This is a genomic window from Williamsia sp. Y712, assembly GCF_059445525.1.
The window spans coordinates 797,835-911,063 of the sequence record NZ_JCAIUN010000001.1 but is presented as its reverse complement, the minus strand read 5'-3'; the positions used below and the strand labels follow the sequence as shown (position 1 = coordinate 911,063).

Below are 113,229 nucleotides of genomic sequence, written 5' to 3'. Positions count from 1 at the left end.
TGGATCAGTTGCGATCCGACGGCCGCCGACACCATCGGAGGCACGACCGGCAGCAACCAGCTGGGCATCGCCCCCGACTCTGCGCTCTGGGTTCCGGTGATCATCCGGAACGGGATCCAGACGGCTGTGAAGATCCCCGCGGCTGTACCCGCCAGCCACAGCAGTGCACCGACCCAGACGGCCGCAGCTTCGCCGATGAACTGAGGTCCGAGTTCGATGGTGCCGGCACCCACGGTCAACAGCGCCATCGCCGGCGCCCCGTAGAAGTGGGCCATCGCCGGGTCGGCGGCGTGCCGCGCCGGACCACCCCGCAGGAACAGGATCGAGGCGACCACCAGTCCGACCGCCGCCAGCAACCAGAATGCCGTGGTCAGCGCATTGAATCCGGGGACGCTCGAGTGCAGCGCAACGCCGGAGGTCGCGACGATGCCCGTGCCCATGATTGCGGCAAACCAGTTCGGTGTCATGAATCAAGCCTGCGGCGAGCGACGCCTGCGCGGTAGACGGCTTGCCCTTGTCCCGATACAAGCCGTGCTTGTACCCTCGACCGATGGTGTTGCCTGCGCGAGTCCCCGATCTGTCCGCGTTGGATGTGGTTGTCTCGGTGGCCCGCAGGGGCAGCATGAGCGCGGCGGCGCGAGAACAGAATCTGAGCCAGCAGGCGATCAGCGCCCGGGTGCACTCGGTGGAGCGCGAATTGGGCATCGTCCTGTTCCGCCGCTCCCCCAGCGGAACCGAGCTCACCGCCGAGGGTGTCGCCGTCCTGGAGTGGGCCTCCGAACTGCTCGATGCGGCAGAACGATTCTCGGCAGGCGTCGATTCACTGCTCGGGAGCAAACGTGCGTCGCTGACTGTCGCCGCGTCCATGACCGTTGCCGAGTACCTCATCCCCCGCTGGGCCCTTACGTTGCGCCGAACCCACCCGAACACCCGGATTCGGGTGCAGCCCATGAATTCTGCCGATGTCACGCGCGAGGTCTTGTCCGGCTCGGTGGATGTCGGATTCATCGAGGGGCCGGATACCGACAGCCGACTCGAGGCGCTGACCGTCACCCGCGACGAACTGGTGGTCATCACACATCCCGATCACCCGTGGGCGCGGCGCGGGCGACCCATCTCGACAGCCGAGCTACGCAAAACCCCACTGGTGCAACGTGAACCGGGATCGGGCACCCGCGTGACCTTCGAGTCGGCACTGGGCAAGGTCGCCGATCCGTTGCTGGAGCTCAACTCCGTCGCCGCAGTCAAGGCAGCGGTACTCGGCTCGGACTCCCCGGCGGTGTTGTCGAGTTTGTCTGTCGCACAGGAACTCATCGACGGACGGCTGACCCGGATCGAGGTCGAGGACGTGTCGATGCCGCGGGACCTCCGCGCGATCTGGCCCCGGGGATCCGGCCTCCGGGGACCCGCCCGCGACCTGGTGTCCCTGGCGTCCCAAGACCAGCAGTCCACGGCATCCGAAACATCGAGGCGTCCATGACATCTGAATCACGCACCAGCCACCACGCCGCAGTCCGCGGAGCCGACCTCGCCTGGACCGAGTCCGGCGACGGCCCCACCGTCATCTGGGCGCACGGTATCGCCTCGAGCGGCTACGGATCCGAACAGGCCGGGGTGTTCGACTGGTCGCCACTGACCGCCGAACACCGGCTGATCCGATACGACGCCCGCGGTCATGGCCGTTCGACCGGCCACCCCGAGCCCGAGCACTACACCTGGCCACAGCTGGGCCTGGATCTGCTGGCGTTGCTGGACCAGATTTCGGGCGGCGAACAGGTCGACGGGCTCGGAGCATCGATGGGCACCGCCACGCTGCTCTATGCCGCCACCACGGATCCGCAGCGGTTTCGGCGCCTGGTGCTTACCACCCCACCCACGATGGGCCCGGTGCGCGCAGCGTATGTGCGCGGGTACCTCGACAGCGCAGCGTTGATCGAACGTTCCGGCATTGCCGCCTACGAGCAGGCCGGCGCAGCCGCCACGCAGCCACACATCTATTCCGACCTCGATCCCACTCCTCCCGCGGCGGAGGTCGCGGAGTCTCTGCTGCCATCGATCCTGCGCGGCGCCGCGCTCTCCGACCTACCCGACAGCGACGCCCTGGCCACATTGGATCTACCGACGCTGATCCTGGCCTGGTCGGGCGATGCCGGTCATCCACTGTCGACCGCACGGCACCTGGTCGAGGTGATTCCCGGCGCCGAGTTGGTCATCGCCGATACGCCCATGCAGTTGCGGCGATGGCCCGACCTCGCGGCCGCGTTTCTTCGTTGAACCCCAGGTCTCTGTATCGAACCCGGTCTAGGTCGACCCATCCACCAGCCGGTTGGTCAGACCGAGAAAGACCTGTCGTTCCGATTCGGTGAGTGGCGCAAGAAATTCTGCCTGGACACCGTCGAGCACCGCATCGAGTCGCCGCAGCTCCGTTCGTCCGGGTTTCGTCGCGGACACGACGTTGCGACGCCGGTCCGACGGATCGGGTTCACGAAGGACCAGCCCGGCCTCCGACAAGAACTCGATCGCCCCGGATACGTCACTGCGATCAAGCCCCGTCATCCGACAGAGATCAGCCTGGCTGGAGGAACCGGCTTCATCGAGTGCAGCGAGTATTCGATAGTGGTACGGCCTGGCTCCGGCCTGTTCAAACGCATCTCGCAGCAGCGTCTGTCCTCGCAGTTGCGCCCGACTCACCAGCCATGTCGCTCGCTCATCAAGTCGTTTCACCATGGCGACCACCGTACCAACTTGTTGGTTGGACCAACGGATTGCTATCGTTGGTCGCACCAACGATTAAGGAGGAGTCATGATCGCATTCGGACCCCAGCTCATCGGTCAGACCGAAAAGGCCCTTGGCGCCCTGCTCAGGCGGGCCCTGACCCCGTACAACCTGACCGAGCCCGAGTGGGTCACCCTTCGACTAGCCGAACAATTCGGTACTTCCGGAACCCCGGACACCGGGACCCTGGCGGAGTTCATTCAGAACGGGTCCCATTTCACGAACCCCGGAGCATTGCTGTCGGGCCTGACAGAGCGCGGACTCGTCGCAGGCAACCGACTCACAGAAGCAGGCAACGCAAAGATTTCGGCAATCAAACAGGAGATCACCGAACTGACCGCACCACTGTGGACATCACTTGATCCCGGCGACATCGCCGCGGCCGAACGCACGCTGAACATCGTCCACCGACGGGCTCAGGCGATCCTGGCAATCCCCACCCGATCGACTGGTTAGCCTGCCCTATTCGTTTGCTTGAACTTGAAAGTTCGGGCACCCGAACTCTACGATGTGAGAATGCGAATTCACGCAGGGTTCGCCCGCGCAACCGGCGTGGTGCTGGCAGCGGCAGCGGTGGTCACGCTGAGCGCCTGCGTGGGCAAAGTCGACCGTCACGACGACCGATTGACCGTGCTGACCACCTTCACCGTGCTCCAGGACATCGTGGCCAACGTCGCAGGCGACAACATCCGCGTCGAGTCGGTCACCAAAGCCGGCACCGAGATCCACGGCTACGAACCGACCCCCGGCGACATGCGCCGCGCCACCCGGGCAGACCTCATCATCGACAACGGACTGCACCTCGAGGCCTGGTTCGAGCGGTTTGTCGATCGGCTCGACGCACCCCATGTCGTCGCCAGCGAAGGTGTCACCGACATTCCCATCTCCGCCGACGCCGGCGCGGGCAAACCGAACCCGCACGCGTGGATGTCGCCGCTGAACGTGCAGATCTACGTCGACAACATCGCCGATGCACTCGTCGATCTCGACCCCGACAACGCCGCCGAGTACCGGGCCAACGCCGACCGTTACAAGGCGCAGCTTCAGCAGATCCACGACGAGATGGTCGATCGTCTCGATGACGTCCCTGCGACGAGCCGCGCCCTGGTCACCTGCGAGGGCGCCTTCTCTTACCTGGCCCGGGACACCGGTCTGCGCGAGAAGTTCATCTGGCCGGTCAACGCCGAGCAGCAGGGCACCTCCAAACAGCTGCAGTCGACGATCGAGTTCGTCCGCGACAACAACATCGAGGCCGTCTTCTGTGAATCGACCGTCAGCGACGCGGTGATGCGGCAGGTCGAACGGGCCACCGACGCCCGATACGGCGGGACTCTCTACGTCGACTCGCTCTCCGAATCCGATGGACCCGTGCCCACGTATCTCGACTTGATCCGGCATGACGCCGGCGTCATCCTCGGCGCCCTCACCCAAGGTGGAAACCAATGACGGCAGCAGCCGAAGAATCGTTGCCACGGGCAGCGGACGCAGACCTGCCCCCAGCGGCCGTCACCGGTCCACCGGCCCTGGCCATCTCCGGGGTCAGCGTCTATTACGGCGAGGTCCACGCCCTCGAGGATGTGAACATCACCATCGCTCCGGGGCGCATCTGCGGTCTGATCGGCATGAACGGGTCGGGCAAGTCGACCCTGTTCAAATCGATCATGGGCCTGGTCAAACCGGATTCGGGCACCGTGTTGATCTCCGGCGGTACACCGGCGCAGGCCCGCCGCAAAGGCCTGGTCTCCTACGTCCCGCAATCCGAGGACGTCGACTGGTCCTTCCCCGTCTCCGTCCATGACGTCGCCATGACCGGCCGGTATGGCCATCAGAATTTCATCCGGCGCGCGAGCAGGGCCGACAAGGAAGCGGTGGCACACGCGCTCGAGCAGGTGGAGTTGACCGAGCTGGCCGATCGACAGATCGGGCGTCTCTCCGGCGGACAGCGCAAGCGTGCATTTGTGGCCCGCGGCATCGCCCAGGAGGCCGACATCCTGCTCCTCGACGAGCCGTTCGCAGGCGTCGACAAGAAGTCCGAGGCCACGATCATCACCTTGCTCGTCAAACTGGCGGCCGAGGGGAAGACGATCCTTGTCTCGACCCACGACCTCGGTTCACTCGGGACGTTCTGCGACGAAGCCGTCCTGCTCAACAAAACCGTCCTCGTGCAGGATTCACCCGATGTGGTCTTGCGGCCGCGCGTTCTCGCCCGGGCATTCGGGATGGACATCGTCGACGGAAAGGTCGCACCATGATGATCGTCGACTGGTGGCTCGATCCCCTCGCCGAGGACTTCATGGTCAACATGCTGTTGGCCACCACGGTCGCCGCCGCCGTCTGCGCGATGATCAGCTGCTGGATCGTGCTGATCGGCTGGTCCCTGATGGGTGATGCGGTGTCGCACGCCGTGTTGCCCGGCGTGGTGCTCGCGTACATCGTCGGCGCCCCGTTTGCGGTGGGCGCGTTGATCTTCGGACTGGGAGCGGTGCTGCTGATCGGAGTGGTGCGCGACACCAGCCGGGTCAAGGAGGACGCGGCGATCGGCATCGTCTTCACGACACTCTTCGCGTTCGGCCTGGTGCTGATCTCCGTCACCCCGAGTCAGACCGATCTCAACCACATCCTGTTCGGCAACGTGCTCGGGGTGTCACAGTCCGATCTGTGGCAGATCATCGGCCTGGCCATCGTTACCGTCATCATCCTGACCCTCAAGCGTCGCGACCTGACACTGTTCGCCTTCGATCCCACCCACGCCCACGCCATCGGCCTCTCGCCTCGGCGCCTGGGGGCCCTGCTGCTAGGACTGCTGGCACTGACTTGTGTTGTTGCACTGCAGATTGTCGGTGTGGTGCTCGTCGTCGCGATGCTCATCATCCCCGGGGCGTCGGCATACCTGCTCACCGACCGCTTCAACCGGATGCTCGTCATCGCCCCGATCCTCGCCTGCGTCTGCGCCGTGCTCGGGATCTACTATGCGTACTACCTGGACGTGGCGCCCGGTGCGATGGTGGTATTGGCTCAGGGCCTGGCGTTTGCGGTCATCTATCTGTTCGCGCCGCGCCAGGGCGTGTTGGTCAAGGTGATCAACCGGGCACAGCGACGACGCTCCTCGGCTCTCGCTGCGCCCTGACGCGTGAGAGGACAGTGGCGATGGTTTCGTATGCGGAGACGTTTGCTCGCAGTGCCGATGATCCCGAAGGGTTCTGGCTCAACGCAGCCGAAGCAGTCGACTGGTACCAAGCCCCCACCGCCGCCCTCGAAACGCTGCCGGACGGCGCCTACCGCTGGTTTCCCGGCGCCACCCTCAACACCAGCTTCAATGCCCTCGACCGGCACGTACTGGCAGGCAGTGGTGATCGGACCGCCCTGATCTGGGATTCCGCCATGGTCGGCGAGTCCCGCACGTACACCTACTCCGAACTGCGCGACGAGGTCGCGACCTTCGCCGGGGTTCTCATCGAACGTGGCGTGAAGGCCGGTGACCGGGTCATCGTGTACATGCCCATGATCCCGGAGGCAGCCATCGCGATGCTCGCCTGCGCCCGCATCGGCGCCGTGCATTCGGTGGTTTTCGGCGGCTTCGCCGGTCCCGAACTCGCGACCCGGATCGACGACGCGCGGCCCGTTGCGCTGATCACCAGCTCAGGCGGTCTGGAACCCGGCCGCACCATCGAGTACCTGCCGATGGTCGCCAAGGCCCTGGAGCTGTCCGAGGAGCCGCCTGCGACGATCATCGTCAAGAATCGTGAGCAGATCGAAGGCAGCGCCGCCGACCACGAAGGCTGGCACGACTGGGACGAGCTGACCGCGAAAGCATCTCCGGCAGAGCCTGTTTCCGTTGCGGCCACCGATCCGCTCTACATCCTCTACACCTCCGGCACCACCGGAAAGCCCAAGGGCGTGGTCCGCGACAACGGCGGACACGCGGTTGCGCTGACGTGGTCGATGGCCAACATCTACGACATCAAGCCCGGCGACGTGTGGTGGACCGCCTCCGATGTCGGATGGGTGGTCGGACATTCCTACATCGTCTACGCACCGTTGCTGATCGGCGCGACCACCGTCATGTACGAGGGCAAGCCCGTCGGCACCCCGGATGCCGGAGCTTTCTGGCGGGTGATCGACGATTACAAGGTCAAGGCCCTGTTCACCGCACCCACCGCCATCCGGGCCATCCGCAAGCAGGACCCGGATGCCAAACTCCTTGCCGATCACGACATCTCGACACTGCAGACACTCTTCGCCGCCGGCGAACGTCTCGATCCGGACACCTATGAGTGGGCCACCAAGGTCCTCGGTGTGCCTGTTGTCGACCACTGGTGGCAGACCGAGACCGGATGGGCCATCGCCGCCAATCTCCGTGGCCTCGAACCGATGCCGATCAAGGCCGGCTCACCGACGGTGCCGGTTCCCGGTTTCCGGGTCGAGATCGTCGACGCCGAGGGCAAGAAGGTGGAGGCAGGCGGCGAAGGCAACATCGTCATCGCACTGCCACTGCCGCCCGGAACGCTCGCAGGTCTGTGGAACGACGAAGCGCGCTACCACAATTCGTATCTGAAGACCTTCCCCGGTTACTACCTGACCGGCGACTCCGGCTACATCGACGCGGACGGATACGTCTTTGTGCTCGGACGCTCCGACGACGTGATCAACGTTGCCGGACACCGCCTTTCCACCGGCAGCATCGAGGCCGTGGTGGCCGCTCATCCCGCGGTGGCCGAATGTGCGGTGATCGGGATCCACGACGACCTCAAGGGTCAGCGTCCCAGCGGATACGTGGTCCTCAAAGAAGGTGCCGACATCGACGACGCCACCCTGCGATCCGAGCTCGTGAAGATGGTGCGCGACGAGATCGGTGCGGTGGCCACCTTCCGTGATGTCACCGTCGTCAACGGTCTGCCGAAGACCCGGTCAGGCAAGATCCTGCGCAAGACGATGCGCCAGATCGCCGACCACGAGGACTACACCGTCCCCTCCACCATCGAAGACGCCGCCGTCCTCGACGCCCTGAAGAAGCAGATCGGCTGACCCCCGCACCCCGATAGTGTGCCCTTTTGGCGAACAAAAGCCCAGGTGAGCACAACCAAAACAGCACATCATCGGAATTGCACTTCTGCAATTTTGCAGTCGTGCAATTTTTGGCTAAGTTATTTAGATGGTTACAGCACACAAGGAATCGCTGCGTGATCGGAAGCGTGCCGCCACCTGGGCCTCGATCCACCAGGCCGCAGCAGCTGCAGCCATGGCGCAGACCGACCTGTCGAAGGTGACCATCGAAGAAATCGCCGACGAAGCCAACATCTCGCCGCGCACGTTCTTCAACTACTTCCCCACAAAAGAAGACGCGATCCTCGGACTCCGTGCCCCGTTCATCGACGACGGCACCGCCGCGGCATTTGTGATCGGCGACGACGACAACCTGCTCGAGAAGGTCGCACTGCTCCTCTTCGACGTCTTCGAGAAGACGGCCGGAGGTGCAGGCGGCCGCCAGGTGCGCGTCGAACTGATGCACCGCCACCCCGACCTCGCCCGGATGCGGCTCGCGCACACCGACCAGATCCGCCACCTCGCCCGAACACTTGTCGAGACCCGGCTCGCAGAATCAGGCCGGTGGCAGCGCCGCAATCATTCGGTCGATATCCAGGCGACCGCCCAGATCCTGGTGACCGCGGGTCAATCCGTGGTCCGCATCGCAATCGACTGGCTGCTCAATGAGCCCGAGGCCGACATCGCGCCCGACGAACTCGTGCACAGGGCCGCCCAGTCGTTCACCACCATTCTCGAGGAGGCCTAGATGGCAGTCGATGTCCCGTCGGTTCGCACGCCGGACACCGAGGGGCAGGCCTCGCACCGCTCTGTGCTGCTGATGTTCGCCGGGCTGTTGGTCGCAATGCTGCTCGCTTCGTTGAACACAACCGTGATGAGCGCGGCGCTGCCGACCATCGTCGGTGAATTGCACGGCACCAACCAGATGTCCTGGGTCATCACCTCGTACATCCTGGCGTCGACGGTTGCCATGCCCATCTACGGCAAGCTCGGCGATCAGTTCGGTCGAAAGCCGTTGCTGATCATCGCGATCAGTATCTTCACCGGGGCATCGATCGTCGGCGCACTCGCCCCGAACATGTTGACGCTCATCGTCGCCCGCACCATGCAGGGCCTGGGTGCAGGCGGTCTGATGGTCCTCGCCCAGGCGACGATCGCCGACGTGGTCCCGGCCCGCGACCGTGGTCGCTACGCGGGGATCATGGGTGGCGTCTTCGCGGTCTCCTCCGTCGCCGGACCTCTTCTCGGCGGATGGCTCACCGAGGGCCCCGGCTGGCGCTGGACGCTATGGATCAATCTGCCGCTGGGCGCGCTTGCGATCATCACGGCGATCGCGTTCCTGCACCCCCCGAAGATCACTCGCGTCAAACGTAAGATCGACATCCTCGGCATGGCCGTCCTCACCCTTGCGACGACCGGAGTCGTGCTCATCGCCAGCTGGGGCGGCTCGCAGTACGAATGGACGTCGCCGACCATCATCGGTCTGGTGATCGGCACCATCGTCGCGTGGATCACCGTGATCCTGGTCGAAAGCCGTGTCGCAGAACCGATATTGCCGATGGCACTGTTTCGGCAGCGCAACTTCAACCTCACCACGGTCGGCGGCTTGTTCGGCGGAATCGGTATGTTCGGCGTGATCTCATACCTGCCGACCTACCTGCAGATGGCACTCGGCGTCAGCTCCACCCACGCGGGACTTCTGATGGTCCCGATGATGTCGACGATGACGGTCTGTTCCATTGCCTGCGGGCGGTTCGTCTCACGCACCGGCCGGTACAAGGCGATGCCGATTGCCGGTTCACTGCTGATCGCACTGAGCCTGTTCCTGATGTCGCAGGTGGCGCTGTCGACCCCGACCTGGATGATCTGTGTCTGCCTCGGAATCCTCGGAGGCGGACTGGGTATCAGCTTCCAGATCATCATCCTGATCGTGCAGAACACGTTCCCGTACAGCCTGGTCGGGACCGCGACGGCCGCCAACAACTACTTCCGCCAGATCGGAGCCTCACTCGGAGCGGCATTGGTCGGCAGTGTCTTCGCGTCCCGCCTCGCCGAGCTGTTGGTCGGCAGAATTCCCGCCGATGTCACCGCGACGGGCGACGGCGCGAAATCACTGACCCCGGCCATCGTCCACGGCCTTCCGGACTCGGTACGGGACCCGATTGTCAACGCGTACAACGATGCACTGATGCCGGTCTTCCTCTTCATCAGCCCACTGTGCGTGGTCGGAGCGATCCTGCTGTGCTTCGTGATCGAGAAGCCTTTGGCCACAACGGTTGCCCACGACGAACCGGTCACGTCGACTGCCGACCAGCCGCCGGTCACGCAAGCAACCGCCGACCGGTAGCCAGCGCCGCGCCGACGCGACGGCGGTATCAACAGGCAAAGGCATTGTCCGACACCATCGGTAAAGTGGCCGAATGCCGTTCGCCGACGAACTACTCGGGCCCGACGCCGTGGCCGGGCTGGCGCGATGTCTCACCCTTGGTGGACATCGCGCCACCGAGACAAAGGCAACCTCGGCAGCATTCGACGGGATGGCGCTCAAGGCCCGGTCGGATCTGGTGCGTGATGCACTGATCGTCGACCTCCCGGACGACTTCGATGCTTTCGTGGCCGCGATCAACACATTGATCGCGCAACCCGACTGCACCGGCTGGATGGTCTGGCCGATCACCGAAGCGGTTGCGGTCCGGTCCACCGAGGCAGGCACGGCCAAGGCCTTCGACACCGGCCTGGTCCTGCTGAGAAAGCTGACCTCGCGTCTGACCGCCGAGTTCGCACTGCGAACGATGCTGATCGCCGACACGGACCGCACGCTGGCCGCCGCAGTCCGGTGGACAACGTCGAAAGACGAACACGTCCGCCGGCTCGCCAGCGAAGGCACGCGTCAATACCTGCCGTGGGCCAGGCGGGTGCCGGCTCTGATGCAGCGCCCCGAGGCGACCGCGCCCGTCATCGATGCGCTCTACCGCGATCCGAGCGGCTACGTACGCCGCTCGGTCGCCAACCACCTCAACGATCTGAGCAGGCAGCACGCCGACGTGGTCGTGCACACTGCCGGTCGATGGCTGGCCGACCCCGACGACAACACCGAACGACTCGTCCGGCACGCACTGCGCACGCTGATCAAACGCGGCGACCCCGACGCCCTTGCCCTGCTCGGTTTCGCGGCTCCGGCCACGATCACCGTGACCGAGTTCGACATCGATCCGCTGGTTCGGGTCGGTGGCAAACAAACACTTCGTGCCATCGTCCACAACACCGGCGATGAGCCCGTCGACGTGGTGATCGATTACAGCATCGGCTTCCGCAAGGCCAACGGCACAATCGCCCACAAGGTGTTCAAATTGGCAGGCAAATCGATCGCGCCAAACGAACAAATCACGATTGCGAAGTCACATTCGTTTGCGCCCATCACCACGCGCCGCTTCTACCCCGGTGGTCATGAGCTGGCCTTACAAGTTAATGGGCGCCGAATGGCATCCGCATCATTTGAACTTGATTTTTGATCTTCGACATTTAATTTCCCGCCATTGATCGGGATGTTGTTGGTTAGAATCAGCGAGGCCCGAGTCCGTTTTGAGTGATGTGCATACCACGCTTTCTCCTGTTATCTTGCTGTTATCTTGCCTGGCCGCTCGGCGGTCGCGGTCAATCCTGTGCTGTTCGGATTGCCTCAACAACGACGTACAAAAGGAAACTGATGCGAGCAAAGACTGCCTGGCGGAAAATCATTGCCGGCTCACTTGCCCTTGTTGCCGGAGTAGCAGTCTCCGTGGCTGCCAATCCAGGCACTGCTGCGGCTGCTTCACAGACCGTTCGGGTCTACTCCGCCTCGATGGACAAGACCATCCCCGTGAAGGTCATCTCGGCGGACGGTGGTGGCAGCCACGCGACGCTGTACCTCCTCGACGGCCTGCGCGCGCCGAGCAACAACAACGGCTGGCTCATCGAGACCGATATCGAGCGTTTCTTCACCGGCAAGAACGTCAATGTCGCGATCCCATTCGGCGGCGGCGGAAGTTTTTACACCGACTGGCAGCAGGACGACCCGACCCTGGGCCGCCAGAAGTGGGAGACCTTCCTGACACGGGAACTGCCCGCGTACATGGCGTCGAACTTCGGCAGCGACAATCGTCGGAACGCAATCGCCGGCCTGTCGATGAGCGGTACCTCGGCGCTCAACCTGGCCAGCAAGCACCCGGACTTCTATCGGGGAGTCGCCTCGTACAGCGGCTACCCGACCGTCAGCCTGCCCGGATTTGCCCAGGGCATCGCAGCCTCGGTGATCGAGATGGGCGGCAATCCCGTCAACATGTGGGGCGTCTGGCCCGGTGGCGCGTGGACCCAGAACGATCCGTCGCTGAACCCTGCCAGCCTGCGCGGTAAGCGCGTTTACGTCTCCTCGGGATCCGGCGCGTTGAGTACCGATCCGATCTTCAATCCGACCAGCGCGGCGTTCGATCCGGTGAAGTTCTCGCAGATGGTGCCACTGGAGACCGCCGCTTCGATCAGCAGCTCGCTCTACGTCACTAGCCTGCGGGCAGCGGGCGTCAATCCGCAGACCCACATCACCCCTGAGGGTGTGCACTGGTGGACCTACTGGGCGGACCGCCTCAAGGAATCCTGGTACGGCACGCTGGCTCCGTCACTCGGGGTCTGACACTCCGCCAGATCAATACCTGAACAATCGGCCGCGATTCGGAACTTTCCGAATCGCGGCCGATTTTGTTTGGTCGCTACCTTTGGCCCTGAGTTCGTCCATCAGGAGACCGTGATGACAACCTTGTCCGGGTAGAACGCGAGATGCCCGGCGATCTCAGAGACGGCGTCGTACGGCTCCTCGTAAGACCAGGCGGCATCCTCGATCACGCCGTCCGGGGTGACGAGGTCGTAGTAGGACGCGTCGCCTTTGTACGGGCAGTGCGTCTTCGTCGAACTACGTCGGAGCAGTGACTGGTCAACGGCATCCAGCGGAACATATGCGACCGGCGGATAGTCCGCTTCCTGAAGAATCAGCGCCCTGGAGGTGTCGGCGACGACGGTGTCGCCTGCCCGGATCCGGACCTGTCCGGCGCTGGGCTCCACGGTGATCGGATGGGTGTCGTCGGGTATCAATCGAGTTTTGGTCATGTGATCCACCTCTCATCTTTGTCCCACAACGACACCGTACGCGGATGCATTCCACCCGAACCCCCAGCTGATCGAGATTCACAGGCTCCGAAGATATTGCGCCGTCTTGTCGTCGGCCGGGTAGAAGCTCTCGACACTCAGTTCGTCGACGGTGACGTCGAGCGGGGTACCGAAGGTGGTCACCGTGCTGAAGAACAAGAGCTCTTTGTCGTCGACGCGCAACCGTAGATAGACCGCGACGTCGCCGGACAGTGCCGGATCCTCGTCCATGTCGTCGGTGAACCGATAGCCCTGCAACTCGGCGAGCAGTTCGATCAGGACGGGGTCGCCGGTCACCTTGATCTGGCGGTCCAACCGGTCGAACAGGTGGCGGCGCCACTGGCCGATGTTGACGATCCGGTCGCCGAGTCCACGGGGATCGAGGCTGAATTTGAGGACGTTGAATGGCGGCTCGAGCAGGTCGTCGGGAGCGTCCTGGGTGAACAGAGCCACTGCCGCGTTGGCGTCCACCAGGTTCCAGTGCCGGTCGACGGCCAGGGCCGGATAGGGCTCAGTTGCGGTCAGGACTTGACGCAATGCGCTGCGTACCATCATCATTCGGTCACCGTCGAGCGATGACTCCCCATAGGTCGGTGCGTACCCGGCCGCCAGCAGCAACTGATTCTGCTCCCGCAGCGGCACATCGAGGTGTTCGGCGAGCCGCAGCACCATCGTCCGGCTCGGCGCCGAACGGCCGGTTTCCAAGAAACTCAGATGCCGCGCCGACACCTCGGCCACCGATGCCAGTTCCAGCTGCGGAACCTTCCTGTTGATTCGCCACTGCCGCAACAGGTCCCCGAACAAGTAGCGCTGCTCGCCGGTCATCGTTCACATCCCTCGCATGGTCGTCTGTGAAGCATTATCGACCCTCGGTCACCATTGGCACCTATGATCAGGCCGGACCATCGACCCGCTAGGAGTGAAACCATGAGCGTGCTCGACCGTTTCCGGATCGACGACAAGGTCGTGATCGTCACCGGCGCATCATCTGGGTTGGGTGTCGCGTTCGCGAAGGCGTTCGCCGAAGCCGGCGCCCGAGTCGTTCTCGCGGCGCGTCGTGCCGACAAACTCGAAAAGACCGCTGCACTCGTCGAATCAGTAGGCGGCACTGCTTTGACCGTGGTCACCGACATCGCCGATCCGGACCAGGCCGGCGCTCTTGTCGACGCCGCGATGGCCGAGTTCGGGCAGGTCGACGTGCTGGTCAACAACGCCGGGGTCGGCACCGCGTTCCCCGCCACCAGAGAGACACCGCAGCAGTTCCGGTCGGTCATCGACATCAATCTGAACGGTTCGTACTGGGCTGCCCAGGCATGCGGACGGGTGATGACGCCGGGAAGCTCGATCATCAACATCTCGAGCATCCTCGGCATCACCACCGCCGGTCTCCCACAAGCTGCGTACTCGGCCAGCAAGGCCGCCATCTCGGGCCTGACCCGCGATCTGGCCCAGCAGTGGGGTAGCCGAAAAGGCATCCGGGTCAACGCGATCGCACCGGGATTCTTCGAATCGGAAATGACCGACTCGTACGCGGACGGCTACCTCGAATCCATGGCTTCCCGAATGGTCCTGGGCCGCACCGGCGATCCTGAAGAGCTGGCCGCCACGGCAATCTGGCTGGCCTCACCGGCCGGTGGCTACGTCACCGGCCAGACCATCGTCGTCGATGGCGGCGTCAGCATCACATAGGGGCACTAGCTAGCCCCGGGCATCTTGTCGATGAATCCGTAGATGCTGGTGATCTTGTTGTCGGTGTCGACGGCCGCCACGTCGAATCCGACCACCAGGGGCTCCGCGCCCACCTCCGGCACCAGCTCCCACGTGAAACGGGCGATGTTGTGGTGGGTGTCGAGGACATCGCCTCGGACGAACTGCAGTCCCGCGAACTGTTCCTGGGCACCGGCGATCACCGCATCGATCGCGTCCACACCGCTCACCGAGGCGAGTGGATCTGTGTAGACGCCATCCTCGGCCCAGAGTGCGCTGATCAGATCTCGCCGAGCGGACGCATCGGTCTCGTTCCACGCGGCAAGGTACTGATCGATCAGCGCGGACGCTGCTGCTTCGTGTGTGTTGTGAATGGTTTCGGTCATCGGTTTCTCCTTCATCTGAGGGTGTTCTTCGTGGGTGAAAACCATGTTGCCCGTGGCGGGTAGCCCCCGGCGATGACGTCTGAGGTAAGTATTTTCGACACGTTTGTGACATCGGCGATTCGGGCATGCTCGGGGCATGACCTTTCCCCATGAGAACGAAGAGCCCCTCGGCGAGACCGAGAGGACAGCCAAAGAGAAAGACGCATACAACGCCGCGCAACAAGGCGCCGATGACGAGCGCGATCACGCGGTCGGCGGCACCGAAGGCACCACCGACGGCCAGTGATCCACCTTCATTACATCCGCTAACCATGCGAGGTCGGCATCGCGGTGCTTGGGATTGTCGACAGAATCTCTATCATCGCGATGGAGCCGATCCTGCTCAAGCTCCAGCTCCCGATGGCCATCAACCTACGCAGCGAAGCGCGCGTGCATGACCCTGCCGACGGAATCCGGCGGCATCAGCACGTGCTCAAGGCGCTCGAAACCAACGATCCGCGGATAGCTGTGCCGCCGCGAAGAACCACGGTCAGCTCGATATCTGGACCTGGAGAGCAACACCTAACACAATCGATACGCAGCCGTTCCGCGGGCGGCACCGGATCGCCCACCGAAACCGCCGCGAGAGTGGCGGACGCGATCGCGGCCCGTGGCAACGACGGCACCTGGTTGTCGACGGTGCCGCGCGCCCAACTTCTCGCCGCCACCGAAGAAATCGAACTACGCCCCGGCGCCCGCACGCTTCCGCCCTACGGTGTGCCCTTCGGCGTCAAGGACAGCATCGACGTCGCCGGGGTCCCCACTACCCTTCCTGCCCCGACTACGCGTACGTCGCCGACGTCACCGCACCGGTGATGCAGCGGCTACTCGATGCCGGCGCCTTGCCACGACGAGTCCGATGTGATGGCCGAGTAGCGGTCATTCGATCGGATCAGGATTTTCGATGTCAGGTTCCGGTTCCGGTGGGACCTCAGATTCGCATCCGCTCAGTTCCGTCCGAGTTTTGGCCAACGCCGCCCGCCGGTCGGCGAGGATTTTTTGCCAGGCCGCTGCGAAGGTTTCGTTGACATGCTGGGCACGGTTGACCCGCGGCCTGCGTTCGGGATCCACCGACGCCGGGGGTATCCACCCGACCCGGCCTTTGTCAGGCCCTTCGGTGATCATGATGGTCTGCCACTGGCCCGGACCATCGCCCACCAACTTGTGGTGCGGCGGGCACGCTGAGCCCATCAGATCGATATCGGTCAAACCACCGTTGATCCAGGCAATGAGGTGGTGGATCTCTACCCAGGTCGCCGGATTGGTGCAGCCGGGGTGCGAGCAGCCTCGGTCTCTGGCAAATATCGCCAACCGTTGACCCTTCTGCGCGGTGCGTTTGGCCCGGGCGAAATACAGCACCTCGGCGCTGTGGTTGGCGAACACCGCCAAATACTTGTCCGAACGAGCCGCCAGGTGAAGGGCATCTTTGACCGGAATGTCCACTCCTGAGGCCGTCTTCGCGATCCCCGCACAATCGTCGAGTTGTTCTTTGGTCATCGTGATGATCAACTGCGCCGGCAACCCCCGATGCGACTTGCCGAGCAGGTTGCACTCCAAAATCGTTTTCAGGATCGCCTTGAGCGCGTCGTGACACTGTTGGCCCTTCGAGCGGGTATCACGCTCGGCCGCAGCCTTCATCAACTCTGCATCCTGTTTCGGATCATCGGAGGCCCCGTTCGGCGAGTTCGGATCGGCCGGATTATTCATCCCCGGCGCCGCCCACACATCCATCACCGTCCGCAACAAGGCCAGGGTTTCCGGATCGAGGGTGCCGGAGATTTTCGCCATCAGATCCACACCCTGATCACCCAAACTCACCGAACGTTTACGCGCCCGATCCGAATCATCGGTCAGCCGGCCATCGGGATCGACCCGGGCCAGCACTTGCCTGCCAGCCGCAGCCAACTGGGTCGGATCCTGGCCGACGGCTTCTTCGGTCATCCAGTGATCGACCACGTCATACACCGCCGGATCGGCAGCTGAGGGAATGTGTTTGCGCACATCCAGCATCACATCCATATGTGAGGCGCCAATCAGGCCTTGGGACCAGGCATGCTCAGCGGCAGGGCATTTCGGCGCCAACTCCTCACCCTGCATCGTGTGAAACCGGCCCACAGCCTCCAGCCCACGAATCCGCGACATGGTTTGGCCTTTGGTCAGCCGCAACTCGCTACGCGTGAAACCGAACAGCGACGAGTACCCGGCTTCGGTAAACGATGACCGATCCGAAACCCGCAACAGGTGACGTAACCCGGTGAACTCAAGCTTGCGGGCGACCCGTTCATGCACCCGCACAAGCTCATTGACTTCTGAGTCAGACACATCCGCCGACGAGCAATCGTTGATATCGGCAAGCAGCAACTCCAACTCGAGATACTTGCGCACCAACACCGGAACCGAAGAAGGATCAATCGGAACCTCATCAGACGGATCGTCAGTCATCATGCCCCCCAGCACATCTGATCGAACGCTTTCAACCAGAGTACCTCGGAAATAGCACTGTGTCGAATGTTTGTTCGAGTAATGGACTTGGCGCCCAGGCAAGACAAACCCTCTGCAAGACAACGCGTTGCGCACGCCGTGCGGGTTAAACACCCAGACCGCGATTCGCCCTACCGCTGCGCGGCCGGCCGCACCACGATTTCGTTGACGTCAACATCTTCAGGCTGGTCGATGACAAACCCGATCGCCCGGGCAATCGCCGAAGGGTGAATCGTGTTGGCCCGGTATACCGCCATCGCCTCCTGTGCGCCCTTGTCGGTAATTGTCGAGGCCAGCTCGGATTCGACAACGCCCGGGGTGATCGTGGATACCCGGAGCCACGGTTCGCTCTCCTGCCGAAGACCTTCTGTGATGGCCCAGGCGGCATACTTGGTTCCGCAATAGACCGCCGCGGTGGGCGACACCTGGTGAGCCCCAACGGAAGCGATCGTGACCACATGCCCGCTGCGCTGCTCGGTGAACACCGGTAGGACCGCGTTGATGCCATACAGCAGCCCGCGCACGTTCACATCGATCATGCGTTCCCACTCATCGACCTTGCCGGAGCTCAAGGGAGACAACGGCATCACTCCGGCGTTGTTGACCAGCACGTCCACCCGACCGTATTCGGCGTGGGCTGCCTCAACGAAAGCCTGAACGTCACCGCGGTCGGTCACATCCAGGGTGTGCGCAGTGGCTCGGCCGCCGGATGCCTCGATCCGTTCGACGAGTGCGTGCAGGCGGTCGATCCGTCGGGCACCCAGCACGACGGTGCAGCCCTGTTCGGCCAGGTGCAGTGCGGTTGCTTCGCCGATTCCGCTGGAAGCGCCGGTGATGAGAACGATCTTGTCCATCGGTTAAGTCCTTGTCTCATACGGATTTTTGATTCCGATTACCATGATGGTCACGGAATCATCTGCGTACCAGGACTTATCGACCCGAGGAGTAGCACACCCAGCCTCAGACAGCGGTCGGACTCGGTCAGCTGCGACGGGATCTGGGTTCGGCTGCCTGCGAACGGGTCGCGGCCAGGGCACCCAGAAGACGAAGGGCGTCGCGGGCCGGGGTACCGGGGTCCGCGGTATAGACGATCAGTTGCTGCCCAGGTGCTTCCCGGATGTCGAACACCTGGACATCCAGGCTGAATTCACCGGCATCCGGGTGCACGAAGTGTTTGGACTCCGACGTCTTACCCCGGACCTCATGTCGCTTCCAGTACCTACGGAACTCGGTGTTGGCGAGCAGCTGTTCCAGCAGATCCCGAAGCTCTGCGTCGGATCCGTCTCTGCCGATCACCGTTCGCAAGTTGGCCGCACAGGTCTCGGCCGAAAGATGCCACCGGGCAAAGAACGTCGGAGCGGCCGGGTCGAGGAACACCATCAACGCCACGTTGTCGAAACTCTCGAACGGCGAATACAGCTCGTCGGCAAGTGCATTGGAGGCCAGGACGTCGAGTCTGTCGTTGATGATCATCGCCGGCGTGTCGGTCCAGGCATCGAGCATGATCTGCAGTTTTGGTGACGGCCGTGCGCGTCTGGACACCGGGCTTGGATGAAAGGCGACATCGGCAAGCCGGAAAAGGTGTTCTCTCCCACCGTTGTCGAGCCGGAGCGCTCTGGCCAACGCATTCAGCACGGCCGCCGACGGATGTCTCTCGCGCCCCTGTTCCAGACGCGCGTAGTAGTCAGCACTCACCCCGGCGAGCGTGGCGATCTCTTCGCGACGAAGCCCGGCCACCCGCCGGTGTCCGGTCGACCCCGGCATCCCGACGTCTGCGGGCGTCACCGCGGCGCGTCGGGCCTGCAGGTAGGCCCCGAGTTCTCCCTGTTTGTTCACTGCGTTCACTCTAGGTGCCGCATCTGCGGAGCCAGGGTGTCGCACTCCCTGGATATGCTGCTCGACCGCCGTTCATTGATACCTCGCGCACCCCGGCATAGAGTTCGAACCGAACCGGGCACCCGAACGACAGTGGTGCGGCAGTGACGCGAGAGACGAGGACGTGGGATGAACGCCGAGGCAAGCAGCGCACCGGTAGTTGTCGGGATCGATGGTTCAGAGGGCTCCCTGGGCGCCGCACGGTGGGCAGCGGATTTTGCCGCCCGCAGCGGATCTCCACTGCAGTTGCTTCACGCCATCCCCCGGCTCGAGTGGTATTTCGCGAACGCGATGGTGTTCAGCCCGGAGTCACTGGCCGAAGAACTCGCCGCCGACGGCAACAAGAAGCTCGACGATGCCGAGAGCGTCGTCCGTGAACGCCACCCCGAATTGACGATCGACCGCCGGATCGTCAATGAATCCGTGCCAACCGTCTTTGCCGAGAGCTCGGAGACCGCGCGCTTGATCGTTGTCGGCGCGCACTGGCACAACGCCGCGAGCGATCTGGTGCTCGGTGGCCACGTCATCCGGATCGTCAATCAGGCGAAGTGCCCCGTACTGGTCTGGCGCGAATCCGAGGCCACCCGCACCGGCAAACCGTTGCCGGTGGTGGTCGGCGTCGACGAATCCGAGAATTCCATCCGGGCCATGCGTGCGGCGTTCTACGTCGCCGACACCCTGGGCGCACCGGTGACGGTGGCTCACATGTGGGAAACCGGTGCCGCGATCGGACTCGGATACGGCGAAGGCCCGGTCGACTGGAATCTGATGAACCTGTTGAAGTCCAATCAGGAAGAGAAGATGGACGAACTCCTCGCACCCCTGCGCAAGGAGTTCCCCGGCGCGCACATCCACAAGGTCTACACCGACAGCGGCCCGGCCAAGGGCCTCAAGATGTTGTCGCAGGAGGCGCAGTTGGTGGTGGTCGGAAGCCGGGGTCACGGCAAAATGGCAGGCGCTGTGCTCGGTTCAGTCAGCCAGAGCCTCATCCACCACGCCGAATGCTCTGTCTTGGTCGTTCGCTGACTACCCGTGACCCCCGGCGTCTCGATCAGCGCAGTGACGAGCCTTGGACCAGCGGCAGGTCCGGGTTGGCGGCCCACGCGGTCATCGATCCGTCATAGATGGCGACGTCGAGGCGGCCGGCCTGCGCCAGCGCATGGGCGACCCCGGTGGCCGCGATCCCGCCACCGCAGTAGGTGATCACCTTCTTGTCGGTGTCGAGCACACCCGCCTCGTCGAGGATTGCCTTCAACTCTTCGACCGGCTTGAAGCCACCGTTCTCCACGTCCAGGACGTTGAAAACAGGCAGGTTGATGCTGCCCGGGATGTGCCCGTTGCGGGCGTAGTTCGTGGTCTCACCGCGGTAGGTGGCCTCGTCGAGGACGTTGACGATGATGGTCGACTCGTCTTCGATCGCCGCGAACACGTCATCGGTGGAACGAAGCAGTTCGGGGCACCGATTCGGGACAAAGGTGCGCGGTGTCGGGACCGACAGGGCGTCGGTGGTGTCGTATCCCGCTGCCTTCCATGCCGCCAGCCCACCGTCCAGCACGGTGACGTTGTCAAAGCCTTCGAGGCGCAGGTGCCACCACAACCGGGTTGCCCAGAATCCCTGCGACTGGTCGTAGACGACCACCGTCGCGCCGGTCCCGATGCCCAACGCCCCGGCGGCCTTGGCGAATTGTTCCGAACTCGGCACGGTCCACGCCTGGTCACTGGCGGTGTCGGCAAACGTGGTGAGCAGATCAGCGAACAGCGCTCCTGGGATGTGCTCCGCGTGGTAGGTCTGCTGACCCGACTCCGGTACGTAGGGGCCATCTTTCGGGATCGGCAGATGCGTTGTGGAATCGACAACGACAAGATCTGGATCTCCGAGATTGGCGCGCAGCCAGGCAACGTCGACGGTGGCTTGGACTGACTCGATACTCATGAGGCCTCTCATCGATTGATACGGATTCGAACCCCTCCCCTGACCGCCAGGCTAATACTCATCGTCGCGGGAGCGCCCGGTCGGCGACCTCACTGAACGCAACCGGTGACATCAAATGCGACATCTGCGATACTGCGCAGGCGATCGATTGCACCACCCGCCACAACCGCCTCACGGCCACCGATTGTCGGCGTTGATTTGCGTGCAACACAAGAACTTTCACAGGCCGACCACCCGCCACCGGGGGTGATCGCGCGCGGCGGGTAGTGTCGTCGCTGCCGACCGCGGGGCTGCCACACACTCCGCTTATTTCACCGCAGAAAGAACAACGATGATCAACCACACACCGTCCTGGTATGACGACGAGGTTCAGGCTGTCTCCGATCTCGCTCGCGGATTCTTCGAGCGTGAGGTCATGGCCCACGCGGAGCGTTGGGACAACCAGCGCCGCGTCGATCGCGATGTGTGGCGCAAGGCCGGCGAACTCGGCCTGCTGCTGTGCTCGATCCCGGAGGAGTACGGCGGCGGTGGCGGCACGTTCGCCCACGACTTCGCGGTCCTCGAGGCCCAGGGCTACGCCGGCGACTTCGCGATGGGGTTGAGCATCCACAGCGGGATCGTCGCCCACTACATCAACGAGTACGGCAGCGAAGAGCAGAAGCGTGCCTGGCTGCCCGAGATGGCACGCGGCGAGCTGCTCGGCGCACTCGGCATGACCGAGCCTGGCACCGGCTCCGACCTCAAGGCGATCACCACCACCGCCATCCGTGACGGCGACAGCTATGTGATCAACGGATCGAAGACCTTCATCACCAACGGTTCCACGGCCGACGTGATCGTCCTGGCGGTCAAGACAGACCCCAAGGCCGGCGCCAAGGGTGTGTCACTGGTCCTCGTCGACACCCGCGACTGCGACGGCTTCGTCGTCGGACGCGTCCTGGACAAGGTCGGCCAGCACGGTGCCGACACTTCCGAACTGTCGTTCACCGATGTGCGGGTACCGGTGGCAAACCTGCTGGGCGACAAGGAGGGTCAGGGCTTTGCACAGCTCATGACCCAGCTCGGACAGGAGCGACTCATCATCGCCGCCCAGTCGGCCGGAGCGATGAAACGCGCGCTCGAAGAGACGGTGCGCTACACCAAGGAACGACAGGCCTTCGGTCACAGCATCTTCGAGTTCCAGAACACCGCCTTCGAACTCGCCGAATGCCAGACGATCGCGCTCACCAGCCAGGTCTTCTTCGACCATTGCGTCGAGCAGCACCTGCGTGGAGAACTCGATCCGACCACCGCCGCCATGGCCAAGTACTGGCTCACCGATCGGCACTGCGAAGTTGTCGACCGCTGCGTGCAGCTCCATGGTGGCTACGGCTACATGCGCGAATACCTGATCGGCCGGATGTACGAAGACGCCCGTGTGCAGCGGATCTACGGAGGCACCAACGAGATCATGAAAACGATCATCGCGCGAGCACTCTGACCCGCAATGACCACCCGCGCGGCGTGACTCGACGTTAGTGGGTCTCGGGGTTCTGCCTTGCCTCGACGATCACCCGGATCGCTTCGATTTCGTCGTCACCCGGACGGAACGACTGTGTGTCGAGCACCGCACCGAGCCGTCGGAAGTACTCGTGCTCGGTGATACCGAACTCCACGAGGATGTCCTCGGCTGACCCACCGCCAAAGGGGTACCACCTGCGCGCGAAGCCCAGGATGTCCGCGGGCTGGTCATCGAGGTTGTCGTGTGCTTTGGCCATGTGTCCAATTATCGCTTGGCCGCAGCCCATTTCGCATATCGGGGACGTCATTCGAGCCGATTACAGATATTGGCGTTAACACCAGGTGAACGGCGCCGCGCGCCGCGATGAGCGGAGGGTGCGCGTCGAAGACAGCGGTCGCCATAGGATCACAGGTTGGTCTGCGAAGATGGCACGAGAAGGCGTCCACTGAAGTATCGCTGCCACATGCCGAGCACGGGAGTCGACGAGTTGTCCGAGTCATCATCGAGACTTCTCGGCCATCTGGATCGGCATCAGGTCGTCATCTACCTCGGCGCCATCGCCGCCGGTGCGGCAGTGGCCTGGGCGGCACCGGGATCCGGTTCTGCACTGTCCACCGTCATCAACCCGGCCCTGGGCGCCCTGCTGTATGTGACCTTCCTTCAGGTTCCGGCCACCGACCTCGGACGTGCACTACGCGACCACCGCTTCGTCGCCGCCCTACTGGTGGTGAACTTTGCGGTGGTACCCGTCGTGGTCGGCGCCCTGTTCACCTTCTTGCCCTCCGAACAGGCTGTGCGCGTGGGTGTTCTACTGGTCCTGCTGTGCCCGTGCGTCGACTACGTCATCGTGTTCGCGGGTCTGGCCGGCGGTAGCCGCCTGCGGTTGATAGCGGCCACACCGCTCCTGCTGTTGCTCCAGATGGCGCTACTGCCGCTCTACCTATGGCTTTTCATGGGATCGGATCTCACCGACGCGGTCGAGTTCCGGCCGTTTGCCCAGGCCTTCCTGTTTTTGATCGTCATCCCGCTGGCACTGGCCTGGATCACCCAATGGTCGGCGGGGCGCACACGGATCATTCGGCAACTCGAGGTCGCGGCCACCGCCACCATGGTCCCGCTGATGGCGGTGGTGCTGTTCTCGGTGGTCGGCTCCCAGCTGCCCAAACTCGACGGCAACTACAGGAATGTTGTTGCGGTAGTGCCGTTTTACGTGGCCTTCCTGATCGTCATGGCCGGTGCCGGGGCACTGGTGGCCGCGCTGTTCTCACTCGACACCGCCGGTCGACGCTCGGTGGTGTTCAGCGGGGCCACCCGCAACTCACTGGTGGTGATGCCACTGGCGCTGGCATTGCCCGCCGGATTCGAGGTGGCCGCCGTTGTTGTCGTCACCCAGACCCTCGTCGAAGTGGTCGGGATGGTCATCTTCGTCCGTTTGATCCCCAAACTCGTACCGGCTCATACCTCCTGAAGAACCGGCACACACACCCCGCAACCGTCGGTGCGTCGCTCGCAACTGAGCTGGTTGCTCGGTGGCCGAATCCCATGCGTACCCGAATCTTTCGACCACAGCCGGAAGTTCTATAGCCCGACGATATAGACAGTTTCGGTCGTTGACGTGTGACGCCAGTAATCGAATGCGGCGGTGGTTATCGAGTCGGTTGCGGGGGTGAGGGCGGGGGTGGGTATTCCTCTCCCGGTGTTGGGATTGGGAACGTCAGGGAGGGGGTTTCGCTAGGAGAGGGGGTCGATAGGGGCGCGCCTTGGAGGTTGTCCTGGATTGCCGCGGCCACGGCCACCAGTGGCGGTGAGGCGGGGTCGAGTGCTTGTTGTTCGGTAATTTTGGCGTCGCCGAAGACAGGGACGACGGTGAACCAGCCTTCTGACTGCAACTTGTTGGTGGCGAATAGGTACCACTGGCCATTGTTGAGCGGTCGGTCGCCGCCTAGGGACATGTAGATGCCGTCTCGGGTTCCGCCTTGTTGGTTGACTGTCACGGTGGCAGATACCTCGCCCTTGAGCTGGATACCGGTGCTGACGGTGTACTGGGTTTCCGGGAAGCTGTTCAGAGTTTTTGAACCTGCGCTGGATTCGACGCGTCCGGTGAAGACATGGGTCGACTCCGCCATGAGGTTGCGTATGTCACTGAAATCTGTGATGGCGTCGAAGGGCGCAGTCACGGTTGTTGTCGCGCTCCCAGTAGGTCTGATCCCCTCGTTGACGGTCGTTTTCCCGCACCCCGAGAGGGTCACGGCTACGCACAGCGCCGCAAAGACCGCGGCTCGTGGCAGAGTCCTTGAGGACCGGGACCCGGGAGCGGCACTCGCACCTGTTTTGGTCGGTTTCATCCTCTCGTCGCCAGTACGTGGGCTGGGCGTCTCGGCCTCGTCCGGCCGTCGTGAGTCGTGTTCCGATGCGGCATGGCGCCACGGTCTCACACCAGCATCACCGCCGGGAGCGACTTGGGCCCCAGGCCAGTTCAGCCCGGTCGCACCGTCCTCGTCGAGATAGCGTGGTCCTATCATCGGAGTTGCTCTGTACGCGTTCTGAATCCACGATTCTTCGTTGCCCCACCGGTATTGCTCGAAACTCCCCATCGCCTATCTGTACACCCAGGTTGGGTGGTGGACGCGGAAGCCGGTCGGCAGGGGACCAGCCACCGTGGCCGATACGACCATGAGAACGTTCCGCATACCCGCCATATGACAGCATCAGGGAATGAATTCAGCGGTGCGTCAACACCTTGCACGTCGCGCGGGGCTGATCGGTGATGTCAGTTGGTGGTTGTTTGTCGTCGCCTCGCTGATCACCGGAGGGGTCGATTGGTGGAACCAGGAGCGGGTTCGCGGCGCATCCTTCAGCAGCGAAATCTACCTCTATTGCTCAGGAGGAGGTGACGGCCAGCGTTCGACATGCGTGACGGGTACCTCTGGCTCTGCTACGGAGCATTGGTTCGCTGACACCTCGTTCTACTCCCTTGCGGCGTTCATCATCGTGGTCACCGCCGCGCTCGTGCAAGCCGTTGCGGTCGGCCGACTTCTACCGGGCATGGTCAACGTGGCAATACCATTCGTGGGGTTCGTGTTCTTTCTCTCAGCAACCTTCGGCGCGTTCTTCGGGGACTGGATGCGGCCGATGGCCGCTCTGGCCCTCGTCTTCGTCGCAGTAATCATTCGGGAGACATGGGCACGTTGGTTTCGCAGGACCTTCGTAGCCACGACGCCACTGCCCACTTGACCACCAGAATCCCTGCATGGCAGGAGGATTACGGAGCTGCCGCAACTTGTTGCGAAACGTCGTCGTCGCCGATCAATTCACCAGCCGCAGCGACGCCCTCGCTCGCCGCACGGTGACCCGCTGGCCCCAGGAGACCGTCAGAGCATCGGATTCGATGCCGTCTCCGAACACCACCAGATCGGATTCGGCAACGATCCCGAGTTCCTCACCGTCGTCGAGTGACCCCTCGGTGAGGTCGGTACCGGTGGCCGGTGACGGCCAGGCCTCGCGGACGAACCAGCACAGGGCCGGCGCCGGCCGCGTCGGTAGAACCAGCCTGCTGCGACGTTCGAGCCACACCGATTGGCACCACCCCGTGGCCCCGGTCCCGGTGCCCACCAGTACCCCGGAGGATGACTGCCGTTCACGCGCCGTACCGAGTTCGATGCGGTAGCGGGCCGATTGGTGGGTTGGGTGTCCGATGTAGATCTCGTTCAGTGCCCGCAACACCTGACCATCGTCGAGTTCGGCCTCGACCATGGTGCATCGCGTTACGCGCTCGAGCGCCTCCGGTCGACGCAGCAGCTCCGCGACATCCTGGCTCCGATGATTCACCAGCACACCGGGATTCATAGTCGGTTCGGCATTCACCCCGATCACCGGCTGACCGTCGAGGTACTTCGCAACGTTGGCCACCAACCCATCCTGACCGACCACCACAACAACATCTTCTTCACCGAAGACGAAGCGGCTCAAGTCGGTTCGCTCAACCATCCCGCGGCGCCAGTCCACCGGTATCGCCGCGTCCACCCGGGTGCGGGCGAGTTGTACCGCATCGTGGCGGGCCTGCACTCCGGCGATATTGCGTCCGCGGGACTTGAGGAAGAACGCGGCCTGGCCACGGGTGCCGTGCTTGGCGAGCAGTTCGTCGAGTTCGGTGCGGCGGTATACGACCACCGCCCGTGGTGCCAGTGCCATCGTTCTTTCCTTTCGCGGGTAGGTGCGTTGTCAATTGCGTTCGGCGGCAAACCGACCGAGGACCTGTGTCAGCACATCGGGCGTCAGGTTCAGCGTCCCGATCTCCGGCAGGTTGGCGGCCAATTCCTTCAGAGCCAGGCCCAGGACGATGGCTTGATCCAGATCGCGATACGGCGTCAGTGCTGCCGCATCCACCTCGGCCTGCGCCATTCCGACCACCCGGGTCGCTTCTGCTTGGGTCTGTGCCAGCAACTCCTGACGTTGCGCGTCGGCCTCCGCGCGGATCTTCTCTGCGGCGACCTCCTCTGTTGACCGCTTGCGGGCATTGCGTCCCTGTTGGTCCACCAATTGTTCCTCGCGGCGAGCGAGTTCGATCTGGCTCTGCAGCTCGTTCTCCGTGATCGTCCGCTCCCGTTCCACCGCCACCGCACGTCGTTCATAGGTGGCCCGGTCGGCTTCCTGCTGCACCTGTTCCCGCAGTGGGGTCTGCAGCGCCCGCTCCATCTCCGCCTCCGACCGCAGGGCGACCACCCGGACATCGACGACCTCCAGACCGGTCTCGGCCAGTCTCCGGTCGGCGAGTAACCCGGCCGCGACGCGTTCGCGCACCGGCGTCACACCGTCGGCCAGGGCCTGTCGCAACGGCGTGCCTGCCAGCAGGTCCAGCGCGTGCTGCTGAGCCGATTCGGTGAGCAGGCCGGCCAGCTGATCCAGCGGCCTGGCCCGCCACACCCCCTCGTCGGGATCGATACCGAAGTCGATACGACCGGCAGCGGTGTGCGGATCGACGATCCGGTAGGTGACGGTGGCCTGGACGGTCAGGTCCTGGAAGTCCACGGTGCGAGCGTGGAACAACAGCGGGAGTTGCTGGTCATCGACCGGGACCTCACTGACCGACGCGTTCAGCGGCCGGAACCAGAACGCCTGAGCCAGCCCCGAATGCACCAGCTTCGCCTTTGCCGTGTGCTCGATGTACATGTTAGGCGCGCACCGCATGTGACGCAGGAACATTGCTCGTTTGATGTCAGCCATGACCCGGCCTTCCTCTGTTGCTCGTTCTCGACGATCTGTTGTTGTCGTCAGATTGACGATAACCCCATTGGTCGCTAATCGTCAAGATGACGATTAGTATGGGCGCATGGCTTCCGACTTCTGGTTCAACGCCGCGGCCAGCGTCGACCTCGTGGTCCTGACCATTCACGATGGCCGGCTGTGCGCATTGCTGGTCCGCCGCGGCATCGATCCGCACATCGGCGAGTGGGCGTTGCCCGGCGGATTCATCCACGACGACGAAGACCTACCCGACGCCGCCTACCGGGAACTGGCCGAGGAAACCGGAGTGGGACGCGACGGCGTCCACCTCGAACAACTCGCCACGTACGGTCGCCCGGACCGCGACCCCCGCGGCCGGGTCATCAGCACCGCATACCTGGCACTGACGCCGCACACGCCGGCACCGGTGGCCGGATCCGACGCGGCCAACGCAGCCCTGCATCCGGTCGAAACAATTCTCGGTGACACAACGTCAGGTGGCAGAACGTCATTGGCGTTCGACCACAACGAGATCCTCGCCGACGGTGTCGAACGCGCCCGATCGAAGCTGGAATACACACCACTGGCCACGACATTCTGTGAGCCCGAGTTCACCGTCGCCGAACTGCGCCGGGTGTACGAGACCGTCTGGGGCCGAACACTCGATCCCCGCAATTTCCATCGCAAGGTGACCGGCGCCCCGGATTTCGTCCGGGCGACCGGAGCCATGACCGGCCGCGACGGTGGGCGCCCCGCCGCGCTCTACACCGTCGGCGGCGCCGCCTTGCTTCACCCGCCACTGCTGCGCCCCACCTGACGCGGGACGGCCGAATATTCATACACGCCAACAACTCGAGAATCAGAAAGCCGGTGTCAGCCAATGGCAATCATGCTCGTTCAGTCAACCGATCGCGTCCAGGTGCCCTGGAAGAACGGGGCTGGAATCACAGAGGAGATCGCGCTTCTGGCCGACGCCTCGGGTACACCCATCTGGCGTATCAGCGTCGCCGATCTGCCCGGCGCGGCGACCACGTTCTCGGTGTTCGAAGGATTCGACCGCATCTTCACCATCATCGGCGAACACGGTGTGATGCTGGACTTTTCGGGATCAACCGTCCAGGTCGATCCACTGACCCCTTATCGGTTCGCCGACGACAGTGCGCCGCAGTGCCATCCGCGGGGACACACGCGGGCACTCAACGTGATGGCGCAGCATGACTCCACCGACATCGCCGTGTCGCCACTGCCCGGTCACGGCCGCAGGCCTTTCACCACCGATCCCGCCGTGATCACCGGAATGTTCGTGATCACCGGAAGCATCTCGGCGGGCGATCTCGTCGCACACCCGGACGACTGTCTCCTCATCCATCACAGCGAACGGACACTATCTGTGGACGGTACCGCAATACTGATCGAGATCACTCCGCACTGAGTGGGTGGCGAAAGCCGGTGCGGGGTCGGAGGACGACAACGGCGGAGGTGATCGATTGTTCACCGCACAAAGGGAGTTCGCGGCCTACGGCCCGTCGTACTGGGCAGTGATCGCACTGTTCGTCGCGGTCGCCGCATTGCTCGTCTGGCTCGGGCGCCGACAGAGCGATGCGCAGGCGCGGCGGCTACGCCGCGCCCTGGCCGTTACGACCGCCGCGATCTACGGTGCGGCGCTGATCTATTCGTTGTTCCCGCCTAGCATCGACGGGTCTGTGCCGCTGCGTCTGACCGACCTCGCGACGGTGGCGGCGGCGTACGCGCTGTGGTCGCAGGCACTTTGGGCTTTCGCCCTCACCTACTACTGGGGGCTGGTGCTGAGCGCGCAGGCGTTGATCTCACCGGTCCTGACCGGCCCGGACTTCCCCCACTACGAGTTCCTCACCTTCTGGGGGATCCACCTTCTCGTCGTCTGGGCCGCGATCTATCTCACCTGGGGTCTGCGGATGCTGCCGCAGTGGCGCAGCTACCGGATCGCGGTCCTGGTCACAGCGGCTTGGGCGGTGACAACGTTCACCTTCAACCGCATCGCCGGTACCAATTACGGGTTCCTCAACCGGAAACCCGACACGGCAACCCTGTTGGACGTACTCGGGCCCTGGCCGCTGTATGTGCTGACCGCGACCGTCTTGATCCTCATCGTGTGGGCCCTGATGACCTACCCGTGGGAGCGGACCCACCGCGTCCGGGACGAAAGTCCGGTCCGGACCTGATCTCTCATCGTGCAGCTTTGTTTCGAATGACCAGGTGGCAGGATGTGGCCCCATGGGGAGACTGTGTTTTGCACTGACGGTCGTGGGTGGTCTGGTCGCGTTACTGGGGGCGGCGCTGTACCAGGGGTTGTCGAGTCCGGGCGGTGGTAGCGGGTACGTGGTGGATTACATCGGGGCCACGTCCTTTTCCGATGATCACATCACCTCGGAATCCCAGCGCTACGTCACGGCGGGTGCGGTGGGTGCGGTGATCGGGTTGGTTACCGGTGCGGTGCTGCACCTGGTCGGCGTCCGCGTGGATGCGGGTACTCGCGTCGGCCTCACCGTGCTGGCGGGGCTTCTCGGATGCACCGTCGGCCTACTGCCCGCGCTCATCCCTTTGACGACCGGAGCTGAGCCACCCGGTGGTCTCTCACCCCTCGAGCTCTACGCGGTCACCGGAATGTTCGCGTATGCCCTCGCGCTCGCTGCCGTGCACTTCTCGCTAGGGGCTATCGGTGCTCCGGGTACGAAGCCGACGACGCACGCGACGGCAGTTGTGCTCCCTGTCGGTGCGATTCTCGCGACAGCGGCCGGGGTGTTCAGCGCGTGGTGGTTGGGTTTCTCCACCGTCACCTCGACGTGGATCGTCGTAGTGGTCGAGGTGGTCCTGATCCTGTGCGCGTCGTTTGCGGTGGCTCGCGGGTTGGGAATGCGACGGCATACTGCTCAAGAGAGTTGACCTGCGCGGTACCGGCACACCGACGGGCGATCCGGTACCTCCATGCGATCAAACGGTTCCGCGACTAGCGTGGAGGCAGCACTCCAATCGAAGCGAGGCCTTGATGACGTTCCCCTTCGAAGACGCAGAACCGATCGGTGAGACCGAGGAACTGCGCAAACAGGCCGCGGTCTACGAAGCCGGCGAGCACGGCCACGAGATCAACCGTGGCCACGCCCTCGGCGGAACCGCGGGCTCCATCGACGGGCAATAGTCAACGACCAGCAAAATCTGCAACGATGTCGGCGGCCGAACCCGGGCGGATGTCCCGAAAACCGGTACCCGCCCAGTGATTTGTCGCGTGCGGATCACCGGCCCGGACCGCGGCCTTACGCAGAGGCCCGGTCAGATAGTGGACCTGGGGATACGCCAGGGGCGCGGTCTGTTCGTGATTCTGCATGAACCGGTTGCGGAGGCCGCGCGCATATCGCCCGGAGAATGCGCGGGTCACAGCGGTTGCGGTGAACTGCGGATCGCGCAGCGCGGCCCGTGAGACCGGGTTGGTTCCGGCTTCATCGCTGAGCAGCAGCGCCGTGCCGACCTGCGAAGCGACCGCACCGAGACCGAGCATCACCGCGGCAGCCTCCGGTGTGCTGATACCGCCGGCCGCGATCACCACATCGCTGATCGCCCGGGCCGCGACCACCAGTGTTTCCAGCGAATCGGTGGACGGCCGCGCCAACGGATCAAAGGTGCCGCGATGGCCGCCTGCCCCCGGACCTTGCGCCACCAGACCGTCGACACCTCGGGCGACGGCCTCTTGCGCCTCGGCCTGCGTTGTCACCGTCCCGAGCGTGGCCACCCCGGCGTCTGCAAATCGTTTGATGTCGCCGTGGTCGGCACAGCCGAACGTGAACGACACCACCTCGGGCCGCAGGTCGAGGAGCACCTCGACCTTCTGCGCGTAGTCGTCATCGGTGTATTTGGGCTCGCCGAGGTCGACGCCGAAGTGCCGGGCCAACGCCCCGAGTTCCTCCGCGTAGGCAGCGATCTCCGCGGGCTTCCCGACGTCCGGCTGTGGCACGAACAGGTTCACCGCGAGAGGTCCGGATGTCAGCGAGCGCGCCACTGCGATGTCGTCGGCGAGCTTGTCCGCCGTCAGCAACGCTCCGGCGAGGAAGCCGAGCCCACCGGCCTCGGTCACCGCCGCCGCCAGCTGCGGAGTACTCGGGCCACCCGCCATCGGAGCCCCCACGATGGGTACCTCGAGAGCACGAACGTCGAACACCGCCACGGCCAACCTCCTGCGTTGAGTAGTGCTACGCCGACGGTAGCCTTTCTGCCATGTCAGAGACGATCACACCATGACAACTCCCGTCGAGATCTCGACCGACGGCGCCTGCCTGGGCAATCCGGGACCGGGCGGATGGGGTGCGGTCCTGCGCTACAAGGAACACGAGAAGCAGATCTCCGGCTCCGAGCCCGACACCACCAACAACAAGATGGAGTTGACCGCAGCCATCAAGGGGCTCGAGGCTGTGAAGAAACCGTCGACGGTGATTCTGTATACCGACAGCACTTACGTCCGCAACGGAATCATGAAGTGGGCGTCGGGGTGGCAGTCCAACGGCTGGCTGACCAAAGACAAGAAGCCGGTGAAGAACAGTGAATTGTGGCGTGAACTGATCGCACAATGTGACAGGCACGAGGTCGAGTGGAGATGGGTCAAAGGCCATTCCGGCGACCACTACAACGAGATCGCCGATGAACTCGCCACGAGCGCTGCCCGCAAGCTGAAAGAAGGATGATGAGTACCGAACCCGTTCCGGTCGCCCTGATCCCCGACCACGATCAGCATCTGGCACAGGCGATCACCTCGGCAGGCGGCGAGATCGTCGACCTCGCCGATGCCCGCGCTCTGGTCTGGACCGGCAATGTCGACGGCTTCCCCTCGCCCCTGCCCGACCACATCGAGTGGGTGCAACTGCGACTGGCCGGGATCGAATCATTCCTGAACGCAGGCCTTCTCGACGACAAACGCATCTGGACCAATGCCTCGGGTTTTTATGCCGAGAACGTCGCCGAACACGCCCTGGCGTTGCTGTTGGCCGGACTCCGTCAGATCAACGTTGCGGTGCAGCGACATTGGGACAAAGACGCAATCGACACCGCGGTTCGTTCGCTGCACGGTTCCACCGTGGCCATCATCGGTGCCGGTGGAATCGCCCGCTCGCTGATCCCACGCCTGCGGGCCTGCGGCGCAGATGTGCTGGCCGTCAACCACTCCGGGCGACCGGTCGACGGGGCGATCGACACGCTGCCGTCCAGCCGCCTCGACGAGGTGTGGTCGCGGTGCGATCACGTGGTCCTGGCCGCGCCATCGACCGACGAGACCCGGCACATGATCAACGCGACCACCCTCGCCGCGTTGCCGTCACACGCCTGGATCGTGAACGTCGCACGGGGACCCCTCGTCGACGAAACCGCCCTGTACACCGCTCTGAACACCGGTGAGATCGCAGGCGCGGCCCTCGACGTCACCGATCCGGAACCACCCGCCGTTGACCATCCGCTGTGGGATCTGCCGAACGTGATCATCACGCCACACGTGGCGAACCCGTCGTCGGGACTGACCCGGACCCTGGCACCCTGGGTGGCGGAGAACCTGCGCCGGTTCACTGCCGGCGGCGACAACATGCTGGCGCTGGTCGATCCGAACGCCAGCTACTGATCTTCCGGGAGGTCGTCGTGCGCACAACCGTCCGAGTACTCATGTCCGTTGCCGGGGCGAGTTTGATCGCGTCGTGCAGCGGCGAGAGCGCAGACACCGCACCCCCGAGCCCATCGTCGACGACGTCAGCCCAGACGTCGACCCAGATCGGATACCCGGGCACGCCCGAAGACGTCGTGACCGGCCTCGACGCACCGTGGTCGATCGTGTTCACCCGAGGTGCTGCGCTGATCAGCGAACGCGACACCGGCGACATCCTCGAGATCGTCGGCGATGGCACCCGCGTGGTCGGGACCGTCCGCGACGTCGCGCCCGCCGGTGAAGGCGGCCTTCTCGGGTTGGCGGCCAACGACGGCGACCTGTATGTCTACTTCACCGGCAGCGACGGCGACAACCGCGTGGTGAGGTACCCGCTGACCGGATCGGCGGGCGGTCTCGGGCTCGGTGAACCCACCGACGTCCTGGTCGGGATCCCGGGTGGGCGTACCCACAACGGCGGACGCATCGCGTTCGGCCCGGACGGCAAGCTCTACATCACCACCGGCGATGCGCAGGACCGGCCCAGTGCCCAGGATCCGTCGAGCCTGGCGGGCAAGATCCTGCGCCTGAACCCCGACGGCACGGTGCCGGCCGACAACCCGACCGCAGGGAGTCCGGCGTGGTCGCTCGGGCACCGAAATGTACAGGGGTTGGCGTGGTCTGACGATGGCACCATGTTCTCGGTCGAGTACGGGCAGGACGCGTGGGACGAACTCAACATCATCCGACCCGGCGGCAATTACGGCTGGCCGCAGGTCGAGGGCATCGGCGAGCAGGTCGGCGACAGCATCTACACCGATCCGGTTCAGCAATGGCGGCCCGACGACGCCAGCCCCAGTGGCATGACCATCGCCGGGGACACGATTTACGTCGCCAACTTGAAAGGTGAACGGCTGCGTGCGATTCCGGTTGCTGCTCCGTCCACGGCCGAAGAGTTGTACGTCGACGAGTTCGGCCGACTCCGCGATGTGGCGGTGGCGCCCGACGGTTCCCTGTGGTTTCTCACCAACAACACCGACGGTCGGGGCAGCGCGGGACCCGATGACGATCGGATCAAACGCGTCGTGATCGGTTGAGACGAAAGCCATCTCAGCAACCGGCCGAGGTCAGTCGGACTCCTCGATGTTCAGTTGTTCGAGCCGTGCTTCTTCGAGGTCGAGCAGATGCTGCGCATGGTTCAGTGCCTGCGAGCTGCACAACCCCAGATTGCGGACTCTGAGCAGCGCCTTTCGTTCGGCAACGAGCACCGCCATGCGAACCCGGAAGTACTCGTCACGTCCGCGTTGTTCGACCTCGGTGTCACTCTGGACGCGCCCCCGTCCGATGATGCTGTCGTTGCGAACCATGTCGATGACTGTCTCTGACACCCTGTCTTCACCGGTACCGATCACTTCCGGATCACGCAGTGCATCGGCGGCGGCCTCCCTCAGCTCTGCGACCAGCTGTTCGTATTCACCGCGCAGCCGGTCCTGATCATCGGGCGCGACCTTCGCCATCCGGATCACCGCAGGCAGTGTGAAACCTTGCAGCAGAAGCGTTGTGCCGGCAACCACGAAGGCGATCAGGATCAGCTGCGGACGGTGCGGGGTGTCCGACGGCAGCGTCTGTGCGGCGGCAACGGTGATGGCGCCGCGCATACCCGCCCAGCCGAGCACCACACCGCCGCGCCATCCGAGGGTCTCGTTGAGTTTGAAGGCGACGTCGGCCGAGACCCGCGTCATCCGGGTCTGCATGTGGCGCAGCCGTCGTTCGGTGAACGCGTCATCGGGTTCGTGGGCGTCGAGCCTGGCCTGCATTTTGTCCAGGCGTGGGATCGACTCGTGGGCGCGCTTGGTGTCGCGGCGCAACAGCGCGACCATCGGTGCCACGAAGGCGATCCGCAGCAGGATCACGATGGCCGCGGCGAGCAGTCCGAGGCCGACCGCGTGCCAGGTGCTGAACGAGCTGTCCTGGACATCTTCGATCGATTTCTTGAGCTCGAGCCCCATCAGCAGGAACACCGCACCCTCCAGCAGGAAGGCGAGCGTGCGCCAGTTGACCGCCTCCGTGAGCCGGTCCTGTGCACCCAGATGCTGCGATGCCCGATGGCCCGTGACCAACCCCGCGACCACGACGGCCAACACACCCGAGGCCCCGGCCTCTTCGGCGGGTAAGTAGGCGATGAACGGCACGACCAACGAGATGGCGGTGGTCAGGATCGGGTCGTCGAGCAGACCGCGGACGCGGACATTGACGTAGCCGACAACCACCCCGATCGCCACGGCGATCACCACGGCCAACACGAAATCGCCGGCCACACCCCAGAGCGTCACCGTGCCGCCGAGCGCTGCCACCGCGGACCGCAACAACACCAGCGCCGAGGCGTCGTTGACCAAACCCTCACCTTCGAGGACCGCGACCACTCGCGAGGGCAGCCCCAACTTCTTACCGATCGAGGTTGCCGCGACCGCGTCGGTCGGGCTGATCACCGCGCCGAGGGCAAAGGCCGCGGGCCAACCCAGGTCAGGAATCAGGGCGTGGAAGAACCAACCCGTCCCCAGCGTGGTGACGACTACCAGCAGGACCGCGAGCGCCGTGATCGGTTTGAAGTTCCGCCGGAAATCCTGGGCCGGCATGTTGACCGCTGCCGCGTACAACAGCGGCGGCAGCACACCCGCCAAAATGAGTTCTGGTGAAATCTCGACGTCCGGAACCCCGGGCAGAAAACTCAGGCCGACCCCGACGATCACCAGCAACAACGGGGCCGCGACACCCAGCCGTCCCGAAAACACCGCTACGCCCACGATTGCGATGACTGCCAGGACGAAGACCAGTGTCAGTTCCACACCCACACTTTGCCACCGCTGTCATGAATCACTCGCAGCCGACGGTGTCGCAAAGCCCGCCGAGCGGACCCGAATCACCGTCGACCGCGCCCGATCACTTCCAGGGCGCGAGGACTTCGTCGGCCCGCACGGCCAGGACCATCTGGAACAGCGGACCGAAACTGACCCGGGCGACCCCGAGCGCAGCGAAGGCGGCCTTGTTGTTGTTCACCGGATGCCCGATGGCGTTGACCGGCAGCGGCAATTCGTCGACGAGCCGTTTCTGCACCGCATCCTCGTGGAAGCCAACCGGGTAGAGCACGTCGGCACCGGCGTCGGCGGCCAGTTTCAGGCGGGCGATCGCCCGGTCGACGCGGTCGGCCTCGTCACCGACCTGTTTGAGAAACAGATCGGTCCGGGCGTTGATCACCACATGGACGTCGGTGGCATCGGACGCCGCGCGCAGGGCGCCCACGAAGTCTGCGTGTTCCTGCGCTTCCCGCAGACGGCCACCCTCGCTGTGGACGGTGTCTTCGATGTTGAGTCCCACCGCGCCTGCGGTGATCAGTCCGTCGATCAGCCGTTTCGGGTCTTCGCCGTAGCCGGCTTCGATGTCCACGGAGATCGGCACGTCGACCGCGTCGGTGATCTGTTTGATGCGGGTGGTCAGTTCGGTGAAGGTGATGCCCTCGTTGTCGGGTTTGCCGATCGAATCCGACACCGGATGGCTGCCAACGGTCAGTGCGGTGAATCCCGCGGATACGGCCAGGTTGGCCGACCACGCGTCCCACACCGTCGGCAGGATCACCGGGTTTCCTGGTTGATGGAGTTCGAGCAGAGTTGCGGCCTTGCCTGAGAGTTCCGTCATGCCCTCTACAACTACGCCGGTTGTCGTCAACATTCCGCGAAGTCAGCAGTTGCGTACACATCGGTCGCTGTCACAGGCCTGTCGTACGCTCGCCCCATGTCCGACGAACCCACCACCCTGACCATCGGCAGCGTCAATTTCGCCGCCACCGACCCGGCGGCTCTCGCCGCGTTCTGGATCGCGGTGATGGGCGGCGAGATCGCCGGTGAAACCCCCGACTACGTCTACGTCTCGGCACCCACGGGTGGAGTTCCGCTGTTCTTCCACAAGGTCGACGATCTCCCACCGGCCCAGGGCCGTATCCATCTCGACCTCAGCACCGCGGCCGGGCACCGTGACGAAGAGGTGAACCGGCTTCTCGGCCTGGGCGCCACTCGCGAATGGGACGTACTCGACGAGGTCCCGTGGGTGGAATGGACAACGATGTCCGATCCAGAGGGAAATCTGTTCTGTGTGAGTTGTCCGCGGCAGTAGCCGAACCGGTGTCGCGCGATGCCGGGGCTGTCACATCCGCGTGCCACCATGAACGGGTGACTCAGACAGCGGCGGCCCACGCGTTATGGCGCGGTGGGGTCGGTCTGTCCCTGTGGTTCACCGACGCCGATGGGCAGCCGTGCACCGAGCACGTACCCGACGGCCTGCCGCCGGCACTCGACACCGTTGTCGGTGGTCGGTCACTGCGGCGCACCATCACGGTCTCCGGGCCCGGCGCCGATGACCGGCGCGACATCGCCTCGGTGACGCTGGGACCGGCGGCAGCATGTGAACTTCTCGAGGCCATCAAACCCGACGACATCGTCGGCGGCGAACTGCGCTACTACCGCTATCTGCTGGATTCGACCGAACGATTTGTCCGATCGGGTTCGGTCACGCCCGCTGTGAACCGGATCGCCGGCGAGTGGACTGTCCGGTGGGCACCTTTGGCCACCACCCCCTGGCGCACCTGGCTGTCGACGGCGATCGCAGCGGCCCCACCCGTGGTCCTCGCCAACGGTGACACCGACGCGATCATGGACTTCTGCGGTGAGATGACCGACCATCTCTGCCGCACCAGTTGTCGCGCCATCAAACCCGATGCCGTCCGATCCGCATTTGTCCGGACCCTGTTACCCGACGTCGATGCGCCGCCGATGTCCGCGGACAAGGCGACGGCCGCCGCGTCGGCCTGGTCGCAATGGGCCGACGGTCTGCGGCTCGGTGAATCAGCTCTGGTGTTGCGTCTGAACGAACCAGACGAGGGCGATGAGGACAGCGAAGGCGATCCGACCAGGTGGCGGCTGCAGGTCTGCCGTCGGACCGTCGACCGCCCCGACGAACCCGTGGAGCTACGGCGACTCGACGCCCACGAGATCGATCAGGTCACCACCGAGGTCGCAGGCGCGGTCCGGGCCTTTCCCACGCTCAAGGCCGCTCGCCACGACCACTATTCGCTCGATTTCCTGCTCACCACCGACGTCGTGCTCGAACTCCTCGACACCGGCGTCGCGGCACTTGCCGAGGCCGGATACGAAGTGCTGTTGCCTCGCTCGATCGCACATGTCCGGCCCACGCTGACGCTGCGGGGCAAGCAAGAAGGTGGCACGCCGCAGCGGTCGGTCGTGGTGGGATTCGACGAGATCCGCAATTTCCAATGGCAATTGGCGCTCGGCGAGGACGTGCTCAACGCCGCCGAGTTGGACGCGCTGGCCCGCCAGAAGGGCGACCTGGTGAAGGTCCGGGGCAAATGGGTGCGGGCCGACAATGCCGCGTTGTCCCGCACGGCGGCGTTCATCCAGGCGCAGAAAGCACTGGCCGAGTCCGGTCAGCCCGCCGACATGGGCGAACTGTTCGCCCTGGTGACCGACGGTGATGACAAGCTCCCGGTCCCGGTCAGCCGGGTCGAGGGTTTGTCGTGGCTCGACGAGATCAAACGCCGTGGGCGCATGGCACCGCCGGTGCTCGCCGCGCCGGAATCGTTGCGCGCCGAACTGCGGCCCTATCAACAGCGCGGTATGGAGTGGCTGCGCCATCTGAGCTCGTTGGGCATCGGAGCGGTGCTCGCCGACGACATGGGTCTGGGCAAGACAATTCAGGTCCTGGCGTTGATCTGTGGCGAGCGTGAAACCCCTGACGCCCAGGCAGATCGGTCGGGAACGACGCTGCTGATCTGCCCGATGTCGGTGGTCGGCAACTGGGAGCGGGAGATCGCCCGGTTCGCCCCGCAGTTGTCGGTGCTGATCCATCACGGGCCCGGACGGCAGGCCGGGCCGCCGTTCGTCGCCGCCGCAGCAGCCGCCGACATCGTGATCACCACGTTTGCCATCGCATCCCGTGATCGAAAGCTGTTGAGCTCCAACACCTGGGACCGGCTGGTGGTCGACGAGGCACAGCACATCAAGAATGTCGCCACCGCACAATCAAAGGCCGTTCGAACGATTCAGGCCCGACATCGAATCGCCTTGACCGGCACCCCGGTCGAGAATCGACTCGAAGATCTGCGGTCGGTGATCGATCTGGTCAATCCCGGACTCCTCGGCACCGCCTCGACCTTCAAATCCCGGTACGCCGAAGCCATTGAACGAGAGCGTGATCCGCGGGCGGTACAACGCTTGAACGCCGTCACGTCCCCGTTCATCCTGCGACGGGTCAAATCAGATCCGACAGTGATCTCCGACCTGCCCGAGAAAGCGGAGCTCACGGTCCGCGCCAATCTCACCATCGAACAGGCGGGCCTGTACCGCGCGGTCATCGACGATCTGATGGAGGCCCTGGGCAGGGGTGAGACCAAGGAGGCCGGGAGTGAGCGGCGCAGAACGGTTTTCGCGGCACTGACGCGACTCAAGCAGATCTGTAATCATCCTGCCCACTATCTCGGTGACGGTTCACCGATCATGCGCCGCAACGAACATCGTTCCGGCAAGATCGAATTGCTGGCGGACATCCTCGAGAACATCATCGCCGACGGCGAGCGAGCGCTGGTGTTCACGCAATTCACCGCATTCGGGACGATGTTGCAGCCGTGGCTCTCCGATCGGATCGGCCAAGAGTTCTCGTTCCTGCACGGCGGACTGAGCCGCACCGCGCGTGACACCATGGTCGCGGAGTTCTCCGACCCCGATGGGCCCGCGATCATGCTGGCATCGTTGAAGGCAGGCGGCACCGGACTGAATCTCACCTCAGCCAATCATGTTGTGCATCTGGATCGTTGGTGGAACCCCGCCGTCGAGAACCAGGCCACCGATCGCGTCTACCGGATCGGGCAACAACGTCGGGTGGAGGTGCGCAAGTTCGTGTGCGTGGGCACCCTGGAAGAACGCATCGACCAGCTCATCGCCGACAAGCGGGAGTTGTCCGAGCTGACCGTCTCCACCGGCGAGAGTTGGCTCGCGAACACCGCGGACGACGAACTCTATGACCTGATGCGCCTGAGCGACGAGGCGGTGGGCGAATGAGCCGCACACCCAAGGCGCCGCAGCGCGGCTACGGTCTGACGCCGTGGTCCAAGGCGTTCCTGCTGGCCGTGGAATCAACCGCCGAGGCACGCAAGATCACCAAGGCGCGCACCTACTTTCGTGACCGTGTGGTCATCGACCTGGTGGTGCGGTCCGGCCAGGTGAAAGCACTGGTCCAGGGAAGCCAGCTCGATCCGTTCGAGGTGACGATCACCACCGGCCCGGCAGATCCCGCCACCGTCCTGTCGCTGCTACGCCAACAGGGCAAGACCGATGACCTGGTCGCGGTCACGCGTGGTCGGCAACCCGAAACCCTCGGATCGCTGGTGATCCCCACCGAGGCATCCGACATCCGCGTCGACTGCAATTGCCCCGATGCAGCCGACCGCTGCATCCACCTGCTCGCCGTCAGCTACGAGCTGGCCGCCGCCATCGACAAGGAACCATCCACGCTGCTCACCGTGATGGGCACCGACCTGGCCCTGCTGCTCGCCCACTTGCGTGATGCTCCCGCCGATGCGGAGACCGAAACAGCGCCCCCGCCGGCGGTCATGACCGAGGTCGACTTCTACGGCGACGGCAGGCAGATGCCCGCGTTGCCCCATCCACCCCAGCTCGATGTGCTGTCCGAGCTCGACACCACCGAGTTGTCGGCGGCACTGCGCCGGTCAGGTTCCGCGGCAATGGATGTGGCCCAGGCCGTCGACGAACTCGCCGAGTTGTACGCCCGCATCGTGCGCTGATCGCCGAGCGGCGCCAGAACGGATGGGCCTACCGACGCCAGAACAGTTGATGGGTCACTCCGCTTGCGCTGGGCACGGTTTCGAGGAAGAACCGGTCTTCGAGTTCTTGCGGGGTGTCCCACAGACGCAGGCCTTGCCCGATCGTGATCGGTGCGACCGCGACGTGCATCGAGTCGATGAGATCGGCGTCGAGAAACTCACGGACGGTGCTCACCCCGCCCCCGATACGGACGTCCTTGCCGTCCGCAGCTGCCTTGGCCTCATCCAGTGCCTCGGCCGGCGACGCATCGATGAAGTGAAAGGTGGTGTCGGCCAGCGTGAACGACGGTCGCTCGTGGTGGGTCAGAACGAATACCGGGGTGTGAAAGGGCGGCGTATCGCCCCACCATCCTTGCCATTCGTGGTTCTGCCACGGCCCACGCTCCGGCCCGAACTTGTTGCGTCCCATGATCTCGGCGCCAATATTGCGTTCGAAGTCACGGATCAGGTAGTCGTCGAGGCCACGGGTACCCCCGGGGCCGGTGCGACCTGGAAAACCGGCGGTGGCCATGGCCCACGCGTGCAGATCCCTGGGATCGACTCCGTCTCCGAACGGCTGATCGATGCTTTGGTTCTCACCCGCGCCGACGCCGTCCAACGACACGCCGAAATTCTGAACCCGGACCAGCTGCGACATTTTGTCGACCTTTCGTCTGTCTGTGAGTACCGCTTGCAAGACAGACTGCGAACGGCGACCGAACTCATCGGTCCCGGGAGCCTAACCGAGGGCAGGGGAGATCGCGTCCGCAACCGGAGTGGACGGACGGCCGATCAGCGACTGCAGATCACCGGAATCGGTGTCGAGTTCACCGCGTGCGATGGCCGCGTCCGAGCCGGCGAGCATCGCTGCGATCTGCTCGGGCAAGCCGGCACCGGCCAGCAGCGCGGCGTAGTCGGCCTCGGGAAGATCCTGGTATTCGACGGGCTTACCCGACACATCGCTGATCACCTCGGCGAACGCTGTGTAGGTGAGGCGGTCGTTGCCGCCCAATTCGTAGATCTTGGCACCCTGATCGTCGTCGGAGGTCAGCACGACGGCGGCGGCCGCGGCGTAGTCGGCGCGCGTGGCGGCCGCGACCCGGCCTTCTCCTGCTGCACCGAAGAGCTTGCCGAATTCGATTGCCTGCGGAATCGCGGCAAAGTAGTTCTCCCAGTACCAACCGTTACGCAGGACGACCGACGGCACCGCGGATTCGATCAACCGCTGCTCGGTGGCCAGGTGTTCGGGTGCCATCACAGTTCCGCTGGTATCGGCGTTGAGGATGCTCGTATAGGCGATCAGCTGTACGCCGGTGAGTTCGGCGGCCTCGATCACATTGGTGTGCTGCGCGATCCGCTGTCCGATCTCGGACCCGGAAATCAGCAGCAGCTTGTCCACGCCTTCGAGCGCTGCCCGAAGTGCTGCCAGGTCGGAGTAATCAGCAACCCGTACGTGCACGCCCTTGGCCACGAGGTCTGCCGCCTTGTCCGCGTTGCGGACAACGGCCACGATCTCGGCCGGTCCGACACCGCGCCTGAGGAGCTCGGCGATGACGTGGGCTCCCAGATGCCCCGTTGCTCCGGTCACTGCTGTGGTCATGTTTGCTCCATCTCATCGGCGAATCCGTGCTCTCCCCACAGTAGGGACGGCCGACCCGGACTGAATTGACTCGATCTGGTCACGGCTTGTGATCAGAGCCGAAAACGCGTCCCCGAACGTCGACCGACGACTATTTTTTCATCCAACAACTGGTTCGGTTGCGATGACCGGCGGGGGTCGGGATGCAGAACGTACGCAAAGTCGGAGTGGTTCTCGTCGCTGCGACACTCGCCCTGTTCACCGGCCTGGGAGCGGGGCCGGCCGGCGCACAGGATCCGCTTCCGGTCACATACAACTTCTTCTCCGGTATCCCCAACGAGTTCGCAAACCCCGGCGGATCGCTGCCCGGCAGCAATGACTGGGACTGCAAACCCTCGCCCGAACACCCGCGGCCGGTCGTACTCGTCCACGGCACCGGCGGTGGGGCCCAGACGAACTGGGGCACGTACGCGCCGCTGCTCGCCAACAACGGCTACTGCGTCTTCGCGTTGACCTACGGAAACCTACCGGTGGTTCCGTGGCCGCTCAGCGCGATCGGCGGGCTGGACCGGATACAGGACAGCGCTGCCGAACTGGCCACCTTTGTCGATCGCGTGCTGTCGGCGACCGGTGCCGAGAAGATCGATATCGTCGGGCATTCTCAGGGCACCCTGATGCCGACGTACTGGATCAAGTTCCTCGGCGGAGCCGGCAAGGTCGACAAGTATGTGTCGTTGGCCCCGCTCTGGAACGGGACCACCGTCGCGGCCGCGAGTGAGCTGAACATGTACACCACACTGCTTGGGCTCGGATGGTTTCAAGAGATCACCGTCGGCGCGCTGTGCGGCGCCTGCCTGCAGATGGTCACCGGCTCAGACATGCTGCGCACACTCCAGGCCGGCGGCATCCTCGACCCTGGCGTCACCTACACCAACATCATGACCCGGTACGACGAACTGGTTGTGCCGTACACAAGCGGCAGCGTGGTTGCTCCCAATTCCACCAACATCGTTGTCCAGGACGGTTGTTCGCAAGACTTCTCCAAACACACCGGAATCGCCGGATCACGTCGTGCCGCAACCTTTGTCCTCAACGCACTCGACCCGGAGAACCAGCAACCCGTCGGCTGCTGGTTCGCCGCGCCGTTCACCGGCGCCTCCTAGCGCCCACTGTGCCAAACTTGCCCGCCTGAGCAGGCAATTCTTGTCTTTCGATTACTTTCTCCGACGTAGGTGGTCTCACTACACAACATCCCACCAAGCCAGGAGTACCCGATGACCATCACCACACGTCCCAGTTCCCCAGCGTCCAACACCCCCTCGCTCGGCCGCTCGGCCCGGATCGCCGGTTGGGTGGTCACCGGAATTGTCTCCGCCCTCTTACTCGTGGACGCCGTGTCGCACCTGGCGATGCCCCAGAGCGTCAAGGATGCGACGTACGATCTCGGTTTCACCGATGGAGACGCCACCGCCATGGGTCTCGTCTTGCTCGGATGCGTTGCGCTATATCTTTTTCCACGGACTTCGATTCTCGGAGCAGTACTGCTGACCGGCTACCTCGGTGGTGCTGTCACCGCATTGATGGTGTCCGAGGAAGGGTTTGCCGCAGGGGCCTTCTTTCCTATTGTTGTCGGCGTGATCATCTGGGCAGGCCTCTGGTTGCGCAGCAGCACCGTTCGTTCGATCATGCCGTTGACCCCGCGCTGAATCACACCACGGGCGGTCCGACGTAGCGGGCGATGGGACGGATGATCTTGCGATCCTCGGCCTGCTCAAGGATATTCGCGCACCAGCCGACCACCCGGCTGACAGCAAAGGTGGGGGTGAACATCTCCCGCGGCACACCGCAGCGGTCCATCACCACCCCGGCATAGAACTCCACATTGGCGTAGAGGTTCCGGTCGGGGTAGGCATCGGCCAGCACCGCGACCACGTCCTTCTCGACCTGGACCGCGAACTCGACCAGCGGGCCACCGAGCGACAATGCGATGTCGCGCAACATCTCTGACCGTGGATCAACCGTCCGGTAGACGGCGTGACCGAAACCCATGATGCGACTGCGGTGCGCGAGTTGCTCTCGGGCCCAGGCGGTTGCGTCGCCCATCTCGCGGATCTCGTCCAGTGCATCGAGCGCACGGTCAGGTGCCCCACCATGGAGCGGACCGGAGAACGCGCCGATCGCACCACACACGGCCGAGACCACATCGGCGCCGGTGGAGGCGATCACCCGGCCGGTGAAGGTCGACGCATTGAAGCCGTGATCGATGGTCGCGATCATGTATTGCTCCACCGCCCGGGCAGCACTGGGCGTCGGATCCACACCGGTCAGACTGTACAACCAGTTCTGCGACACCGAGAGATCATCACGCGGTTCGACCGGGTCCTCACCGGCACGAATTCGGTACAGGGCAGCCAGAATCGTCGGCGTGATCGCCGTGACCACCAGCGAATCAGCGATGCGCCGCTCCGGACCGCTGTCCCACATCGGCGCGATCTGGTGTGTCGCCGCAAACGCCGAGAGCACCGTCCGGAGTCCGGCCAGCAGTTGCCGCTCGGTGCCGGCAAGGGCGACGGTCCGCAGCAGCGATCCCAACTCGTCCGGTATCGCCCGCAACGATCGGGTGAGGGTCACGAACTCCGCGAGTTCGGAAGAATCTGGAAGCCGGCCGTATACGAACAGGTACCAGACCTCCTCAAACGATTTCGTCCGGGCGAGTTCGATGGCTGAGTACTGCCGGTACTGGTAGAAGCCCTCGTCACCGCGGACGTCACCGACGCGGGTATCGGTCACGACGACGTTGCTCAATCCGGGTGGCGCAACAATGACGGACATTGATGCCTCCGATCTTGTTTTGTGTTCTTCTGGTACAGCAACATTCGGCCCGATATTGATCTGTGTCAATGTTGATCGAATCAATATGGAGGTCCGACGATGACAGCTGAATCCCGGCGCACCGGACATCGACGACGCTGGCCCACCCCACTGCGCCACGACGGCCGGGACTACCTGACCACCGCGCAGGTTGCCCGTATCCTCGGAGTCAAGGCGCAGACGGTTTACGCCTACGCCAGTCGCGGCACATTGACCAGTGCCCGCATCGACGGTGTCGGCGGGAGCGTATTCGCCGTCGACGAGGTGGATGCGGTCGCCCGCCGATCCTCAACCCGTCCACCGGCCGGGGTCGTCGAGCGGATACGCACGCAGATAACACTTCTGGACAACGACCGCCTGTACTATCGGGGCCGTGACGCGGCGGTCCTGGCCGATGCCGGCCGATTCGAAACCGTCGCCGAATTGCTCTGGGGCCACACCGCGGACTGGGATGTGAACCTGTTGCCTGCCAAAGTCTTCCGGCAGATCTCCGCATTGCAGCCGGCCACCGGCCGCGGTGTGGACTGTATCAAGATGGTCGTCGACGTCCTCGGATCACGAGATGCGTTGCGCCATCAGATCTCCCCTGCCGCGGTCTGCGCACGAGCCGCAGGCATCCTGGCCAACAGTGTGGCCGTTCTCCCGCCACTGACCGACAAGCCGCCCCTCGACGACTCCCTGGCCGCGCGGCTCTGGCCACGACTGAGCCCCGTCACCGCCACCCGTCAGCGGATCCGGCTATTGAACATGGCAATGGTGTTGCTCGCCGATCACGACCTCTCCGCGGGCACCGTGGCCGCCCGGGTGGCCGCCAGTTCCCGGGGCAGCATCTATTCGGTGGTCACCTCCGGTCTCGGAGCGCTCGACGGATCGCTGCACGGCGGTGCCGCCACCCTCGCCTACAAGTTCCTACGTGAGGCCACATCAGACCCGGCAGCTGCCCTGTCGACGGAACTCGAGGCGTCGGGCAGCGTTCCCGGCTGCGGCCACGTTGTCTACAGCCACCAGGATCCACGCGCCGAGACCCTGTTGACCGCGCTCGCGTCGGCCTCCGGTGGCAACCGCAAGGTCATGCCGACCATCACCGCTCTTCGACTATTGCTCGCCGAGTCGGGCGCCGGATTCATGAACTCTGACATGGCACTTGCCGCGTTGGCCCTGCGCTACGACATGGCACCGGACGCCGCCGAGACCATCTTTGCCCTGTCGCGGATCGCCGGGTGGGTGGCACACGCCATCGAGGAGTACAACGAACCGCGACTTCGATTCCGCCCGGAAGGTGTGTACGTGGGCATCCGGCCCTGACAGGTCGGCATGGCAGGATTGGCTGCGCGACATCCCGTTCGGCCCTGAACGTTCGACCCGGCAAGGAGCACCATGACCACCGAGAACTCCCGATTCGAACCAGGAATGCAGATCCGCCGGGAAGTGATGGGTGACGAGTTCGTCGACCGCGCCCTGGCCCGTACCGAAGGCACCGAATCCGAGGCGATCCAGACGGCGGTCACCGACCTCGTCTGGGGCGGCATCTGGTCGCGGCCAGGCCTGGAGCGCCGCGACCGCAGCCTGCTGAACATCGGACTGCTCACCGCCCTGCGAGCACACGGCGAACTTGCCGGCCACGTCCGCGGCGCATTGAAGAACGGCCTGTCCCGCACCGAGATCACCGAGGCCGTCATCCACTGCAGCGGATACTGCGGCGCCCCGGCCGCGTTGTCGGCCATGGCTGTGGTCCAGGAAGTCTTCGACGCCACCCCGACCGACTGACCGGCGATGCGGACCCTCGGAATCGACCTTGCGTCCCAACCGAATCGGACGGCAATGGCGACGATCGAGTGGTCCGGCGCCGGCGCGTCGGTCAGTGCCGTGCAGACGATTGTCACCGACGCGGACATCCTGGCGGCCGTACCCGGGGCCGACAAGGTCGGTATCGATGCTCCGTTCGGCTGGCCCGATGCGTTTGTCGATGTGGTGTCCGCCCAGCACGTCGGTGATGTCCCTCGACAACAAGCACTGTTCGCAGATCCCGGCGTGACCCGGTTCGTGGCCCGCCGTACCGATGAATGGGTACGCGCGACAACAGGTTTGATCCCACTGAGCGTGTCCGCCGATCGCATTGCCTACGTGGCATTGCGCGCGGTTCGGTTGCTGGCGTCGCTCGACGGCCCCGACTTCGATGCAAGCCGGATCAACGGAACCGCGATCGAGGCATACCCCGCTGCGGCGTTGAAAACCTGGAACCTGCAGCACAACCGGTACAAGGGGCGCCCGCAACAGGTGTCATTGGCCGCCCTGGTCGACGAACTCGAGGTCCGGGCTCCATGGCTGGACCTCGGCCCCTATCGAGCGCTGTGCACCACCAGCGATGACGCCTTTGACGCGGTGATCACCGCCCTCATCGCGCGGGCCGCCGCCCTCGGCCTGACCGTATTGCCCGATGCCGAGCACGCAGCCATCGCCCGGCGCGAGGGTTGGATCCACGTACCGAGCGCGCCTCTCGACGCATTGGCCCCTCAGCCGTCCTGAGCGTCCAGCTTCTCGGCGACGTCAGCGGGGAATCCACCGGTCGCCAGGGGACCCCATCGGGTCGGCGTGATGCGGATGAGCGACTTGTTCTGGAGCCTCATCGCGGCGCGGTATTCATCCCAGTCCGAATGTTCACCGGCGATGCTGCGGAAGTAGTCGACCAGCGCGTCCTCGGCCTCCGGCATGTCCAGCACCTCGGCCGTACCGTCCACCTGCACCCACGCCGCATTCCACTCATCCGAGAGCACGCAGACGCTGATCGCGGGGTTCCGCTTGATGTTGACGGTCTTCGCCCGTCCCGGATAGGTGGCGATCACGATGCGACCCTGCGGATCGACGCCACCGCTGACCGGTGACAACTGCGGCGTCCCGTCAGCCCGCACCGTGCTGAGCAGCATCTTGTGTCTTGGACGAACGAAATCGAGCAGTTCGGTGAGTTCCACGTGACTATTGGTTGCAATGGTTCTGGCCATGCACCCAGCCTACGGATCACGGTCTGACGAGAAAAGCACACACTCCAGTCATAAGCACACGTTGCGACGTGTGCTTATGACTGGAACGTGTGCCTTTGTTCGATGTGTCGCGGCCGATCTACAGACCCGCACGCAATTCGCGTTTGAGGAGCTTGCCACTCTGGTTGCGGGGCAGTTCATCAACGATGACAACACGTTTCGGCACCTTGAAGGGTGCGATCCGCTCTTTCACATGGGCGATCAACACCTCCGGCGCAACGTCGCCGGCATCGGGCCGCAGCACCACCACCGCGGTGATCGCCTCGATCCACTTCTCGTCGGGGGTACCGATCACGGCGACCTCGGCGACGCCGGGATGTGTGTAGATCACGTCTTCAACCTCCCGTGAGGCCACCAGAATCCCACCGGTGTTGATGACGTCCTTGATGCGGTCGACCACGGTGAGGTAGCCCTGCTCGTCACGGGTGACGAGGTCGCCGGAGTGGAACCAACCGTCGCGGAATGCCTCTTCGGTGGCTTCGGGGTTCTCCCAATAACCTTGGCACAGTTGAGGGGAACGGTAGAGGACCTCGCCTGCCGTACCGTCGGGAACATCGTTGCCCTCGGCGTCGACAACGCGCGTCTCGACGAAGAACACCGCCTTGCCGCAGGACGCGGGCCGGTCAGCGTGGTCGTCGGGTCCGAGGACAGCAGCCAGCGGGCCGATTTCGGATTGTCCAAAGCAGTTGTAGAACTTGATGTCCGGGTAGCGCTCACGTAACCGGTTCAGCACGGTGACCGGCATGATCGATGCCCCGTACTGGGCCTTGCGCAGGGACGAGAGGTCGCGGGTGTCGAGGTCGGGGTGGCCGGCCAGCGGTACCCACACGGTCGGTGCGAGGAACAGCGACCCGATCTTCTCGGCTTCGATGCGGCGCAGGATCTCCGGGATGTCCGGCGTCTCCATCAGGCTGATCGTCGCGCCGACCGAGAGCATTGGAAGCATGAACACGTGCATCCCGGCCGAGTGGTACAGCGGCATCGCGATGAGCGGGTTGTCGGACTCATCGAAGTCGAGTGCGATCACCGACGATACGTACTCGTGGACCATCGCGCCGTGGGTCATCATCGCGCCCTTGGGCTTTGACGTCGTGCCCGAGGTGTAGAGAAGCTGCACGAGGTCGGAGTCGGCCACCTCCCAGTCGATCTCCGGGACATCCCCGGCCGCGCTACGGTCGAGGAGCGATCCGTCCTCGTCGCGCAGGGTGATGACCTGCCCGATGTCGAGCGCATCGACGACGGGACCGAGGTTCTGGCGCAACGCCGGATCCACCAGGACCGCACGGCTACCCGATTGACCGATCAGGTACGACAACTCGCCTTCTTTGAGCGCGTAGTTCACCGGCACATGAACCAGCCCGCTGCGAGCGCAGGCCAGAAAGGCGATGACGTAGGTGTCAGAGTTGGTGCCGTAGGCCGCCACCCGGTCGCCGGAGTTCAGGCCGAGTGACCGCAGGTAACCCGCAGCCCTGGTCACCGCATTGTCCAGCTCGGCGTACGTCAAGGTGCGGTCAGCGAATCGCAGCGCGGTCCGGTCGGGAAACCGCGCTGCGGTCCGGCGCAGAACTCCATCAACGGTACTGAAACGGGGGTTGGCGATCATGCCGCAACTTTATAGGACGTCCAAGTATTGGCGGCACCAGATTCACTCGCCTGCCGGGTAGTCGACCTCGACGTCGAGAACCCAGGTGACACCGAACTTGTCCACGAGCATCCCGTACAGCGGAGCCCAGGCGGCCGGACCGAGATCGACGACGGTGTGCGCCCCTGCGGAGAGTTCCTTCCAGTAAGCGGTGACCTCGTCGGCGTCCCGGCCGCGCACCGACACGAAGTGCGCGTTCAGTCCGGCGTCGTAGGGCATGGCGGACGGCACGTCGTAGGCCATCACATGAAAACCGTTCGGCGCCTGGACCTGACCCCACATGATCTGCTCGGCTTCTGCCGGTTCCTGGACGTTGTGGGCATCCGAGTAGCTGATTGCGGTCAGTTCTCCACCGAATGCGGCTTGATAGAACTCCAGTGCCGCCTTGGCATCGCCGCGAAAGTTCAGGTGGTTGGTGACGGTGATCGACATTCTCTGCTCCTTGATTGGTGCGCTGTGTTTGACAAACACCAGAGTCACACCAGTAGTGGACACATAATGTCCACTACTTCCGGCAAGATGGCTCTCATGGCTGAAACCTCGGCTCGACTCCTGGCGCTGCTGTCGCTGCTCCAGACCAGGCGGGTGTGGGCAGGCCCGCAGCTCACCGAGCGACTGCAGGTCAGCAGTCGCACGATGCGCCGGGACATCGAGAACCTGCGGGAGATGGGCTACCGCATCGACGCGATCAAGGGTCCCGCCGGCGGTTACCAACTGGGCGCCGGATCCGAACTCCCGCCGCTGCTGTTCGACGACGAACAGGCCGTGGCCATCGCCGTCACGCTGCAGTCCGCCACCACGCCCGGCATCGAGGAAGCGGCCGCGCGGGCCCTTGCCACCGTCCGACAGGTCATGCCTGCACGACTATGCGGGCGCATCGACACCCTGCAGGTCACCGCCGTCCCGCGGACGACCACCGGTCCGGCCGCGCCGCTGGATACGGACACCCTTCTCGCGGTCAGCGCCGCGGTGAGTGCCCGCGAAGTCCTGCGATTCGACTACCGAACCGACCAGACCCCGGATGCCGAGGTCATGCCACCGCGACGAGCCGAGCCCCATCACGTCGTCAGCCACGACGGCCGCTGGTACCTCGTCGCGTGGGACCTCGATCGTGACGCCTGGCGGACCTTCCGCATCGACCGGATGACCCCACGAATTCCGACCGGCCCGCGGTTTGGCCCACGGGAGATACCCGGAGGCGATGTGGGCGCGTTCGTGGCTGCCCGTTTCAAGGGGTCGCGCGGTGCGAACTCCTGGCCGTGTCAGGGTGAGGTCCTGCTCGATCTCCCGGCAACGACGGTGTCGCCCTTTGTCGAAGACGGGACCGTCGAAGATCTCGGCCCGGATCGTTGCCGTCTGCAGATCGGCTCGTGGTCGTGGACCGCGTTGGCTGCCGGGATCGGCCGGTTCGACGCCGATTTCGAGGTTGTCGGTCCGCCGGAACTCGCGGATGCCTGTGCGCGGCTGGCACGCCGGTACGCGGCAGCCACGGAATGACACCACGGAGTCCGAGCCCACATTGCGCCGCGGATGCTCCTACTGGAAAGTGATCTCTCGTGGCCTCTTCGACTTTCATCCGGCGCGCACGACTGGTACCGGTCCGCACGCCTGCGGCGACCGACTCACCCGTGGACATCAGGATCACCGATGGTGTGGTCACCGAGGTCGCACCCGGATTGCGCCCCGGATCCGAGGACGTGGTGCTCGACGCCGACGGCCGATGGGCTATTCCGGGACTGTGGGATCAGCACGTGCACATGTCGATGTGGGCTCAGACCAGAGCGCGAATCGACGTCTCCGCCGCCACCTGTGCCGCCGACGTAACCCGGATCATCGCCAACCATGTCGAGACGCTGCCCGGGCCGTGGCAGGGCCGTGCTCTCCTGGGTTTCGGCTTCCGAACCGCACTGTGGCCCACCCAACCCACCGTCGCCGAACTCGACGCCGTGAGCGGACACCACCCGGTCATCCTGTCCAGTGGCGACGTGCACACCGGCTGGCTCAACAGCAAAGCGCTTGCACTACTGGGCATTCCACCGCGCGATACACAGCTGGTTGAAGCCGAGTGGTTTGACCTGCAACCGGCGCTCGCGCAGTTGTCGGCGGCCTCGAATGATGTCGACTCGCTTGTCCGCGCGGCGGTCGACGAGGCTGCGGGCCGCGGCGTGGTCGGCATCGTCGACTTCGAGATGGCGGCCGGACATCAGCAATGGCCGCAGCGTTTCGCGGCCGGGATCGATCAGCTGCGGGTCGCGCCCGTCACGTACGCGACCACACTCGACGACGTGCTCGCCGCGGGACTGAGGACCGGGGATCGGCTGATGGAGAGTTCGGACCTGTTGACCATGGGTCCGTTGAAGATCTTCTCCGACGGCTCCCTCAACACCCGGACCGCACACTGTTGCCAGCCCTACGCCGACGCTCATGAGCTCGAATATCCGCGCGGACAACAGATCTACGATCGCGAGACGTTGATCGAGCTGTTGGCCCGTGGCACTGCCGGCGGACTCCGCATCGCGTTGCACGCCATCGGCGATGCCGCAGTGGATCAGGCGCTGAGCGCTTTTGAGGCCACCGGCGCTCGCGGCGGCATCGAGCACGCGCAGCTGATCCGCTTCGCCGACATCCCCAGGATGAAGGCGCTGGGCATCCGGGCCAGTGTGCAACCGGCACACCTTCTCGACGACCGCGACGTCGCCGACCGATGCTGGCCCGACCGCGGCGATCGCTGCTTTGCCCTGCGGTCGATGCTCGATGGTGGTGTTCAGCTTGTCCTGGGGTCCGACGCCCCGGTCTCGATCCTCGACCCTCGGCTGGCGATGGCGGCGGCGGTACATCGCGGCCGCGACGGCGAGGACCCATGGAATCCGGCCGAATCACTCACACCCGCGCAGGCCCTGGCGGCCAGTACCGGCGGCCAGTCGACCATCACCGCAGGCAACCGGGGCGATGTGGTGCTGCTCGACGAGGATCCGCTGCAGCCGGCCGAGACCACCGCGCAGGCGGCGCAGGTGCTGCGCAACCTCGGTGTCGCGGCAACGGTCACCGCAGGCCGCATCACTCATCTGGCAATGTGACGTACGTCAGGTCAAGCGTTGTCTGAGTTGGCAGCACAGCGGTCAGATCGGTAGGTTCCTACAGTCCGACGGCGCTGACCTCGGGTAACAATCGCGGGGTCGACCAGTCGCGCCGTGCTATCCCCCGCCGTAGGACCAGGCCATAGGACCAGAAGGTGAACTCCCCGTGCCCAGCGCAGTGAAGACCGCTCATTCGCAGACGCCACCGGCAACGGTCCGCTCACTGCTCCGCAGTCCGGTGCAGCTGCGCAAAGAGATCCTCGCCGGTCTGGTGGTCGCACTCGCGTTGATTCCCGAGGCGATCTCGTTCTCGATCATCGCCGGGGTCGATCCACGGGTCGGCCTCTTCGCCTCGTTCACGATGGCCGTCACCATCTCGGTGGTCGGTGGTCGTCCGGCGATGATCTCGGCAGCCACCGGCGCAGTCGCGTTGGTGGTGGCACCGGTCGTCGACGAATACGGCCTCGACTACCTCCTGGCAACGGTCCTTCTCGCCGGGCTGCTGCAGATCGTGCTCAGCCTGGCCGGCATCGCGAAGCTGATGCGGTTCATCCCGCGCAGCGTGATGACCGGCTTCGTCAACGCGCTGGCCATCCTGATCTTCAGCGCACAGCTGCCGCAATTGTTCGGAGACGACATCCCCTGGCTGGTCTATCCACTGGTGGCGGCGGGTCTCGCGATCATCGTCTTCCTGCCGCGCCTCACCTCGGTTGTCCCGTCACCGCTCGTTGCGATCGTGGTGCTCACGGTGCTTGTGACGTCAGTCGGCTGGGATGTCCCGACGGTCGAAGACGAAGGCGCCCTGCCCGATTCGTTGCCGTCGCTCCTTCTGCCCGATGTGCCGTGGACGTGGCATACATTGTCGGTCATCGCGCCGTACGCACTGGCCATGGCGCTGGTCGGGTTGATGGAGTCGTTGATGACCGCCAAACTCGTCGACGACATCACCGACACCCACTCGAACAAGACCCGTGAGAGCTGGGGTCAGGGTGTGGCGAACATCGTCACCGGATTCTTCGGCGGCATGGGCGGTTGCGCGATGATCGGCCAGACGATGATCAACGTCAAACAGTCGGGCGCCCGCACGCGGCTGTCGACGTTCTTGGCCGGAATCTTCCTGTTGATCCTGGTGGTGGTGCTCGGCGACATCGTCGGCGTCATCCCGATGGCCGCCCTGGTGGCCGTGATGATCATGGTGTCGGTCGGCACGTTCGACTGGCACAGCGTCCGCCCCCGCACGTTGCGGTTGATGCCCTTCCCCGAAACGCTCGTGATGCTGGTGACGGTGGTGGCCACCGTTGCGACCAGCAACCTGGCGATCGGCGTCGTCCTGGGGGTGCTCACGGCCATGGTTCTGTTCGCGCGCCGGGTGGCCCACCTGACCGGGGTCGAGGCGACAACGGAGATCACCGAAGATGGCGTAGAGATCCGGCGTTATCGCGTCACCGGCCAGCTGTTCTTCGCCTCCAGCAACGATCTTGTCTACCGGTTCGATTACGCAGGCGATCCCGACACCGTGGTCATCGATCTCAGCGCGGCGGACATCTGGGATGCCTCGACGGTCGCCGCCCTCGATGCCATCTTGCGGAAGTACCGTGATCGCGGCAAGGAAGCCACCATCGTCGGACTCGCCGGTCCGAGTCTGGAGCGGCTCGAACGTCTCTCCGGAAATCTCGGCGCCGGACACTGACGCCCGGGTCCGGCGCTCTCGACCCGGGTCAGTCCTCGATCTTGAACCCGACTTTCAAAGTCACTTGAAAATGGGCGATTTCACCGTTCTCGACGTGCCCACGGGTCTCGACCACCTCGAACCAGTCGACATTACGTAGCGACTTGTTTGCCCTCGCGATGGCTTTTCTGATCGCATCGTCGGAACTCGACATCGATGTTCCCACGATCTCTGTGACTCGATAGACGTTCTCGCTCATTGGCGGTCCTCGATCCTTCGTTGGACGGAAGTCGTTCGATGGCATCAATCCCTCGCACTGCCAACGGTACTGATCAGGGACAGCGGTGGAGGCGTTCACGAGAACATCGGCCACAATCAGTTCCCCACGGGGGGCAAGGGCATCCGGCTAGGATTCGAAAATGGGCATGCCCGTCCGCCGGCTCCGCACGAGGTTCGTCGCTGCAGCAGGTAGGCGTGATCCCGATTTCGACGCGCTACGACGCGCGATTCGATCGGCGCTGGTCATACCGGTCGCCGCGGCGGTCGCAATGCAGCTCGGGGACGCGCAAACCTCGCTGTTCGCGATCTTCGGTTCGGTCGCACTCCTCATTCTCGTCGACTTTCCGGGTAGTCGCACCCGGCGCGCGGCGAGCTACGGCGGTCTGGCCGTGGTGGGCTACCCCTTCATCAGTGCGGCCACGGTGCTCGCCGAGCCCGGATGGCTGGCCGCGCTGTCGATGTTCGTGGTGGGCGTGGCGGTGTCGTCTACCGCAATCCTCGGTTCCAGTTTCTCGGCAGCGCAGCGATCGGCACTGTTGCTCTTTGTCGTTCCGGTCGCCAACCCCGCGGGCCACCTGACGGATCGGTTGCTGGGCTGGACTCTTGCCGTCGTATTCTGCATCCCTGCAGCCCTGTTCCTGCTGCCGCCGCGCCACCACAACGAGCTACGTAAACGCGCGCGCCTGGTGTGCGGTGGATTGGCGGAGTATTTGGCACGTGGTCCCGACACCACCGCGACGAAACCGGCCACAGCCGACGTCGACACCCTGATGGATCGTCTACGACAGGCCTACCTCGGCTCCAATGCCCGGCCCGCAGGCCTGTCTGCAGGCAGTCGCGCGATCATCCGGGTGGTGGACGACCTCGAATGGCTGACCACTCAGGTGATCCGGCGCAAAGTGCAGCTGTCAGATGACCTGCGTGGGCCTTCTGTCCACGTGCTGCAGCTGGCCGCCGACATACTTGCAACAGACGGTCGAAAGGTTGAATTCGACGAGCGCAGTGAGCTGTTGGACGCCGCCGACCACCTGAGTTCATTGATGCACAACCGTTTCGGCACGAACCTCGACACCATTCTCGCCGATCCCAGTGACGCCGAAGCCGAGGCGGACGGCGTGAGATTACTCGAAATCCATACCAGCTGCAGCACCATCGCACTGATCGGCCGCACCGTGGCGTGGGCATCGGCCGCCGACGCACGACCGATGTTGCAGAAGATCCTCGGCCGACAGTTACCATCCACCGGGGCAGCAGATTCGGTGCTACCCGAGTATCAGTCGACGCGTATGTCGATTTCGTCGACCTTGATCAAGAACTCGGTGATCACGCGAAATGCGTTGCGCACCGGCGTCGGTCTCGCGGCCGCTGTCGCCCTCATCCAGATAGTGCCTGTGCAACACGGTTTCTGGGTGGTCCTTGGTGCCCTGTCAGTCCTGCGCACCAGCGCATTGGCAACGGGTTCGAACGTACTGCGTTCAATTCTCGGTACTGCGGTCGGGTTTCTCGTCGGAGCGCTCATCATCACCGCCGTTGGCACCAGCGAGATCGCACTGTGGATCGTGTTGCCGATTGCGGTGTTCGGCGCCGCCTACATCCCCAAGGTGATCTCTTACGCCGCGGGTCAGGCGGCATTCACGGTGTTCGTCGTCACCCTCTTCAACGTGTTGGGTCCCAGCGGTTGGAAGATCGGACTGATCAGGGTCGAAGACGTGGCGATCGGCTGCGCCGTTGCCGTCGTCGCGGGAATCCTGATGTGGCCGCGAGGCATCGCGGCAACGGCCCGCGCCGCCATCAACGACTCAATATCCGTCCACACGCGGTATCTCAGAGCTGCCACTGTCAGGATGATCACGGGCTCGACTACCGCTACCGAAACCACGGTCGCCGAGATGCGCACGGAAAGCCAAATTGCTTACCGGGCAGCCGATGATGCAGCGCGCCAATATCTTTCCGAAACAGGATCAGCCGTCGAACGTCGTACGCCGATGGTGAGCGCCCTGGGACGATCCATCCGGCTACGCACCGTCGCCGATTCCATCGCCGACCTCACACCCACCTCACACCCGGCGGCAACCGGGCCGAACCTGTGCACGGTCCTCGACATCCAAGCGGCCCGGGTTCAAGTCGACACCGTCGACACCGTCAACACCGTCAACACCGAGGACCACCTGAGCCGAATCGCGGCCGCATTGGTCGCCGCGCTTCGCGCCGACCACGAGAAAAACGGCTTGAGCGTCGATGAGGCGCATCCGCTCATTGCGACAGCGGCCTACCTCGGCGAGCTCGAGTTGATGCGCGGGAGCAGACCGCAATAAATCAGTTGCCGCAGCGCACTGATCGCGGCAACACTGTCCTGACCTGCACAACCTTCGCCCAGACAGGCCTTGGCAGAAACTTTGCCAAGGCTGGCAATTCCGCCACTGTTGGCAGGAAGTTATTGAACGGATAGTTACTGCCATGGAACTTTTGGTGATCATCGGACCGGCTGTAGTGGCCGGAATCATTGCGGCATACCAGAACCACACCTCGCCGTACGCGCCCCTCGATGCCGTTCGCCGGCCGACGTCCACACGTACCCAGACCGAACTCGAAATGCTCGCCCGTCGCGAGGGCGAACCCACCCACGCTTGATCAAAACCCTTTGTCGACAATCGATCTCGCTGCACGGCGTGCATTATCGGCAAAGCTGGTCTTGGATGGGATCTATGACGACCCCATCCATCGATTCCCAGGTGCCCCCAAGCGGGCCGGGTTGCCTCGACTGCGACAACACCGGAGGCTGGTGGTTTCATCTCCGTCGATGCGCGGCGTGCGGACACATCGGATGTTGCGACGATTCCCTTTCGCGTCATGCATCCGCCCATGCCACGCAGACCGGGCATCCGATCATCCAGTCATTTGAACCGGGCGAGGACTGGTTCTGGGACTACTCCAGCAACGACTATTACGACGGACCCGAGCTCGCTCCCCCACACTCTCGGCCCGCCGACCAGTCCACACCCGGACCAGCAGGCCGCGTGCCCACGGACTGGGTCGAACAACTGCGCAACCGCACCGACTGACCTGCCTCCTTCCGGCCGGAATTTCTCGCGCGCCTGCGAAAAAGGGCACTGTTTGCGCCCGGAACACCTCTGTCGCCACGGTCTGGTCCGTAGTCTTCTCTGCAGACCAGACCGGAAGAGGACAACTGATGCCCACTGAGTTCGACCTGCTGCCCGAGAACGCCGAAGAGCTTGGCCTGGAATCTGATCCGCTCCCACCGGTGACCCGGATCGACACGGTTGTCGACACCCGCACCGTGAGTGCCCTGCGATGGGGCACCGCGTCGCCGCGCGTGGTTTTGCTCCACGGCGGTGGCCAGAATGCCCACACCTGGGACAGCGTTCTGCTTGCGCTCGGGGTGCCGGCTCTGGCCATCGACCTTCCGGGTCACGGCCATTCGGAGTGGCGCGAGGACGGTGACTACCGCCCCCATGTCAACGCCCAAGCCGTGGGACCGGTGATTCGTGCCCTCGCTCCGGAGGCCGAGCTGGTGGTGGGGATGTCACTCGGTGGACTCACGACGATCTCGGTGGCCGCCCGGTTCCCGGGATTGGTCAAGCGTGCGATCCTCGTCGATGTCAGCCCGGAATCACCCAAACGGGTGGAGAACCTCAGCAACAAGGAGCGTGGCACCGTTGCGTTGGTCAGCGGCCCGGACACGTTCGACGATCTCGATGAGCTGATCAACCTCACCGCCGCGGCCGCCCCGAACCGTCCCAGATCTTCGATCCGGCGTGGTGTCATCCACAACACCCGGCAGACCGACGACGGACGCTGGCGCTGGCGCTACGACCGGTTCCGTAAGTCCATCGAACCCGAGCCGCTGTGGAAAGACCTGTCCGACAGCAATACTCCGATCACGCTCGTCCGCGGTGGCCTCTCGCCGTTTGTCGCCGACGACGACGTCGACACATTGCGGCGGCATCGGCCCGGCATGGAGGTCTTCACCGTCGACGGTGCCGGGCATTCGGTGCAGAGCGATGCACCGCTCGAGCTCGCGAATATCGTTGCGAGCGCGCTGCGCTGAAGTCGATTAGCCCAGGCTGCGCGACTGATTCGCGATACTCTTTGACGGCTTGACGCATTCAGCACTCGATTCAGTACTCATGCTGCGCGTCCGCCGATGGAGGAGGACCCTTGACCACAGCGGTTGCCGACAAAGCCCCTCCGCGCGCGAACGTTGTGCTCGGAACACTGATTCTGGTTGCCGGTGTTGCCAACATCAATCTCGCTGTCGCCAATGTCGCCCTGCCGGACATCGGTAAGGACTTCGACGCAGGCGCCACCGGCTTGAACCTGGTGGCCGTCGGCTATTCCCTCGGCCTGGCTGCCTCGGTTCTGTACTTCGGAGCCCTCGGCGACCGGCATGGCCGCAAGCGGATGCTCATCATCGGCATGGGCCTGTCGATTCCGGCATCACTCATCGCCGGACTGGCCCCCAACATCGAGATCTTGTTTGCCGGTCGCCTCCTCGGCGGTATCGCGGCGGGCCTTGCCTATCCGACAACCCTGGCCATCATCACCGCGTTGTGGCAGGGCCCGAGCCGCACCAAGGCCATCGCGGCCTGGTCGGCGCTCGGTGGTGCGATCACCGCACTGGGTCCGGTCCTGTCCGGCGGGCTGCTCGAGGTGTTCAGCTGGCATTCGGTTTTCCTCGTCACCCTGCCGCTCGCCGTCATCGCGCTCATCGCTGCACTCAAGTTGGTACCCGGTGACAACGGTGACTCCACGGACCCCGTCGACAACCTCGGCGGCGTCCTGTCCATCGCCTTCATCGGCGCCATGGTGCTGGCGCTGAACTTTCTCCCGATGGCAGGCGCCGGGACGATCACCGCAATCCTGGCGGCCATCGCACTGGCCGCAGCCATCGCGTTCTTCTTCCGACAACACCGCGCCGCCAACCCCCTGTTCGACCTCAAGATTGCCGGCCGCCCGACTTTCTGGGTCGCCGCAATCGGCGGCATCGTGGTGTTCGGCACCCTGATGGGCGCCATGTACATCGGGCAGCAGTACCTGCAAAACGTTTTGGAGTACTCGACCCTCGCGGCAGGCGCCTCGGTTCTTCCCGCCGCCGCCTCCATGGTGATCGTTGCTCCCCTGTCGGCGCGGATGGTCGAGAACCTCGGATCGCGCACCACACTGCTGGTCGGATTCGCGTTCATCGGTCTCGGCATGGTCTTCGCCATGACGATGTGGAGCGAGAGTGCGCACTACTGGCAGGTCGCGTTGGTCTACGTCTGCATAGGTGTCGGGGTGGGTATCGCGGGAACGCCGGCGTCGCGTTCGCTGACCGGTTCTGTTCCGCTGTCGCGAGCCGGAATGGCCTCGAGCATGTCAGACCTGCAGCGCGATCTCGGCGGGGCGATCATGCAATCGATTCTCGGTGCGATCCTCACCGCAGGCTATGCGCACGACCTGTCGAAGCAGATCGCCGGATCGCCCGATGCCGACAGCATCACCGATCAGACTCAGGCGGCGCTCACCAAATCGTTCTCCAGTGCCGAGGATCTCGCGGAACGCTACCCCGACAACGCCACCGAAATCCTGTCGGCTGCGCGAGAAGCGTTTGTGGACGGCGACTTTCTGGCCTACGCCTCGGCGATCCTCGTTGTGCTCGTCGGCGCGGTGGTCGTCAGGATCTGGTACCCGAATGTCACCAAGGAACGCGTACTGATGAAAGAGTATGCGGCTGAAGAGAACTGATGGTCAGACACCGTCAGCTTTCCTTCTTGTGGCGCCAGATCCGTTCGAACGGCAACCGCCAGGCGTGCGGTGCGATGAGCTGATGGATCGCGTTGGGTCCCCAGGAACCCTGACTGTAACTGCGGACCGGGGGTGGATCGTTCAGCAGCGGTGCCGAGACATCCCACAACCGTTCGATGCCTTCCGCCGTGGTGAAGAGTGTGTGATCGTTTTTCATCGCATCGAGGATGAGACGTTCGTAGGCCTCCAACACCAGGTCGGCCTGCTCGGTTTCGTGCATCGCGAACTGCAGACTCAGCTTGTCGAGCTTCATGCCCGGTCCCGGCTTTTTGCCGTAGAACGAGAGCGACACCTTGAACTCGTCGGCGAGATCGAACGTCAGGTGATCCGGACCCTGTTGCCCCACACCCGATCCGTCCGGGAACATGCTCTTCGGTGGCTCGTGGAACGCGATCGAGATGATGCGCTGTCCATCGGCCAACCCCTTACCGGTTCGCAGGTAGAACGGCACCCCGGCCCACCGCCAGTTGTCGATTTCGGCCTTGAGCGCCACGAAGGTCTCGGTCTGCGACTCGGCGATGACACCGGGTTCATCGCGATAGCCGGTGTACTGACCGCGCACCACGTTTCGGGGATCGAGCGGCAGCATCGACCGGAAGACCTTGTTCTTCTCCTCACCGATCGGTCCGGGTGCCAACGCGGTCGGTGGTTCCATCGCAACGAAGGCGAGGATCTGAAAGAGATGGGTGACCACCATGTCCCGGAACGCGCCGGTGGATTCATAGAAGTGTGAGCGGCCTTCGAGCGCCAGTTTCTCGGGCACATCGATCTGGATGTAGTTGATGAAGTTCCGGTTCCAGATCGGCTCGAACAACCCGTTGGCGAACCGGAAGGCCAGAATATTCTGGGCCGCTTCCTTACCGAGGAAGTGATCGATACGGAAGATCTGATCCTCCCCGAACCACTTGTGGATCGAGGCATTGAGCGCGACAGCGCTGTCATGGTCGGTACCGAACGGTTTCTCCATGATCACGCGGGACTTCTTGACCAGATCCGCTTCGTGCAGCATCTCGAGCACTGCCATCGCGGCCGCAGGCGGCACGCTCAAGTAGTGCAGCATGTGGGCGTCGGTTCCCAGCACCGCAAGCTCCCGCCGCACCTGTGCGGCGAGCGCTTCAGCGCCTGCACCCTGCGGCACATAGCTCAGGGTCTCGGCGAACTCTGCCGCTGCTTCGGGTGTGAAGACCCGGCTGGAGAACTCGCTGCAGGCCTCGACCGCGACCGCCCGGAACTCCTCGGTGTCGATGTCATCGAGCGAGGTCCCGACGATCCGCATCGGTGGCGCCAGTTTTGACATGAACAGATGGAACAAGCCGGGCAACAGTTTTCGGCGTGCCAGATCGCCGGTGGCACCGAACAGCACCACAACATGGGGCGGGAGCTTCTTGGCCGCTTTGACCCCGGGGGCCGCTTCGAGTCCGGACACATCGTCGATCGTCCCACCTGGGAGCGAAGTAGGCAGTGCAACCGAGGGCAATCCGCCCTCGGCACCCCGCTACTGAACAGTCTTCCGGGCCGGACGGACCGAACCGGCCACCGACGACAGGGAGGTGAACACGGCGGCGTAGTCGGCGGCCGCCTGCGCGATGAAGTTGTCGAGTTCAGGCAGGTCGTCGATGACGAAGTACAGGCCACGGCCCGGGATCGCCGCACCCAATTCCAGGAGCAGGGGTGCCAGCGTTGTCTGTGGTGCCAGCGAATGCGTCAGGTCTCCACCGGTGAACACGGGTATCGCAACCACACCTTTGAGGCCGTCGGTGCCGTACTGATCGAGGAATGCCTTCAACAGTCCGGTGTACGAGGCCTTGTAGGTGGGTGTGGCAAAGATGACCAGATCGCTGGCCGCGACCGAAGTCTTTGCTGCCGTGACTTTTTCCGAGCCCCACTGGAACAACTCATCTGCCAGGTCGGCGAGTTCGATGACCTCGACCTCGTACGATCCCGGCTCGAGCAACGCCGGCACCAGTGCTTCGGCGACCGTCCGGGTCCGCGACTGCGGCTTGGGATTTCCGACAACTACCGAGACCTTCAACGATCCAGCTTCAGACAACGCGGTCAGCTCCAGACTTCATCGTGGCGGGGGGTCATCGGCCGTAGACCAGCGATTCTGCAGCCGTAGGTGAAACGCTATGTCACCACGACAACCTAGCCACGGGTTTGAGTCGACGCGAGTTTTGGTCTTCCGCGGGATGAAACCCCCCACATCTCGACAGCCAGATCACCGGTACCCGCACGGACACGTCTACGCTCGAAGGCAGCATTTGGTCGCCGCACCACGCGGTGTCCGACCCGCGACTTGTGACCCCACGAAGGGATAGTGCAGTGACCAGCAACTCCGACGAACTTCTCGGCTACGCCGCGGGCGAGATCGTGCGTGGCGAGGGACGCGGAGCGCCCATGGGCTTCCCGACCGCGAACATCCGCACCGAAGACGAGAGTCGGATCCCAGAGGACGGTGTCTACTTCGGTTGGTTCGGTCTGGCAGAAGGTGAGCCGCCTCGTGGCCGCCTACGCCCGGGCACGTACCTGCCCGCACTGATCTCCGTGGGCAACAATCCGACATTCGACGGCCGCACCCGCACGGTCGAGGCCTACGTCATGGACTTCGAAGAAGATCTGTACGGCGCCCACGCGATCGCGGAGCTGACAACTCTGGTGCGCCGCATGGAGAACTTCAACTCGATCGACGATCTGGTGGTCGCCATGAACGGCGACAAGCAGGCGGCCCGTGATCTCATGGCGAAGTACCCGACGCGGCCGGAAAGCTAGCCGCACCGGGTCACCCTGCCCGTCAAAGGTCAAGCGCAACAGCAGTATCGAGGGCCACCTCGATACTGCGCATCCAACCGTCCTTGAGAGCGGCCTTCTGATCTCCGTAGACGCTGACACCGTCGACGAGGTTGCTCGAGCAAGCGCACACCATGCCGGCTCGCAGCCCCCGCAGCTTCGCGACGACGTACAGCGCTGAACTCTCCATCTCCACGTTGAGGATTCCCATCTGCGACAACTGGGAGATCCACTCCGGGCCTTCCGCGTAGAAGGCATCGTCGGTGGCGTTGATGCCGGAGTACACCCGGAAACCGCCGCGCTGCGCCGCCATGGCCTCGGCAACTCGTCGTAGTTCTGCTGCGATCGAAATGTCCGGGACCGCAGGGAAACCCGGATGAACATACGCCGCGGTGGTTCCGTCATTGCGCAACGAACCCTCACTGATCAGAAGATCACCCGGCGCGATCCCCGGCTGTAGGCCCGCCGAACTCCCCACGCGGATAAGAGAAGTGACACCGACCCTGGCCAGTTCTTCCACCGCGATGGCAGTCGACGGACAACCCATCCCCGTCGAGGTCGCGGTGATCAGTTTGCCCTTGTAGTAACCCGTCATCGTCCGGTGTTCGCGATTATGGGCGATGTCACGCACATCGGTCAGGAACTCTGCGACAAAGGGCACCCGGAACGGATCACCCGGCAACAACGCAACTGTTCCGACCTCACCCGGTGCCACCCCGATGTGGTACTGCCGGACATCGAGTCCGGCGGCGTTCTTGTCGACGATCTGCTCTGACACTGATGGCTCCCGGCGTTGGTGGATGTAGTTGCTTGTGCAAAGTAGCGCGCAGTTGCCTGGTCCGCCTGCCGAGCCTGAGTCGATTGCATGAAATCGGGTCATCCCGGGTACCACTTCGGCATCAGTTCACAGAGAGTGAGGCACCGTGCAGTTCACAGAGAGGGAGGCGCAACCGTGACCAATGACGTCGAGAAGCGCTGGAATGATCCCCCGACATTCCGGGCCGCTGCCAAATACGTCGTCGTGGTGATCCTCCTGGCCGCAATCTGGCTGGTTGCGGACCTTCTGATCGACCCGTCCAACCTGCTCTGGGGTGCGGGTTCAACCGCGATATTGGTCCTGGGCGGCATCGGCGCGTTCATCAAGGGCTACCGGGTGTGGAAGCAGGGTGGCAGCTGGACGATCTGGCAGGGCGCCGGATGGCTGTTGTTCGTACTGATGCTGGCGACGATGGGTACCGCGGCACTCTGAGTCACATTGTGCCCGAACCTCGTTCAGCGGCCGGTCAGCTCACGTTCTTCCTGGCGTTGGTGAAGTAGGTGTTCCGTGCGATGCGCGAGTCGCCGAACGTCACGGCGCGCTCGCGCCTTGATCCGGTGGCCAGCGTCGCACCCCAGTTGAGCAGCGTGCCAATACGATTGCGAGCTCCTGCCAGGAAGACGATGTGGATGACCCCCCACGACAGCCAACCCAGCCGTCCCGAAAGATGAAGTGGCCCGGCCTGAACGAGCGCGTGGCCCCGCGCAACGTACGCCGCATTGCCCAGGTCTCGATACTTGAACGGTGGCCGGGTGGCGTTGCCACCCGATGCGACGTCCGCAGCGATCAGCTTGCCTGCATACCGTCCGCCCTGCATCGCGACCTCTGCCACACCGGGCAACTCGTCGCGGGACATCAAGTCGCCGACCACCCAGATGTTCGGATGTCCGGGGACCGTCAGGTCTGGTTCGACGGCGATGCGCCCGGACCGGTCCTGCGAGACCCCCAGCGCCGCGGCGAGCGCCTTGGCGAAAGGCACGGCCTCCACACCGGCAGTCCAGACGACGGTCTGTGTTTCATACCGACTCGTGGTTTTCGGCTCCGCCTTGGTGGTCGTCTCGACATAACCGGGACCGACCTCGGTGACATGGACCCCGAGGTGGGTCTCGACACCGACTCGCTCCAACGTGCGCTGCGCATTCTTCGACAGTCTCTTGTCGAAGGAGGGCAGAACCCTGTCACCGCTGTGGAACAGCAGCACCCGCGCCTCGCAGGGATCGATCGACCGGAACTCGTTGGTCAGCGCATGCAGAGCCAACTCGCGGATCTGACCGGCGATTTCCACACCGGTCGGTCCACCACCGGCCACGGCAAAGGTCAGCCAGCGTGCTCGTTCTTCGGCGGTCGGCAGTGACTCGGCCATCTCGAATGCGGTGACCAGTTTGCGGCGGATGGTCAAGGCGTCGTCCAGCGTCTTCATGCCCGGCGCCCAATCGATGTACTCGTCATGTCCGTGATAGGACTGCTGCATCCCGGCGGCGACCACGAGGTGGTCATAGGGCAGATCGAACATCGACCCATCGCTTCGGCAGGCCGTCAGCGTCCTGGTGTCGACGTCGATCGTAGTCGCTTCACCCAGTGCCACATGCGTATTCTTCTGCCGCCGCAACAGATGTCGCAGTGGACTGCCGATCGAGCCCTCTGACAGCACGCCCGTCGCACATTGGTAGAGCAGCGGCTGAAAGACATGACTCGTTCCGCGGGACAGCAGGGTGACGTCGACGTCGGCGTGCCGCAGTTTTCGCGCCGCATTCAATCCACCGAAACCGCCGCCGACAATCAGTACACGCGGTCGCTCAGATGCAGTCATGTTCACTTTCGTTCGCGAATCGCCACCACCAGGCCTGAGTGACAAGCCTTTCCATCACTGTCGTGACTAGTGCGAAAGTCTATCCCGTCCCTTTCTGGCTGTGTGGTGCATCACCTACAGGTTCATTGACCGATTGAGTCATACGCTTTAAGTTCAATCAGTCGGCTGCTTTAGTAATCGCGCGCCACGAACCTGAATCTCTCTGGAGGCGTTACATGCACGTTCCTGTAGCCGGCGATACCGCCAAAGCCCCGTCACCGGGGCCCATTGTGGCGATCCTGGCCTTCTCCGGTGTGGTCGCAGCCCTGATGCAGACCGTGATGATCCCGATCATCCCCGAACTGCCCAAACTCCTCGATGCGTCACCGTCCGACACCGCATGGGCCGTCACCGCCACCCTGCTGACCGGCACTGTCGCAGTGCCCGTCATGGGCAGGCTCGGAGACATGTTCGGCAAGCGCCGATTGCTGCTGCTGAGCCTGATGCTCCTGGTCCTCGGTTCCGTCGTCGCTGCGCTGAGCAACAGCCTGATCCCATTGCTTCTCGGACGGGTGTTGCAGGGTCTGGCGGGCGCGGTGATCCCGCTGGGGATCAGCCTGATGCGCGACGCCCTCCCCAAAGAGAAGTTGGCGAGCTCGGTGGCCATGATGAGCGCATCGCTCGGCATCGGCGGCGCGCTCGGTCTGCCCATCTCGGCCCTGATCGCCGAATATGCCAACTGGCACTTCCTTTTCTGGATCTCCGGGGCACTCGCCGTACTTGCCACCGTGCTGGTCGTCGTGTTCGTTCCCGAATCTGACGTCCGCAGCGGCGGCAACTTCGATTACGTTGGCGCCGCATCACTCTCGACCGCGTTGATCGCCTTACTGCTCGCGATCTCCAAGGGCGCCGACTGGGGTTGGACCAGTGGCACGACCCTGACGCTGGCAGCGCTCTCAGTCGTCGCGTTCGCGCTCTGGGGATGGTGGGAACTCCGGACCAAGCTGCCACTCGTCGACCTCCGCGTCACCGCCGGTCGTCAGGTGCTGTTCACCAACCTCGCATCGGTCGCCCTGGGCTTTGCGATGTTCGCGATGACCCTGGTGTTGACGCAGGTTCTCCAGCTACCCGAGAGCACCGGGTACGGGATGGGCCAATCCACCCTGATGACCGGCCTGGCGATGGCGCCGTTCGGTGTGGTGATGATGCTCGCGGCCCCAGTGTCGGCGCGGATCACCAACTCCCGAGGCCCCAAGACAACGCTGATGATCGGTGCCCTTGTTGTCGCCGCCGGATACGTCCTCGGGGCCTTTGCCCTCAGCACCATCTGGCAGATCATCATCGTCGGCATCATCATCGGCATCGGCACCGGTTTGGCGTACGGCGCCATGCCCGCGCTGATCATGGGTGCCGTCCCGATGTCGCAGACCAGCGCGGCCAACAGCTTCAACACCCTGATGCGCTCACTCGGAACATCCTTCGCCAGCGCCATCGTCGGCGTGATCCTGGCTCAGATGACGATCTCGTCCGGCGGGTTCGACGTGCCGTCCGCGGATGCATTCAAGGTGACCATGCTGCTGGCCGCCGGAACCGCGCTCCTCGCATTTGCGTTCACGGCGTTCGTTCCGCGCTTCACAGCCCCGCCGTCCCCGGTCGAGCTGCCCGGCGACACCACTGACATCGAAGGGTCCACAACCGCTGCTCGCTGAGTCGTCCGCGGATACGCTCCATGCGTCAGTGCGCATCGAGCGCATCTGCGTTCGACGAGGTCTGGAAGGTGAGCGGTGGAGCATGTCGATGGTGTGGTGATCGGCGCCGGTGTGATCGGCTTGGCCATCGCCCGGCAGCTCGCCCGCAGCGGGCGCGAGGTCCTCATCATCGAACGGTCCGAGTTGATCGGGTCAGAGACCAGCTCACGTAACTCCGAGGTCATCCACGCCGGTATCTACTATCCCGCAGGCAGCGCCAAGGCCCACTTCTGCACGACCGGCCGAGACAAGCTCTACGCATACTGCGCCAACAACGGCGTTGGCCATCAGCGGATCGGCAAGCTCATCGTGGCAACCGATCCCGATCAGGTAGACCGCTTGGCGGGCATCGCAGCTGCCGCAAAGACCAACGGCGTCAACGATCTTCGTTTGATCGAGTCGCATGAACTCGCCGACCTCGAGCCCGACTTGCAGGCCGAACAGGCACTGTTGTCGCCCTCCACCGGAATCATCGACAGCCATGGCCTGATGACTGCACTGCGTCGCGACGCAGAAGAAGCCGGCGCGACCACGGTGCTGCGCAGCACGGTGATGGGCGGGTCGATTGTGCGCGGGACAGGCAAGGATTCGTCGATCATCCTGACCATTGATGACACCGAGATCGCCTGCGGCACCGTGATCAACAGCGCCGGTCTGGGCGCGTGGGATGTAGCGGCCCAGATCGATGGCTACCCTGCCGAGCACCTTCCAAAGCGCTACTACGCCAAGGGGAATTACTACACCCCGACCGGTGTCAAGGTGCCGTTCTCCCGGCTGATTTATCCGATTCCCGTCGACGGCGGGCTGGGCGTACACCTCACACTCGACCTCGGTGGCCAGGCCCGTTTCGGCCCGGACGTCGAATGGGTGGACCGTGTTGATTACCAGGTCGATCCGACCCGAGCCGACAGCTTCTACTCCGAGATACGCCGATACTGGCCGGGACTACCGGACAACGCCCTCACACCTGCCTATTGCGGTGTCCGGCCGAAACTCTCCGGCCCGGGCGAACCGGCCGCCGACTTCCTGATCCAGGGGCCGGCACAGCACGGAGTCGCCGGGTTGGTGAACCTGTTCGGCATCGAATCCCCCGGGCTCACATCCTGTTTCGCGATCGCCGAAGCGGTGGCCGACATCGTCGGCTGACCGGTCCACCCATCTGCGAGAGCGGTCAGCGGCTGGAGGTCCGGCGAAGGCGGGTGTTCACGAACTCACCCATTCCCCAACGTCCGAGTTCGCGTCCGAATCCCGAGCGCTTGACGCCACCAAATGGCAAGCCCGGCAGCGTGGTTCCGTGCTCGTTGATGTAGGCCATACCGACCTCGAGGCGATCGGCGATGTCGCGGGCCTTGTCGAGGTCGGAACCCCAGACCGAACCACTCAAGCCGAAGTCGACATCGTTGGCCAGCTTCACAGCCTCGTCTTCCGACGCGACCGAGTAGACCATCGCGACAGGACCGAAGATCTCCTCGGAGTAGGCGTCCATGTCTTTGGTGATCCCGGTCAGCACGGCCGGACGCATGAAGGCGCCATCTCCATCGACCGCTTCACCGCCGGTGTGCAACTTGGCGCCCTGCGATACGGCCTTCTTGACCTGATCGACCACCGTGTCCCTGGCATTGACAGACGACAGCGGCCCGACCACGATGTCGGGATGTGAGGGGTCACCGACGGTGGCCGACTCGAACTCCGCGGTGACCGTCGCGACGAATGTGTCGAAGTCTTTGTCGCGCACGATGAAACGCTTGGGACTGTTACAGGCCTGGCCTGCGTTCGACAATCGCCCTTTGGCCGCGGTCCGCGCCGTGTTCTCCAGATCGGCGGTCTCCAGAACGATGAAGGGATCGGACCCACCGAGCTCGAGTACCGCCTTCTTCAGATTCCGCCCCGCCGTCTCGGCGACGGAGGCTCCCGCTGCTTCGCTGCCCGTCAACGACACTCCCCGAACGCGAGTATCGGCGATCATGTCGGCAACCTGGTCGCTGGATGCGAACACGTTGATATACGCGTCGGTCGGTACGCCGGCCTCGTGCAGCTTCTCTTCCATCAGCTGAGCCGACCCGGCACAGATCGACGCATGTTTGAGAATGATTGTGTTGCCCGCCATCAGGTTCGGAGCCACAAAACGGGCAACCTGATAGTAGGGATAGTTCCAGGGCATGACACCCACGAGCGGACCGACCGGTTCTTTTTGAACGATCGACTCGTCCGCCCCGCCCACATCGAGCTTCTCGCTCTTGAGCAGGTCCGGCCCGTGCTCTGCGTAGTAGCGGTAGATCGCCGCAGCCAACTGCACTTCGCCGAGCGCCTGTTTTGTCGGTTTACCCATCTCCGTGGTGATGGCCTGCGCCAGCTTGTCGGCCTGCTGTTCGTACAGGTCGGCAGTCCGGGCCAGTGCTGCGGCGCGGTCGGCCGGACTGGTGGCCCGCCACGGCTCATAGGCCGCCATCGAACGGCTCAGTACGTCTTCGACACCCGCCGCGGTGAGGCTCTCGAACTCCCGCTCAGTCTTGCCAGTGGTCGGATTTGTGGTCGTGTAAGTACTCATCGCCCCCGAGTACCCAAGTAACACCGGCTTAACACAATGATGTGCGGTTCTGGCGAACAAACTCCCAGGACGGGACCGCCAAAACCGCACATCATCGGGTTTTCAGGTTAGTGCGAGACGGCCTTTTCGACGCCGACTCCGGTGAGTGAGCGAACCTCCATCTCGGCCTGCTTCGCTGCGTTCTCCTGCTTGCGACGTCCGACGTAGGTGCCGATCACTGCCAGCAGGAAGCCGGCGGGGATCGAGACGATGCCCGGGTTCGACATCGGGAAGAAGTCGAAGTTGGCATCGGGGAACATCGAGGTCGCCTTGCCGGAGACAGCTGGTGAGATCACGATCAAGCCGATGCAGGTGATCAGACCGCCGTAGATGCTGAACAGCGCGCCGGTGGTATTGAACTTCTTCCAGAACAGCGAGAACAGCAGAGTCGGCAGGTTGGCCGAGGCGGCGACCGCGAAGGCCAGTGCCACCAGGAAGGCGATGTTCTGCCCCATGGCCAGGATGCCCAGCACGATCGAGACGATGCCGATGACCACTACGGTGATCCGAGAAACCCGGACCTGCTGCTCCTCAGATGCCTTGCCGCGCTTGATGACACTGGCGTAGATGTCGTGGGCAAACGAGGCGGACGCGGTGATCGCCAGTCCGGCGACCACGGCGAGGATGGTCGCGAAGGCCACCGCCGAGATCACGGCCAGGAAGATGGTGCCGCCGAGCTCGAAGGCCAACAGCGGCGCGGCCGAGTTCTCCTTGCCCGGTGCGGCGAGGATCTTGTCCGGGCCAACCGATTTGGCGGCACCGTAACCGAGAACCAGGGTGAACAGGTAGAAGGCGCCGATGAGTCCGATCGCCCAGGTGACCGAGCGACGCGCCTCTTTGGCGGTCGGGACCGTGTAGAAGCGCATCAGGACGTGGGGCAGACCAGCGGTACCGAGAACCAAAGCGATGCCTAGCGAGATGAAGTCGAGTTTCGACATCTCGCTGATGCCGTACTTGGCACCGGGAGCAGCGATGTCACGGCTCGCCACCGCCTCGTTTGCCGAACCACTCACGGTGGCCTGTGCATCGGCGATCAACTGCGAGAAGTTGCCCTTCACCGCGAACAACACGAGAAAGAACATGATGCCCGCACCGGCGATGAGGAGAACCGCCTTGACCATCTGGACGTAGGTGGTGCCCTTCATGCCGCCGATGAGGACGTAGGCGATCATCAGGACGCCGACCACGGCGACCACGATACTTTGACCGAACTTGCCGTCGATGTTCAGCAGCAGCGCGACAAGTCCACCGGCACCGGCCATTTGGGCCAGCAGGTAGAACAGCGAGACCGTCAGGGTGGACAGCGCAGCGGCCATCCGGACCGGACGTTCCTGGAGTCGGAAGCTCAGGACATCGGCCATCGTGAACCGGCCGGTGTTGCGCAGCAATTCGGCAACGAGGAGCAGTGCCACCAACCAGGCCACAAGGAAGCCGACCGAATAGAGGAAGCCGTCGTAACCGTAGACGGCGATGGCGCCGGCGATACCGAGGAACGATGCGGCCGACAGATAGTCGCCTGCGATCGCAAAGCCGTTCTGCGGTCCGGAGAACTGGCCGCCACCGGTGTAGAAGTCGGACGCCTTCTTGGTGGTCTTGCTGGCCCGGATCACGATCGTCATGGTGATGACAACGAATGCCACGAAGATGGCGATGTTGAGTGCGGGGTTACCTACCGAAGCGGTATCCGCGGCGAGAATGGTCATTTGACCGGTCCTTCCAGCTCTTCGCGGATGGCCGCGGCGCGAGGATCGAGGTCACGATTGGCGAATCGCACGTATACGGCCGTGATGACAAACGTCGAGACGAACTGCCCGAGACCGAAGATGATGCCGATGTTGATGTTGCCCCACACTTTGGTGGCCATGAAGTCGTGCGCGTACGTGGCGACGAGGACATAGAGCATGTACCAGGCCAGGAAGAAGCCCGTCAGGGGGAAGACGAACACGCGTAGTCGACGGCGCAGATCCTGGAACTCCGGACTTGCCTGCATGTCGATGAACGCCTGTGCGTCCGGAGCCGGTCGCTCGGGCGACCTATCCGGGCTCAGGTCTGATGTGGTCACGGGAGACTCCTGCCATAAACGAGTGAGAGAACCTGTCAGCAGACGTTAATGAGGTCCAGGTCACATGAATATGGTGTGGTCGCAGTCACACGGTGAGCTGTCGAACTGTGCGACGAACGGTCGATTCTGAGCGACGAACGGTGAGCGGCCGCGCCCCGAACCGGGATCAGCCGCGTGGGAACTGCCGACGCGATCGGAACGTTTCTAGGTGCCGGCGACGAGCGCAGCCACGGCGCTGCGGATCGCCTCACGCTCGGGGCTCGGGGCCACGAGACCGTCCGCACCGATCAACGCTCGCGGGATCGGCACGTTGACGCAGGCTGCATCGATGATTCGAGCGTCGGTGTACTCGAGCACGGTGCGCAGCGACGCGTACGTTCCGACGGACCTGTTGTGGATCGCTGACGGGTTAATCCACCCGGTGGGCTTCTGCGTCGTCTCCACACCGCCGACGGTCCACTCCAGCAGGTTCTTCAGCGCCCCCGGCATAGCACCGGCGTACTCCGGTGTGCTGAACAGCAGCGCAGTCGACTCGTCAATCAGGCGACGCAGCTCGATCACGGCCGGCGGCGGAGAGTCGTTGTCGAGGTCGGGGTTGAAGTGCGGCAGATCCGTCAGCCCGGCGTATGTCACCGCGGTGGTGCCTTCGGGCACCACCGCGGCCGCCGTCGCGACCACCGCAGCGTTAACTGAGCCCTCACGGACGCTGCCACTGATCATCAGGATGTATTGAGCAGTCATCCGGCCACTGTAGGCGCCGACCGCGACACCACCAGCCAGCTCGACCACATGAACTGGCAGACAATCATTCATAGTCAATCCGATCTGCAAGACCGCTACGGTCGGCTCACCCCAACCCCCGAAGGCACCCATTATCTGACCGCGGTTCTCAAGCCGACGGACTCCACTTCATTTACCTAGTGCGATCACCATAGTTGTTGCGGCACTACATCGCACGTATGCGGCCGTGATTACAAACGTCGAAACAAACTGCCCGAGAACGATGTTGGTGTTGCCCGCACTTTATTGGTCATGAAGTCGTGCGCGTACGTGGCGACGACGACATAGAGCAGGAGAGAATCTGTCAGCAGACGTTATTGAGGTCCAGGTCACATGAATATGGGGTGGTTGCAGTCACACGGTGAGCTGTCGTTCTGAGCGACAAACGGTCAGTCTCGAGCTGCACGCACAAGGTCCCAGGCGTTCAGGCGCGCGGCAGCACTCCGACGAGCATCGCGGTGAAGGAGGACCGCAGGGCTTCGTGTAGCTCCGGGTGAAGTACGCCAAGGGCGGGTTCGTCCGCGTAGGCGGCCAGGAGGCTCGGTGGCATCGGGACGTACGTCGACAGCGCGCCCGCCGAGATCAGGCTCATAAAGCAGAACATCTGCGCGCCGTCGCCGAGCTCTGGCAGGTGACTACGCATGAGATCGGCCATGGCAACGAGTCTGGTGAGGAAGGAACGCTTGTGCTGCTTGGCCACCTCGACCGAAATGTTTCGCTCGAGGACGGCACCCTGCGCGCCGAAGAGGTGGCAGAGCACCACTCGTTCCGACAGCGACCGGCCGAGGATCTCGGCGAGCTGACCTGCTCGCACGTCCGGTGTCGCCTGCGCCTCGACGCCCGCGGCCAATTCGTCCGCCACCTCGGCGAGCCAGCTCTCCAGGAAGGCGTCCTGCAGTTCGAGTAGGACCGCCTCGCGCGACTCGAAATACCGCAAGACGTTCGACTTGGCCAGGCCCACCCGCCGGCTGAGCTCGTTGAGGCTCACCTCGGCCACGGGCATCTCGTCGAGCATCGCCGCCGCCGTGTCCAGGATGGCCCGGCGACGGATCTCGCGCTGCTCCTCGCTGCGTGCCCGCTGAAAAGTCACGGTTTGACCTTAGCTTAAAGACCACCGGTCCGTTGGGAGGAATTAAAGACCGTCGGTCCCTTGACAGGAGACCGCTGGTCTTTTATGTTTGTTCCACAACAGACCGATGGTTTCTTAAGGAGTACGTCATGAGCAGCAACTGGAACGACCAACACATTCCCGAGCAGCACGGCCGGGTGGCGATCGTGACCGGCGCCAACACCGGGCTGGGCTTCGAGACCGCGCGGATGCTCGCCGAACGCGGGGCGACGGTGGTCCTGGCCGTCCGTAACATCGAGAAGGGCAGGCAGGCAGCCGCCCGCATCACCGGCGATGTCACTGTCCAGTCCCTCGACCTGACGTCCCTCGACTCGATCCGGTCCGCTGCGGCAGACCTGCGCGCCGCCCACCCGCGCATCGACCTCCTGATCAACAACGCGGGTGTGATGTACACGCCGCGACAGACCACCACCGACGGCTTCGAGTTGCAGTTCGGCACCAACCATCTCGGACACTTCGCCCTGACCGGCCTGCTGCTGGACCGGCTCTTGCCCGTCCCCGGCTCCCGCGTCGTGACGGTCAGCAGTACCGGCCACCGCATCCGGGCCGCCATCCACTTCGACGACATGCAGTGGGAGCGCTCGTACAGCCGCGTGGCCGCCTACGGCCAGTCCAAACTCGCCAACCTGATGTTCACGTACGAACTGCAGCGCCGGCTCGCGGCGCATGGCACCACCGTCGCGGTCGCCGCCCATCCCGGCGTGTCCAACACCGAACTCGTCCGCAACACGCCAACCGCGCTCCGCCTGCCCGTCACCTGGCTCGCACCACTGCTCACCCAGAAGCCCGACATGGGTGCCCTGCCCACCCTGCGCGCCGCCACCGACCCGACTGTCGTCGGCGGGCAGTACTACGGTCCCAGCAGCTTCGGGGAGATTCGCGGAAATCCGAAGCTGGTCAGCTCCAGCCCCGACTCGCACGACGAGGGGGTCCAGCAACGCCTGTGGACCGCCTCCGAAGAGCTCACCGGCGTGACGTTCCCTCTCGGCCTGGCCGTACGGTGACAACGGCTGGACTCATGACTGCTCCGCCACATTCAGCGATCCTCCCCGTGGTCGAGACCCACCTCGCGATCGCGCCCGACCCCCAGACCTTCGGGGGCGTGCAGGCGGGTCAGAAGCCGCCCGACATCAGCCGGAACCTGATCCGCGGTCAACTTGCTGACCAGCACCATCGTGACGAACGCCAGCGGCACACTGACGGCCGCCGGATAACCGATCAGCACAGCGGGCCAGCCATCGAGCAGGCCGTCATCGACACCGCCGACCGACGTCGCGAGGGCGGCGCCACCGGCGACAACACCACCGACGATCAGTCCTGCCGCCGCGCCCACCGCGGTGAGTCCGCGCCACCAGACGCCCAGCACCAGCAACGGACACAACGTCGAGGCGGCGACAGCGAACACCAGACCCACCGTTCGGGACAGGTCGATGGACGTCACCCCCACGGCCAGCAGCAGCGGCACCAGACCGGCCAGTACCGAGGCGACCCGAAAGTCTCGGACCCGCCCGCGCAATACGTCGGTGCTCAGAACACCGGCCACGCTGACGAGCAGGCCGGACGACGTGGCGAGGAAAGCTGCGATGGCGCCTGCGGCCACCAGCGCCGCCAGCAACTGGCCACCGATGCCCGACAACACCGAGCCCGGCAGCAACAACACAGCGGCGTCCGATGCCCCGGTGATGAGCAGCTGCGGTACCCAGAAACGCGCGAAAACACCGAGCAGGGTGGGGAACAGATAGAACACCCCGAGCAGACCCACCACCGCCAGCGAGGTCGCCCGGGCGGCCCTGCCATCCGGATTCGTATAGAAGCGCACCAGCACGTGCGGGAGACCCATCGTGCCCAGGAAGATCCCGATGATCAGCGAGAAGACCTGGAACATCGGGTGCTCGCCACCGAAACCCCATCCAGGGGTGGCCCATTCACTGTGCGTTGACGGCGCGCCGGAGACCACCGGTACGGCCGATCCGGCCGCGAGTTCGAGCTCGGTCCCGGCGCTCAACCTGTGCTCGCCCGGCCGCAATGTCAGCGGTCCGGACACGGCGACGTCGTCGACCTCCCCGAACACATTCACCTGCAATGGGTTTGCCACGGTGACGACAACGTCGGTCGTGACGTCGACAGTCGTTTCCGTCGACACCGTCGGTGGCGCCTCGGAACCCTGATCATCACCGGTGCCGTAGAAGTGGATCGCCAGGACAACGGCAGGCACCGCGATGGCGGTGAGTTTGAGCCAGTACTGAAAAGCTTGGACGAAGGTGATCGAACGCATCCCGCCGCCAACAACATTGGCGATCACGATCAGCGCGACCACCACCGCGCCCACCCAGGGTGGAACACCCAGCAAGATGTTGAGTGTCAGACCCGCGCCCTGGAACTGCGGAACCATGTAGAGGATGCAGATGAGGACCACGACAGCGGTCGCCAGCTTACGTAAACGTCTGGACTGCAACCGGAATTCGGCAAAATCAGGGACGGTGTACGCGCCGGACCGGCGGAGCGGAGCGGCCACGAACAACAACAGGCCGACATAACCTGCGGTGAAGCCGATCGGATACCAGAGTGCGTCCGCGCCGTACTTCGCGATCAGTCCGGCAACGCCAAGAAATGAGGCAGCAGAGAGATACTCGCCGGAGATGGCCGCGGCGTTCCATTTGGGTCCGACGCTGCGGGAGGCGACCAGGAAGTCGGATGTCGTGCGGGCCAGGCGGACTCCGTAGGCCCCGATGGCGACGGTGGCCACCGCTGCGACAACCAGTGCGATGAGTGTCGGGATCGGCACCGATTGTCCGGATATCGTCTGCATCTGATTTCAGTCGTCGACCAGGTCGCCGAACTCTTCTTCATTTCGGTCGGCGAGACGGTTGTAGACCCAGCAGACGGCGAGCAGCAGCGGGTACACGGCAAATCCAAGGATCCACCAGGGCAACAGGATCCCGAAGATCGACACCTCGGTCAGTCCCGGAAAGATCTTCATCAACACCGGTATCGAACACAGCAGCAGCAGGGTGGGCGCGGCCAGCCGCAACGCCAGCCCCAGTTGTGCGCGCATCAGCCCACGGATGAGTGCGTCGCCGACCTCGGTCTGCTCTTGGACCTCCACCCGGGTACGGACGGTGCGCGCCCCGCGCCGCGTTGCGAGTACCACCCGCTCCCGCGCGCGCGGCGCGTCGTCTCCGGCCGTCGTCATCGCGTGAGCCGATCCTGTTTGGGGCTACGGACAAGGCGGTCTTTGAGTTCCCTGGTGTGCCGCCTGCTCACCGGCAACTCCACCACCGCCGCGTTCGGGCCCGGCCGGAGGAGGACAACCATGCCGGATCCAACCGTGCGGATACCGGTGACCAGCGACGACGACACCAGGTACGAACGGTGAACACGCAGGAATCCGGCGCGTGCCCAACGGCTTTCGAGCGCCGAGATGGGGATACGAACCAGATGCGATCCGGTAAGGGTGTGCAGCCGGGTGTAGTCACCCTCGGCTTCCACCCAGGCCACGTCCGAGCGATTGACCAGTGTGGTCGAACCGCCCATCTCGACCGGAATCACCTCGTCCTGATCTTCAATGCCGGCGAGTTGCGGGCCTGGATCCGAACCGGATGTCTCCCGTTGCTCGACCACCCGCCGGACCGCCTCTGCAAGACGCTGCGCTCGTAGCGGTTTGAGGAGATAATCGAGCGCGCCGAGGTCGAACGCGGCCACCGCCCGGTCGTCGTGCGCGGTCACGAACACCACGGCAGGCGGGTTGGCAAAAGCTGCCAGCACCCCGGCCAGTTCGAGTCCGTCGAGGCCCGGCATGTTGATGTCGAGGAACACCGCGTCGATGCTGTCGGGACGATCCTTGATCAACCGCAATGCGGTGGTCGCGTCACCGGCCGTCAGCACCTCGGCCACCGCGTCCTCGGCCCGCAGCAGATAGGCGAGCTCGTCGAGCGCCGGCCATTCGTCGTCGACGGCCAGCACTGTCAGTGCCGGCCGTTTCGTGGGCGCGGAATCCTTGTTCGTCTGTGACACAACGGGGTCTATCGTGCCACGTACGCTCCTCCTCCAGCCCACCAACGCGGCAGAACTACATGGCCGAGCATCCGGCATCCACCGGCAACGCGACGCCGGTGACGTATCGGGCCTTCTCACTGACCAGCCACATCACAGCGTTGGTGATGTCTTCGGCTTCGACCATCGGTACCGGCAGCATGTTCCCGCCCATGGACGACGGACTGCCCTGCTCCGCGTGCATCTTGGCCATGTACTCATTCATGACCATCGGTGTCGCAACCCCGGTGGGATGGACCGTGTTGACGCGGATGTTGTGCGACGCGTACGCGTTTGCCGCCGAATGCATCAAGCCAACGATCCCGTGTTTCGACGCGGCGTATCCGAACACGGCCGCACTCCCGTCACCACCGCGTCCGATCAGGCCCTGGACCGAACTGGTCAGGACGATCGATCCGCCCCGGCCTTTACGAATGATCGACGGCACGGTCGCCGCGATCGTGTTCCAGGCCCCGAACAGATTTGTCTCGACGATGTCGCGGTAGAGCTGCTCGTTTTTCGGATCGGCGACCCCGAGCGCGACCACACCGGCATTGGCGACGACGACGTCTATCTCGCCGAGTTGCGCGACGCCGGCCGCGACAGCAGCCTCGAGGTCGGCCAGCTGTCGCACGTCAGCGGTATACGTCGAGATCCGGCGGCCCTTTTCGGTGACCAGGCGGGCGGTCTCGTCGAGATCCTCTTTGGTGGCCAACGGATACGGAATGGAGTCGATGTCGGCGCAGATGTCGATCGCGATGATGTCGGCGCCCTCTTCGGCCAACGCCACACAGTGGCTACGGCCCTGCCCTCGTGCCGCACCCGTGACCAGCGCGACCGTGTTGTCGAGTTCACCCACGGGTTTCAGCCCTTCACCGACGCAGCGTGATGCGCCTCCGCCCCTGCCCTCATGGTGGCACTGAACCAGACATCCTCTTCCTGGAAGTCGTACGTACGCCATCCTTCTGACGTCCGCACCAGCTTGTGGCGATACCAGCCGCCACAGTCACTCTTCTCGGTTTGACCGGGCAGGATCATCGGGTTGTAGAACATGGCCCGCACCTCCGCGCGATCACCGGTGATCGTGTAATCGATATTGGTGATGAAATGCTGCTTCATCGGCAGCATTTTCATCGAGGCTTCGAGCCAGGCCGAGATCTCCGCCGGATTGCCCGTCGGGCCGCTGACGGCGGAGTAGTCGACGCGCGCATCCTCGGTATAGAGCGAGCGCCACAAATCCCAATCCTCGGAGTCGACCGCCTTCGCGTAATTCGTCAAATGCTGCTCGATTTCCAGCCTGTCGACAACTTCTTGGATCTCCACCTGACAACTCCTCGCTGCGAAACCAACTGATTCCAGAACAGCATTCGCACCATCAAGACAGCGCGGAAACGCTATTCTCCATTTTGAAAACCTAGCTTGCTTCGTATGATCTACGTCATAATCGCCCGCTGTCAAGATGCGGGTCGCACTTGAGTATCGACACGTCAGGAAGTAGCACTCGATGAGACATATCCCCGACGAACTGGCAAAACGGTACCGAGACGACGGTTGGTGGACCGAAGAAACCATCGGCGAACTGGCCGGTCACGGATTGGCCGACCGCGGCCACCTCGCATTCGAAGTGCACTCCGCGACCCACCCGTACGTGGGGACCTTTGCCGATGTCGAGCTGATCGCCCGCAGGCTGGCCGCCGGACTCCGTGATCGCGGCGTCGGCGAAGGCGACGTGGTCGTCGCGCAACTGCCGAACTGGATGGAGGCCGGCGCCACCTTCTGGGCGACGTCGTTCCTCGGTGCGGTCATCGTGCCCGTGGTCCATTTCTACGGCCCCAAGGAGATGGCGCACATCATCGCCACCACCAAGCCCAAGGTGGTGATCACCGCCGAGGGCTTCGGGAAGATGACCTACGAGCCGGACCTCTATCGTGATGTCCCGGTCGTCGGTGTTGTCGGAGCGAACTTCGACGAACTCCTCGCGGATGAGCCGATGGCCGGAATCGTCAAGGCCGACCCGGCCGCGCCTGCGCTGATCGCGTTCACGTCCGGAACCACCAGTAAGGCCAAGGGTGTGATCCACAGTCACCAGACCCTGGTCTGTGAAACCCGGCAGCTGGCCGCTCGCTGGCCACGCGACGGGCAACCGCAGATCACCGGCGCACCCATCGGTCACTTCATCGGAATGGTCAGTGCGTTTCTGATCCCGATTCTGGAGGGATATCCGATTCACCTGATCGACGTCTGGGATCCGGCCGTGGTGCTCCGGCTGATGACCGAGCGGAAGCTGAAAGTTGGCGGTGGTGCACCATATTTCGTGACCAGTGTGCTCGATCATCCCGACTTTACCGCCGCGCATCTGGAGTTCATGCCCTACGCCGGCCTGGGAGGCGCCACCGTCCCGTTGACCTTCACCCGCCGGCTGACCGAACTCGGCGTCACCGCCTACCGCTCCTACGGCAGCACCGAACACCCCTCCATCACCGGATCGAAAACGACCGACTCGGTCACCAAACGCACGGAGACCGACGGCAGCGCGCTCGAAGGCGTGGAGCTGAAGATCGCACCCGACGGCGAGATACTCTCCCGCGGCCCCGATCTCTGCATCGGATACACCGATGACGTGTTGACGGCCAACGCTTTTGACTCCGACGGCTGGTATCACACCGGCGATATCGGGATCCTCGATGAGAACGGCAGCCTGACGATCACCGACCGCAAGAACGACGTCATCATCCGCGGTGGCGAGAACATCAGCGCGCAAGAGGTCGAAGAGGAGCTTCTCGGACTACCCGGTGTCGCCGAAGCAGCGGCGGTCTCCGCACCCGATGCCCGACTCGGTGAACACACCGCCGCGGTACTGCGACTCAAGCCGGGCGCGGCAATGCCCACGCTGGACGACCTACGGGCGCACTTCACCACATCCGGTCTGGCAAAACAGAAGTGGCCCGAGGAGCTTCACCAACTCGACGAGTTCCCCCGCACACCCAGCGGCAAGGTCCAGAAGGCTGCGATCAGGAAGATCGTGGCCGAGCGCAACCAAACGAGCGAAACATCCAGTGTCTCGAGCTGACATCGGATCCGACACGATCAGGAGATCGGCAGTAGTCCACGTTCGGCAAAGACCTTCTTCGCAGTGAGGGTGGCGTTCAGCGCGCGCGGAAATCCGCAGTAGACAGCCGAATGCAGCAGCGCCTCGATGATCTGGTGCGGCGACAGACCGACGTTGAGTGATGCATTGATGTGGACGTCGAGCTGCGGCTCGCATCCGCCGAGCGCGGTGAGCATGCCGAGGGTGACGAGCTGGCGGTCGCGCGGTTCGAGACCGGGTCGCGAGTAGATGTCACCGAACCCCCATGCCACGACCTGGTGTGCGAGCTCTGGTGAAACATCTTTCAGGGAATCGATGACGTTCACACCGGCTTGTCCGTCGATCGCGTCGAGCACCGATCGTCCATGGACGTACCGTTGTTCGCGCGTGGTGGTGTCATTCATGGGTGTCTCCTGCATCGTTGTCGTTTCGGTCGCCGGACGCGGCGGCCAGGTCGTTGCGGTAGATCGCGATTTTTGATTCGAGTGCCTTCTCGTGCTGCCGCAGGGCCGCAATCTGTTCTCGCAGGCCCGCTTGGTGGACTTCGAGCAACTCGAGCCGGGTCGCGACAGTCCCGGCGCCTTGCGCACGCAGCTCGGCGTACACACGCATCCGTGAGATCGCCATCCCGGTTTCACGGAGTCGGAGCAGGAATTTCACCCACTCCACATCCGCCTCCGAATACCGGCGCTGATTCCCAGGATTTCGGCCGACGGATTCGATCAGCCCGGCACGTTCGTAGTAGCGAAGGGTATGCGCCGATACACCGGTCACCAGCGCCATCTGGGCGACCGTCAGACTTTGGGGATCAACGTCGGTCGACGCTTCGTCGTTCTTCATAGAACGCAGCGTAAGAGTTAGAGCGCACTCGAAGTCAACCCCGAGGTTGGGCGCGATTCAGACCGAGATCCCCGGCCGGAACTTCGGTACCCGCATGCTCACCTTGGTTCCGGCGCCGGGCGCGGTTTCGACCACCAGTCCGTAGTCGTTACCGAACGCCGCGCGCAACCGGTCATCGACGTTGGCCAGACCCACGTGTGCGTTCTCGGTGGCGCTGGGTCCGCCGGTCCCGGTGACGATCGCGTCGAGATCACCGGACCGCAAGATTTCCGGATCCATCCCGATGCCGTCGTCCTCGACGCTGATCACGCAATCGGTACCCTCGTCGGCCGCGACGATGGTGACCGTCCCGCCTTCCGGCTTACTCGAAATACCGTGCCGTACCGCGTTTTCCACCAGCGGCTGCAACGCCAAGAAGGGCAATACCACGTTGAGGACCTCGGGAGAGACCTGCAGTTTGACCGACAGCGACCCCCCGAACCTGGCCCGTTCCAGCGTCAGATAACGGTCGATGTTGCGTAGTTCGTCGGCAAGCAGCGTGTACTCCCCGGCAGCGCGGAACGAGTACCGGGTGAAGTCTGCGAACTCCAGGATGAGCTCGCGGGCCTGATCGGGGTCGGTCCGCACAAACGACGCCACGGTACCCAACGCGTTGTAGATGAAATGCGGACTGATCTGAGCCCGCAACGCACGCACCTCGGCCCGGTCCAGACGGGCACGAGAGGCATCGAGGTCGGCCAACTCGATCTGGTTACCTGCGTAGTGGGCCACTTCGGTGATCGCCGACAGCATGCCCGGTCCCGGCTGGTTTCTGGTGACCACACCGATCACACCCACCGATCCGGTGCCGTCGGCAGGCATCGGTTGCACGATCAGCGCCCGGACACCGGGTTCGTCGAGTTCAGAGGCCTTGATGAGGATCCGGCGCCCTTCGGCCGCAGCTCGAACCGCGGCGTCTGCGAACTCGGTTGCCAGCCGCTCGTGAGATCCGGTCCAGGCCAGGACCACACCGTCGGCGTCGGCAATGCCCAGTGCGTCGGCAGCGGTCAGACTCTGCAGATGCGGCGCGGCCTCCGCAGCCGAGTCGGCATTCAAACCGCGCCGCAAGGGCCGGGCTGCCAGTGACGCGGTGTGCAGGGTCGCGTGTACTGCCCGCTCGGCGGGTGTCGTCAGGGTCGGGCGGGTCCGAACCCGCAGCGCCACAACGGCAATCGCCAGCACCAGTACTGCGATGACAACAACGGCGATCGTGATGCCCGACATCAGCGGCTCATCACGTTGTCGGTGAGTCTGCTCAGCGATCGGCGACAGCGTAGGCCGCGCCTGCGGCCGCTGTGGTCACGGCGAACACCGACGGCCAGGCACCGATCTTCTTGGCCAGCGGATGCGACGCACCGAAGGCGACCAGGTAGCCGGCCAGCAGCGATCCGGCCACGACCGGGCCTTTCTCCTGGTACCACCGGGTGGCGCACCAGCCGCCTGCCGCGGCGAGCACGACGCCGCCGAGTTCACGACGCCCGCTGTATCGGGCGGTGGCGTATCCGCCGACGAGTCCGGCGGCAACAACAGGTGCAGTCAATGGGGTACTCACCCCCAGGACTCTACCGCCGCCCGGTCAGCGGCCCGGGTGTCCGCACGCTCAGCGAGGTGGTTGCCAGGAAGGGTCGCGGCCCGAGAGTCCCAGTAGTCGATCGAGGTCCGAAGCATCGTCGGCCGTCGGGACCCGCGGGCCGAAAGTCTTGCCGGGACCCTGATAGTCCGGGGTCAGCATGTTGGGCGCAAAGGCCGCCGACGCGGCCGCGGCCTCGGGTGCGGGGTCCCATGTCTGTCCCGTTGCCACCGCGAGGTCCCAGCCATGAACCACGTACTCCCACAGGATCATCGACATTGCCATGTCCCCCGGCATCGGGCTTTCGCCGAGGTAGAGCGGACGCTGGTCGGCGCCTGCTCGCACGGCTGCGTCGAGTTGTGCTGCCGCCGAACCGATCACCTCGGCGGCAGGCACCGCAGCCTGTGGAACCTCGGCACCGCCGGCTTGTGCCCGGCCATCGGCATCGGCGAATCCGGCCGCGAACGTGGTCAGCCAGCCCGCAACGTGGTTGCGCAGCTGTGCGACATCGAGTTCGGTACACGGCGTAGGTGCGGTGTCGTGACCGTCGGTGTTCGCGACGACGATCGCGAGATCGGCCAGGACCGGCCGGAGTAGGTCAACAGTTGAGTTGGTCATGCCATCGAGTCTTCTCCACGATCAGCGGCCGCGTCTTGAAGAAATGCGACAAACCGGCGTCAACGGCCTCCGGTCATGGCCTGGGTGCCGATCACCGACAACAATTCGAGACGTTCACGGGCAGGCGTGCCCGGCTGTGGGAAATAGACAAGCAGATGTTGGTCCGCGTTCTGGGTGACCAGCGTTTCGCATTGCACGGCGATCTCACCGATCTCGGGGTGGATGAACCTTTTCACGGCACTGGTCCGGATTTCCACCCGATGTTCCGACCACAGCTCGACGAACTCTTCACTACCGGCCTGCAGTGCCCCCACCAGTTCCATCACCACCGCGTCGTCGCCCCGTTTGGCGGCGATCGCGCGCAGGTCACTGACGTGCTTGCGACCCATCATCTGCCAGTCCTCCGGGTGGAAAAGCCGGCGGGCCTGCGGATCGGTGAACCAACGCCAGGTGAAGAAGCGGTCCAGTCCGGTCACTGCCGATCGATCGCCGGCAAGCAGCACGTTCATCCGGTTCTGTGCCAGCGTCTCGCCGAGTTCTGAGATCACGCAGGCCGGGATGTCGTCGAGCTTGTCGAGTAGGTACAACAGACCGGGACCGACATGGGAATCGCCACCGACGCGGGGCGGCGGCGCATGTCCGCACAGCAGGTAGAGGTGATCTCGTTCGTCGTCGGTGAGTCGCAGAGCGCGCGCCATCGACGCGACGATCTGCGTCGACGGGTGCGGGCCGCGGGCCTGCTCCAGCCGGGTGTAGTAGTCGGTCGACATGCCGGCCAGGACGGCCACCTCGTCACGACGAAGTCCCGGTGTGCGACGGCGAACGCCTTCGGGCAGTCCCACGTCACGGGGGACGAGCGCCGCGCGGCGGCGACGCAGGAAGTCGGCCAGCTCGTCGCGGTCCATACGTGTGCTCACGAGGACAACTCTGCCCGTTCGCGGCCTCGCGAGCCAGGGACCGGCGATCCCCCGATAACCGGTCTCTGCCACCGGCCGCACAAATCGTCCAGGCTGAGCTCATGAACATTCAACAGGTAACCCTCGGCAAAACAGGACCATCGGTCTCCCGCATCGGCCTCGGTGCGATGGGCATGTCCAGTATGTACGGCCCCAGCGACGACGCGTCGTCCATCGCCACCATTCACGCCGCGATCGATGAAGGCGTGAACCTCATCGACACCGGCGACTTCTACGGAAGCGGTCACAACGAGATGCTGATCGGCCGGGCGTTGCGCGAACGTGATCGCGACGACGTGCAGCTCAGTGTGAAGTTCGGCGGACTCCGTTCTCCCGACGGCGAGTTCGTCGGGTTCGATACCCGACCGGCTGCGATGAAGAACTTCCTCACGTATTCGCTGACCCGGCTCGGGGTCGATCACATCGACGTCTACCGCCCGGCCCGCCTCGACCCGGCCGTCCCGATCGAGGAGACCATCGGCGCCATCGCCGAGATGGTCGACGCCGGTTATGTCCGCCACATCGGCCTGTCCGAGGTGGGTATCGACACGATTCGCCGCGCCGCGGCAGTGCATCCCATTGTCGACCTGCAGATCGAGTACTCGCTGATGTCCCGCGGTATCGAATCCGGAATACTGTCGACCACCCGTGAACTCGGTATCGGGATCACCGCCTACGGAGTGTTGGCGCGCGGTCTGCTGAGCAACTCGGTCGGGGCCGGAACCACATTCGCCCCCAACGACTATCGAGCGCACACCCCACGTTTTCAGGGCGACAACCTGACCAAGAACCTCGAACTCGTCGATGCACTCGCGACGATCGCCGACCGGCGCGGTGTCAGCGTCGCACAACTCGCGATCGCCTGGGTACTCGCCCAGGGTGACGACATCGTCCCGATCATCGGCACCCAGAAGGTGACACGGTTGCACGATTCCCTTGCCGCCCTTGACTTCAACCTCACCAAGGCGGAACTCGACACCATCGAGGCCGCCGTCCCTGCTGACGCCGCTGCCGGCGGGCGCTACGACGAAGCCCATATGGCGATGCTCGACAGCGAGCGCTGAACGCAGGCTCGATCCGCGGCCATACGCGACCACTGATCTCTGAACACACTTACCTGCAATGCTATTCGACGGACTCGGGGTCGTCGGTGCCAGAATCAGGTGGGAGGTCAGATACGTCGCTGGTCAGTTCCGCCAACTTTTCGGCCAACACCGCGTGGCGGTCGCCGAGGACTTTTTGCCAGGCCGCTGCGAAGGTTTCGTCGACATGCTGGGCACGGTTGACTCTCGGTTTGCGTTCCGGATCCACACTTGCCGGGGGTATCCACCCGACCCTGCCCTTGTCGGGCCCTTCGGTGATCATCACCGTCTGCCACTGGCCCGGGCCATCGCCGACGAGCTTGTGATGCGGCGGGCAGGCTGATCCCATCAGATCGATGTCGGTCAGACCACCGTTGATCCAGGCAATCAGGTGATGGATCTCCGCCCAGGTCGCCGGATTGGTGCACCCCGGGTGCGAGCAACCGCGATCCCGGGCGAACATCGCCAAACGCTGGCCTTTCTGCGCGGTGCGTTTGGCCCGGGCGAAATACAGCACCTCGGCGCTGTGGTTGGCGAAGACGGCGAGGTATTTGTCGGAGCGGGCCGACAGGTTCAACGCTTCCTTGACCGGAATATCCACCCCTGAAGCCGTTTTCGCGATACCCGCGCAGTCGTCGAGCTGCTCTTTGGTCATCGTGATGATCAACTGCGCCGGCAAACCCCGATGGGACTTACCGAGCACGTTGCACTCCAGAATTGTTTTCAGGATCGCTTTCAACGCATCGTGATGTTGCTGGCTCGTCGAACGGGTATCGCGCTCGGCCGCGGCCTTGATCAACTCGGCATCTTGTTTCGGATCATCGCTCGCGCCGGTCGGCGAGTTCGGGTCGGCCGGATTGTTCATCCCGGGCGCGGCCCAGACGTCCATCACGGTCTTGAACAACGCCAAGGTTTCCGGATCTAGCGTGCCCGAGATTTTCGCCATCAAGTCCACACCCTGATCGCCGATTCCCACTGAACGTTTGCGGGCTCGATCGCTGTCGTCGGTCAACCGGCCATCGGGATCGACCCGCGCCAGCACTTGCCGGCCCGACGCAACCAACTGCGTCGGGTCCTGACCGACCGCTTCTTCGGTCATCCAGTGATCAACCACGTCATACACCGCCGGATCGGAAGCAGACGGGATGTGTTTGCGCACATCCAACATCACATCCATATGCGCTGCCCCGATCAACCCTTTCGACCAGGCCTGTTCAGCGGCAGGACATTTCGGCGCCAACTCCTGCCCCTGCATCGTATGAAACCGTCCGACGGCTTCCAGTCCACGGATCCGGGAGGAGGTTTGCCCTTTGGTCAACCGCAACTCTTGCCGCACGAAACCGAACAACGACGAATACCCCGCCTTGGTAAACGACGAGCGGTCCGACACCCGCAGCAAATTCCGCACACCGGTGAACTCGACCTTGCGGGAGATCCGTTCATGCACCCGCACAAGCTCATTGAGCTCACTGTCAGCCATATCCGACGAGGAACAATCATTGATATCAGCGAGCAACAACTCCAACTCGAGATACTTGGCCACCAACACCGGAACCGAAGAAGAATCAACCGTCACGTCATCAGATGGATCGTCAGTCATCATGCCCCCCAGCACATCTGATCGAAAGCTTGCCATGAGCCTACCTGCGATGCCGCCGCATGTCGAATGTTTGTTCGACTAATCAGCGCGTACAACCCAACGTGCTACTTTCTAGAACGCTAATCCGTCGAAGAAGCCGAGGGTCCCCCGTGAGCAGTGACAAGCCGGTGCTTGTGCCCGATGAGACCTGCTGGAAGATCGCCGAGGCCGATCGACTCGCGGTGATCGTCGACGCGGCCGACTACTTCAGGCATGCAAAGGCCGCGATGTTACAGGCACGCAGCCGAATCATTCTGATCGGGTGGGACTTTGACACCCGGATCCAGTTCGAGCCCGAAGGGCAGACCCTCGACGGACCCAATGCTCTCGGCGATTTCCTGAAGTGGTTGCCGCAGAACCGACCCGGGCTCAATATCAACCTCCTCAAGTGGAGTTTGGGGTTGGGTGCGATCAACAGGGGGATGGCGCCGGTTTTCATTCAGAACTGGCTCACCGACCCCGCACTGCAGTTCGAGAACGATCTGGTGCACCCGGTTGGCGCGGCACATCATCAAAAGATCCTGGTGATCGACGATCAGATCGCGTTCTGTGGCGGCATCGACATGACCGTCGACCGATGGGACACCTCCGACCACCTCGATCAGAACGATCGGCGCACCCAGCCCAACGGCAAGACGTATGGGCCCTGGCACGACGCGACCACCGCTGTTGACGGGGACGCGGCCCGTGTGGTCGGCGAGATGGCACGGGCCCGATGGTTGGCAGCAACCGGGCGCACCCTCGAACAGGTCACCGACGTCGGGGACAACTATTGGCCCGACACACTGATCCCGACCATGGAATCGGTCGACGTGGCCGTGGCGCGGACACTGCCGGAGATCCCGGGCCGGGACGAGGTGCGCGAGATCGAATCTCTCTATCTCGCAGCCATAGCCGCCGCTCGGCACTACCTCTACATCGAGAGTCAGTACCTCGCGTCCCGGACCATCGCCGAGGCCCTGGAGAAGCGCCTGCGCGAAAGCGGGGGGCCCGAGATCGTGATCGTCCTGCCCCGACATGCCGACAGCTGGCTCGAACAGCAGGCGATGGACGGTGCCCGCCAGCGCCTCCTCCAGTTCCTGTGGCAGGCCGACACCGAAAAGCGTTTTCGCGCATACCATCCGGTGACCGCGGGCGGGGAACCGATATACGTGCACGCCAAGGTCCTGGTGATGGATGACCGTCTCCTGCGCGTGGGGTCGTCCAATCTCAACAACCGGTCGATGGGCTTCGACAGCGAATGTGACCTCGCCGTCGAGTTCGATCCCGACCTTCCCGAATCGAATGAGAACCGCATCGCGATCCGCGGGGTCCGGGATCGGCTGCTGAGCGAACACCTCGACATCGACGTCGACGAACTCCAGGCTGCGATCGACAACCATTCCGGACTCGGCGCCGCCATCGACGCAATGCGCGGCGACGGCAAGACCCTGGTCGAGTTCGATCACGACATCGTCGACGGCGAGGACAGCCCCTTCGCCGAGAACGAGCTGATGGATCCCGAGCGGACCCGAACATCGTTGTTGGAGAAAACGTATCGGTTGGTTGTGGGCCGACGACGGATCCGGAGGGCAGCCCACCGAGAGCTCGCAGACGCGCACTGACCCCTATAACGCGTAGCTGCGCATCACACCTTTGCTGATGATCGTCTTCTGGATCTCACTGGTGCCTTCACCGATCAGCAGGAATGGCGCCTCCCGCATCAGGCGTTCGATCTCGTACTCCTTCGAGTATCCGTAGCCGCCGTGGATACGGAAGCTGGCCTGCGTCACCTCGGAGCAGTACTCGCTCGTCAGGTATTTCGCCATCCCCGCGGCCACGTCGTTACGTTCACCGGAGTCCTTCAGCCGGGCCGCGTTGACCATCATCAGATGGGCCGCTTCGACTTTTGTGGCCATTTCCGCCAGGGAGAACGAGATCGCCTGGTGCTGGGCGATGGGTTTGCCGAAGGTGCTGCGCTGCTGGGCATACCTCGCGGCCAACTCGAAAGCCCTGATCGCCACCCCGCAGGCGCGGGCCGAGACATTGACCCGGCCTACTTCGACACCGTCCATCATCTGATAAAAGCCTCGGCCCGGCTTCTCGCCGAGGACCATGTCGGCGGAGATCCGGTAGTCGTCGAACAACAGCTCCGTGGTGTCGATCCCCTTGTATCCCATCTTGTCGATCTTGCCGGGAATCGTGAGACCCGGTGACACCTCACCGAATCCGGCGGGCTTCTCGATCAGGAAGGTCGTCAGATTCTCGTGTGACTTCGCGGCACCCTCGTCGGTGCGGACGAGCGCCGCAACCAGGGTGGAGCTACCACCGTTGGTGAGCCACATCTTCTGGCCGTTGATGACGTAGTCGTCGCCGGATCGCTGGGCGCGGGTACGGATCGCGGCCACATCTGAGCCGAGCTCGGGTTCAGACATCGAAAAAGCCCCGCGCACTTCACCGGTCGCCATCCGAGGAAGGAAATGCGCCTTCTGCTCCGGTGTTCCGTGCTGTCGGATCATGTAGGCCACTATGAAGTGGGTATTGATCACGCCGGACACGCTCATCCAACCCCGCGCCAGCTCCTCGACGCACAGCGCGTAGGTCAGTAGCGACTCACCCAGTCCGCCATACTCTTCCGGGATCATGAGCCCGAAAAGGCCCATCTCGCGCATCGTGTCGACGATCGCCTGTGGATAGGTGTCGGACTGTTCGAGGGCCTGCGCATTCGGGATGATGTCGCGCTCCACGAAATCGCGGACGGTGGACAGGATATCGGCCTGCACCTCAGTGAGGTCGTGCGTCTGCGCCAGGCGCGTCATCTACGTTTCCTTCTGGGTGATGGGTGTCGACACGCGGATGGCCCCGCGGGCCTCGAGGTCTGCAATTGTGTTCTCGCTCAGACCAAGGCACTCGATGAGCACGGATGCGGTGTCATCCCCGTTGGCAGGGGCAGGCCGGGCCGCCGGATACCGTCCGTCGATCGACATCGGCGTGGTCGGCGCGAGATAAGAGCCGATGCGCGGCTGATCGACCTGCTGGAACATCGGATTGTCGGTGACGCGGGGATCGGCCGCGATCTGCGCGAAGGTGAGGTAGCGCTCGTAGAGCACAGCGGTTGCGCTCAGCTCCTTCTCCACCTGATCGATGGTCCGATCCCGGAACCAGATCGAGAACAGACCACTCAAGACGTCGCGATGGCGGAATCGATCACTGTCTTCGCGAAAGTCCACGCCCAGTGCTGTTTCCAATGCGGCTACGGCGTCGGCGGTTCCGGTGACCTCGGCGAGGTCGCGGAAGTGTCGCGGCGTCACCGCGACAACCATGATCGTTTCGCCGTCAGCGGTGCGGAAATCGCTTCCGTAGGTGCCGTACACAGAATTGCCCACCCGGGGCCGGTCCGGTCCACCGAGTTGCACCTCGGCCAAGTAGCCGAGGTGACCGATCGTCGCCAACGCGACGTCCTCGAGGGGCAACACGATCTGCGCCCCCTCTCCGGTGCTCGCACGCCGATGCACCGCTGCCGTCACCGAGAGGGCCGCATACAACCCGCAGGCCACATCCCATGCCGGCAGTACATGGTTGACCGGTGCTCCCAGGGCAGTCGGGCCGGTGACGAGCGGAAAGCCCATCGCCGCGTTGACCGTGTAGTCGACTGCGCCGCGCCCGTCCGCGCGACCGAGCACCTGTACGTGGATCAGATCGGGCCGGGCCCGCGCCAACTCGTCGTAGTCGAGCCAGTCCCGCCCCGCCGCGTTGGTGACCACAATTCCCGCTTCGAGAATGAGTTCCCGGATCAGCGCGGTCGCCTCGGGATCACGAAAGTTCGCGGCCAGCGACCGTTTTCCCTGATTCAGGTTCGCCCAGTAGATCGACTCGCCGTCCTCGGTCACCGGCCAGCGCCGGTAGTCCGCGGCACCGCCGATCGGGTCGACGCGGATCACCTCGGCGCCAAGCGATCCCAAGGTCATTCCGGCAAGGGGTGCTGCGACGAAGCTGGATACCTCTATGATTCGTAAACCCGCCAACGGTAACGCCTGGGGTTTGCTCTCCGGGCTCATCGGGCGGTAGGCACAGTGCAGAAGGTCATGGGTCCACCTTGCATTATGGGTCTGAAAAGGGGAAGGGAAAGCACATGCGCGAGGTTGTTGTCTGCGAGCCGATTCGCACCCCGATCGGCCGCTACGGCGGAATGTTCAAGTCGCTCACCGCTGTCGATCTCGGTGTTGCCGCGATGAAGGGTCTGCTGGAGCGGACCGGAATCGCACCGGGCGAGATCAACGACGTCATCCTCGGTCACTGCAACGGCAACAGTGAGGCGCCGGCGATCGGCCGGGTGGTGGCCCTGGATGCGGGCCTGCCGGTCACGGTTCCCGGCATGCACATCGACCGTCGTTGCGGATCGGGTCTGCAGGCTGTCATCCAGGCGGCGTTCCAGGTCGGAAATGGTGACAACGAACTCGTCGTGGCCGGCGGCACCGAATCGATGAGCAACGCCTCGTTCTACTCCGTGGACATGCGTTGGGGCGGCGCACGGTCCGGTATTTCGATGCACGACAGCCTGGTTCGGGCCCGTTCGACCGCGGGTGGTCGCTTCTACCCGGTGCCAGGCGGCATGATCGAGACCGCCGAGAACCTGCGCCGCGAATACGGCATCAGCCGACTCGAACAGGACGAACTCGCGGTCGCTTCGCACACCCGAGCCGTCGCCGCACAGCAGGCAGGCATCTTGGCCGAAGAGATCGTGCCGGTGTCGGTTCCGTCCCGATCCGGCGAGCAGCTGATCGACACCGACGAGCATCCGCGCGCCGACACCACCGTCGAGTCGCTGTCCAAACTGCGCCCCCTCATGGGCGAGCAGGATCCCGATGCCACTGTCACGGCGGGCAATGCCAGCGGTCAGAACGACGCCGCGTCACTGAGCATCGTGACCACCGCCGCGAAGGCCGCCGAACTGGGTCTGACCCCCTTGGTCAAACTGGTGTCGTGGGGTGTGGCCGGCGTCGAACCGAAGGTGATGGGCATCGGGCCGGTGCCGGCAACAGAGAAGGCGTTGGCGAAAGCGGGACTCACGCTTTCCGACATCGACCTCATCGAACTGAACGAGGCATTCGCCGCACAGGCGCTCGCCGTGATGCGGGAATGGAAGTTCGGCGCAGACGATCATCAGCGCACCAATGTGCATGGTTCGGGTATCTCGCTCGGCCATCCCGTCGGCGCGACCGGCGGCCGGATGCTGGCAACACTGGCCCGCGAGATGCAGCGTCGCGACGCCCGGTACGGCCTGGAGACCATGTGCATCGGCGGCGGCCAGGGTCTGGCCGCGATCTTCGAAAAGGTCTGACCGAGCCTATTTGCTCGACGTCTCGGTGGGCTTGCCTGCAACCAGATCTTCCAGACCCAAACCCCAATGACCGAAACGACGATCGAACCTCTCGGCCCGCTGCCGAGCACGTTCGGTTTTCTCCGGTCCATAGTGCTTACGCGCCCAGCGCGATTCCGGGCGCCCGATACGCACCGCCGCAAACCAGGCGAGCGGCGGAATGAAAGCTCCCACGGCTGCGGTGGAGTACTTGCCCTTTTCGACACACATCAGCAGCGCAACGATGTGAACCGCTGCCATCCCCAGCAAGACCAGATGCCCTGCGCCGAAACCACTGTCTTCGGTGAGTGGATTGAGCCCGAGCAGAAACAGGCCGAGGACAGCGCAGGTCATCGTCACCACCTGAACCGAAAGCTGGCCCTGCTTGGACCAATAGACGTCTTGCAGGCGCAGGATCATCGCGAACTCGTCGAGAACCAGCGATGCACCCACCCCGATCATCACCGCGCTGATCTCTGCGCCCGGCGACTGTCCATCGACGCCAACCGAGGTGAAGGCGCCTGCGATGGTCAACACGATGCCGGGCACTGCGTGGTGGATGTGAACGCCACCGGACACGTTGTCGCGGAACGGTCCCCGGCCCGCACGGATCATCCTCGTGATGATCCGGGTGATGATGAACGTCAGCAGAAATCCGACAAACGCCAACGTCAGCGGCAGCTTTCCCGACGACACCAGGCTATCGAGCATCGACATAGGGCAAAGTTACCCGCACGTCGTGCGTATGCCGGACATCGCGCAATTTGCGTTCCCACTGCCGCCCGCGCTCGCCTAGGGTCGCAACACATAAGGCCGACGATGCGACCGGATGTGAGGAGCGTGGCATGCGACGAAGTGTGGCAGCGATATTCGCGGCCGGGGTCATGGTGTCCCTGCTGGCCGGGTGTTCCGACGACTCCGACGAATCGTCGGACCGAAGTACGACCGAATCACCGATCCAGTCGACGACGACCGAATCGCCGTCACCGATGCCGGAATCCGCCGACGCGACCGCGGCACCCGTCAGCGAGGGCAACCTTCGCGCCGAATGCGCGGGTCTGACCTCCGACGATCTGACGCAGATCTTCGGTACCGAGTTCGACACGCCGGTACCGTCGAGCGGCGCGAACAGCACCATCGACGACATCAACTACCAAACCGTCGGGTGTAGCTTCGAATCCGTCGAATCAGAAACCGATGCCAACACGATCGAAGTCGATCTGGACCTGTCGTTTGCAGAACAGTTCAGCGACAACGCAGTGCAATGTATCGAGCCGTCCGACCACATCCACCCGGTGACCCCCGTCGCCGGCCTCGGCAATCAAGCCTGGTGGCAGCCAGGCGATTTCGGGAACTCGACCGATGCCGAAGGTGAGCTCACCGTGTGTGTGGACGATGCCCTGATCGCTGTCGAGATCGAAGGCCCGCAAGAACTCCGGGAGACCCTGCAGGAGCAGGCGACCGAGATCGCGCGGATCGTTGTCGGTTGAGTCGGCTCAGCCGTCCGCCACTCAGGCGTCGATGTAGAAGTCCAGGTCGAGGGGTTCGGTGCCGCCGTATGTTGAAAGGTCTGTGACCCCCGCGCCCTTGAGGACGTCGGCGTCGATCAGGACTTCACCGGTGGCCTGCGGCGGCCGCGCCAAGATCAGCGTGGCGGCATCGGCCATGACCTCGGGCTCACGCGCGTGCAGTGCGGCCTCGGGATCTGCCTGGAGGTTCTTGACCGCGGCGGTGGCGATGGTCGTCTCTGGCCACAGGCAGTTGCTGGCGATCTTCTGATCTGCGAACTCCGCCGCGAAGCCGAGAGCCAACACCGTCATCCCATACTTCGAGAGCGTGTACGCGGGGAACTTGCCCAGCCAGTGCGGCGACATGTTGAGCGGGGGCGCGATGGACAGGATCTGCGCATTCGGCGACTTGGCCAGATGCGGCAGGGCCGCCTGGGTCAGCGAGAACATTCCGCGGACATTGACGCCCTGCATCAGGTCGTAACGCTTGAGCGGCAGGTCAGCGGTCCCGGCCTCGTTGATGACGCTGGCGTTGTGGATGAGGATGTCGATGCCACCGAAGGTCTCGACAGCAGCTGCCACCGCGCGCTGCACGTCGTCATCGACACGTACGTCACCGACCACTCCGACGGCTTTTCCGCCTGCCGCAGTGATCTCGTCGACCGCCGTGTGGATGGTTCCCGGCAACTTGGGATGTGGCACATCGGTCTTGGCCAGCAGCACGATGTTGGCGCCCCGCGCGGCCAGCGCGAGCAGAATTGCCAAACCGATACCGCGGCTGCCACCGGACATGAGCACGGTGCGGTTCTCGAAGGCATTGGAGGCCAACGACTCCAGCTGATTGTCCGACATGGTTCGCAAAGCCCTTCGACGTAGTGATGCGCAACTTGCTGCAGGCTATCAGAACGTCATTCTCATTTGCGAGAGGAGCCCTCTACCAGAGGTGACCGAATCGGAAAGTCGAGTACGCATGACACGCCGAGTCCCTGCGACGAGAGTTGTCATCAGGCCCATCCGGACCCACAACACGCCGACGAGCGAGGAAACCATGAAGACCTACAACGTCCAACCCGGTGACACCCTCTTCGCCATTGCGCAGCACGAGTACGGCGACGGCACCCTGTACCCGGTGATCGCCCGCCAGAATCATCTCGCCGACCCGAACGCCATCAGCATCGGGCAACAACTAGAGGTTCCCTACCTGACTTTTCGCCACCGGTTCTCGACCCCCGACAGCTCCGCCGCCCGGCAGGCGATCACGCAGCATTACTACGGCACCACCGACACCGGCACACAATTGATCTGGGAGATGATCAACGGTGTCGCGCAACGGCAGATTCAGCCGGGGTCATGGCTACTCATACCCGACCTCGCCAATTCCGGCCACCACACGGTTGTCACCGGCGACACCCTGCACGAGCTCGCATTCCGCTGGTATGGCGACGACCACTTGCGAATCATGCTGGCACATGCAAATCAGTTGCCGCTCAATGCAACTCTCACCCTCGGCCAGGTGCTGATCAGGCCCGGGCTGAACCGGCGCGCCCATGTTGCCGGCGACACGCTCCACACTCTGTGCGAGACCGAATACGGCAGCGCGAATCTGGATACCTGGATCGGAGTTGTCGCGGCGGCAAACCATATCTCTGTCCCCGATTCCCTGTTTTCCAATCAGGTCGTCTATTTCCCGCGATAACGGAATCCTTGTCGCCCGTAACACAACCGAATCACCTTTTCGATAGGAGGATAAAGCCAACTATCCGAAGGGGAACATCATGCGCATTGCGAAACGAATATCGATGTTGACAGGCGCAGCGCTCGCCGCTGCCGGACTAGCCGTGGCCGGGGCTCCTGCCGCATCGGCCGCACCTGCCGGCCCCACCCTGACCGCAGCTCCCGTGTCCGTCTACCAGATCCCCGCGCTCGGACTACAGGTCAGCGGACTGGCAGTGCCCGGCCCCCTGTTCGTATCGGTCAACGCGTCTTCTCCGGCACCCGGCCAGACCACCTTCAGCGCACCGGGTAGCCCCTCGACCTGCTCGACCAACGCAGCCGGATCCCTGGTCCGGGTCACCTACCGGAACCTGGGCACCGGCGCCGCAGGCACCACGACGGTCAAGCTGTGCCCGTACTTCCTTGATCCGACACCTGTCGAATCAACCGTCTACACCGGCTCGGGCGCGGTGGTGATCTCCGCGGCCATCACCGGATCGTGGGCTTATCCCAACGCAGGTCAGCCATCACTTCCCGGTGTCGGAGGCTTCATCGCGCCCTGACCAGGAGTTGTCTGATCCGTCACCCCCGGCCGCCGCTTATCTGTCGATCGATAGGCTGGCGGGCGGTGCCGTCTGACTGTTGACGGCTACTGACACCGCGGGCGAACATCTCGCGGTGCTCGGAGCACGAAGGAGCCAGACGATTCCGATGATCGACACGAAACTGCAGGATCTCTACGACGAAGTGATCGCCCGCAACCCGGGCGAGCGCGAGTTCCACCAAGCCGTCAAAGAGGTACTCGACAGTCTCGGCCCCGTGGTTGCCAGGCATCCGCAGTACACCGACTCCGCCATCATCAAGCGGCTCTGCGAGCCCGAACGCCAGATCATCTTTCGCGTGCCCTGGACCGACGACGCCGGGCAGGTCCAGATCAACCGCGGCTTCCGGGTCGAGTTCAACTCCGCACTCGGGCCGTACAAGGGTGGTCTGCGGTTTCATCCCAGCGTCTACCTGGGCATCGTCAAATTCCTCGGATTCGAACAGATCTTCAAAAACGCCCTCACCGGCCTACCGATCGGCGGCGGCAAGGGAGGGTCAGACTTCGACCCGAAGGGCCGGTCGGACGCCGAGGTCATGCGGTTCTGCCAGTCGTTCATGACCGAGCTCTACCGGCACATCGGCGAACACACCGATGTCCCCGCCGGCGACATCGGAGTGGGCGGCCGCGAGATCGGCTACCTCTTCGGTCAATACAAGCGCATCACCAATCGATACGAATCCGGCGTCCTGACCGGTAAGGGCTTGTCGTGGGGCGGTTCTCAGGTGCGTACCGAGGCCACGGGGTACGGCGCCGTGTTCTTCGTCGGAGAGATGCTGAAGGCCGCGGGTGAGTCGTTCGACGGGAAGCGTGTTGCAGTGTCCGGGTCGGGCAACGTCGCCATCTATGCCATCGAGAAGATCCACCAGCTCGGCGGCACCGTGGTCGCGTGCTCGGATTCGAGCGGATACGTCGTCGACGACAAGGGCATCGACCTCGACCTCCTCAAAGACATCAAACAGAATCAGCGTGGGCGTATTGCCGAGTACGCCGAAACCCGTGGCAGCGGAACCACATTCAGCACCAACGGCACCATCTGGAATGTGCCGGTCGATATTGCCCTGCCTTGCGCAACCCAGAATGAGCTCCAGGCCGACGACGCGAAGGCACTCATCACCGGCGGTTGCTCCATCGTCGCAGAGGGCGCAAACATGCCCACCACACCCGAGGCGATCCGCTTGTTTGCCGACTCCGGCGTCCGGTTCGCGCCGGGCAAGGCCGCCAATGCCGGTGGTGTGTCGACCAGTGCGCTCGAGATGCAGCAGAACGCGTCGCGGGACTCATGGTCGTTCGAGCACACCGAGGCCCGTCTTGCCGCGATCATGCGCAATATCCACGACACGTGCCTGCACACCGCCGATGACTACGGCGTCCCCGGAAACTACGCAACCGGGGCGAACATCGCCGGATTCACACATGTTGCCGACGCGATGATCGCGCAAGGCCTCATCTGAGCTCCGGCCCGGAGCTTCAGCGGTTGAGGCGCCAGATCGCGGCGGACAGCACTGTCGCAAAGCCGCACCATCCGGCATAAGGCGCCAGTGCGACCGCCGCCGTTGACGATGCCGGCGCCGCACGGCGGACCAGGTCTGCACTGCTCGCGGCAAGTGCCGCGGCAGTCAGGGTCGCGGCACCGGTGCGGTGCGCCTTGAAGAACACCCAGGTCCAGGCGCCGTTCAGTATCAGATTGGCGACCAGCGCGCGTTCGAAGGCAGCGGCGTCGATGTGGCGCATATCGTCGTTCAGCGCATCAATCGTGGCCGCCGAACTGATCGCGACATCGGCATACAGAGCCGTCCACGCGATCGGGAACACCACCGCCGGGGGCTGAAACGCCGGCTTCGACAATCGGCGATACCAACGCGAGTCGGTGTCTTTCGATGCAATCGAGCCGACCACGGCCGTGATGGTGACCGCGCTGGCGGTTCTGACAATCGAACGCATTTCCGGCACTCCCGTCGACGTCGAACAGTCCTACCCGCCAACGTACCCCCGACGTCCGGACCGACCTACGTCATCGGACGAGAACCCATCTTTCCTAGACCAGCGGGCGCCCGAAACGGCACCGCACCCGCGCATCCCAGAGAAGTAGGCGAAAGCCCAACTGGGACAGCCACAATGGTTTACGTCGCTCACGCTCTACGAGATCGTCGATGTAGCCGTCGAACCACTCCTGATCCGCAGCCGTCCACGTAACCCTCATCGCCTCACGGAATAGCGGTGGTAGGTATCCGATGGTGCGCCGGTATTTGACCTGGCCATAACGTTTTTTGATCGCGGGATGCGCATAGTCGAAGTTCGCGATGCCGAGGAGGAACTCGCGGACCTCGTCGGATATCGAGATCTCAGCTGATCGCCGGTGCCAGAATTCCTCGAACGCCTGCCGGCTCGGTGGCCACACCTCTGCCGGCATCTGCAGCGTGGTGCCGCAGACCTTGCCCTGCTGGTAGAACGTCTCGAGGTCCACGCCGGTCAAGGGACCGTGAACTCTCTCGTAAATGTCCTCCCATCCGACATACAGACAGGCCGCGACCCACAATTGCAGGTCGACGTTCATTGCGTTGTATTCGACGGGACTGCTGTCATCCGAACGGACCTGCACGTGCTGACGATTGACCGCCTGCCGAAAGCGCCTGCGGTCGTCGGCATTCCCGAATACGGCCACTGCCAGATAGGCCCCCGTGGTGCGCGCCCGCTTGACCGGATGCAGATCGAGCCGGCCACTCTCGACCTTGCTACGGGCAACGCCGTAACCCACGGCCGGATTGGCCAGCTGCATGATCACGTTGGCCGTACTCATCGTCCGCCCCATCGACAGCAGCGACTTGCCGAAAAAGCTGCTGTCGATCCGGTCCATCTCGTCGCGCGACATTCGCCGGTCACTGGTCCCCATCCGCCCCACCCCTTATCTGACTACATCTGTTACCAGAATAGATTAGTTGCTCACGCGCGGGTCGGCGAATCGGTTCACGCGGTGACGTTGCGCGGCACCACACCGCGGGCAAGAGTCAACGGGAGATCGTTGTAGGTGGCGATCCCCGGGGCAGCGGCGACAACGGCAGAAATCGCATGGATGGGCGGCAACGCGGTCATGATGTGCCCGAGCTTGAGGAAGTCGGCCATGGTTTCGGCTTCGTAGTACGGCGGCGGCAGGAATCCGATACTCATGTTCACGGTCGGACGACCGTCGATGGTGATCTTCCAGCTCTCGGCGCCCATCTGCCAGTCCGGTTCGAGGGTCTGGCCCTTGCGCCACCGCACGTTCACGTCGATCAACGTCGTATCACCCACGCGCCCTTGCCAACTCACATACACGCCGGCAACACATCCCGCCGGGATCGTCCACGAACCCAGATCCACGTCGGCCGTGGTGTGCGCATACTCCGCCTCACAGACGATTTCGTCGAGTTCAACACCGAGCGAATCGGCAACCAGACGGACCGCCTCGGCAAAGACCGCGGTTCCGTTGGCGGCCATCGGCGCCAGATTCGGATCGTCGATCGGGGTGCCGAATCCCACCGGCCGTTCCGTGTCGGGTGAGTCGTAGAAGGTTGTGTCCGCGGCTTCGGCAATGGTGACCTTGTCGACCCGATCGCAGGCATTCGTCGCGACAATCGCCAGGAGTTCAGCAAAGCCCGGACTCACACCGGAGCCGAAGATCGTCGATCCGCCGACCTCGCAGGCCTCCAGGATCCGGTCCCTGCCCTCCCCGAGATTGTGTCCGGTGATGAACGACGCCGAGGTGACGACGTTGGCGCCGGACGACAGGATCGTGACCAGTTCGTCGACGTTGATCCACATGGGGTTGTAGACCACGACGTCCGGCTTCAGCGCCAGCAGATGCTCGACGTCGTTTGTTGCCGTGACTCCCAACGAGCCGATCCCGCAGAGTTCGCCGACATCGCGGCCCACTTTGTCCGGGGACCAGGCGAAACAGCCGATGAGTTCGAGTGTGGGGTTTGCGGCGATCGCCTTTGCGGCTTCGAGTCCGACGTTTCCGGTGGTCCACTGGACCACGCGGTGCGGTGTGGTGTTCTTCTGTGGCATAGCTGCCTCGATTCAGGTCCGGCGGTTTCCCTATGCCTACACGGCACGACACACGCCGCGGCGTCTTTTCCGAATCTTTTTCCCGGCCGGGGAAAACTGGGTCAGGCGGAGGAACCGATCGCAGCCAGGCGGCTCTCCAGACCCGCGATGATCACGGCCAGATCGAACTCGAGTTGGCCGTCGTCGGATCCCGCACTCTGCCTCGCCGCGACCAGACTGCGCAGCACCGGAAAATCCGTGTCCGGGGCGCTCATCAAGGTGCGGGCCACATCGGGTACGTCGGGATGGATCTTGCTGTCGGTGGCCTGCAACGTATCCCGTCCGGTCGAGTAGGCCACCTCGGTCAACAACGCGAGGATCCGGCCCGCCTCATCGAGACCGAAACCAGCATCGACCAGACTCAGCAAGACCCGCTCGATCGGAGCCAAGGTGCGCACACCGCCGGAGCCGGGTAGTCGGATGTACATCGCCAGCGCACCCACCGTGACAACCGCGTCGCGCACGGCACTGGCATACCGGCGGATCACTTCGCGCCAGTCGGCGCCGGTCGGCAGTTCCACCCCACTCAATTCGGACTCGAACACATCGAACGCGACCAGCTCACGCAAGCCGTTGAGATCGTTCACGTGGTAGCTGAGAGCTTTGCGATCGACGCCCAACACGTCGGCAACTGCCTGCATCGTCATGGTGTCCAACGGCAGGGTGCGTGCGGCTCGGATGATGACCTCACGGCTGATCCGTGCGGGGCGCCCCCGGCGCGCAGCAGCGGGATTCTCATTCGCCGAGTCCGACAATGCGCACCTCCCAGGAACTTGTTGCCAACCCTAGTTCAGCGATTGGTACACCTACGCGCAGTCTGGCCAGAAGTATGGGCAAACCCTTTCGTGAAGCGGCACACTGAAAACATGACCGAGAACTGGGCCCTCGCCGACCTGTACTTGAGCAATGTCCTGATCGGAGATGATCCGGCCCTCGACGCCGTCATCGAAGCCAATGCCGACGCACAGCTACCGACGATTGATGTCGCACCCGTCCAGGGCAAGTTCCTGCATCTGCTCGCACGAGCGATCGGTGCCCGGCGAATTCTCGAGATCGGCACACTCGGCGGATACAGCACCGTCTGGTTGGCGCGGGCAGTTGGCGGCAGCGGACGCGTCCTCACACTCGAATACGAGCCCCACCACGCCGAGGTGGCCCGGGCCAACGTCGACCGCGCACTGGTGGGCGAACGTGTCGAGATCAAGGTCGGCGCAGCGTTGGACATCCTGCCCACGCTCCCCGCGGACGCCCCATTCGATCTGGTGTTCATCGACGCCGACAAACCCAACAACAGCAACTACGTGCGTGCCGCGCTGCGGTTGTCGCGGCCGGGCACGGTCATCGTCATCGACAACGTCGTCCGTGATGGCGCAATCGCCGATCCGACCCAGGACGACGAACGGGTGGTGGCCAGTCGTGAGGTACTCGATCTCCTTGCCACCGACCCTCGGCTTGATGCCACCGCGCTACAGACGGTGGGCGTCAAGGGCTGGGATGGATTCGCAATTGCGCTTGTTCAGGACGTCGACTAGATCATTTCCACACGGTGTTGCGTTCGCCACCGGTGAACACAAAGTCTGCCCTTTCAGGCAATCCTGAAAGGGCAGACCTGTCGGTACTCGACTGAGGCGAAACACCCTGCGCCCAGCGAAGATACGAACGATCGCAAAATTGAGGTAGTCGACTACTCGCGGTTTCCGGGGAGGCCACCCCGAGCCTTGACGTACTGCGAATCAAACGACCGCAGAACGACTATCCGAAAAGGCGATCATCATGGCTACAGGAAATGCCTCTACCACAACACAATTGAGTACCGACACAGCACGTCGCCGCAACGCCTGGATCAGCATCGCTGCGATAGGAATTGCGGTAGGCGGACTGGCTCTGGCCGCACCGGACGCGCAAGCTGACGTTCGCGCGATCACCGTCGCGCCGGGCCCGAGCTTCGGTACATCGGCGCAGCACGGCTCCGGCTGCACCTACAAGGTCACAATCGCCGCGGACCCCGGTACCGACCTCGTCTATTTCTGGGACAGTGCCCCTGCAGCCTTCAGCCGCCTCTCGCCGGTACCGGCTGACAGGACCGTCGAAATCCTGTGGACACCGCTGGGCCCGGGACCGCATGAGATTCGGGCATTCCAGGGGATGCAACCTACACAGGTCGAACCGGTCGACGTTGCAGTCGGCCACGATTTCGGGTCCTCCTGCTGGGCACTACCGTTTTGAGAACGGTCACTGCTTCCAGGTACAACGCCGCTACCCCTGATCGATAGTTCGATCAGGGGTAGCTGCAACAGGTTTCGGCACCTAGGACGAACGCCTACGCCCGTGTCAGGAAGGCCAGCACGGCAAAGAGCCAGGCCTCGCGGGCCTCGATCATCGTCCAGTGCCCGCAGTTCGGGAACACGTGAAGTTCGGCGTTCGGGATGTCACGCATCGGTAGGACGGCCATGTCCACCGGGCTGACCCGGTCGTCGCGGCCCCAGGTCAGCAGAGTCGGCGCCTTCACTTTCTGCAGCTGCGCCCAGTACGGCACTGCGTCGGCGGAGTTGTTCGCCGCGATCGTCGCGGCAAATGCCTTGCTGCTGTACATCCGTCGGGCGATCTCCAACGTGGTGGGCTCGGTCGCAAGCTCCCAGCGCTCGTCGATCAGTTCCGGCGTCACCAGTCCGCGATCATGAACCATCGACAGGAGCCAGCGGATCAGGCCCTCCCGCGTCGGGTTGTCGGTGAACTCCATCAGCAGTTTGATGCCCTCGCTGGGTCCCGACGAGAAGATGTTCTTGCCCATACCGCCGATGGTGACCAGCTTGCCGACCCGCTCGGGTTCGGAGATCGCGACCTTCGTTGCGACGATGCCACCCATCGAGTTGCCGATGATGTCGACGGCCCCGAGACCGAGTCCGTCCAGGAACACACCGACAGCCGATTCGGCCATCACCATCGGGTGTCCGTCGACCGGGTCACTCACACCGAAACCGGGGAATTCCAGTACCAGGCAACGAAAATGCTCCGCCAGCTCGGCGAGCACTCCGCGGTAGTTGCGCCATCCGGTGACCCCGGGGCCCGATCCGTGGAGCAGTAACAGCGGCGGTCCGTCACCGGCCTCGTGGTAGCGAAGGACTCCGAGGCTCGTCTCGAGTTCCCGTCGGCTCTGTTCGTAGCTCACGTCTGCAGTCATGGGCCATGACGTTGCCAGGGCGCTACCACCGTCCACAGCAGCGATTCCGCTGAACGAGACGTCAGATCAGCAACAAATCGGTGTGTACCAACAGCTTCCACTGAGTGGAGGTCAGATCGTCTTCCTCCGCGAGTTCACCCCTGCGAAGCGCGGGCAAGCAACTCGCGGGCCCCGGCACTGCCGTCGAGCAATCGCGCAGTGCGGCGACGGATCAGCCACCGACCATCGATTCGTCCGAGGTCGAAGCGGTTCGCGGTGACACGCCAGACCCGAAACGAATCCTCGCCAACATTGCGGCGCAGGAGCAGCGAGTGGCACGTCGCAACCGCGGTGTCGCCGTCGACGCGGATATGGACGGGATCGAGAAGATGGCCGCAGCCCTCGTTGATGTAGTCCTGGTGGGGCCTGGTGCGCACCATCTCGGTGATCGCGTCGCGTCCTTCCATCACCCGGATGTCGATGTCGTAGACGGCATCGTCCGCCCACAGGCGACCGACCGCATCGGCGTCACCGGCGTCGACAGCCGGGCCGTAGGCGGTGAGCACTTCGTGGATCGCCGCCTTGTCTTCGAGGGTCTGCACGCGCTCGAGCAGGGAAGCCACCAGGTCTGCGGTGTCGGTCATGTCAGTCCTTCCGGAAGATGCAGGCATCCACAGGTGATGCCGGTACATCTCGTTCTACCGGTATCGACCCGACCGCACCCCAGGCGTCCCGCTCAACGGAAACGTAGGTGCACCATCACTGTCTCGCTGGAAATGTTGGTCACACCACACCCGCACAATGCGTGCAGGTCTTGTCAGTTCCGTGGAGAAATCCCCCACGCAATCCCCGGCTCGTCATGGGCCGAATTTCCAGGAAGAGTCACGCCATGGGCCAGGTATTGGACAGAATCATGCAGCACGCGGACGAGATCCGCGCGGGCGCCGCCGAAGGCGAGTCGCTGATGCGGCTCACCGACACGACCGCGAAACACCTGCGAGATTCCGGCATCATCCGCATGTTCCAGCCGAAGGAATACGGCGGCTTCGAGGGGCACCCGCGTGAGGCCGCCGAAACCACCATGGCACTCGGCGCTCTGGACGGTGCGACGGGCTGGGTCGCCGGCATCGTTGGCGTCCATCCGTGGGAACTCGCATTCTTCGATCCCAAAGCCCAGGAAGAGATCTGGGGCGAGGACAACGACATGTGGATGGCGTCGCCGTACGCGCCCATGGGTGTCGCGGTCCCGGTTGACGGTGGGTACATCCTCAACGGACGCTGGTCGTTCTCGTCCGGCACCGACCACTGCGGCTGGGTGATGATCGGTGCTGCCGTCGGCGACAAGGACGGCAACCGCACCGACAAGGTTCTGCACGTCGTGCTGCCGCGTTCGGACTACGAGATCGACCAGGACAGCTGGAACGTCATCGGCCTGCGGGGCACCGGCTCAAAGGATTTGATCGTCAAGGATGCGTTCCTACCGGAGTACCGAACGCTCGACGCCGACATCGTGCTCAGCGGCAACGGGTGGCGCCACGCGGGACGCGACGAGACCCTGTACCGCTTCCCGTTCTCCTGCATCTTCCCCCTGGGCATCACGTCATCACTGATCGGCATGACCGAGGGCGCGCTGGCCTGCTACATCGCAGCGCAGAAGGAACGCGTCCAGGTCACCGGCGTCCCCATCAAGGAAGACCCGTACGTCCTGTTCGCGATCAGCGAGGCGGCATCCGAGATCTCCGCTGCCCGGCTGTCTCTGCTCGAGACGGTGGACCGGTTCTGGGACAAGACGGACCGCGGCGAAGAAATCGGTTTCGAGGAACGCGCAATCGGCCGACGTACCCAGATCGCGGCCGCATGGCGTGCGGTGCGTGCGATGGACGAGGTATTCGCACGTGCCGGTGGCGCAGCGGTGCATACGAAGACCCCGATGCAACGGTTCTGGCGGGATGCGCATGTCGGTCTCACCCATGCCATCCACGTACCCGGCATGACCTACCACGCTGCCGCACTCGCCCAGCTCGGTGGCGACCCGCAGGGCGCATACCGCGCAATGATCTGACCCTCTTCATATTTCAAGGACGGAAGCCATGACAGAACTTCGGGGTCTCGGTTACCTCAGAATCCAGACGCAGGACCTGGCGCGCTGGCGCGAACTGCTCATCGACGGCCTCGGCATGGCCGTCGGCAGCGGCCCCGAGCCGGACGCGCTGTATGCCCGAGTCGACGAACGGCGTTCGCGCATCTCGGTGCTCCCCGGCGATTCCGACAAGGCACTGGCCGTCGGCTGGGAGGTGCGTGACGAGTTCGCACTCGAGCGGGTACAGCAGGCCGTCGAGAAGTCCGGGCGCACCGTTGAGATGTTGTCGCGCAAGGAGAGTTCGTATCTCGATGCCGAACAGGTCATCGCGTTCGACGACCCGGCCGGAACCCGCCTCGAAGTGTTCTACGGTCCCGTTCTCGACCACAGCCCGGTGGTGACGCCGTTTGCCGGCCGCTGGGTGACCGGCGGACACGGCCTCGGCCACGTGGTGCTGCCGACCGCGAAGTTCGCCGAGTCGTACGAGTTCTACACGCAGGTACTCGGATTCCTGCCCCGCGGCTCGATCCGGCTCGACGAGGAGGGATTGGCCCGGGTGCGATTCCTCGGCATCAACCAGCGCCACCACAGCCTCGCGCTGTGTCCGGCCCCGCCGACCGAAGCGCCTGGCCTGGTACACCTGATGACCGAGGTCGACACCCTTGACGCAGTCGGCCAGGCGCTCGATCGGGTCAACCAGCAAGAGTTCTCGATCTCGTCGACGCTGGGTCGCCACACCAACGACAAGATGATCTCCTTCTACGTCCGGGCTCCGGGCGGCTGGGATCTCGAGTTCGGTACCGAAGGCATGCTCGTCGACGAACGGTTCTACACGTCCGAGGAGATCACCGCCGACGCCTACTGGGGCCATGATCAGTCCGGCTCCGAGCCGCTGAAAGCCTTCGTCCCGACAGCCGGCTGACCCCCTCTCACCGCAGGTCAGAACCCATTCAACAGAGAAGCACCGGGACACTCGTCGCGGTGCTTCTCTGCGTTCATCCGCCCACCTGAGAGCGAAGAACCCTTTCGCCGCTCAAACAGCGTTGCAGTACCATCCGTCATTGATTGTCCGATCAATCAATGAGTACCTCTTGCCTCGGAGCGCCCTTGCCCCCCACAGACCACGAACGACCCCAGACCGTGATGGGGCGAGTACTTCTGCTGCTCGAGCCGTTTCGAGAATCCGACAGCTTGACGCTCACCGAACTGGCCGAACGCACCGGGTTTCCGCGATCGTCGACCCACCGAATGCTCTTGCAACTCGTAGAGGTCGGCTGGATAAGTCGCAGTGGAACCAGCTATCACCTGGGCCCGAAGCTGACCGAACTCGGATCCCTGGCGCAGCGTCATGACCGGATCCACCAGGCCGCCCGCGCGAGCATGTACCAACTGCACAAGCACACCCGAATGGCAGTTCACCTGGCAGTTCTCGAGGGCGACGATCTGCTCTACCTCGAAAAGATCGGCGGCAGATGGGCGGCGAGCGCCCTTCCCACCTATGTCGGGCAACGCCGGCCCGCACACGAAACCACCGAGGGCGTCGCCCTCTTGGCCTACCGCGACGGCCGTGAGCCCGCCGCTGAAGAACGCATCTTCGACGGTATCGGGGGCGAGCAAGTGCATAGTGTTGCCGTCGCCTTCGATGCGCACCACGGCGAGATCGCCGCGCTTTCTTTGACCGGACGGGTCGGACGAACACCGGAAGGTGCCGTCCGCGACCTGACCCGGGCCGCCGACCTGGTGGCCTCGACGCTCTCCATCTGAGCCCCGCGCGTCACAAATCCGCACCCGAAAGCGCATGGGTGGAGACGCACATCACCAATTCAGTTTGACCCACGTCACAGTCCTGCTATCGTCATATCCACATTGATTGAGCGCTTGATCAATACGATTGCCACGCGCTTGTAGGCCACAGCCCCGGCCTGCTGACCGATGGAGGTTTACGTGAGAAACGGCGACGACTTTTCCCCGGCTGTCATCGACCGTGTGGCAGGTCTGCTCGATGAGTTCCGTGACGGTAACGAGCTCACCTTGTCCCAGTTGTCCTGTCGCACAGGCCTACCGCGCTCGTCGGCTCACAGGCTGCTGTCCCAACTGGTCGAATTCGGCTGGGTGAGCAGGCGCGGGCAGTCGTACGTTCTGAGCCGCACGATGTTCGAGTGGGGCGCGCTCGCCCAACAGCAAGACAGCCTGCACCGGGCCGCGCACCCGGTTCTGCATGAACTTCACGCCACCACCGGGCTCGTCGTTCACCTCGCGGTCCTCGACGGCAATGACGTCCGCTACCTCGACAAAGTCGGCTGTGGCCCGGTTGCACTCCCGTCCCGGATCGGTGGGCGGCAACCCGCTCTGCGCACCGCACTGGGCAAAGCGCTCATCGCACACTCCGGCGTTGATCCGATGCGCAATCGATCGGCAGTGGCGTCCTTGAAGGCGGCGGGCACCAGCGTCGGGCTACGCCACGAGATCGCCCACATTCGGCAGCGCAACGTGGCACACGAACGCGAAGATTCGGTGCCCGGCGTTGCGTGCGTGGCCGCCCCGATCGGCAACGCCCGGACCTGCGTGGGCGCCCTGTCGGTCACCGGGCCCGTCAACAGAGTCGACACCGTCACCCTGGCGACTCCCGTTCGGGCAGCAGCGCGGGCAATCTGGCAGGCCCTGGGCGAGAACGGATCTGTACGACAAGCCGGATGAGCGGCCCGGCCACACGCCGTCAGCGAACGAGCGCCTGCCCGCCGTCGACGGCCAGGGTATGACCGGTGATGTATCGGGCGGCGTCGCTGCACAGGAACACCGCGGCAGGACCGATGTCGTCCTCTGGATCCCCCAACCGCCCGAGCGGGACCGTGCGGAGATATTCCGCGGCAGCTTCGGGTTCGTGCTGCGCCCACTGTTCCATCGTCTGGGAATTGGCCAGCGGCAGAAGCGCATTGACACGGATTCCGTCGGACGCCCATTCGCACGCCGCGGTCCGGGTCAACACCCGCACCGCCTCTTTCGCCGCCGCGTAGGCACCGGTACCGGAAGGATTCCACCGAATACCGGCCGCTGATCCAAGGTTGACGATCGAACCGCCACCCTTCAGATATCGATGGCAGGCCCGCATCATGAGCCACGTCGCGGTCGGACCGGATTCCATGCCCTCTCGATACGTCGCCTCGTCGATGTCCAGCAGCAATCCCGGTGCCGGACTCTGAGCGTTGTTGACCAGCAACGTGATTCCACCGAACTCTTCGGCGACCGCAGGCACCAGTGCTTCGATTGCGCCACCGTCGGTCACATCGCAGACAAACGCCGCCGCTCGACCGCCGCGGGAGATGATCTCCTCCGACACGGCACCGATGGTGGCTTCCGTGCGGCCGACCACCGCCACCTGCGCTCCGGCCGCTGCCAACGCAAGAGCGATGCCACGCCCGATCCCCTGCCCGGCACCGGTGACGATGGCGGTTTGGCCGTCCAATACGGCCGGCTGTAAAGGACGACCACCAGTAGAAGTAGTCATGCATACTCCTTCAGAACACTTGGACAACCGGAGCCATTGATCGTTTGATCAATGGCTATGGCACAATCAGCGCCATGGGCACCCGACGCCCGAATCCGACAGGGGTACCACCGTGGATCCGCAAGAACGCAGGAAGCTGATACTTGACCGCTCGGCCGAGATCTTCGCTCGAAAAGGTGTGTCCGCAACCACCATTCGCGAAATCGCCGAAGCGGTGGGTGTCTATTCGGGCGCGCTGTACCACTACTTCCCCTCCAAGGAAGCAATCGTCACCGAGCTCATCCGCGAGTACATCGAAGATCTGTCGGCACGATGCAATGACGTACTTGCGCGCGAGCTACCGCCTGTCGAGCGACTGGTGGCGCTCGGTGTGATCGCGCTCGAGACCAGCGAGCAGTATCACGGCGCCACGTCGATCTGGCGACGTGAAGGCGAGTACATGCGTGAACGCGTGGTCGAGGCCGATATGGCGGCGACCGCCGACACCATGGAGGTTGCTTGGCGTGATGCCATCACCGAAGGCGTTGCCGCCGGTGACCTGCGCACCGACATCGACCCCAAGGTCTTTCAAGAACTTCTCTACGACTCGTTCTGGCACGCCTCACGCTGGTTTCGGCCGAGCCCCGAGCAGACCTTGGCCGATCTCGCCCGCACCGTGATCACCGTGTTCGTCGACGGGATGCGCCACCGCGTCACCTGACCTGTCGGCCATGCCACCATCCGGTGGCAGGGCCGACAGGCGTGGCATCACTCCTGGGGAGCTGCGAGGTTTTCCTCGACTTCTTTGTGCCAGTTCTCCAGTGCACGAGTGGTGTCGACCTCGAACTCGAAGCGCTCGGTCATGTCTGGGGTGACATCTTCGATGTCGACGTAGAACTGGCTGTACCACCTACGGAGCTGATACACGGGCCCGTCCTCCTCGGTGAGGAGCGGGTTCTCGATACGCGTCTTGTGCTTCCAGATCTCGATGTCCTGCCCGAACTGCTCTTCGAGACCGTCGGTGAACAGCGTTGCCATGTCGGCCATCTGCTGGTCGGTCATCCCGTCGATCTTCTTGACGATGGTGCCGAACTGAAGGACAAACGAGTTCGAGGTGACCGGGTAGTGGCAGTTGATCAGCTTGGACTCGATGGTGGAGCCATCGGCGACGGTGTAGATCGTGTCGAGCATGAATGAGGGGCCGTAGTAGAAGGCGTCTGAGATCGTCTGCGCCTCAGGGAGATCCATCTGCACACCGGTCTTGATGTCGTCACGGCCGTACGAGCGCATGTGCTGTCCGGCCACGTGTCCGTCGAAGACGTTCTTGAAGTATTCCGGCATCTGGTAGTGCACGTAGAAGAAGTGGGCCATGTCGACGACGTTGTCGACGATCTCACGACAGTGTGATCCCTCGACGTGGATCGTCGTCCACGTCCAGTCGCTCCACTGTCCGTCCTCGTAGCCCTCGATCTCCGGAATCGACAGCTCTGCAGGCGGTTCGGAACCCTGCGGGCAGTTCCAGACCATCAGAACGCCGTTGCGTTCCATCGTGGTCCAGGTCTTCGTCCGGGCAACCTTGGGGGTGCGACGAGCGTAAGGAACCGACTCGCAACGGCCCTTGCCGTTCCAGCGCCAGTCGTGGAACGGGCAGGCGATCGCGTCACCCTTGATCTCACCCCGGGCGAGGTTGCCACCCATGTGTCGACAGAAGGCGTCGAGCACGTTGATCTTGCCGGTGGAGTCGGCGAATACGACCAGATCAGTACCAAAGACCTTGACCTGGTGTGGCTTTCCGTCTCGGAAGTCTTTTGCCAATCCGATGCAATGCCAGCCACGCGCGAAACGTGTCGGATTGGTGCCGGTGTCGATGTTTCGGATCTCGATACGTTCTTGCTCGACGGTCATGAGGTTCTCCAAATGGGGTGTGTAGGGAGGTCAAACAGGCAGAACGGGAACGGTGGTCACCGGAGGCGGGTGAAGACTTCTTCTGCGGCAAGGGGCAAGACCGGCGGCTCAGATCGCGTGGTCATCGGAATCTTGCCTTCTTTCACTGCTTCGTCGA

At 63.9% G+C, this 113,229-nt stretch carries 118 protein-coding genes and 1 pseudogene (2 of these 119 running past the window's edge); 62 read left to right on the top strand and 57 right to left on the bottom strand.

Annotated elements, in window-relative coordinates; translation table 11 throughout:
• Positions 1-467: the 5' end (the start) of a TDT family transporter gene (locus AC1D75_RS04470; protein WP_495514086.1), read on the bottom strand. The gene continues 649 nt to the left of window position 1, outside the view; the window shows 467 of its 1,116 coding nt (coding positions 1-467); it begins with the start codon at positions 465-467; the stop codon falls past the left edge of the window.
• Between the two features lie 83 nt (positions 468-550).
• Between AC1D75_RS04470 and AC1D75_RS04465 the strand changes: the two genes are divergently transcribed.
• Both AC1D75_RS04465 and AC1D75_RS04460 read left to right on the top strand, forming a co-directional pair.
• Positions 551-1,480 (top strand): LysR family transcriptional regulator, encoded by a 930-nt coding sequence (locus AC1D75_RS04465; protein ID WP_495514085.1) that lies wholly within the window; start codon positions 551-553, stop codon positions 1,478-1,480.
• Positions 1,477-2,274 carry an alpha/beta fold hydrolase gene (locus AC1D75_RS04460; RefSeq protein WP_495514084.1) on the top strand — a complete coding sequence of 266 codons (798 nt, stop codon included), beginning with the start codon at positions 1,477-1,479 and terminating at the stop codon, positions 2,272-2,274. The genes AC1D75_RS04465 and AC1D75_RS04460 overlap by 4 nt, the downstream gene beginning before the upstream one ends.
• A gap of 27 nt (positions 2,275-2,301) precedes the next feature.
• Here the strand turns inward: AC1D75_RS04460 and AC1D75_RS04455 are convergent, their stop codons facing one another.
• Positions 2,302-2,727 (bottom strand): MarR family winged helix-turn-helix transcriptional regulator, encoded by a 426-nt coding sequence (locus AC1D75_RS04455; RefSeq protein ID WP_495514083.1) that lies wholly within the window; start codon positions 2,725-2,727, stop codon positions 2,302-2,304.
• Between the two features lie 76 nt (positions 2,728-2,803).
• On the opposite strand from AC1D75_RS04455, the gene AC1D75_RS04450 reads away from it, so the two are divergent.
• The 9 genes from AC1D75_RS04450 to AC1D75_RS04410 all read left to right on the top strand — a co-directional run bounded on the left by AC1D75_RS04450 (position 2,804) and on the right by AC1D75_RS04410 (position 12,485).
• Positions 2,804-3,232 (top strand): winged helix DNA-binding protein, encoded by a 429-nt coding sequence (locus AC1D75_RS04450; protein ID WP_495514082.1) that lies wholly within the window; start codon positions 2,804-2,806, stop codon positions 3,230-3,232.
• Between the two features lie 60 nt (positions 3,233-3,292).
• Positions 3,293-4,222 carry a metal ABC transporter substrate-binding protein gene (locus tag AC1D75_RS04445; protein WP_495514081.1) on the top strand — a complete coding sequence of 310 codons (930 nt, stop codon included), beginning with the start codon at positions 3,293-3,295 and terminating at the stop codon, positions 4,220-4,222.
• A complete protein-coding gene (locus tag AC1D75_RS04440; protein WP_495514080.1) occupies positions 4,219-5,028 on the top strand; it encodes a metal ABC transporter ATP-binding protein in 810 nt (269 codons plus the stop codon). Before AC1D75_RS04445 ends, AC1D75_RS04440 begins: the two co-directional genes overlap by 4 nt.
• The gene (locus tag AC1D75_RS04435; protein WP_495514079.1) at positions 5,025-5,903 is read left to right on the top strand and encodes a metal ABC transporter permease; all 879 of its coding nucleotides are present in this window, start codon (positions 5,025-5,027) and stop codon (positions 5,901-5,903) included. Before AC1D75_RS04440 ends, AC1D75_RS04435 begins: the two co-directional genes overlap by 4 nt.
• A gap of 20 nt (positions 5,904-5,923) precedes the next feature.
• Positions 5,924-7,801 carry a propionyl-CoA synthetase gene (locus AC1D75_RS04430; protein WP_495514078.1) on the top strand — a complete coding sequence of 626 codons (1,878 nt, stop codon included), beginning with the start codon at positions 5,924-5,926 and terminating at the stop codon, positions 7,799-7,801.
• Between the two features lie 127 nt (positions 7,802-7,928).
• On the top strand, positions 7,929-8,567 hold the full coding sequence (locus AC1D75_RS04425; RefSeq protein ID WP_495514077.1) for a TetR/AcrR family transcriptional regulator: 639 nt from the start codon (positions 7,929-7,931) through the stop codon (positions 8,565-8,567).
• A complete protein-coding gene (locus tag AC1D75_RS04420) occupies positions 8,568-10,166 on the top strand; it encodes an MDR family MFS transporter (protein ID WP_495514076.1) in 1,599 nt (532 codons plus the stop codon).
• Between the two features lie 73 nt (positions 10,167-10,239).
• Positions 10,240-11,331: a DNA alkylation repair protein gene (locus tag AC1D75_RS04415; RefSeq protein ID WP_495514075.1), complete on the top strand. Its 1,092-nt coding sequence runs from the start codon at positions 10,240-10,242 to the stop codon at positions 11,329-11,331.
• A gap of 194 nt (positions 11,332-11,525) precedes the next feature.
• Positions 11,526-12,485: an alpha/beta hydrolase gene (locus tag AC1D75_RS04410; protein WP_495514074.1), complete on the top strand. Its 960-nt coding sequence runs from the start codon at positions 11,526-11,528 to the stop codon at positions 12,483-12,485.
• Positions 12,486-12,586: 101 nt separating this feature from the next.
• Here AC1D75_RS04410 and AC1D75_RS04405 read toward each other — a convergent pair whose 3' ends face one another.
• Positions 12,587-12,955 carry a DUF427 domain-containing protein gene (locus AC1D75_RS04405; protein WP_495514073.1) on the bottom strand — a complete coding sequence of 123 codons (369 nt, stop codon included), beginning with the start codon at positions 12,953-12,955 and terminating at the stop codon, positions 12,587-12,589.
• Positions 12,956-13,033: 78 nt separating this feature from the next.
• Positions 13,034-13,819 carry a helix-turn-helix domain-containing protein gene (locus AC1D75_RS04400; RefSeq protein WP_495514072.1) on the bottom strand — a complete coding sequence of 262 codons (786 nt, stop codon included), beginning with the start codon at positions 13,817-13,819 and terminating at the stop codon, positions 13,034-13,036.
• Positions 13,820-13,921: 102 nt separating this feature from the next.
• On the opposite strand from AC1D75_RS04400, the gene AC1D75_RS04395 reads away from it, so the two are divergent.
• On the top strand, positions 13,922-14,683 hold the full coding sequence (locus AC1D75_RS04395) for an SDR family NAD(P)-dependent oxidoreductase (protein WP_495514071.1): 762 nt from the start codon (positions 13,922-13,924) through the stop codon (positions 14,681-14,683).
• Positions 14,684-14,688: 5 nt separating this feature from the next.
• On the opposite strand, the gene AC1D75_RS04390 is transcribed toward AC1D75_RS04395, so the two are convergent.
• A complete protein-coding gene (locus AC1D75_RS04390; RefSeq protein WP_495514070.1) occupies positions 14,689-15,087 on the bottom strand; it encodes a nuclear transport factor 2 family protein in 399 nt (132 codons plus the stop codon).
• A gap of 136 nt (positions 15,088-15,223) precedes the next feature.
• Here AC1D75_RS04390 and AC1D75_RS04385 point away from each other — a divergent pair, with 136 nt between their 5' ends.
• Positions 15,224-15,373 (top strand): hypothetical protein, encoded by a 150-nt coding sequence (locus tag AC1D75_RS04385; protein WP_495514069.1) that lies wholly within the window; start codon positions 15,224-15,226, stop codon positions 15,371-15,373.
• Positions 15,374-15,624: 251 nt separating this feature from the next.
• Positions 15,625-15,971 (top strand): annotated as a pseudogene (locus AC1D75_RS04380) (amidase family protein); the annotation flags it as partial.
• Positions 15,972-16,005: 34 nt separating this feature from the next.
• Here AC1D75_RS04380 and AC1D75_RS04375 read toward each other — a convergent pair.
• The 3 genes from AC1D75_RS04375 to AC1D75_RS04365 form a co-directional block, all read right to left on the bottom strand.
• Positions 16,006-17,571 (bottom strand): HNH endonuclease signature motif containing protein, encoded by a 1,566-nt coding sequence (locus tag AC1D75_RS04375; protein WP_495514068.1) that lies wholly within the window; start codon positions 17,569-17,571, stop codon positions 16,006-16,008.
• Positions 17,572-17,738: 167 nt separating this feature from the next.
• A complete protein-coding gene (locus tag AC1D75_RS04370; RefSeq protein ID WP_495514067.1) occupies positions 17,739-18,461 on the bottom strand; it encodes an SDR family oxidoreductase in 723 nt (240 codons plus the stop codon).
• A 127-nt stretch (positions 18,462-18,588) separates the two neighbouring features.
• The gene (locus tag AC1D75_RS04365) at positions 18,589-19,443 is read right to left on the bottom strand and encodes a helix-turn-helix transcriptional regulator (protein ID WP_495514066.1); all 855 of its coding nucleotides are present in this window, start codon (positions 19,441-19,443) and stop codon (positions 18,589-18,591) included.
• 168 nt (positions 19,444-19,611) lie between these two features.
• On the opposite strand from AC1D75_RS04365, the gene AC1D75_RS04360 reads away from it, so the two are divergent.
• Positions 19,612-20,508 carry a universal stress protein gene (locus tag AC1D75_RS04360; protein ID WP_495514065.1) on the top strand — a complete coding sequence of 299 codons (897 nt, stop codon included), beginning with the start codon at positions 19,612-19,614 and terminating at the stop codon, positions 20,506-20,508.
• A 25-nt stretch (positions 20,509-20,533) separates the two neighbouring features.
• Here AC1D75_RS04360 and AC1D75_RS04355 read toward each other — a convergent pair whose 3' ends face one another.
• Positions 20,534-21,415, bottom strand: a complete 882-nt coding sequence (locus AC1D75_RS04355; RefSeq protein ID WP_495514064.1) for a sulfurtransferase — start codon at positions 21,413-21,415, stop codon at positions 20,534-20,536.
• A 331-nt stretch (positions 21,416-21,746) separates the two neighbouring features.
• Here AC1D75_RS04355 and AC1D75_RS04350 point away from each other — a divergent pair, with 331 nt between their 5' ends.
• Complete coding sequence (locus AC1D75_RS04350; protein WP_495514063.1) at positions 21,747-22,895, top strand: acyl-CoA dehydrogenase family protein; 1,149 nt, start codon at positions 21,747-21,749, stop codon at positions 22,893-22,895.
• A 34-nt stretch (positions 22,896-22,929) separates the two neighbouring features.
• Here the strand turns inward: AC1D75_RS04350 and AC1D75_RS04345 are convergent, their stop codons facing one another.
• Complete coding sequence (locus AC1D75_RS04345) at positions 22,930-23,172, bottom strand: DUF3263 domain-containing protein (RefSeq protein ID WP_495514062.1); 243 nt, start codon at positions 23,170-23,172, stop codon at positions 22,930-22,932.
• 207 nt (positions 23,173-23,379) lie between these two features.
• Here AC1D75_RS04345 and AC1D75_RS04340 point away from each other — a divergent pair, with 207 nt between their 5' ends.
• Positions 23,380-24,384, top strand: a complete 1,005-nt coding sequence (locus AC1D75_RS04340) for a bile acid:sodium symporter (RefSeq protein ID WP_495514061.1) — start codon at positions 23,380-23,382, stop codon at positions 24,382-24,384.
• Between the two features lie 178 nt (positions 24,385-24,562).
• On the opposite strand, the gene AC1D75_RS04335 is transcribed toward AC1D75_RS04340, so the two are convergent.
• Complete coding sequence (locus AC1D75_RS04335) at positions 24,563-25,093, bottom strand: hypothetical protein (RefSeq protein ID WP_495514060.1); 531 nt, start codon at positions 25,091-25,093, stop codon at positions 24,563-24,565.
• A 538-nt stretch (positions 25,094-25,631) separates the two neighbouring features.
• On the opposite strand from AC1D75_RS04335, the gene AC1D75_RS04330 reads away from it, so the two are divergent.
• Complete coding sequence (locus tag AC1D75_RS04330) at positions 25,632-26,150, top strand: hypothetical protein (RefSeq protein WP_495514059.1); 519 nt, start codon at positions 25,632-25,634, stop codon at positions 26,148-26,150.
• A 72-nt stretch (positions 26,151-26,222) separates the two neighbouring features.
• Here AC1D75_RS04330 and AC1D75_RS04325 read toward each other — a convergent pair whose 3' ends face one another.
• Both AC1D75_RS04325 and AC1D75_RS04320 read right to left on the bottom strand, forming a co-directional pair.
• A complete protein-coding gene (locus AC1D75_RS04325) occupies positions 26,223-27,107 on the bottom strand; it encodes a diacylglycerol kinase catalytic domain-containing protein (RefSeq protein ID WP_495514058.1) in 885 nt (294 codons plus the stop codon).
• A 30-nt stretch (positions 27,108-27,137) separates the two neighbouring features.
• Positions 27,138-28,139: an SPFH domain-containing protein gene (locus tag AC1D75_RS04320; protein ID WP_495514057.1), complete on the bottom strand. Its 1,002-nt coding sequence runs from the start codon at positions 28,137-28,139 to the stop codon at positions 27,138-27,140.
• Positions 28,140-28,245: 106 nt separating this feature from the next.
• Between AC1D75_RS04320 and AC1D75_RS04315 the strand changes: the two genes are divergently transcribed.
• The 5 genes from AC1D75_RS04315 (at position 28,246) to AC1D75_RS04295 (ending at position 31,314) form a co-directional block, all read left to right on the top strand.
• The gene (locus tag AC1D75_RS04315) at positions 28,246-28,956 is read left to right on the top strand and encodes an NUDIX hydrolase (protein ID WP_495514056.1); all 711 of its coding nucleotides are present in this window, start codon (positions 28,246-28,248) and stop codon (positions 28,954-28,956) included.
• 72 nt (positions 28,957-29,028) lie between these two features.
• A complete protein-coding gene (locus AC1D75_RS04310; RefSeq protein ID WP_495514055.1) occupies positions 29,029-29,571 on the top strand; it encodes a HutD family protein in 543 nt (180 codons plus the stop codon).
• Positions 29,572-29,626: 55 nt separating this feature from the next.
• A complete protein-coding gene (locus tag AC1D75_RS04305; RefSeq protein WP_495515979.1) occupies positions 29,627-30,340 on the top strand; it encodes a YwaF family protein in 714 nt (237 codons plus the stop codon).
• 52 nt (positions 30,341-30,392) lie between these two features.
• Positions 30,393-31,061 carry a hypothetical protein gene (locus AC1D75_RS04300; protein ID WP_495514054.1) on the top strand — a complete coding sequence of 223 codons (669 nt, stop codon included), beginning with the start codon at positions 30,393-30,395 and terminating at the stop codon, positions 31,059-31,061.
• Positions 31,062-31,164: 103 nt separating this feature from the next.
• Positions 31,165-31,314, top strand: coding sequence for a hypothetical protein (locus AC1D75_RS04295; RefSeq protein ID WP_482136344.1), 150 nt, complete (start codon positions 31,165-31,167; stop codon positions 31,312-31,314).
• On the opposite strand, the gene AC1D75_RS04290 is transcribed toward AC1D75_RS04295, so the two are convergent.
• Complete coding sequence (locus AC1D75_RS04290) at positions 31,315-32,334, bottom strand: nitronate monooxygenase (RefSeq protein ID WP_495514053.1); 1,020 nt, start codon at positions 32,332-32,334, stop codon at positions 31,315-31,317.
• A 70-nt stretch (positions 32,335-32,404) separates the two neighbouring features.
• Between AC1D75_RS04290 and rnhA the strand changes: the two genes are divergently transcribed.
• Genes rnhA through AC1D75_RS04275 form a run of 3 tightly spaced genes read left to right on the top strand, consistent with a single transcriptional unit; the run spans position 32,405 to position 34,886 of the window.
• Positions 32,405-32,848, top strand: a complete 444-nt coding sequence (rnhA, locus tag AC1D75_RS04285) for a ribonuclease HI (RefSeq protein ID WP_482136346.1) — start codon at positions 32,405-32,407, stop codon at positions 32,846-32,848.
• Positions 32,848-33,771, top strand: coding sequence for a D-isomer specific 2-hydroxyacid dehydrogenase family protein (locus AC1D75_RS04280; RefSeq protein WP_495514052.1), 924 nt, complete (start codon positions 32,848-32,850; stop codon positions 33,769-33,771). The genes rnhA and AC1D75_RS04280 overlap by 1 nt, the downstream gene beginning before the upstream one ends.
• 41 nt (positions 33,772-33,812) lie before the next feature.
• Positions 33,813-34,886 carry a PQQ-dependent sugar dehydrogenase gene (locus tag AC1D75_RS04275; protein ID WP_495515978.1) on the top strand — a complete coding sequence of 358 codons (1,074 nt, stop codon included), beginning with the start codon at positions 33,813-33,815 and terminating at the stop codon, positions 34,884-34,886.
• A gap of 30 nt (positions 34,887-34,916) precedes the next feature.
• Here the strand turns inward: AC1D75_RS04275 and AC1D75_RS04270 are convergent, their stop codons facing one another.
• Both AC1D75_RS04270 and AC1D75_RS04265 read right to left on the bottom strand, forming a co-directional pair.
• Positions 34,917-36,635, bottom strand: a complete 1,719-nt coding sequence (locus AC1D75_RS04270) for a cation:proton antiporter (protein ID WP_495514051.1) — start codon at positions 36,633-36,635, stop codon at positions 34,917-34,919.
• A gap of 94 nt (positions 36,636-36,729) precedes the next feature.
• Positions 36,730-37,482 carry an isocitrate lyase/PEP mutase family protein gene (locus tag AC1D75_RS04265; protein ID WP_495514050.1) on the bottom strand — a complete coding sequence of 251 codons (753 nt, stop codon included), beginning with the start codon at positions 37,480-37,482 and terminating at the stop codon, positions 36,730-36,732.
• Between the two features lie 96 nt (positions 37,483-37,578).
• Here AC1D75_RS04265 and AC1D75_RS04260 point away from each other — a divergent pair, with 96 nt between their 5' ends.
• From AC1D75_RS04260 to AC1D75_RS04250, 3 genes are read left to right on the top strand one after another with little or no spacing between them, the layout of a single operon-like run.
• Complete coding sequence (locus AC1D75_RS04260) at positions 37,579-37,956, top strand: VOC family protein (RefSeq protein ID WP_495514049.1); 378 nt, start codon at positions 37,579-37,581, stop codon at positions 37,954-37,956.
• Between the two features lie 56 nt (positions 37,957-38,012).
• Complete coding sequence (locus tag AC1D75_RS04255; RefSeq protein ID WP_495514048.1) at positions 38,013-40,913, top strand: DEAD/DEAH box helicase; 2,901 nt, start codon at positions 38,013-38,015, stop codon at positions 40,911-40,913.
• The gene (locus AC1D75_RS04250) at positions 40,910-41,656 is read left to right on the top strand and encodes an SWIM zinc finger family protein (RefSeq protein WP_495514047.1); all 747 of its coding nucleotides are present in this window, start codon (positions 40,910-40,912) and stop codon (positions 41,654-41,656) included. The genes AC1D75_RS04255 and AC1D75_RS04250 overlap by 4 nt, the downstream gene beginning before the upstream one ends.
• A 28-nt stretch (positions 41,657-41,684) precedes the next feature.
• Here AC1D75_RS04250 and AC1D75_RS04245 read toward each other — a convergent pair whose 3' ends face one another.
• Positions 41,685-42,332: a dihydrofolate reductase family protein gene (locus tag AC1D75_RS04245; RefSeq protein ID WP_495514046.1), complete on the bottom strand. Its 648-nt coding sequence runs from the start codon at positions 42,330-42,332 to the stop codon at positions 41,685-41,687.
• An 81-nt stretch (positions 42,333-42,413) separates the two neighbouring features.
• The gene (locus tag AC1D75_RS04240; protein ID WP_495514045.1) at positions 42,414-43,274 is read right to left on the bottom strand and encodes an SDR family oxidoreductase; all 861 of its coding nucleotides are present in this window, start codon (positions 43,272-43,274) and stop codon (positions 42,414-42,416) included.
• Between the two features lie 182 nt (positions 43,275-43,456).
• Between AC1D75_RS04240 and AC1D75_RS04235 the strand changes: the two genes are divergently transcribed.
• A complete protein-coding gene (locus tag AC1D75_RS04235) occupies positions 43,457-44,416 on the top strand; it encodes an esterase/lipase family protein (RefSeq protein WP_495514044.1) in 960 nt (319 codons plus the stop codon).
• Positions 44,417-44,527: 111 nt separating this feature from the next.
• Entirely contained in the window at positions 44,528-44,959 is a 432-nt protein-coding gene (locus tag AC1D75_RS04230; protein ID WP_495514043.1) for a DoxX family protein, read from the top strand.
• Between the two features lies 1 nt (position 44,960).
• On the opposite strand, the gene AC1D75_RS04225 is transcribed toward AC1D75_RS04230, so the two are convergent.
• Positions 44,961-46,085 (bottom strand): citrate/2-methylcitrate synthase, encoded by a 1,125-nt coding sequence (locus AC1D75_RS04225; RefSeq protein ID WP_495514042.1) that lies wholly within the window; start codon positions 46,083-46,085, stop codon positions 44,961-44,963.
• Positions 46,086-46,184: 99 nt separating this feature from the next.
• Here AC1D75_RS04225 and AC1D75_RS04220 point away from each other — a divergent pair, with 99 nt between their 5' ends.
• The 3 genes from AC1D75_RS04220 (at position 46,185) to AC1D75_RS04210 (ending at position 48,650) form a co-directional block, all read left to right on the top strand.
• The gene (locus tag AC1D75_RS04220) at positions 46,185-47,429 is read left to right on the top strand and encodes a citrate synthase (RefSeq protein WP_495514041.1); all 1,245 of its coding nucleotides are present in this window, start codon (positions 46,185-46,187) and stop codon (positions 47,427-47,429) included.
• Between the two features lie 72 nt (positions 47,430-47,501).
• Entirely contained in the window at positions 47,502-47,891 is a 390-nt protein-coding gene (locus tag AC1D75_RS04215) for a carboxymuconolactone decarboxylase family protein (RefSeq protein ID WP_495514040.1), read from the top strand.
• 6 nt (positions 47,892-47,897) lie between these two features.
• A complete protein-coding gene (locus AC1D75_RS04210; protein WP_495514039.1) occupies positions 47,898-48,650 on the top strand; it encodes a DUF429 domain-containing protein in 753 nt (250 codons plus the stop codon).
• On the opposite strand, the gene AC1D75_RS04205 is transcribed toward AC1D75_RS04210, so the two are convergent.
• The 3 genes from AC1D75_RS04205 to AC1D75_RS04195 all read right to left on the bottom strand — a co-directional run bounded on the left by AC1D75_RS04205 (position 48,638) and on the right by AC1D75_RS04195 (position 51,236).
• Positions 48,638-49,123: a PPOX class F420-dependent oxidoreductase gene (locus AC1D75_RS04205; RefSeq protein ID WP_495514038.1), complete on the bottom strand. Its 486-nt coding sequence runs from the start codon at positions 49,121-49,123 to the stop codon at positions 48,638-48,640. The genes AC1D75_RS04210 and AC1D75_RS04205 overlap by 13 nt on opposite strands.
• 118 nt (positions 49,124-49,241) lie before the next feature.
• Positions 49,242-50,765: an acyl-CoA synthetase gene (locus AC1D75_RS04200; protein WP_495514037.1), complete on the bottom strand. Its 1,524-nt coding sequence runs from the start codon at positions 50,763-50,765 to the stop codon at positions 49,242-49,244.
• Between the two features lie 42 nt (positions 50,766-50,807).
• Complete coding sequence (locus tag AC1D75_RS04195; RefSeq protein ID WP_495514036.1) at positions 50,808-51,236, bottom strand: VOC family protein; 429 nt, start codon at positions 51,234-51,236, stop codon at positions 50,808-50,810.
• Positions 51,237-51,332: 96 nt separating this feature from the next.
• Between AC1D75_RS04195 and AC1D75_RS04190 the strand changes: the two genes are divergently transcribed.
• From AC1D75_RS04190 to AC1D75_RS04180, 3 genes are all read left to right on the top strand, one after another.
• Positions 51,333-52,301 carry a helix-turn-helix transcriptional regulator gene (locus AC1D75_RS04190; RefSeq protein ID WP_495514035.1) on the top strand — a complete coding sequence of 323 codons (969 nt, stop codon included), beginning with the start codon at positions 51,333-51,335 and terminating at the stop codon, positions 52,299-52,301.
• 59 nt (positions 52,302-52,360) lie between these two features.
• Positions 52,361-53,881, top strand: a complete 1,521-nt coding sequence (locus tag AC1D75_RS04185; RefSeq protein ID WP_495514034.1) for an amidohydrolase — start codon at positions 52,361-52,363, stop codon at positions 53,879-53,881.
• Positions 53,882-54,047: 166 nt separating this feature from the next.
• A complete protein-coding gene (locus AC1D75_RS04180) occupies positions 54,048-55,571 on the top strand; it encodes a SulP family inorganic anion transporter (protein ID WP_495514033.1) in 1,524 nt (507 codons plus the stop codon).
• Positions 55,572-55,599: 28 nt separating this feature from the next.
• Here AC1D75_RS04180 and AC1D75_RS04175 read toward each other — a convergent pair whose 3' ends face one another.
• Positions 55,600-55,809: a dodecin gene (locus tag AC1D75_RS04175; RefSeq protein WP_495515977.1), complete on the bottom strand. Its 210-nt coding sequence runs from the start codon at positions 55,807-55,809 to the stop codon at positions 55,600-55,602.
• 160 nt (positions 55,810-55,969) lie between these two features.
• Between AC1D75_RS04175 and AC1D75_RS04170 the strand changes: the two genes are divergently transcribed.
• The 5 genes from AC1D75_RS04170 (at position 55,970) to AC1D75_RS04150 (ending at position 61,574) form a co-directional block, all read left to right on the top strand.
• The gene (locus tag AC1D75_RS04170; protein WP_495514032.1) at positions 55,970-58,144 is read left to right on the top strand and encodes an FUSC family protein; all 2,175 of its coding nucleotides are present in this window, start codon (positions 55,970-55,972) and stop codon (positions 58,142-58,144) included.
• Positions 58,145-58,286: 142 nt separating this feature from the next.
• Entirely contained in the window at positions 58,287-58,460 is a 174-nt protein-coding gene (locus tag AC1D75_RS04165; protein WP_495514031.1) for a hypothetical protein, read from the top strand.
• Positions 58,461-58,534: 74 nt separating this feature from the next.
• Positions 58,535-58,891, top strand: a complete 357-nt coding sequence (locus tag AC1D75_RS04160; RefSeq protein WP_495514030.1) for a UBP-type zinc finger domain-containing protein — start codon at positions 58,535-58,537, stop codon at positions 58,889-58,891.
• 128 nt (positions 58,892-59,019) lie between these two features.
• A complete protein-coding gene (locus tag AC1D75_RS04155; protein ID WP_495514029.1) occupies positions 59,020-59,898 on the top strand; it encodes an alpha/beta fold hydrolase in 879 nt (292 codons plus the stop codon).
• Between the two features lie 110 nt (positions 59,899-60,008).
• A complete protein-coding gene (locus tag AC1D75_RS04150; protein WP_495514028.1) occupies positions 60,009-61,574 on the top strand; it encodes an MFS transporter in 1,566 nt (521 codons plus the stop codon).
• 13 nt (positions 61,575-61,587) lie between these two features.
• On the opposite strand, the gene zwf is transcribed toward AC1D75_RS04150, so the two are convergent.
• Complete coding sequence (gene zwf, locus AC1D75_RS04145) at positions 61,588-63,060, bottom strand: glucose-6-phosphate dehydrogenase (RefSeq protein ID WP_495514027.1); 1,473 nt, start codon at positions 63,058-63,060, stop codon at positions 61,588-61,590.
• A gap of 69 nt (positions 63,061-63,129) precedes the next feature.
• Positions 63,130-63,684 (bottom strand): NADPH-dependent FMN reductase, encoded by a 555-nt coding sequence (locus tag AC1D75_RS04140; protein WP_495514026.1) that lies wholly within the window; start codon positions 63,682-63,684, stop codon positions 63,130-63,132.
• A gap of 272 nt (positions 63,685-63,956) precedes the next feature.
• On the opposite strand from AC1D75_RS04140, the gene AC1D75_RS04135 reads away from it, so the two are divergent.
• Positions 63,957-64,403: a riboflavin kinase gene (locus tag AC1D75_RS04135; RefSeq protein WP_482136374.1), complete on the top strand. Its 447-nt coding sequence runs from the start codon at positions 63,957-63,959 to the stop codon at positions 64,401-64,403.
• A 22-nt stretch (positions 64,404-64,425) separates the two neighbouring features.
• Here AC1D75_RS04135 and AC1D75_RS04130 read toward each other — a convergent pair whose 3' ends face one another.
• A complete protein-coding gene (locus AC1D75_RS04130; RefSeq protein WP_495514025.1) occupies positions 64,426-65,199 on the bottom strand; it encodes a nucleoside phosphorylase in 774 nt (257 codons plus the stop codon).
• Between the two features lie 174 nt (positions 65,200-65,373).
• Here AC1D75_RS04130 and AC1D75_RS04125 point away from each other — a divergent pair, with 174 nt between their 5' ends.
• On the top strand, positions 65,374-65,670 hold the full coding sequence (locus tag AC1D75_RS04125; RefSeq protein ID WP_495514024.1) for a hypothetical protein: 297 nt from the start codon (positions 65,374-65,376) through the stop codon (positions 65,668-65,670).
• A gap of 34 nt (positions 65,671-65,704) precedes the next feature.
• On the opposite strand, the gene AC1D75_RS04120 is transcribed toward AC1D75_RS04125, so the two are convergent.
• Positions 65,705-67,048: an NAD(P)/FAD-dependent oxidoreductase gene (locus tag AC1D75_RS04120; protein ID WP_495514023.1), complete on the bottom strand. Its 1,344-nt coding sequence runs from the start codon at positions 67,046-67,048 to the stop codon at positions 65,705-65,707.
• Positions 67,049-67,263: 215 nt separating this feature from the next.
• Here AC1D75_RS04120 and AC1D75_RS04115 point away from each other — a divergent pair, with 215 nt between their 5' ends.
• Both AC1D75_RS04115 and AC1D75_RS04110 read left to right on the top strand, forming a co-directional pair.
• Positions 67,264-68,736 (top strand): MFS transporter, encoded by a 1,473-nt coding sequence (locus AC1D75_RS04115; RefSeq protein WP_495514022.1) that lies wholly within the window; start codon positions 67,264-67,266, stop codon positions 68,734-68,736.
• Between the two features lie 75 nt (positions 68,737-68,811).
• Positions 68,812-69,921 (top strand): NAD(P)/FAD-dependent oxidoreductase, encoded by a 1,110-nt coding sequence (locus AC1D75_RS04110; RefSeq protein WP_495514021.1) that lies wholly within the window; start codon positions 68,812-68,814, stop codon positions 69,919-69,921.
• 25 nt (positions 69,922-69,946) lie between these two features.
• Here the strand turns inward: AC1D75_RS04110 and AC1D75_RS04105 are convergent, their stop codons facing one another.
• From AC1D75_RS04105 to AC1D75_RS04085, 5 genes are all read right to left on the bottom strand, one after another.
• Complete coding sequence (locus AC1D75_RS04105) at positions 69,947-71,323, bottom strand: NAD-dependent succinate-semialdehyde dehydrogenase (protein WP_495514020.1); 1,377 nt, start codon at positions 71,321-71,323, stop codon at positions 69,947-69,949.
• Between the two features lie 107 nt (positions 71,324-71,430).
• The gene (locus tag AC1D75_RS04100; protein ID WP_495514019.1) at positions 71,431-73,065 is read right to left on the bottom strand and encodes a monocarboxylic acid transporter; all 1,635 of its coding nucleotides are present in this window, start codon (positions 73,063-73,065) and stop codon (positions 71,431-71,433) included.
• Complete coding sequence (locus AC1D75_RS04095; RefSeq protein ID WP_495514018.1) at positions 73,062-73,424, bottom strand: DUF485 domain-containing protein; 363 nt, start codon at positions 73,422-73,424, stop codon at positions 73,062-73,064. The genes AC1D75_RS04100 and AC1D75_RS04095 overlap by 4 nt, the downstream gene beginning before the upstream one ends.
• A gap of 204 nt (positions 73,425-73,628) precedes the next feature.
• Positions 73,629-74,165 (bottom strand): NADPH-dependent FMN reductase, encoded by a 537-nt coding sequence (locus tag AC1D75_RS04090; RefSeq protein WP_495514017.1) that lies wholly within the window; start codon positions 74,163-74,165, stop codon positions 73,629-73,631.
• Positions 74,166-74,628: 463 nt separating this feature from the next.
• On the bottom strand, positions 74,629-75,294 hold the full coding sequence (locus tag AC1D75_RS04085) for a TetR/AcrR family transcriptional regulator (RefSeq protein WP_495514016.1): 666 nt from the start codon (positions 75,292-75,294) through the stop codon (positions 74,629-74,631).
• A gap of 128 nt (positions 75,295-75,422) precedes the next feature.
• Here AC1D75_RS04085 and AC1D75_RS04080 point away from each other — a divergent pair, with 128 nt between their 5' ends.
• Positions 75,423-76,337 (top strand): SDR family NAD(P)-dependent oxidoreductase, encoded by a 915-nt coding sequence (locus AC1D75_RS04080; protein WP_495514015.1) that lies wholly within the window; start codon positions 75,423-75,425, stop codon positions 76,335-76,337.
• A gap of 32 nt (positions 76,338-76,369) precedes the next feature.
• Here AC1D75_RS04080 and AC1D75_RS04075 read toward each other — a convergent pair whose 3' ends face one another.
• From AC1D75_RS04075 to AC1D75_RS04055, 5 genes are all read right to left on the bottom strand, one after another.
• A complete protein-coding gene (locus AC1D75_RS04075) occupies positions 76,370-78,142 on the bottom strand; it encodes a sodium/solute symporter (RefSeq protein ID WP_495514014.1) in 1,773 nt (590 codons plus the stop codon).
• A gap of 6 nt (positions 78,143-78,148) precedes the next feature.
• The gene (locus AC1D75_RS04070; RefSeq protein ID WP_495514013.1) at positions 78,149-78,526 is read right to left on the bottom strand and encodes a DUF485 domain-containing protein; all 378 of its coding nucleotides are present in this window, start codon (positions 78,524-78,526) and stop codon (positions 78,149-78,151) included.
• Entirely contained in the window at positions 78,523-79,296 is a 774-nt protein-coding gene (locus tag AC1D75_RS04065) for a LytR/AlgR family response regulator transcription factor (protein ID WP_495515976.1), read from the bottom strand. Before AC1D75_RS04065 ends, AC1D75_RS04070 begins: the two co-directional genes overlap by 4 nt.
• 106 nt (positions 79,297-79,402) lie before the next feature.
• Entirely contained in the window at positions 79,403-80,224 is an 822-nt protein-coding gene (locus tag AC1D75_RS04060) for a mycofactocin-coupled SDR family oxidoreductase (RefSeq protein WP_495514012.1), read from the bottom strand.
• A 5-nt stretch (positions 80,225-80,229) separates the two neighbouring features.
• On the bottom strand, positions 80,230-80,688 hold the full coding sequence (locus AC1D75_RS04055; protein ID WP_495514011.1) for a nuclear transport factor 2 family protein: 459 nt from the start codon (positions 80,686-80,688) through the stop codon (positions 80,230-80,232).
• 181 nt (positions 80,689-80,869) lie between these two features.
• On the opposite strand from AC1D75_RS04055, the gene AC1D75_RS04050 reads away from it, so the two are divergent.
• A complete protein-coding gene (locus AC1D75_RS04050; protein WP_495514010.1) occupies positions 80,870-82,435 on the top strand; it encodes an AMP-binding protein in 1,566 nt (521 codons plus the stop codon).
• Positions 82,436-82,452: 17 nt separating this feature from the next.
• On the opposite strand, the gene AC1D75_RS04045 is transcribed toward AC1D75_RS04050, so the two are convergent.
• From AC1D75_RS04045 to AC1D75_RS04020, 6 genes are read right to left on the bottom strand one after another with little or no spacing between them, the layout of a single operon-like run.
• Positions 82,453-82,857, bottom strand: a complete 405-nt coding sequence (locus AC1D75_RS04045; RefSeq protein ID WP_495514009.1) for a carboxymuconolactone decarboxylase family protein — start codon at positions 82,855-82,857, stop codon at positions 82,453-82,455.
• Positions 82,850-83,293, bottom strand: coding sequence for a MerR family transcriptional regulator (locus tag AC1D75_RS04040; RefSeq protein WP_495514008.1), 444 nt, complete (start codon positions 83,291-83,293; stop codon positions 82,850-82,852). The genes AC1D75_RS04045 and AC1D75_RS04040 overlap by 8 nt, the downstream gene beginning before the upstream one ends.
• Positions 83,294-83,350: 57 nt before the next feature.
• Positions 83,351-84,556, bottom strand: a complete 1,206-nt coding sequence (locus tag AC1D75_RS04035) for a sensor histidine kinase (protein WP_495514007.1) — start codon at positions 84,554-84,556, stop codon at positions 83,351-83,353.
• Between the two features lie 31 nt (positions 84,557-84,587).
• The gene (locus tag AC1D75_RS04030) at positions 84,588-84,884 is read right to left on the bottom strand and encodes a hypothetical protein (RefSeq protein WP_482136396.1); all 297 of its coding nucleotides are present in this window, start codon (positions 84,882-84,884) and stop codon (positions 84,588-84,590) included.
• A 48-nt stretch (positions 84,885-84,932) separates the two neighbouring features.
• Positions 84,933-85,520, bottom strand: coding sequence for a TIGR03086 family metal-binding protein (locus AC1D75_RS04025; RefSeq protein WP_495514006.1), 588 nt, complete (start codon positions 85,518-85,520; stop codon positions 84,933-84,935).
• Between the two features lie 59 nt (positions 85,521-85,579).
• Entirely contained in the window at positions 85,580-86,425 is an 846-nt protein-coding gene (locus AC1D75_RS04020; protein WP_495515975.1) for a helix-turn-helix transcriptional regulator, read from the bottom strand.
• A gap of 113 nt (positions 86,426-86,538) precedes the next feature.
• Here AC1D75_RS04020 and AC1D75_RS04015 point away from each other — a divergent pair, with 113 nt between their 5' ends.
• Positions 86,539-87,540 carry an aldo/keto reductase gene (locus tag AC1D75_RS04015; protein ID WP_495514005.1) on the top strand — a complete coding sequence of 334 codons (1,002 nt, stop codon included), beginning with the start codon at positions 86,539-86,541 and terminating at the stop codon, positions 87,538-87,540.
• 61 nt (positions 87,541-87,601) lie between these two features.
• Here the strand turns inward: AC1D75_RS04015 and AC1D75_RS04010 are convergent, their stop codons facing one another.
• Positions 87,602-89,161: an HNH endonuclease signature motif containing protein gene (locus AC1D75_RS04010; RefSeq protein WP_495514004.1), complete on the bottom strand. Its 1,560-nt coding sequence runs from the start codon at positions 89,159-89,161 to the stop codon at positions 87,602-87,604.
• Positions 89,162-89,307: 146 nt separating this feature from the next.
• On the opposite strand from AC1D75_RS04010, the gene AC1D75_RS04005 reads away from it, so the two are divergent.
• The gene (locus AC1D75_RS04005; RefSeq protein WP_495514003.1) at positions 89,308-90,801 is read left to right on the top strand and encodes a phospholipase D-like domain-containing protein; all 1,494 of its coding nucleotides are present in this window, start codon (positions 89,308-89,310) and stop codon (positions 90,799-90,801) included.
• 3 nt (positions 90,802-90,804) lie between these two features.
• Here AC1D75_RS04005 and AC1D75_RS04000 read toward each other — a convergent pair whose 3' ends face one another.
• Together AC1D75_RS04000 and AC1D75_RS03995 are read right to left on the bottom strand one after the other, a co-directional pair.
• On the bottom strand, positions 90,805-91,995 hold the full coding sequence (locus AC1D75_RS04000; protein ID WP_495514002.1) for an acyl-CoA dehydrogenase family protein: 1,191 nt from the start codon (positions 91,993-91,995) through the stop codon (positions 90,805-90,807).
• Entirely contained in the window at positions 91,996-93,234 is a 1,239-nt protein-coding gene (locus AC1D75_RS03995) for a CoA transferase (RefSeq protein WP_495514001.1), read from the bottom strand.
• Positions 93,235-93,308: 74 nt separating this feature from the next.
• Here AC1D75_RS03995 and AC1D75_RS03990 point away from each other — a divergent pair, with 74 nt between their 5' ends.
• Positions 93,309-94,517: an acetyl-CoA C-acetyltransferase gene (locus AC1D75_RS03990; RefSeq protein WP_495514000.1), complete on the top strand. Its 1,209-nt coding sequence runs from the start codon at positions 93,309-93,311 to the stop codon at positions 94,515-94,517.
• A gap of 6 nt (positions 94,518-94,523) precedes the next feature.
• On the opposite strand, the gene AC1D75_RS03985 is transcribed toward AC1D75_RS03990, so the two are convergent.
• A complete protein-coding gene (locus tag AC1D75_RS03985; RefSeq protein ID WP_495513999.1) occupies positions 94,524-95,252 on the bottom strand; it encodes a hypothetical protein in 729 nt (242 codons plus the stop codon).
• Between the two features lie 128 nt (positions 95,253-95,380).
• Between AC1D75_RS03985 and AC1D75_RS03980 the strand changes: the two genes are divergently transcribed.
• On the top strand, positions 95,381-96,025 hold the full coding sequence (locus AC1D75_RS03980) for a hypothetical protein (RefSeq protein ID WP_495513998.1): 645 nt from the start codon (positions 95,381-95,383) through the stop codon (positions 96,023-96,025).
• A gap of 21 nt (positions 96,026-96,046) precedes the next feature.
• On the opposite strand, the gene AC1D75_RS03975 is transcribed toward AC1D75_RS03980, so the two are convergent.
• On the bottom strand, positions 96,047-96,895 hold the full coding sequence (locus tag AC1D75_RS03975) for an SDR family oxidoreductase (protein ID WP_495513997.1): 849 nt from the start codon (positions 96,893-96,895) through the stop codon (positions 96,047-96,049).
• A gap of 196 nt (positions 96,896-97,091) precedes the next feature.
• Between AC1D75_RS03975 and AC1D75_RS03970 the strand changes: the two genes are divergently transcribed.
• The 3 genes from AC1D75_RS03970 to gdhA all read left to right on the top strand — a co-directional run bounded on the left by AC1D75_RS03970 (position 97,092) and on the right by gdhA (position 99,811).
• Positions 97,092-97,739, top strand: a complete 648-nt coding sequence (locus AC1D75_RS03970; RefSeq protein WP_495513996.1) for a LysM peptidoglycan-binding domain-containing protein — start codon at positions 97,092-97,094, stop codon at positions 97,737-97,739.
• A gap of 79 nt (positions 97,740-97,818) precedes the next feature.
• On the top strand, positions 97,819-98,319 hold the full coding sequence (locus AC1D75_RS03965; protein ID WP_495513995.1) for a hypothetical protein: 501 nt from the start codon (positions 97,819-97,821) through the stop codon (positions 98,317-98,319).
• Between the two features lie 148 nt (positions 98,320-98,467).
• A complete protein-coding gene (gdhA, locus tag AC1D75_RS03960) occupies positions 98,468-99,811 on the top strand; it encodes an NADP-specific glutamate dehydrogenase (RefSeq protein ID WP_495513994.1) in 1,344 nt (447 codons plus the stop codon).
• 16 nt (positions 99,812-99,827) lie between these two features.
• Here the strand turns inward: gdhA and AC1D75_RS03955 are convergent, their stop codons facing one another.
• The 4 genes from AC1D75_RS03955 to AC1D75_RS03940 all read right to left on the bottom strand — a co-directional run bounded on the left by AC1D75_RS03955 (position 99,828) and on the right by AC1D75_RS03940 (position 103,198).
• Positions 99,828-100,301 (bottom strand): TspO/MBR family protein, encoded by a 474-nt coding sequence (locus tag AC1D75_RS03955; protein WP_495513993.1) that lies wholly within the window; start codon positions 100,299-100,301, stop codon positions 99,828-99,830.
• Between the two features lie 94 nt (positions 100,302-100,395).
• Complete coding sequence (locus tag AC1D75_RS03950; RefSeq protein WP_495513992.1) at positions 100,396-101,250, bottom strand: oxygenase MpaB family protein; 855 nt, start codon at positions 101,248-101,250, stop codon at positions 100,396-100,398.
• Between the two features lie 74 nt (positions 101,251-101,324).
• The gene (locus AC1D75_RS03945) at positions 101,325-102,404 is read right to left on the bottom strand and encodes an NAD(P)H-dependent amine dehydrogenase family protein (RefSeq protein WP_495513991.1); all 1,080 of its coding nucleotides are present in this window, start codon (positions 102,402-102,404) and stop codon (positions 101,325-101,327) included.
• 101 nt (positions 102,405-102,505) lie between these two features.
• The gene (locus AC1D75_RS03940) at positions 102,506-103,198 is read right to left on the bottom strand and encodes a TetR/AcrR family transcriptional regulator C-terminal domain-containing protein (RefSeq protein WP_495513990.1); all 693 of its coding nucleotides are present in this window, start codon (positions 103,196-103,198) and stop codon (positions 102,506-102,508) included.
• Positions 103,199-103,309: 111 nt separating this feature from the next.
• Between AC1D75_RS03940 and AC1D75_RS03935 the strand changes: the two genes are divergently transcribed.
• Positions 103,310-103,975, top strand: a complete 666-nt coding sequence (locus tag AC1D75_RS03935) for an O-methyltransferase (RefSeq protein ID WP_495513989.1) — start codon at positions 103,310-103,312, stop codon at positions 103,973-103,975.
• Positions 103,976-104,249: 274 nt separating this feature from the next.
• On the top strand, positions 104,250-104,669 hold the full coding sequence (locus AC1D75_RS03930) for a hypothetical protein (protein WP_495513988.1): 420 nt from the start codon (positions 104,250-104,252) through the stop codon (positions 104,667-104,669).
• A gap of 94 nt (positions 104,670-104,763) precedes the next feature.
• Here AC1D75_RS03930 and AC1D75_RS03925 read toward each other — a convergent pair whose 3' ends face one another.
• Complete coding sequence (locus AC1D75_RS03925; protein ID WP_495513987.1) at positions 104,764-105,624, bottom strand: alpha/beta fold hydrolase; 861 nt, start codon at positions 105,622-105,624, stop codon at positions 104,764-104,766.
• A gap of 134 nt (positions 105,625-105,758) precedes the next feature.
• A complete protein-coding gene (locus tag AC1D75_RS03920; RefSeq protein ID WP_482142707.1) occupies positions 105,759-106,247 on the bottom strand; it encodes a nuclear transport factor 2 family protein in 489 nt (162 codons plus the stop codon).
• 245 nt (positions 106,248-106,492) lie between these two features.
• Between AC1D75_RS03920 and AC1D75_RS03915 the strand changes: the two genes are divergently transcribed.
• The 4 genes from AC1D75_RS03915 (at position 106,493) to AC1D75_RS03900 (ending at position 110,380) form a co-directional block, all read left to right on the top strand.
• Positions 106,493-107,665, top strand: a complete 1,173-nt coding sequence (locus tag AC1D75_RS03915; protein WP_482136416.1) for an acyl-CoA dehydrogenase family protein — start codon at positions 106,493-106,495, stop codon at positions 107,663-107,665.
• 28 nt (positions 107,666-107,693) lie between these two features.
• Positions 107,694-108,605: a biphenyl-2,3-diol 1,2-dioxygenase gene (gene bphC, locus AC1D75_RS03910; RefSeq protein WP_495513986.1), complete on the top strand. Its 912-nt coding sequence runs from the start codon at positions 107,694-107,696 to the stop codon at positions 108,603-108,605.
• A 185-nt stretch (positions 108,606-108,790) separates the two neighbouring features.
• Entirely contained in the window at positions 108,791-109,447 is a 657-nt protein-coding gene (locus tag AC1D75_RS03905) for an IclR family transcriptional regulator (protein ID WP_495513985.1), read from the top strand.
• A 180-nt stretch (positions 109,448-109,627) separates the two neighbouring features.
• Positions 109,628-110,380: an IclR family transcriptional regulator gene (locus AC1D75_RS03900; protein WP_495513984.1), complete on the top strand. Its 753-nt coding sequence runs from the start codon at positions 109,628-109,630 to the stop codon at positions 110,378-110,380.
• Positions 110,381-110,399: 19 nt separating this feature from the next.
• Here the strand turns inward: AC1D75_RS03900 and AC1D75_RS03895 are convergent, their stop codons facing one another.
• A complete protein-coding gene (locus tag AC1D75_RS03895; protein ID WP_495513983.1) occupies positions 110,400-111,188 on the bottom strand; it encodes an SDR family NAD(P)-dependent oxidoreductase in 789 nt (262 codons plus the stop codon).
• Positions 111,189-111,300: 112 nt separating this feature from the next.
• Here AC1D75_RS03895 and AC1D75_RS03890 point away from each other — a divergent pair, with 112 nt between their 5' ends.
• Complete coding sequence (locus tag AC1D75_RS03890) at positions 111,301-111,888, top strand: TetR/AcrR family transcriptional regulator (protein WP_495513982.1); 588 nt, start codon at positions 111,301-111,303, stop codon at positions 111,886-111,888.
• Positions 111,889-111,935: 47 nt separating this feature from the next.
• Here AC1D75_RS03890 and AC1D75_RS03885 read toward each other — a convergent pair whose 3' ends face one another.
• Both AC1D75_RS03885 and AC1D75_RS03880 read right to left on the bottom strand, forming a co-directional pair.
• On the bottom strand, positions 111,936-113,072 hold the full coding sequence (locus AC1D75_RS03885; protein ID WP_495513981.1) for a 3-ketosteroid-9-alpha-monooxygenase, oxygenase component: 1,137 nt from the start codon (positions 113,070-113,072) through the stop codon (positions 111,936-111,938).
• A 56-nt stretch (positions 113,073-113,128) separates the two neighbouring features.
• Positions 113,129-113,229: the end of a hypothetical protein gene (locus AC1D75_RS03880; RefSeq protein ID WP_495513980.1), read on the bottom strand. 142 nt of this gene lie beyond the right edge of the window; the window shows 101 of its 243 coding nt (coding positions 143-243); its start codon lies off the right edge, out of view — the gene reads right to left on this strand; its stop codon occupies positions 113,129-113,131.

Coding starts and splice junctions, on each gene's coding strand:
- AC1D75_RS04465 (WP_495514085.1), top strand. CDS start 551: ATGGTGTTGCCTGCGCGAGTCCCCGATCTGTCCGCGTTGGATGTGGTT.
- AC1D75_RS04460 (WP_495514084.1), top strand. CDS start 1,477: ATGACATCTGAATCACGCACCAGCCACCACGCCGCAGTCCGCGGAGCC.
- AC1D75_RS04455 (WP_495514083.1), bottom strand. CDS start 2,727: ATGGTGAAACGACTTGATGAGCGAGCGACATGGCTGGTGAGTCGGGCG.
- AC1D75_RS04450 (WP_495514082.1), top strand. CDS start 2,804: ATGATCGCATTCGGACCCCAGCTCATCGGTCAGACCGAAAAGGCCCTT.
- AC1D75_RS04445 (WP_495514081.1), top strand. CDS start 3,293: ATGCGAATTCACGCAGGGTTCGCCCGCGCAACCGGCGTGGTGCTGGCA.
- AC1D75_RS04440 (WP_495514080.1), top strand. CDS start 4,219: ATGACGGCAGCAGCCGAAGAATCGTTGCCACGGGCAGCGGACGCAGAC.
- AC1D75_RS04435 (WP_495514079.1), top strand. CDS start 5,025: ATGATGATCGTCGACTGGTGGCTCGATCCCCTCGCCGAGGACTTCATG.
- AC1D75_RS04430 (WP_495514078.1), top strand. CDS start 5,924: ATGGTTTCGTATGCGGAGACGTTTGCTCGCAGTGCCGATGATCCCGAA.
- AC1D75_RS04425 (WP_495514077.1), top strand. CDS start 7,929: ATGGTTACAGCACACAAGGAATCGCTGCGTGATCGGAAGCGTGCCGCC.
- AC1D75_RS04420 (WP_495514076.1), top strand. CDS start 8,568: ATGGCAGTCGATGTCCCGTCGGTTCGCACGCCGGACACCGAGGGGCAG.
- AC1D75_RS04415 (WP_495514075.1), top strand. CDS start 10,240: ATGCCGTTCGCCGACGAACTACTCGGGCCCGACGCCGTGGCCGGGCTG.
- AC1D75_RS04410 (WP_495514074.1), top strand. CDS start 11,526: ATGCGAGCAAAGACTGCCTGGCGGAAAATCATTGCCGGCTCACTTGCC.
- AC1D75_RS04405 (WP_495514073.1), bottom strand. CDS start 12,955: ATGACCAAAACTCGATTGATACCCGACGACACCCATCCGATCACCGTG.
- AC1D75_RS04400 (WP_495514072.1), bottom strand. CDS start 13,819: ATGACCGGCGAGCAGCGCTACTTGTTCGGGGACCTGTTGCGGCAGTGG.
- AC1D75_RS04395 (WP_495514071.1), top strand. CDS start 13,922: ATGAGCGTGCTCGACCGTTTCCGGATCGACGACAAGGTCGTGATCGTC.
- AC1D75_RS04390 (WP_495514070.1), bottom strand. CDS start 15,087: ATGACCGAAACCATTCACAACACACACGAAGCAGCAGCGTCCGCGCTG.
- AC1D75_RS04385 (WP_495514069.1), top strand. CDS start 15,224: ATGACCTTTCCCCATGAGAACGAAGAGCCCCTCGGCGAGACCGAGAGG.
- AC1D75_RS04375 (WP_495514068.1), bottom strand. CDS start 17,571: ATGATGACTGACGATCCGTCTGATGAGGTTCCGATTGATCCTTCTTCG.
- AC1D75_RS04370 (WP_495514067.1), bottom strand. CDS start 18,461: ATGGACAAGATCGTTCTCATCACCGGCGCTTCCAGCGGAATCGGCGAA.
- AC1D75_RS04360 (WP_495514065.1), top strand. CDS start 19,612: ATGAACGCCGAGGCAAGCAGCGCACCGGTAGTTGTCGGGATCGATGGT.
- AC1D75_RS04355 (WP_495514064.1), bottom strand. CDS start 21,415: ATGAGTATCGAGTCAGTCCAAGCCACCGTCGACGTTGCCTGGCTGCGC.
- AC1D75_RS04350 (WP_495514063.1), top strand. CDS start 21,747: ATGATCAACCACACACCGTCCTGGTATGACGACGAGGTTCAGGCTGTC.
- AC1D75_RS04345 (WP_495514062.1), bottom strand. CDS start 23,172: ATGGCCAAAGCACACGACAACCTCGATGACCAGCCCGCGGACATCCTG.
- AC1D75_RS04340 (WP_495514061.1), top strand. CDS start 23,380: ATGCCGAGCACGGGAGTCGACGAGTTGTCCGAGTCATCATCGAGACTT.
- AC1D75_RS04330 (WP_495514059.1), top strand. CDS start 25,632: ATGAATTCAGCGGTGCGTCAACACCTTGCACGTCGCGCGGGGCTGATC.
- AC1D75_RS04325 (WP_495514058.1), bottom strand. CDS start 27,107: ATGGCACTGGCACCACGGGCGGTGGTCGTATACCGCCGCACCGAACTC.
- AC1D75_RS04320 (WP_495514057.1), bottom strand. CDS start 28,139: ATGGCTGACATCAAACGAGCAATGTTCCTGCGTCACATGCGGTGCGCG.
- AC1D75_RS04315 (WP_495514056.1), top strand. CDS start 28,246: ATGGCTTCCGACTTCTGGTTCAACGCCGCGGCCAGCGTCGACCTCGTG.
- AC1D75_RS04310 (WP_495514055.1), top strand. CDS start 29,029: ATGCTCGTTCAGTCAACCGATCGCGTCCAGGTGCCCTGGAAGAACGGG.
- AC1D75_RS04300 (WP_495514054.1), top strand. CDS start 30,393: ATGGGGAGACTGTGTTTTGCACTGACGGTCGTGGGTGGTCTGGTCGCG.
- AC1D75_RS04295 (WP_482136344.1), top strand. CDS start 31,165: ATGACGTTCCCCTTCGAAGACGCAGAACCGATCGGTGAGACCGAGGAA.
- rnhA (WP_482136346.1), top strand. CDS start 32,405: ATGACAACTCCCGTCGAGATCTCGACCGACGGCGCCTGCCTGGGCAAT.
- AC1D75_RS04280 (WP_495514052.1), top strand. CDS start 32,848: ATGAGTACCGAACCCGTTCCGGTCGCCCTGATCCCCGACCACGATCAG.
- AC1D75_RS04275 (WP_495515978.1), top strand. CDS start 33,813: ATGTCCGTTGCCGGGGCGAGTTTGATCGCGTCGTGCAGCGGCGAGAGC.
- AC1D75_RS04265 (WP_495514050.1), bottom strand. CDS start 37,482: ATGACGGAACTCTCAGGCAAGGCCGCAACTCTGCTCGAACTCCATCAA.
- AC1D75_RS04260 (WP_495514049.1), top strand. CDS start 37,579: ATGTCCGACGAACCCACCACCCTGACCATCGGCAGCGTCAATTTCGCC.
- AC1D75_RS04250 (WP_495514047.1), top strand. CDS start 40,910: ATGAGCCGCACACCCAAGGCGCCGCAGCGCGGCTACGGTCTGACGCCG.
- AC1D75_RS04245 (WP_495514046.1), bottom strand. CDS start 42,332: ATGTCGCAGCTGGTCCGGGTTCAGAATTTCGGCGTGTCGTTGGACGGC.
- AC1D75_RS04240 (WP_495514045.1), bottom strand. CDS start 43,274: ATGACCACAGCAGTGACCGGAGCAACGGGGCATCTGGGAGCCCACGTC.
- AC1D75_RS04235 (WP_495514044.1), top strand. CDS start 43,457: ATGCAGAACGTACGCAAAGTCGGAGTGGTTCTCGTCGCTGCGACACTC.
- AC1D75_RS04230 (WP_495514043.1), top strand. CDS start 44,528: ATGACCATCACCACACGTCCCAGTTCCCCAGCGTCCAACACCCCCTCG.
- AC1D75_RS04225 (WP_495514042.1), bottom strand. CDS start 46,085: ATGTCCGTCATTGTTGCGCCACCCGGATTGAGCAACGTCGTCGTGACC.
- AC1D75_RS04220 (WP_495514041.1), top strand. CDS start 46,185: ATGACAGCTGAATCCCGGCGCACCGGACATCGACGACGCTGGCCCACC.
- AC1D75_RS04215 (WP_495514040.1), top strand. CDS start 47,502: ATGACCACCGAGAACTCCCGATTCGAACCAGGAATGCAGATCCGCCGG.
- AC1D75_RS04210 (WP_495514039.1), top strand. CDS start 47,898: ATGCGGACCCTCGGAATCGACCTTGCGTCCCAACCGAATCGGACGGCA.
- AC1D75_RS04205 (WP_495514038.1), bottom strand. CDS start 49,123: ATGGCCAGAACCATTGCAACCAATAGTCACGTGGAACTCACCGAACTG.
- AC1D75_RS04200 (WP_495514037.1), bottom strand. CDS start 50,765: ATGATCGCCAACCCCCGTTTCAGTACCGTTGATGGAGTTCTGCGCCGG.
- AC1D75_RS04195 (WP_495514036.1), bottom strand. CDS start 51,236: ATGTCGATCACCGTCACCAACCACCTGAACTTTCGCGGCGATGCCAAG.
- AC1D75_RS04190 (WP_495514035.1), top strand. CDS start 51,333: ATGGCTGAAACCTCGGCTCGACTCCTGGCGCTGCTGTCGCTGCTCCAG.
- AC1D75_RS04175 (WP_495515977.1), bottom strand. CDS start 55,809: ATGAGCGAGAACGTCTATCGAGTCACAGAGATCGTGGGAACATCGATG.
- AC1D75_RS04170 (WP_495514032.1), top strand. CDS start 55,970: ATGGGCATGCCCGTCCGCCGGCTCCGCACGAGGTTCGTCGCTGCAGCA.
- AC1D75_RS04165 (WP_495514031.1), top strand. CDS start 58,287: ATGGAACTTTTGGTGATCATCGGACCGGCTGTAGTGGCCGGAATCATT.
- AC1D75_RS04160 (WP_495514030.1), top strand. CDS start 58,535: ATGACGACCCCATCCATCGATTCCCAGGTGCCCCCAAGCGGGCCGGGT.
- AC1D75_RS04155 (WP_495514029.1), top strand. CDS start 59,020: ATGCCCACTGAGTTCGACCTGCTGCCCGAGAACGCCGAAGAGCTTGGC.
- AC1D75_RS04120 (WP_495514023.1), bottom strand. CDS start 67,048: ATGACTGCATCTGAGCGACCGCGTGTACTGATTGTCGGCGGCGGTTTC.
- AC1D75_RS04115 (WP_495514022.1), top strand. CDS start 67,264: ATGCACGTTCCTGTAGCCGGCGATACCGCCAAAGCCCCGTCACCGGGG.
- AC1D75_RS04105 (WP_495514020.1), bottom strand. CDS start 71,323: ATGAGTACTTACACGACCACAAATCCGACCACTGGCAAGACTGAGCGG.
- AC1D75_RS04100 (WP_495514019.1), bottom strand. CDS start 73,065: ATGACCATTCTCGCCGCGGATACCGCTTCGGTAGGTAACCCCGCACTC.
- AC1D75_RS04090 (WP_495514017.1), bottom strand. CDS start 74,165: ATGACTGCTCAATACATCCTGATGATCAGTGGCAGCGTCCGTGAGGGC.
- AC1D75_RS04080 (WP_495514015.1), top strand. CDS start 75,423: ATGAGCAGCAACTGGAACGACCAACACATTCCCGAGCAGCACGGCCGG.
- AC1D75_RS04075 (WP_495514014.1), bottom strand. CDS start 78,142: ATGCAGACGATATCCGGACAATCGGTGCCGATCCCGACACTCATCGCA.
- AC1D75_RS04070 (WP_495514013.1), bottom strand. CDS start 78,526: ATGACGACGGCCGGAGACGACGCGCCGCGCGCGCGGGAGCGGGTGGTA.
- AC1D75_RS04050 (WP_495514010.1), top strand. CDS start 80,870: ATGAGACATATCCCCGACGAACTGGCAAAACGGTACCGAGACGACGGT.
- AC1D75_RS04045 (WP_495514009.1), bottom strand. CDS start 82,857: ATGAATGACACCACCACGCGCGAACAACGGTACGTCCATGGACGATCG.
- AC1D75_RS04040 (WP_495514008.1), bottom strand. CDS start 83,293: ATGAAGAACGACGAAGCGTCGACCGACGTTGATCCCCAAAGTCTGACG.
- AC1D75_RS04035 (WP_495514007.1), bottom strand. CDS start 84,556: ATGTCGGGCATCACGATCGCCGTTGTTGTCATCGCAGTACTGGTGCTG.
- AC1D75_RS04025 (WP_495514006.1), bottom strand. CDS start 85,520: ATGACCAACTCAACTGTTGACCTACTCCGGCCGGTCCTGGCCGATCTC.
- AC1D75_RS04020 (WP_495515975.1), bottom strand. CDS start 86,425: ATGGACCGCGACGAGCTGGCCGACTTCCTGCGTCGCCGCCGCGCGGCG.
- AC1D75_RS04015 (WP_495514005.1), top strand. CDS start 86,539: ATGAACATTCAACAGGTAACCCTCGGCAAAACAGGACCATCGGTCTCC.
- AC1D75_RS04010 (WP_495514004.1), bottom strand. CDS start 89,161: ATGATGACTGACGATCCATCTGATGACGTGACGGTTGATTCTTCTTCG.
- AC1D75_RS04000 (WP_495514002.1), bottom strand. CDS start 91,995: ATGACGCGCCTGGCGCAGACGCACGACCTCACTGAGGTGCAGGCCGAT.
- AC1D75_RS03995 (WP_495514001.1), bottom strand. CDS start 93,234: ATGAGCCCGGAGAGCAAACCCCAGGCGTTACCGTTGGCGGGTTTACGA.
- AC1D75_RS03990 (WP_495514000.1), top strand. CDS start 93,309: ATGCGCGAGGTTGTTGTCTGCGAGCCGATTCGCACCCCGATCGGCCGC.
- AC1D75_RS03985 (WP_495513999.1), bottom strand. CDS start 95,252: ATGTCGATGCTCGATAGCCTGGTGTCGTCGGGAAAGCTGCCGCTGACG.
- AC1D75_RS03980 (WP_495513998.1), top strand. CDS start 95,381: ATGCGACGAAGTGTGGCAGCGATATTCGCGGCCGGGGTCATGGTGTCC.
- AC1D75_RS03975 (WP_495513997.1), bottom strand. CDS start 96,895: ATGTCGGACAATCAGCTGGAGTCGTTGGCCTCCAATGCCTTCGAGAAC.
- AC1D75_RS03970 (WP_495513996.1), top strand. CDS start 97,092: ATGAAGACCTACAACGTCCAACCCGGTGACACCCTCTTCGCCATTGCG.
- AC1D75_RS03965 (WP_495513995.1), top strand. CDS start 97,819: ATGCGCATTGCGAAACGAATATCGATGTTGACAGGCGCAGCGCTCGCC.
- gdhA (WP_495513994.1), top strand. CDS start 98,468: ATGATCGACACGAAACTGCAGGATCTCTACGACGAAGTGATCGCCCGC.
- AC1D75_RS03955 (WP_495513993.1), bottom strand. CDS start 100,301: ATGCGTTCGATTGTCAGAACCGCCAGCGCGGTCACCATCACGGCCGTG.
- AC1D75_RS03950 (WP_495513992.1), bottom strand. CDS start 101,250: ATGGGGACCAGTGACCGGCGAATGTCGCGCGACGAGATGGACCGGATC.
- AC1D75_RS03945 (WP_495513991.1), bottom strand. CDS start 102,404: ATGCCACAGAAGAACACCACACCGCACCGCGTGGTCCAGTGGACCACC.
- AC1D75_RS03935 (WP_495513989.1), top strand. CDS start 103,310: ATGACCGAGAACTGGGCCCTCGCCGACCTGTACTTGAGCAATGTCCTG.
- AC1D75_RS03925 (WP_495513987.1), bottom strand. CDS start 105,624: ATGACTGCAGACGTGAGCTACGAACAGAGCCGACGGGAACTCGAGACG.
- AC1D75_RS03920 (WP_482142707.1), bottom strand. CDS start 106,247: ATGACCGACACCGCAGACCTGGTGGCTTCCCTGCTCGAGCGCGTGCAG.
- AC1D75_RS03915 (WP_482136416.1), top strand. CDS start 106,493: ATGGGCCAGGTATTGGACAGAATCATGCAGCACGCGGACGAGATCCGC.
- bphC (WP_495513986.1), top strand. CDS start 107,694: ATGACAGAACTTCGGGGTCTCGGTTACCTCAGAATCCAGACGCAGGAC.
- AC1D75_RS03895 (WP_495513983.1), bottom strand. CDS start 111,188: ATGACTACTTCTACTGGTGGTCGTCCTTTACAGCCGGCCGTATTGGAC.
- AC1D75_RS03885 (WP_495513981.1), bottom strand. CDS start 113,072: ATGACCGTCGAGCAAGAACGTATCGAGATCCGAAACATCGACACCGGC.